This window comes from Mycolicibacterium hodleri (assembly GCF_025822245.1).
GTDB classification, from domain to species: domain Bacteria; phylum Actinomycetota; class Actinomycetes; order Mycobacteriales; family Mycobacteriaceae; genus Mycobacterium; species Mycobacterium hodleri.
Window position 1 is genome coordinate 341,504 of record NZ_JACKTL010000033.1, and the last position, 115,343, is coordinate 456,846.

Sequence of the window (115,343 nt, forward strand, 5' to 3'; positions counted from 1 at the left end):
TAACTGCGGTAGGACTGCCCGTGCGGCTCGACACAGTGTTCGTCGGGGTCGTCGGCGCACACGTGGTCGACCTGCAGGGTGGTGTGGTCGATGTGGTGCCGCTCGTGCAGGATCCGTTCGAGTTCACCGCGAATCGCGTGGCAATCGGCACCGTCGCCGACGATCACGTGGGCGGACAGGGCCGCTTCCCCCGAGGTGATCTGCCAGATGTGCAGGTCGTGGACCTCAACGACGGCGCCGACTGCGACGAGTTCGGCGCCGACGGCGGCGGGGTCGACGCTCTCGGGCGCGGCCTCGAGGAAGATGCGCCCGCTGGCGCGGACCAGTCCCCAGCCCGCCTTGACCATGAGTGCCGCGACGATCAGCGCGGCGATCGCGTCGGCGCGGGCGAAGCCGGTCAGCCAGACGACGGCGCCGGCGATCGCGGTGGCGATGAAGGCGTACAGGTCGTTGAGGATGTGCTGGTAGGCGCCCTCGACGTTGAGGCTCGACCGGTTGGCGCGGCTGATGCACCAGGTGGCGGCCACGTTGACGACGATGCCGACCAACGCGGTGACGAAGACCAGCAGGCCCTCCACCTCGCCGGGGTCGACGAGGCGGCGGATGCCCTCGAAGACGAAGTAGGCGGCCAGCAACAACAGGGTGATGCCGTTGGCCTGGGCGGAGAGGATCTCGGCGCGCTTGAGACCGTAGGTGTAGCCGCCGCGCGCCGGCCGGGCGGCGAGGCGGATGGCGATCAGTGCCAAGACGATCGACACCGCGTCGGTCAGCATGTGCCCGGCGTCGGAGATCAAGGCGAGCGAACCGGCGATGACGCCGACGACGACCTCGGCGGCCATGAACCCGACGATCAGGATCAGCGCCAGGGTCAACCACTTTCGGTCAGCGTCGGCCGACACTCCGTGCGAGTGCCCGCCGGGGCCATGGTCGTGTGCTGTCTCTCCCATGGCAGGCAGCATACATCCACACATGCGAATATTGGAATGTGTCAACTGACGCCATCTACTATGCTGCTACGTAGATGCTGTGCCGACCGGAGACGTGCCCGTGACCCCCCTACGCCAACGCCGCGCCGCGTTGCTCACCGTGATCGCGGTCGTGGCGGTCCTCGTCTCGACGACGGCCGACGTCCGTCGTCCCGATTCCCCCGAACCCACCGCCGAGCCCGTGGACCAGATCGTCGCTGCGGAACCGCCCCGCCTGGCGTTGTTTCCGCCGACGGGCGCGCGCGACGTGCTTCCCACCGATACGGCGTGGGTCGCCGCGCGCTCCGGCACGTTGACCGACGTTCGCCTGGTCAACGAAGAGGGCAAGATCATCGCGGGGGCGATGACCCCCGACGCCACCGCCTGGCGGCCCGCCGTCCCCCTCGGATACGGGCGCACCTACACGCTGACGGCGACCGGCCGTGGCACCGACGCCACCGTTACGACGAAGACGACGCGATTCTCGACGGTGGTGCCGCAGAAGCAGGCCGGGGTCACGTTGACCACGACCGCGGGGACCGAATTGCGTGACGGCGCAACGTATGGCGTCGGAACGGTGATCGTGGAGCGCTTCGACGCCCCCATCGTCGACAGGGCCGCCGCGGAGCGTCGGATGCACGTCACCACCACCCCGCCCGTGGTCGGGGCCTGGTCCTGGATCGACGACCGCAAGGCGCACTGGCGACCACGGGACTACTTTCCGCCCACCACCGCGGTCCGCGTCTCGGCGGGCATCTACGGTGCCCCGCTCGGCGACGGTCTCTACGGTCAAGAGGACAGAAGCGTCGGCTTCACCATCGGGCCGTCCCACGTGACCATTGCCGACGACGTGACCAAGCAGGTCAGCGTGTACGACGACGGCAAGCTCGTCAGGACCATGCCGACGTCGATGGGCCGGGGCGGCACCGAAACGGTGGGAGGCAAGACGATTCACTTCTGGACCCAGTCGGGCGTCTACACCGTGATGGACAAGGCAAACCCCGTGATGATGGACTCGTCGACCTACGGGTTGCCGGTGAACTCCGCGTCGGGCTACCGGATCAGCGTGCCGTACGCCACGCGCATCAGCCCCGACGGCATTTATCTCCACGAACGGGAGGCGACGGTCTGGGCCCAGGGCAACACCAACGTCTCGGCGGGTTGTCTCAACCTCAGCGCGGAGGACGCCCGCTGGTTCTACGAATTCTCGCAGCCGGGTGACGTCGTCGAGGTGCGCAACACCGGCGGCGCGCCCCTGGAGCAGTGGCAGAACGGCGACTGGAGCGTGCCGTGGCGAGAGTGGTTGGAGGGCAGCACACTTCGCGGTTGACGCGCCTGCGCTACTTCGCGTCGGTGGACCGCGTCCGGTAGGCGTCGATGACCTCGGATCGGAGACGGCCACGGGGGCCCACGTCTAAACCGTTGTCCATGGCCCACTTTCGCGCCTTGGTCGACTCTGAGGAGTCGCTCTTGGGCTGCTGTGTGCTGCGCGTCCGGCGATTCGACGAGCGCCGGCTGGCCTCGATCCAACCGGCCATGGTCTTGCGCAGTTTCGCGGCGTTCTTCTCGGACAGGTCGATCTCGTAGCGGGATCCGTCGATGGTGAACGTCACCGTCTCCGACGCAGCGGTCCCGTCGATGTCGTCGACCCACTCGACGACGGTCTTCTTTGCCACTGGCCGCCAACCCTCCTCGCACTCATCGTGTTACCGGAGACTTCATCTTAGCGACCGAGGCTGCGGCGCAACGACACTACCTACGGGCGAGCTACTTGAAGCGGTTGTAGCAAAGATTCGCATCGCCGCCGAGACCGGACCGGTACGCCACGATTCGGGTGAACCCGGCGGGCACCGTCTCACCGTTGACGTTGCTCGCCACCATGCCGTTGGTCAGCAGTCCCGCCACCGCCTCGTCGAGGTCGCCGGCGGTCAACGTCAACGCCAAGCCCTGATTCTCGGACATGGCGCTCTGCGCGACCCCCGTCAGGCACGCGGTACGCAAGGCGGCCGCGGCGGTGTCGAGCGGCTCGCCGCGCTCGTGTTGGATCGCCAGCGCGTAGCGCGACGTCACGACGGACAGCGCAGTGTTGTCGCCCTGTAGCAAGGTGTAGTCCTCGCGGTCCGACGGCCTGCCCATCTCCGCGAGGGCCGCGACGTCGGCGAAGATGGTGTTGCTCCCCGGGCAGTACGACGCCGCCGGGCCGGCCTTGGCGTCGGAACACTGGGGAGCTCCGAACGACAGCTTGGGGGCGTTGGCGGGCTGGAAGACCGTGCCAAGCACGTCGACCAGGGAGGTGACGACGTCCTCGGTGACCTCGACGTCGCCGGAGGTCGGGTCATTGCCACTCTTCTCGGGAAGCGTCAACGGCAAATCGCCACGCCGCTGGGTGATCTCGTCCAAGTCGATCTTGCCGCACTCCGCCGCCCCAGAGGTGAAGCCCATCTGGAAGGCACTGATGCGGTCGAGCGCCGTGCCGTGGCCCTGCTCGAGATACGGTGCGTCGTCGGCGACGTAGGTGGGGTCGCGAAGCGTGAGTACGCCCGCCAGAACGTGATTGAGGCCGTCGCCGGTGCTGAGCTGGAAGCGTGGTGACTTTCCCTCGGCCACCCACCGAATGTAGGTGCCGGCCAGACAATCCGCCTGCTGCTCGCTGACCAGCGTGCTGGTGTCGTCGTCGACGAGGTGGGCCATGTCCTGAACCGCGTGCCCGTATTCGTGTGCGAGCAGGGCGGCGATCGACGTGTCGCCGAAGAACTGCTGCCCTAGGGGCACCAGCACGCCGCGGTCCCAGGCGATGAGATGGTCTGGCGGACAGAACAATGCGTTCGGGTTGTCGTAGGTCTCCCCGTCGCAGATCTCCGGGCTGGATGGGCTCTCCGAGTTGTAGGACTCGAGATCGCCGATGGCGGAGAAGGATCCGTCGAACGAGTCGGAGTAGTTCTGCTTCCAGAATTCTGCGACGTCGTTGACGCCGAGAGTCGCGAGCTTGTCGGCGTCGCCGCCGTCGGTACCCTTCACGTCGCCCTCGGGGGCGGGAGCGTCCTCCCGGATGCCGCTGGGGCCGTCCTCCGCGGGCAGGCCCCCGGCGCGGAACGGATCGTAGAGGGGCGAGACCGCCACGCCTGGCGTGGTCGTCGCGCACCCGGCGACCAGCAGCGCCACGGCCGCGGCGATCAGCGCCGCCTTCACTCCGCCCATGGACACACATCCTGCTTCGTCGATCACACGAAATGCGAGGGTATACCGCCGAGCGCAATCGCAGCCCGGTGACGATCGACCTCGCGGACCCTGATAGGGATACGAGATGGGCAAGAACGAACGGTCGAAGATCGTGATGAGCGACGACGAAATCGTCGAGTTCGTCGAGCGCAGCCGCACCGCGACCATGGCGACGCTGGCGGCTGACGGCAGACCGCATCTGGTCGCCATGTGGTACGCCGTGGTGGACGGCGACATTTGGTTCGAAACCAAGGCCAAGTCGCAGAAGGCGGTGAACCTGCGCCGAGACCCACGCCTGACCGTGATGATCGAAGACGGCGACACCTACGACACCCTGCGCGGGGTGTCGTTCGACGGCGACGCCCACATCGTCGACGACGACCCGGATCTGCTTCTGCGCGTGGGCATCAGCGTCTGGGAGCGCTACACCGGTCCCTACACCGAGGACATGAGGCCGTTCGTCGACCAGATGATGAACAACCGGATCGCCGTGCGGCTGGTGCCCACCAGGACGCGCAGTTGGGACCACCGCAAGCTGGGCATGGGCGAGATGCCCGTGGCGGGGTCCACCGCGCAGTACCTGAGCTGACGCGCCCCCTCTAGCCCGGGCGACTGGGCGCGAACCCCGGGTTCGCCAGGGTGGTCGCGCTCGCAGTCCCGATCTGCCCCCGCGCGTCGAACAGCGCCGCCGTGCCGGTCGCAATGCCGTCGTGGCCGGTGAACGACATGGCGGCGAGGCCGACGTCCGAGCCCTCCGGGAGTCGGCTCAACGTCAGGGTGTAGTCCGCGTTGATGTAGTTCAACCCGGTTGTGCCGTAATGAGTCAACGAACTGGCCACGTCGCCGGCCATCGAGGCACGGACGAACGGCGTGGTTGGCACGCCGTCTATCAGCGGTGCCAGGTCACGGACCCAGACGAACTTCGGGCCGTCGTGCTGCCACTGCGTCAGATCGAAGGGTGCGCCTGCGATCTCGGGGTTCCTGCCGTACGCCCAGACGAGCATCGGTGCGCCGGTGTCGGCCAGTGCGGCCTCCGGTGGCAATGGCGGCATCGTCGTCGGCGCCGACCACACCTCTCCCAACGGCTCGTCACCCTTCCTCAAGAACAACGCCGTCGCACGGGCGACGACCGTGTCCTGCTGCACCAATTCGGCGTCTACCAGGGTCAGCCGCCTGCCACTTCGCACGATCCGGGTGCGACCGCACAGCGGCGCCACGGCAGCGGGCCGCAGCAGGTCGACGGTAAGGCGGGCCGGCCGCAGTTCGTCGTCGTCGACGGCCATCTCCGCCACGTGCCCGACGACGCCTCCGACGAAGTTGCCGCTGATCGTGGGACCCCACGGCCCCTTGGCCATGGCGGTGGGGACGAAGGCGTCGCCGTCGGTGGTGAAGAACGCCGGCGGCACCTGTGTCGTCATGGGAGGCGACGATAGCCGCGCCAGGGTGGGGCGCCCTCGACCGGTGAGGATCGGTCAGGTTGCGTCGGTGATGTCCGCGAACTCGGGGTGCTTGTCGATGTAGTCGGCGACCATCGAGCACGCCGGCACCACCCGCAGCCCCGCCTCCCGGGTGGCCTTCAACGCCTCGGCCACGAGGATCGTGGCCAGCCCGCGGCCCTGAAACTTCGGATCCACCTCGGTGTGCGGGAAGGTGCGTCGCCCATTGCCGTCGGAGAACTCCGCCAAACCGACGTTCCGACCCTCGACGGCGATGACGAAGCGGTCGGCCTCGGCGGTGACGGTGGTCTCCGCGCCGGTCTTGTCAGTGGTCTTCACGGTGGTCATCGAGCTCCTCGGGTCAGCGGTTGGGGCGGGGAAGCAGGGTCGAGTTGGGCAGGGGCGGGGCGGCCAATCGTCTACCCGGGTAACCGTCGACCGAACCGAATCGCTCGGCGTGCTGCTCCCACTCGCGACGGTATTCGACGATCTCGTCGTGGCTGCGGCCGACGAAGTTCCACCACATGACCAGCTCCTCGGGGAACGGGGTGCCGCCGAGCACCAGCATCCGCGCCGGTGCGCCGCCACCGTTGGTCAGTCGGACTACGTCGTGGCCGGGTGACTGGTACCAGAGGTCGGCCACGCCGAGAGTCGTGCCGCCGGCGTGCACCTCGCCCTGGTCGAGGAGGACGCCGTGCTCGAAGGCCGGGTCGACGGCGAGCTCGACGACACCGCCCGGTGCGAGGTCGACCTGGGCACCCAGCAGCGGGGTGAAGGTGTGCACCGGCGACCGGACGCCACCAAGTTCGCCAAGGAAGACCCGGATGTCGGCGTCACCCACGGTCTTCACCGACGGCGCGAAGTGGGCGAAGTCGCGGCCGGTGTTCCGGTGGGCGTCGGGCAGGGCGACCCACAGCTGCACCCCGTGCAGGATGCGGGCGGTGGGAACCGACACCTCGGAATGGCAGATGCCCGCCCCCGCCGTCATCAAATTGAGCTCGCCGGGGCGCACCATCGCGTGCACTCCTGCGCTGTCCCGGTGTTCGATCTCGCCGCTGAACAGCCAGCTGACGGTTTGGAGCCCGGAGTGCGGATGCGGCGGCACGTCCATGCCGGTGCCCGATGCGACGTCGTGCGGACCGTAGTGGTCGGCGAAGCACCACGCTCCGATGAGCGACCGTTGCCGCTGCGGCAGGGTACGGCGGACCCGGATGGCTCTGGGACCGCCGAGGGGCACCTCACGCGGGTGCAACACACCGGTGAATCGCGAAGCACCGCAGGCGACTTGGTCGGGCGCCAGCTCGGTGTTGCTCACCCCGTCAGAGTAGCTCCGGCTGGCGCCGTCACCCCGTCATCGCGGCCCGGATCACCTCGAAGTCGCGAGCGTCGATCTTGAATACTCCGAACCGGAAACGGTATCCCCACTGCGTCTTGTTCTCGATGAAGTCCAGCTGGTCGATGAGCGGCCGAATCGGGGTCTCGGTGCAGGGCAGGAACTCGACCCGGCGACGCCACGGTTGGAACTGCGGGTCGAAGTCCTCCTGGTAGACCTCGTCGTCGGCCACCCGCCCGATGGCGGTGAAGGCCTGAAGCGGGTCGCCCTCGGGATAGTCGGTCTTCGGCGAATAGAAGACGATCCGGTCGTCGCGGGCCATTCGCCGAAGCATGTGCGGCTTGCCGTGGTTGGCCTGGGTGAAGCCGCCCGCCACGCCTCGCGTGACGTGGCCCCGGCTGACGGTGTTGATCCAATGGGTGGTCATGCCGGCCAAGCTACGAGTGGCCCCCGACAGAACGCCGATGCGCGGCGAAAGTTGTCCACAGGCTCGAAACCACCCCGGAAAGCCCAAAGCCGCCGATGCGAGTGCATCGGCGGCTCAGGCGACGGTACCGCCATGGCGCCTCACGGCAGGTGGTCGCTCTAGGCGACGAATTTAGTTGGTACCCGGGGCATGAGCGGCACCGTCACGGAGAGTCTAACCGCTCGTGCACCGTTGGGTATTCCGAACCGGCGACCCCTCGACGCCGATTCACCGCGACCCCGGCATTGATCAGGCAGATTCCAAATACTGCTCGACGAAGATTCGCCGAGCGCGAACGGGATAGCCGTGGCGTTCGGCCAGTTCGCGCAATTGGCGGAGGGCGTGACCGCGACCGCGGCCGGCGTCCGGGACCACGATGCCCGCCCACAGGCCCTCCGCCTTGGGCAATTCGACGGCCTCGCGGGCGCACGCCCACCGGCGGGGGCACATCCGGCAGATCGCCTTGGCGTCCTCGTCCGCGACGGTCGTCCATCGCTCGGGATCCTTGGTGCACTCACCGAGTGGTAGCCCGTCCAGTCCGACGGGATTCGTCGTAGCCAATCCGATCCCGGAAGCCTTCATCTCGTACTCCTTGTCGTGAGCGACGCAGTCGGGTGCGTCGCGATGTCGCAAATGTATAGCAGCAACCGTAGCGTTGCAACATTTTGAACCGAAGCGCCCTGGGTTGGAATCCGTGCGGCGCGGCGTCTGCGGGCCCCGGGCGACCGGGAGTCGATCGCCAAGCCGCAGCTCACGACCACTTCTGACGTGTCCCGTCGGCATCGCCCAGCCGTCCGGAGGCTTGACCACCAGCCGTAGCGATGAGACAGTTCAAGGGGATCGACCGGAGCAGCCGAACGCCGACTGCTACGGTCAGCGGGGCCGTCAAACCATCGCAGCGCATCGAGGACGAGCAAGAGATGACCATCCCGGCGGAGGCGGACGACGACGCCACGATCGTGGATCCAGGCATGGCGCGGGCGGGTGCGGCCGCCGCCGCACGCCGGCGCGAGCTGGACATCTCACAGCGCAGCCTGGCTGCCGACGGGATCATCAACGCCGGCGCCCTGATCTCCTTCGAGAAGGGGCGCAGTTGGCCGCGCGACAAGACGCGGGCGAAGCTCGAGGAAGTGTTGAAGTGGCCACCCGGCACGATCAACCGCCTCCGGACGGGCGCACCCGCCGCCGACGCCTCCACGCCGGCCGTCAGCCGAGACGACGCCGCGGGCGACGAGGGCTCGCTCATCGCCGAAGCGGTGGTGGCCGCCGCCAACGCGCTCGGGTCCACCATCGAGGCCCTACCGCCCGTCGACGACCCGGAGTTCACCACCCGGATATCGGCGATCCTGGCCGATCTGCGGCAGCTCGAGGCGGTGGCGGCGCGGGCGACGCGAATTGGCAGGGTCACGCCCGCACTGATCCGGGCGCTCAGCGCCGTTCGGCGGCGAATGGACGAATTGACGATGCGGGCTGCCACGGCCAAGGACGCCACCCTCGGTCAGCGGCTCTACGCCGCCCGTCGGACCGCGAATCTCACCATCGGCGAAACCGCTCAGGCCGCGGGCGTCGAGGAGGACGTCATCGCCAGAGTCGAGGCGGAACGAGAGGTGCCAGCGTCGGCGGCCGACGCCGTCGAGGTGTTGATCGGCCAGCTCGACTGGGGCTGACTCAGCGGCGGTCCCGGCCGCGATCCTCGTTGGCGGGGAAGTGCTCGGCGAGTGCGGCCGCGACCTCGACGAACTTGCGTCGCGTCGGCGCCGACATCAGGGCCGTGCCGTCGATGACCCCGCCGGGGCGAAGATGCGGGTCGAACGGAACCTCGACCACCACCTGCCCCTGCCCGGCGAACTGCTGGGCCAGAATCGCCCGCGTTCGCTTGTCGGCGTGGCCGTCCGAGTCGTTGAGGACCACCACGGTCCGCCGCAGCAGACTGGTCAATCCGCGATTGGCCAGCCAGTCCATCGTCTGCCCGGCGGCCGCGGCGCCGTCCACCCACGGTGACGAGACGACCACCAACGCGTCGAGGTCGCGAAGCACCTCCTGGGTGACGGGGGTGTCCATCGTCGAACTGCAGTCGACGATGGTGATGGAGAAGTAGCGGTCCAGCCGTGCGGTGGCCTCGCGATAGATGGCGGGGTCGAGCACGCGTCGGCGGGCCGGGCTCGCCTCGCCGGCCAGGACGAACAGTCCGGCCGAGTTGTTGCCCACCCGGCTGCGCACGTCGGCGAACGTCTCGAGGTTCTGATCGGCGGCCAGCTCCCAGTAAGAGCCCATGGCCTTCGGGTCCACGCGGCTGCCGAGCTTTCCGAACGCGGTGTCGGCGTCGATCGCCACGACGCGGTCCTCTTGACGCAGTTCGGCGAACACCGATCCGATGCTCGCCGACACGGTGGTCTTGCCGACGCCGCCCTTGCCCATCACGCCGACCTTGTAGTGCCCGCGCATGACGACCTTGACGCGGGCTTCCAGCTCCGCCTGACGGAGCTCCTCCGGCGACGGGCCGGGGTTGACCAGTCCGAACGTCATCTTGTAGATCGCGCGGCGCCATCCGGAGGCCGCGACGGGGCGTCGGGCCGGGACCAGGTCGTCGGCCCTGATCCGGTCGGCGTAAGACCCGGTGGGGGCGGGTGCGAGGCGGGGATCCGGTCCGTAGGGCTGGCCCTGCCAGGTCCCGTACTGAGGCGGACCGGGCGGCGGTCCCGGTGGCGGCGGGCCGGGTCGCTGTGGCGGCCCCTGCTGCCAGCCCGGGTGCTGTTGATTCGGGTTTTGTTGACCAGGCGGCGGTCCCCACTGCGGAGGTGGGCCCTGGGGCGGTCCGAATCGTTGCGGCTCACGCGGCGGAGGTGGGGGAGGCGGCGGCGCCGAGGGCTCGGGCTCCCGCGCGTCGACCGGGGGCGGGTAGTCGACCGGCGGCCTCGGCGGCAGCGGGGCCGTGGCAGGGGTGAACGTCGGCGGGTTGGGGGCGGGCTCGTAGTCCGATTCCTCGGGCCCAGTCCAGCCCAGCTCCTTGCGCAGGGCGTCGTCGCGATCACTCACGGCACCATGGCTCCTTCCCGTGTCTCACACGACGCGACATCCGGCGTTGCGCTCCAGTATCAACCACCGGGCTCCGGCGTAACCCTGGCAGCGGTCGCGGGGTGTCGTCGCGCGGGGTGCAGCAAACCGGTGAGTCGACGGTGCCGGCCGTGCCGCACCCCGCCGACGGAGGACCTCAACCGACCGACCCCGGCGGTGTCCGGCCCGGACGCCGGCGGCGCCGTCGTGCCATCGTCGCCGGCGATCGGTCACGACTCACGGCATTCACACTGCTCAACAGCAATGTTCATCGCGATCGGCAGGACCGGACGACGCGTCAAATGGTGCACGAGGTGCCCTGAAACCGCTGGTACCCTCATATTTACTACGGGGTTGGGATGGGACCAACCCGCCGGCGGTCCGAAGATCGTCGGCAAATCTCGGCGGGGCGCAGGGCGAGGCGTTGCCCACGTCGAGATGGACACCGGTCCCGACCCCGTCCGAGACGCCTGCGGCCGGGTCGAGAAGAAGGCCCGTCGGGGGCGTTGGCGTCATAGGAAGATGGGGAGGAGGGGGTATCGACATGTCCGGCGAATTGCGTGCCTACGAGTCGCTCCTGCGGAGGCCGCGACTCGGCCAGCGGGGAGCGGGCCAGCCATGACGATGCCCAGCGGCGGCCGCGGCACCCACGTCGACGACGTCGTCGCGGTCGAACTCACCATCGACGGCATGCTCGTCGTCGCCGACCGGCTGCACATGATGGAATTCCCGCCGGCGCTCGGGATCCGTCCGAACATTCCGCAGCTCGAACTCCGCGACATCGTGTGGGACCAGGTGGCCCGCGACCTCACCACCCAGGGTGTGCTCGACGTGTTCGGGGCGCCCCACCCCGAGGTGGCCGCCATGGTCGACACGTTGAGCCGGGCCGACCGGACTCTCGAATGCCGTTGGTGGCGTAGGGACGTCGGCGGCAAGATGGTGCGCTTCGCCATCTGCCGCAAGGAGGACCGCCACGTCATCGCCGCGCGCGACGGCGACATGATCGTGCTGCAGCGCATCGCGCCGCAGGTCGGGCTGGCGGGCATGGTGACCGCCGTCCTGGGAGCCGCCACCCCGGCCGACGTCGAACCGCTTACCGGCGTGGCGAGCAAGCTCGGCCAGTCGACGACGGCGAACCAGCTGGCACAGTTCGGCGTCGACCCGCCGTCGGCCAGGTTGTACGCCGACATCACCGCCGCACCGAGCAGCTGGGTGGAGATCACGGCCAACGAGCGTCACCCCGGAGGCACCTACACCCAGTCCGACGTGGCGGCCGGCGTCCTGGATTCCCGCCAAGGCCGGATCGTGTCGCTGCCCCGCCGCGTCAACGGCGAGCTGTACGGCAGTCTTCCACTCCTCGGAGGCGGCACAGCCGGAAGAGGAGACCGTGAGCGTCGATCGGGAAGCGGCGGCCCCGGCGGCTGCGAGCCCGAACCCCGCCACCCCGGGCCGGGCGGACTCACCCTCAGGTCCGATGCCGGTCGCCCCTACCGCGACGCAGTCCGCGTCCACGGCGGCGACCGCGCCACCAGCGCGACCCACCGAGGTCACCATGCAGATGCCGCCGACGAAGGCGGGTGCTCCCCGGGTGCAGAACGGGATGATGCGGGCCCCGCAGTCGGGCACGCAGACCGGTGCGCGCTTCGAGCAGCGGACCGCCGCCCCCGCCACGTCGGCGCGGCCAACGTCCGCCCCGACACCGTCGCAGCACTACGCCGAAGCGGAGAACAGGGCCGCGTGGGGCGCCGCCCAGCAGGTCGGCGCTCAGCCGACCCCGACCTCCGCCGCGACGATGGGCAACCACCGCGCCATCGACGCGCTCTCGCACGTCGGCGTGCGGTCCGCGGTCAAGATGCCGTCGCAGCGCGGTTGGCGCCACATCGTCTACATGCTGACCCGGATCAACCTGGGCCTGTCGCCCGACGAGATGTACGAGATGGATCTGCACGCCCGGATCCGACGCAACGCACGCGACTCTTACCAGATCGGTATCTTCGGATTGAAGGGCGGCGTCGGCAAGACGGCCGTCACCGTGGCGCTGGGGTCCTCGTTGAGCAAGATCCGCGGCGACCGCATCTTGGCCGTCGACGCCGATCCCGACGGCGGCAACCTCGCGGACCGGGCCGGACGCCAGTCCGCCGCCACGGTCGCAGACCTGTTGTCGGACAAGGAATTATCGCGGTACAACGACATCCGGGCCTACACCAGCATGAACGGCTCCAACCTCGAGGTGCTCTCCTCCGAGGAGTACAGCGGGGCCCGGCGAGAGTTCAACGACGAGGACTGGAAGGGCGCCGTCGGCATCGTCTCGCGGTACTACAACCTCGTCCTCGCCGACTGCGGCGCCGGACTGTTCCAGCCCGCGTCACGGGGCGTGCTCTCCACGGTGTCGGGTCTGGTGATCGTCGCCAGTGCCTCGATCGACGGTGCCCGGCAAGCAGCGGTCACGATGGACTGGCTGCGCCAGAACGGATATCAGGATCTGCTCGGGCGCTCCTGCGTCGTGATCAATCACGTCACGCCGGGCAAGCCGAACATCGACGTCGAGGACCTCGTGCAGCAGTTCGAGCGCCACGTGCCGGCGGGCCGCGTCGTCGTCCTGCCCTGGGACAAGCACATCGCCGCGGGTACGGAAATCCAACTGGACTTGTTGTCGCCCGAATTCCGCAGACGCGTCACCGAACTCGCGGCTGCGCTGTCCGACGACTTCGATCGGCTCGAACGTCGTTGACCACCACGGCCGCCGCACCCACCTCGTCGAGCGTCACGCCCGGTAGGCCCTCGACGACCCGCGTCACGATCCTCACCGGCCGGCGCATGACCGATCTGGTGTTGCCCGCGGCTGCGCCGGTCGAGACCTACATCGACGAGACCGTCACGGTGCTCGCCGAAATGCTCGAGGACACGCCTGCCGACGTGTTGGCGGGCTTCGACTTCAAGGCGCAAGGCGAGTGGGCGTTCGCCCGTCCGGGTGCCCCGCCACTGAAGGCGGCCGAATCGCTCGACGATGCGGGCGTGGTCGACGGCGCGTTGTTGACCCTGGTGTCGGTGAGTCGCACGGAGCGCTACCGGCCACTGGTCGAGGACGTCATCGACGCGATCGCGGTGCTCGACGAGTCGCCCGAGTTCGACCGCGGGGCACTGAACCGCTTCGTCGGTCTCGCCATCCCGATCGTCGCGGCGGTGCTGTCGGTCCTGGTGTTGTTGAGCTGGGCCAAGACTGGACACAGTTGGTGGTGGACGCTGGCGCTGGGGCTGCTCGGGGTCGGCCTGCTGGTCGGCAGCATCGTGGCGCGCAACCGGTACCAGAACGACAGCACCTCCGAGAGCCTGCTGATCGCCTCGCTCGCACCCCTCGCGGGTGCCGCCGCGCTGGCCGTTCCGTTGCCGATCGGTGTCGACGGGCTGGGCGCACCCAACGTCGCCGGGGCGGCCGCTGTGGTGCTGTTGGTGGTCCTCGCCACGCGGGGTGGGCCGCGCAAGCGCGCTGAGGCGGCGTCGTTCATGGCGGTCGGGGCGGTCGCGGTGACCGCCGCCGCCGTGGCGTACGGCTACGGCTGGCAAGAATGGGTGCCCGCCGGCGCCATCGCCTTCGGCATGATCGTCGTCACCAATGCCGCCAAGCTGACGGTCGCCGTCGCCCGAATCGCATTGCCGCCCATCCCGGCCCCCGGCGAGACCGTCGCCAACGAAGAGCTGCTGGACCCGGTGTCGACCCACGAGGCCAGCGACGAGGAATCCCCCACGTGGCAGGCGATCATCGCCTCGGTGCCCGAATCCGCGGCCCGGCTGACCGAACGCAGTCATCTGGCGAAGCAGCTCCTGGTTGGGTTCCTGTCCGCGGGCGTGGTGGTGTTGGCCGCCGGCGCGATCACCGTCGTGGTACAGGGGCACTTCTTCATCCACAGCTTGATCGTGGCGGGACTCGTCACGACGGTGTGTGCCTTCCGGTCGCGGCTCTACGCCGAGAGGTGGTGCGCATGGGCGCTTCTCGCCGCCAGCGTGGCGATCCCCACCGGTGTGGTGATCAGGCTGGCGCTTTGGGATCCGGAGAGCGCGTGGTTGGTGCTGAGCATCTACACCGCAGCTGTCCTCGTTGCGCTGATCATGGTCGGGGCCACCGAAGGCGTGCGTCGCGTGTCGCCGGTGACCAAGCGGATTCTCGAATTGCTCGACGGTGCGGCGATTGCCGCGGTGATCCCGCTGCTGCTGTGGATCGCGGGCGTCTACGACCTGCTGCGTAACATCCGATTCTGAGCGGAGTGGTGTGAATGACGGGCCCCGGTAGTCAGCCACCGCTGAAGGTCGACCCAGACCTGTTGAGCAAGTACGGCAATCAGCTCCTGACGGCGGCCGGCGACCTGCCGGAAGCGCCGCCGCCCTTCACCGTGTCGGGCGAGGACGCCATCAGCCAGGCCATCGCGGAGAAGCTTCCCAGCCTGGAGGGCGCGATCCAGGATGCGTTGCCGCAGTTGAAGGGCGAGGCGTCCACCACCGCCAACAACGTGGTGACCGCCGCCAGCCGCTATGCGGCCACCGACGCCCAACTCGCCGCGAATTACGAGAAGCACCAATTCGATTCATCGGGATCCCCCGGTGGCGGTGGAGGTGCAGCCAGCGCGGGTGGTGGTGGCGGCGCGATGGGTCAAATGGGCCAGATGATGGGCATGCCCATGCAGATGGCGAGCCAGGCCGCGCAGATGCCCATGCAAGCGATGAGCGCGCTGGGCCAAGTTCCCCAGGGCGTCATGCAGAGCGTCCAGCAGATCGGTCAGATGGCCGGCGGACTAGGCGGCGGGGCGACGGGGTCACCCGAGGGCGGCGCGGAGAAGGCTGCCGACGAGACGCCGCCACAGGACGACCGCCGAGACGAGGACGACAAGGCCAAGCACGAAGCCGCCGCGGGCGACAAGGCCGCGGAACGCGCGCCCGAACCGGCGCCGAAGGACGCTCCGGCCACCACTACGCCGGTGCCGCAACGGAGTTCGCCGCGACACGCAGCGCCGGACCCGACGATCAACCTGTGACGCGCTGACTTAGACGGTGACCTCGGCGCTGAGTGCGTCCGACATCAGCACGCCGAGATGCTGCCAGTAGACCCAGTCGGCGATCGCGGCCCGCTGGACGGCGGCGTCAAGGGCGTTGTGCGCCTTGTGAAGTGCCAACTCTTGCGCGTGGTCGGCGTAGGTCACGAAGGCCTCGAGGTGCGTGACGCCACGGTCGGGCGAGGTGCTCATCAGCGGCTTGATCAAGCCAAACCACAGCGCCGCGGACTTGTCCTCGGGTGCGGTGGAATCGGCCGGCGCGATCGGCAGCAGGTCCTGTAGGGCACCATCGCCGACCGAGGCGAGTCGTTTCGCGGCGCTGGGGGCGATCACCTCGAGGCGGCTGCGGCCCTGCATCTTTCCCGTCTCGGGGATGTCGTCGCGCTGCAGCACGACCTTGGGAACGCCAGGGTCAAAGCTCGCGAACTGCTCCTTGGTGGCGATGACGGCCCGCAACTTCTGATCGTGCGCTTGCGCCCAACCCTGGATGGCGAGAATCGGGTAGGTGGCCCACTTGCCGCGGTCGGTCGGCGAGATCGATTCGTCGGCCGACGCCAACGTGACCTGTTCGGGGAGCTCGACACCCTCGGGGATGTAGGCGAGTCCGAAGCTGTTAGCCACCACGATCGAGCCGTCGGCGGCGAGGCCGGTCACCCAGTAGAAGCCGTATTGCGGGGCGCCCATGTTGAGTGCCGCGGCGATGCGGCGGGCCTGGATGAGTGCGGCGTTGGCATTCCCACGTTGGCGCTGCATCGCGCCGGCGGTCGACGCGGACAGGATGGCGTCGCGTTCCATCCTCGCGGCCGACACCGGCATGGGAGCCATGCCTGCAAGGGCGGGATCGGTCTTGCCCGTCGACGCGGGGTTGACCCCGGGTCCGGTGCCCCCCGCCGTCGCGGCGGGCTGCGCGGGCGTGCCGGCCGCAGGCGGCGGACCTGCCGGTGGCGGCGTGGTCGGGGGACCGAGTGGCATCGGTGGCGGTGCGGGAGAGCTGCCGCCTGGCGAGCCGAATGACCCGCCGCCGCTGGGCATTCCACCACCCGCACCGCCGCCGCCTGTACCGCCTCCGCCGCCGGTCGTACCGGCGGTGTGCTGGACGGGAGCGGCCGCGGCCGGATCGGTCGGCGGTGCCAGCGGTGTCGAGGGTGGGGCGGTGGCGGCCGCGGGGGACATGGTGGGCTGTTGGGTCGCCGCGGTGTTGAGGCCCTTGGCGAACTGGTCGGCCGGGGCCTTCTCGCCACCGGACCCGCCGGGGCCGCCCGCCGCCCCACCCTTGGCTTCCGCGTTCTTGGCGTCGGTCGCCGCGTCGGCCTTGGCCTGGAACTCAGAGGAACCGGACTTGGTGCTCGAGGGCGAATTGCTCATCGACTGCGAGGGCGAGGAGGTGGACCCACCGGACGGTGCGCTGGTGGACGGGCTTGATGGTGAGCTGCCACCTCCGCCTCCGAGGCTGGGGGCGCTCGGGGCGCTCGGGGCGCTTGGGGCGGATGGGCGTGGGGTGCTTGGGGCGGACGGCTGGGGCGAGTAGCCAGCATTTTGGACGTTCTGAGGTGCGCCTTGGCTATCTACGTTGGTCTGGGGTGCCGTCGTGGAGCCAGGATTTGTTGCTTGTTTGACGCCCCTAGACGACTGGCCCGAATCCTGGTTGAGCGGCCTCGCCGCCGACGGTGCAGGGGCCTGGTTCTTAGCTGCGTCTGGGTTTGACGTTCCAGAATCACCCGAATTGAGGTTAGGGGCGCTGCTACCTCTGGCTGGCATACCGTTACCGACGGGCCCCTGGGCGACCGCAAATTGTGGCACATTTCTATGAAAGTCGGGGATATCACGATCAGCCGCCGGCGGATAAATTCTTCCGCTTGCGATTGCGTCGCCCGCCGCCGACACGACGGTCGTATTAGCCTCTAATGCTTGTGCAACAATTGCGTCGATCGCGTCTGCGCGTTTCTGCTGATCATCCTTATTCGACAGCGACAACGACTTCAAGTTGTCGATCACCTTTTGGGCAGCATCGCAATTTGCAATGATGTGGTTCTTGGCGTTCATGATGGACTCGGCGGCGTGTCGGTGGAATGCAGCACCGTCCGTGATCATCCTCCCGACATGCTGCGTCGAGTCCGAGATGCTCTGCACTCTCGCTTTTCCGGCGTCAGACGCCTGTCCAGACCAGGTATTGCCTTCGAATATTGAGGTAAGAGTGCGTAGCCACGAAGCACCAGCTTTGTCGAGGCGTAGGCCGACATTTAAAAGGTCGCCAGCCCTTTGGCCGTGGGCATCTTCATCGGCCATTGGCCACGCCTCGGGAGGCACCGTCATCCGGCTTGTGTACTCGCCCGTCGGCCGTTGGATTGTCATCTGATAATTACCCCGCCGTGGCCCGGCATGCCCCGAGTATGACTTGATTCAACTTCACCGACACGTAGGACAACCAGCTATCGGTGCCGACGTATTTGTCGCCTACCGCCACGTAGGCGCGCAGGTAGACAGCTGCCGTAGCGCTGAAGTCCTCTAGCACGGCGTTCCCACTGCCTCTTCCTACGCGTTCCATGTCATTCGCCCAAGACGTGATGAACGGAAGCGCAGCCATTTGTATTGTGCGCTGTTCGGGGGTCCACTGTTCTGCGGCTACGCTCGAATCGAGCTGTTGCCAGTCGGCAGTGTCGGCGTTGAATTTGTCAGACATTTGCTGAAATGAGGTGCATGCCGGCTCATTTGTGGTGATGAATCGCTGGGGCTCAGCAGCTATCCCCGGATCCGCGCGATTCACGGGCGGGGCCATCGGGTCCAAGGCCACTGACCGAGCGGCGGAACCATACGTGATGGCGTTGCATATCCCTACAAGCGCTGAACTTGCGTTTACGTTGGCCGACGCCAGCCCGTTGTTGGCTGGCACATAGGTGGAAATGCTATCTGCGTAGGCTCGGCCGAAGGCAATAAACTGTTGATATAGTTCCCGTACGACGCGATGCGGCGTTTGCTTTGCAAGTGGGGCAATCTGGTCGGCGGCGTTGCGGGTCGCTTTGCTCACCGCTTCAACTTGTGCCCGCTGTTCAGGCGTCCATTCCTGGACCGGACCAAGTGCACTTCGCTGAGCTCCCCAGCCATTCGCTTGAATATCGGCAAGGCTGTTATTTATATCAACGAACGAATTGCAAGTCGGGTCGCTTGTGATGACCTGTACAGCCCCGGAGTCCTGCGCGCTCGCGAAGTCACTGGGCGCACCGGACGTGGATGGCGTCGTGTTAACGTCCCCGGAATCGCGAGTAAAGATCAGGGTGACTCCCACCGTTATACCGATCACCAAGAGAACTGCTACGCCGATCAGTAGCCACTTAAGGCTGTTGCCCTTTGGCGGAGGCGGCCCAGGCTGCTGCGGCCAGGATGCTTGCTGCCAACCGGGTGGCGCCTGATGGGGGTCGTAGCCAGGCCCGCCAAACGGCTGCCCTGGTTGATTCGGGGGGCCCGATTGCTGGGGCGGCGGCCATCCACCGGGAGGCAAGCTCATGCGCGTCTACCCGTAGTCGGCAGTACCATCCTCACGCTCCCGAGCGGTCTAATGATCACGCTCCGGAGTTTACCGAGGCGCTCGTCATCAGCGTAGGACAGGAATCTACGCGGCAATGCACCAATTCCGTCTCTCCGGGTGTGGACAATGATGCGCCAGTTCAAAGTTGCCGATGTTCGCCGTTCCGTCATCGCCGCGAAGCGGCGGGCGCAGCCCGTGTGTTAGCCGGACGGGTGTCTAGCGCCCGCTGCACGGCTCGGATTACGACTTGTTTGGCTTGATCGAGGCTCCGGCAGCAGTTGTCGGTGCCGGCGTCGCCGTCTACCACGTCCGCTCGCAAACAGACCGCCGCAGTTGCACTGAAGTCCTCTAGCACGGCATTCCCGCGTCGCCTCGTCTATTACGCTCTATATTTTTGAATCAATACGAGAGGTAGGGAAGCGCCGTCCACTCCTGAGCGATTCCGAGTGAGTTGCGTTGGCTCCCTCATCTACTGGCTTGAATGTCGGCAAGATTGTTGTTGATTGCGATGAATGCGCCTCACGTCGGCTCATCCGTGACCACCGAGACGGGCCCCGTGTCATCCGCGCTGGCAATTTCACCCGTTACCGCCGTTGCCGACGGAGAGGCTTCTGACTCGCGGTGGCGCGTCAGCACGATCACCGTGACGCCCACGGCTATGGCGATCACCAACAGCACCGCGACTGCGCCGAGGAGCCACTTCAGCCCGTTGCCGGTCGGGGGTGGGGGTCCAGGCGGATGTACAAACGGGCCCTGCTGCCAGGGCGGCCCCGATCCGTGCGGCTCGCCCGGCTGCCATCCAGCACCCTTCGGCGGCGTGCTCATCCGCGAGTCCTAGAAGACCAGCAACGCGACGGCGACCGCGACGATGAGGACCACCAACACCCCGATGGCGAACAGCAGCCACCGGCCGTTGCCGTCGGTGGCCTTCGAGCCACCGTGCTGGGTCCACGTTCCCTGTTCCCACCCGGGCGGCGGGGGTTGCTGCTTGGGGCTGGACACGGTCGGGTCGAACGGCTGACCGTACGGCTGCCCTTGATCGGCGGGCGTCGACTCCCACGGCTGCGGCGACGACCACCCGTCGTGAGAAGGCGTGCTCATCCGCGCGTTCCTTCGACTACCCCGTACATGCCCGCACCCCCGCTGCACTCGCCGGTCACGCCTCGCCCCAGCGACGCGCACACGCCTTCACCGTAAGCCGAAAACCCCACTGCCCCGTGCACCAAATTTCCCCCCGAAATCCCCTCTCGGTTGCCAGGCACGCCAAGTCGACTGCCCCTGTGACGTCGGATGCCGCACGCGTCAGGGCCCCGTCCGCGGCCACGTAGGTCGAACGTTGCGAAGTCCTGGAACGCCCCGTTCGACGTCCCCTGGCCGAGTGCCTCGACGTCGCCCGCGAAGGCGGCCATCACCGGCCCCAGGTCGGCGGCCCTGCGGGATTCGACGGCTCGTTCACGAGGTCCGTCGCGGCAGGGTGCGGTTCATCGCTTGAACTCCCGGTGCTAGTCGTTGGCGTCGTTGAGGTCGGACGTGATCTCGGCGACGACGGAATCTATACGCTCGCGGTCGGCCTCGATCGACGCCGACGCAGTCGCCCCCGCGTTCTGCAACGCTTCGTTGACCCGCGCAGCGACCGTATCGGCTCCGAGCCGCAACAACCCCTCTTCGATGAAGACGTCAGTCAGCCAGTGGTGGCCGTTGAGCGTGACCTCGACGGTCTTCGCCTCGTCGGTCGCGGTGAACGTCTCGCCCGCCATCTTGCTCAGCTGGTCGTCCATCAGCGACTGCAGACGCTGCGCCTGCTTCAGCACCGCCGCCACCTGCGGGTGCATGTCCTCGGTCACTTGGAGTCCTTCGGATCCTGAACGGTCCTGCGCTTCCGGTCACCGATGACGCCCTGCGTGTACTCGCGATCCTCGACGTAGAGGTCTTCGTCGGGGGAGAGGCTGGGGGTGCGTCGCTTTTCCTTGCCGCCCTGGGCCTGGCCGCCATGGCCACCACCCATTCCGCCACCCATTCCGCCGCCCATCGCGCCACCACCTGCGTCGGCTGCGGCGGGGTGCAGGCTGGGATCGTCGGGCAGGAACGGGGTGTCCCCCGGTTCGCCACCGGGCAGGCTCGGCATGCCGCCGCCGGGCGATCCGCCCGAGGGTGAGCCGCCGCCGGACGGTGATCCGCCCCCGGCGCCCGAGCCTTGACCGGCCGAGGGTTCACCCGACTTCTGTTCGGCCGACATGGGTGACACCCCCTGCGACGGGGTCTGCGGCATCGACGGCGAACCGCCGGGTTGTCCTCCGCCGCCACCTCCACCGCCACCGCCGGTCGACGGCGATCCGGGGCCCTGTCCCGACTGCGTCTGCTGCCAGTCGGACGGCAGCTTCCTCGGGTCCCCATTCTCGGTCACGGGTGCCGAAGGCGTCCCGACGGGCGGCGGCGGATTGTCGACCGTCACGCGTTCGACAGCGGCCGCCGTCGTGTACTCGTCCTGAATGTCCTCGGACTGCTTGACCAGCTTCTCCATCGCGACCAAGCTCGCATGCTGGTTGGCGGTGGTCATGTTCTCTTCCAACGACTTGTACTGCTGGTACACCGGGTTGTGCTTGACCACGGCGGCGAGGTGGGCGTCCCACACCTTCTGCGCTTCGCGCGCCAGCTCCTGCCATTTTTGGCCGAGCTGGGTGATCCAGTTGCCGTAGTTGAAGAACTTGCCGTACGCCTCGTCGGCCGCTTCGCCCTCCCAGTTGACGATGGGCGCGATGAACGTGGCCCCAGCCTCTTGCAGCGCGACGCCGTTGGCGTCCCACTTGTTGCGGGCCGCTTCGAGCGACGCACCGTGGTCACCGCTGACGAGTGCGTTTTGAGCGAGGTCGATGAAGACGTTGCCGCCACTGCTCGTTCGAGACGGTGCCGCCAACGATCCTGGGGCCTTCGGCTCGGGCGTGCCGCTACCTGCCGGGACGACGGGCGCCGGTGCTGGCCCGCCGCTGTCGATGCTGCGCCGCGCGGCCTCGTCGAAGTCGTCGTAGGCCTTGGCGACCGATCTGAGCGTCTCGGCCAGTCGCTGCTGCTCGGTCTTCGCGAAGGCTTGGTTCTTGGCCAAATAGTCCGCATTGGCTTGAAGGTGCTCTATGGTTCGCTGCGTGTGGGGCAAGCTATCCGGTGCTTGAAGCCCCGACGAGAGCCCCTCGGGGTCGGCGAACTCGACGTTCGCGACCTGGTTTGCCTTAGTGCGCAAGTCCCCCGTGTCGACCTTGATGCCGTCGCCCATCAGTCCTCCTCACACCCTGCCCACACGTGCCCCCGCAATTGACGTGTCATGGCTCCAGCGCCATCTGGTAGCGGCTTTCCTCGCGCGGGTTGATCAGCCGGATGGGCAGCTGGCGGTGGCGTGGCGTGTCGATGAAGTTGTGCCGCAACACGACTCGTCCTACCCCGGGATGCGGCCCCAGGTAGGTCGTCGAGTTGGGCCAGACGATCTTGGCGACGGTGCCCACGCGTGCGTTGATGAGCCCCGCGAACTCGCGAAACTGCGGCCCCAAGGTGATGACGGCGCCGGCGGCGGCCGACCGAATCACGAACTGGGTGAACAGCCGCGCGTCACCCAGGTTGATGCTGACGTCGACGTCGTCGAACGGCATGTACACCGGGTACCGGTCGGCCGTCTCGCCGACCAACACCCCGGCCGAACCGATCGGCAGTTCGTAGTGCCGGTCGGTGGTCGGGCTCTCGCCGTGCAGGGCCGCACGCTGGCCGCCGAAGAGGCACGAAAACCCGCGTGGCGTAGCGGGTTCGGCCAACGTCGTCAGCAGGACCGTCGTCGTCGGGGCCGTGCCTGGCCGCACCCGCACCCGGGTGATGGTGTGATCTGCCCGCGCCGACCACCACACGTCCGGGCCGCCGGGTGCGGTGTACGCGGCGGTGAAGGTGCTGCGCCCCTTGATAAGCGACCACGCCTCGCGTTCGAAGCTGATCTCGGTGGCGCGATCGAAGTCGTCGAAGCTGCGTCCGCACCGGGCGTCGATTCCGTTGCTGGCCAGGTGATCTGCGATGCGGGTGGCCGAGGCCACCAGATACCGGGCCAGCCCGGCGACGCCGGCGTCGCGGCGCAGCGCAGACTTGCGGGTCTCCTCGGGCAAGGCGCGCAACACGATCCAGGTCCGCCGGTTGGCCGGCGCCGGATACGGCCCCACCACCTGGTCGTAGAGCGCGACGAGGCTTGCCGGCGCCGTCCGCCCGACCCGGTATCCGGCCGAGACGACGTCGGCCTCCAGGTCGGGGCAGTAGGTGGAGATGAGTTGCTCGACGAGTTGGGTGTCCAGCACGTCGTCGGTGAAGGCCTCGCCGGACACGATGACCGTCGGCGTGAACGGGCGCGGGACGAGTTCGACGATCGCGATGAGGTGGTCGCCCTGCCAGCGCACCGCGACGTGGTCACCCGGAATGACCGTCGCACCGACGGCCGCCGCCGACGGCGCCTTGGGCGGCACCACGTGCCGACGCCGCCACGCGAACACCGCGGCGATCCAGCCGGTCACGCGACGGCCGCGCACGGTCAGCATCGCCGCGATCGCGATGAGCACGGCCAGAGTGATCGCCAACCACGTCAGGTGGATGTGGACGAAGAACACCACGCACGCGGGGATCAGAACGGCGGCCCACAGCAGGTGTCCCGTCGTGATGCGCAGACCGAATACCGAGAGGAGGTCTTTCATCGGCGCCTCAGTGCGCGCCTGGCGAGAGCGAGGATGCCGAGGGCCACTGCCAGACTCACGCCGGTCACCACCACGATCGTGATGGGCCCGCGGTCGGGCGGCGGGACGTACACCGGCGCCGGAATCTGCTGCACCTTGTACGGCACCGTCTTCGGACCGGACGGCACGTCCCACGTCAACGCCGCCACCGGATCGATGACGCCGGCCCCGACGTAGTTGTCGACGCCGCCGCCGGGATGCCGTGAGGTGGCGGTGATCCGGTAGATGATCTGCGCGGGGGTCAGGTCGGGGAACCGCTGCCGGAGCATGGCGGCCAGCCCGGACACGTAGGCGGCGGCGAACGACGTTCCGTTGATGGGGATCGGACCGTCCTGACCCTGCAGGGCGTTGACCGGGTTGCCGTCGTACCCCAGCGCGACGATGTTCTCCGCGGGTGCGGCCGCACCGAGCCATGGACCGGACATCGAGAACGTGCTGGGCTGGCCGGTTTGGCCGATGCCGCCGACGGTGAGGACCAGTGGCGAGTACCACGCCGGCGAGACGATGGTTTGAACTTGCTTCCAGCCGCGGGGATCCGCCGGGGTCGACGCGTCGGGCGGCGGGTTCTGCGTGCAGTCCTGGCCGGTGTTGCCCGCCGCGACGATGATGACGGCGCCCTTGGCGTTGACCGCGTATTCGATGGCGGCGCCGAGGCTCTTCTCGTCGATGGGCCGGGTGATCTTGTAGCAGGCCGCTTCGCTGATGTTGATCACCTGGGCGCCGAGGTTCGCGGCGTGCACGATCGAGCGGGCGAGGCTGCGCAACGAGCCCGCGGTCTGCGTGGTGTTGGGGTCGTTGGGATCGGTGCGCGCGCCGACGGGTTGGTAGTTGTCCGACGTCTGCCGCAGCGACAGGAGCCGGGCGTCGGGCGCGACGCCGACGAATCCGTCGGTGGGCGACGGGCGGCCGGCGATGATCGACGCGGTCAGGGTGCCGTGGGAGTCGCAGTCGTTCATCCCGTCGCCGGCCTTGTCGACGAAGTCGCCGCCGGGCAGGGCGGGCACGCGTGCCGAGCCGTTCACGCCGGTGTCGATGACGGCGACGGTGACGCCGGCGCCGGTGGCGAACTTCTGCGCGTCGGCGATCCGGAGGTAGTCGTTGGGCCAGGGCTTGTCCGCGAAGTTGGCGCCGGGGAAGACGGTCGGGCTCGAGCAGACGCGACGTAGCTCGGTCGGGGTGTCGGGGCCCGTCTCGTCGGGCGGCAGGGCGGTCGGGTCGATGGCGGGCGGCTCGATCGCGACCGCCGGGGGCGCGGTGAACACCGTCAGGAACAGGACGGCGACGAGCATGACGATGCGACGCGTCACGAGTCACCCCTTCGTTCCCCGACCAGGCCCAGCTGCCGCCGCGACCTCCATAGCAAAGCGGTCACCGCCCCGTGGACGGCGCATTCCCTCACGTCAAGCCCTACGAGCACGTGCACTTCGCAATCCTACGATGCGGTGGAAGCGCCCCATGCACCATTATTGACGGCTCAGGGGGAGGCGCTGGTGGCGCTTCCCCCTGAGCCGGTCTTCTGGTGCGCCGACGCGTCTACCTAGGCGTCGAGGTCCTTCTGGATGAGCTCCGCGACGGTGCTCAGCGCGGCCTCGTCGTCGGAGGCGACCGTGACCTGGGCGCCGTTGCCGGCCCCGAGGGTCATGATCATCAGCGCCGAACCGGCGTCGACCGGTTCACCGCCGTCCACGGACAGGGTGACGGGAACGCCGGCGTTGACGACGGCTTCGGCGATGATCGCCGCGGGGCGGGCGTGCAGGCCGATCGACGAACCGACGATGACGGTCTTGGCGGGCATGGTGAATCTCCTTCGGTGATGGGTTCGAGAATGTCAGGCGGCGACGAGTTCGGGGGAGGTATCGGCGTCCACCTTCTTCTTGGCGAACTGCTTGGCCGCGACCACCGCGGCGGCGGCGACGACGGTGCCCAGTGCCAGGGCGACCAGGAACCAGAGGAGGTTGCCGATGGCGAAGAACACGAAGATGCCGCCGTGGGGTGCCTTGAGCGTGACGTCGAAGGCCATGATGAGCGCACCGGTGACCGCGCCGCCGGCCATCATCGACGGGATGACGCGAAGCGGGTCGGCCGCGGCGAACGGGATGGCGCCCTCGGAGATGAACGAGGCACCGAGAAGCCATGCGGCGCGGCCGTTCTCGCGCTCCGGCTCGGTGAACAGCTTCGGACGCACGGTCGAGGCGAGCGCCATCGCCAGCGGCGGCACCATGCCGGCGGCCATGACCGCGGCCATGATGCGCAGTGACGACGGATCGGCGACGTTGAGCCCGGCGGTGGCGAAGGCGTAGGCCGCCTTGTTGACCGGGCCGCCGAGGTCGAAGCACATCATCAGGCCCAGTATGACGCCGAGCAGGATCACCGAACTGCCGGACAGACCACCGAGCCAGCTCGTCAGGCCCGAGGTGATGGCGGCCAGTGGGCGGCCGAGGAGCAGGAACATCAGCAGACCGACGATCAGGGAGGCGCCCAGCGGGATGATCACGACCGGCATGAGGCCGCGCATGGCCTTCGGGACGGTGATCTTGCTGATCCACAGCGCGGTGAAGCCGGCGATCAGGCCGCCGACGATGCCTCCGATGAAACCGCCGCCGACGAAGACCGCCACCGCGCCTGCGGTGAAACCCGGTGCGATGCCGGGTCGGTCGGCGATGGCGAAGGATATGTAGCCGGCCAGGGCGGGCACCAGGAAGCCGAAGGCCAGCCCGCCGAGGGTGAACAGCACGGCCCCGAGGTACTGGACGAATCCGCCGTCGGGCAGGTTGGTCAGCGAGTTGGTGCTGGCGATGATGTTGCCCAGTGACTGCGTCGCACCCGTGGGCTTGTTCGCGATGTCGTATCCGGCGAACAGGAAACCCAGGGCGATCAGCAGACCGCCTGCGGCGACGAACGGAATCATGTAGCTGACGCCGGTGAGCAGGATCTGCCGGGTGCGAGTGCCCCAGCCGACCCCGCCTGCTGCCGAGGGGGCGGACGACGACGCGCCCCCACCGGCCGTGCCCTCCACGCGGGCGGCGTTGGGATCGCTTGCGGCGGCGACTGCTTCGGCCACCATCTTGGCGGGCTCGTTGATGGCCCGCTTGACGCCGGAGGCGATGACGGGCTTGCCGGCGAACCGGCCGCGGTCCTTGACGCCGACGTCGGTGGCGAAGATGACGGCGTCGGCGGCGGCGATGACCTCCGGTGCCACCGGGGTGCTGCCCGAGGAGCCCTGCGTCTCGACGTGCATCGTCACGCCGGCTTCCTTGGCGGCCAACGCCAGCGAGTCGGCGGCCATGTACGTGTGCGCGATGCCGGTGGGGCAGGCGGTGATGGCGATCAGCGTCGTGGTCTTCGTCGACTCGGCGGGTGCGGCCGGCGCCGCGGCGGGAGTGGTTGCCGGGGCGGGGTTCACCACCTGCTCGACGAGTGCGACGACCTCTTCGGCCGAGGACGCGGCTCGCAGCGAAGCGACGAACTCCTTGCGCACCAACGCCCTTGCGAGGCTCGACAGCAGCTTCATGTGCTCGGCGCCACCGGAGTCCGGCGCGGCGATGAGGAAGGCGAGGTCGGCGGGACCGTCGGGGGCGCCGAAGTCGACGGCGGGCGAGAGCCGCGCGAATCCGATCGTGGCCTCGTCGACGTAGGGGGAGCGGCAGTGGGGGATCGCGATGCCGCCCGGCAGGCCGGTGGCGGACTGGGCTTCGCGTGCCATCGCGGCGGCGACCAGGCCCGCGCCGTCGGAGGAGCGTCCGGCATCGGCGAGACGCGCGGCGAGCAGGCCGATGACGGCCTCCTTGTCGCCGCCTGCGTCGACGTCGATGGCGACGAGGTCAGTGGTGATGATGGACATGGCTCTCTTTCCTCTGGTGTGAGTCGGGTTGGTTAGGGGCGGATGGCGGCGGGTGTAATGGCAAAGACGCGAACGGCATTCAGGTCGACCTGTGACGGAGCGGGGAGGGCCGAACCGGGGAGCGCCGCTGCCGCGCTGCCGTAGGCCACCGCCATCTGGAGGCGACGAGGGGGCTCGGCGCCACCGACCGCGGCGCGGACGTAGCCGGCGAGTGACGAGTCGCCTGCGCCGACGGTGCTGCGTGGGGTGATGGGTGGCGGGGCGGCCATCCAGCTGCCGGTCGGGTCGACCAGGACGGCGCCGGCTGCCCCCAGAGTGACCAGGATCGTCTTGGCGCCGCGTTCGATGAGCTGGTTGGCGGCGATGATCACGGGGTTCGGATCACCCTGGGCTACTGCGCTTTCCAGGTCATCAGGCGATGCGCCGACCAGCCCGGCGAGCTCTTCGGCGTTGGGCTTGATGAGGTCCGGTGCGGCCGTGCCGAAGCCGGCGGCGAGCGCGTCGAGCGGACGCTCGGAGGTGTCGACGGCCAGCTGGCAGGGCGCCGACGCGAGCCGTGCGACCACCTCGGCGTACCACTCGTCGGGTACGCCCGGGGGCAGTGAGCCGGAAAGCACGATCCACGAGGCGGTTTCGGCGTATGACAGGACGGTGCGGGTCAGCGCCTCCAGCGTCGCGGCGTCCAGTTGCGCTCCGGGCTCGTTGAGCTTGGTCGTGGTGCCGTCGGCCTCGGTGATGGCCAGGTTGGTTCGCACGACACCACCGACGGGCACGCTGCGGAAGTTCACCCCGGCGGCGCGTAGGGCGGTCACCATGGGGTCGTCGTCGGAGGTGGGTAGGACGGCGACGGTGTCGAGTCCGGCCATTCCCAGCGCCCGGGCGACGTTGACGCCCTTGCCGCCAGGCTCGCTGGTGGCCGAGGTGACGCGGTGCACGGCGCCGCGGGTCAGCGGGGCGCTCAGCGACACCGTGCGGTCGATGCTCGGATTGGGGGTGACGGTGACGATCATTCGGGGGCTCCCGTCGCGATGACTTCGACGCCTTCGTCGGTGAGGATTCGGCGGTCGGCCTCGGAGATCTCGGTGTCGGTGATGAGGACGTCGACGCTGGAGATCGGCGCGAAGCTCACGAAGTCCTCGCGGCCCACCTTGGACGAATCCGCGGCGACGACGACGTAGTTGGCGCACGCGACCATGGCGCGTTTCACCGCGGCCTCCTCGCTGTCGGGGGTGGAAAGGCCATGCCTGGCGCTGATGCCGTTGGTGCCGATGAACGCGATGTCGACGCGAAGGTTGTCGAGCACCCTCAGTGCCTGCTCGCCGACCGCGGCCTGCGTGACGCCCCTGACCCGTCCGCCGAGCAGTTGGAGGGACACCGTCGACACCGACGCGAGCCGCGCGGCGATGGGCACCGAGTTCGTCACGACCAACAGCTGGCGGTCGGTGGGCAGTTGGTTGGCGATGCGCGCGGTCGTGGTGCCGGCGTCGAGCAAGACGCTGGCACCGTTGAGGGGGAAGAACTCCGCGGCGGCCTCGGCGATCGCGTCCTTGTAGTCGGCGCGGGTGGTCTCCCGCTCGCCGACGCCGGGTTCGACGAGGTGAAGCGCCCGGGTGGGAACGGCGCCACCGTGGACGCGACGCAGCACGCCGGCCCGGTCGAGGGCGGCCAGATCCCGACGGACGGTCTCGGTGGTGACGTCGTAGGTTTGCGCGAGCTCGGCGACGGAGGCGCGGCCCTGGCTGATCACCAAGGCGGCGATCGCTTGTTGGCGCTCTTCGGCGTACATGACTCTCCGTTTTTGTGGTTTATGAGGCTTTGCAATGTTGATATAGTTGGTTTTACCCCTGAATGTGTTGACTTGTCAACGGTTTGTTGTAATCTGGTTCACATGAGCGCCACTTCGTCTCCTGTATCACTGCACCCCGCGGACGTCTCCCAGCCGTCCGCCGGCACCGTCCTTCACGGCATCCCAGCGGTGGGCGGCGTGCAGTACGCACCGGTGATCAGGCCGGGTTCACGGCCCACGGTCGACGCCGCGTCGACTCCCCCCGATCTCGAGGAGTCCCGGCGTCCCGGCGAGGTCGCGCGCTTCACCGCGGCCGCCGCGGCGGTGGCCGACCGGCTGCGCGAACGCGCGGCGAACGCCTCGGGTGCCGCCTCGGAGGTGCTGGCGACGACGGCCCAGCTGGCGCAGGACCGGGCCTGGATCGCCGCGACCGAGAAGCGCATCGGGCAGGGCAACCAGGCCGTCGGCGCGGTGACCGGCGCCGTCGACCAGTTCGTCGCCATGTTCACCCAGCTGGGCGGGCTGATGGCCGAGCGGGTGACCGATCTGCGCGACATCCGCGACCGCGTCATCGCCGAGCTGAACGGACTGCCCGAACCCGGCGTCCCGGTCCCCGAGGTGCCGTCGATCCTGTGCGCCGAGGACCTGGCTCCCGTCGACACCGCGGGGTTGGACGCCTCACTGGTCGTCGCGCTCGCCACCACGCTGGGCGGCCCCACCAGCCACACCGCGATCATCGCCCGCCAACTCGGCATCCCCTGCGTGGTCGCCGTCGACGGACTGGACTCGGTTGCCGCGGGCACGATGGTGATGGTCGACGGCACGGTCGGCACCGTCACCGTCGCCCCGGACGAAGAGGAGGCGGCCCGGGCGGTCGCCGTGGCCCGGGGTGAAGCCGATCTCGCCAAGAGCTGGAATGGGCCCGGAGCCACCGCCGACGGGCACGTCGTCGCCATCCTCGCCAACGTTCAGGACGGTGCGGCGGCGCGGTCGGCGCGGGAGACGCCGGCCGAGGGCGTCGGCCTGTTTCGTACCGAGTTGTGCTTCCTCAACCGCTCGACCGAACCGTCCGTGGACGAGCAGGCGCAGATCTACGGCGAGGTGCTCGACGCGTTCGCCGGGCAGAAGGTCGTCATCCGCACCCTCGACGCCGGTTCGGACAAGCCGTTGAAGTTCGTCGGTCACCCGGACGAGGCCAACCCCGCGCTGGGCGTGCGCGGCATCCGCATCGCCGACGGCAATCCCGGCATTCTGACCCGCCAACTCGAGGGCATCGCCGCGGCGGCCAAGAACACCGGCAGCGCGCCGTGGGTGATGGCCCCGATGATCGCCACCCCGGCCGAGGCCAAGGCCTTCGCCGACGAGACGCGCGCCCACGGCCTGGTGCCGGGCGTGATGATCGAGGTGCCCGCCGCGGCGCTGCTCGCCGACCGCATCCTCGAACACGTCGACTTCCTGTCGATCGGGACCAACGACCTCACCCAGTACACGATGGCCGCCGACCGGATGTCGGCCGAACTGGCGACGCTGACCGACCCATGGCAGCCCGCCGTGCTGGCGCTGGTCGCCATGGCGGCCAAGGCCGGGGTCGCGGTCGGCAAGCCGGTCGGCGTCTGTGGTGAGGCCGCCGCCGATCCGCAACTGGCGTGCGTGCTGGTGGGCCTGGGCGTCTCGTCCCTGTCGGCGGCCGCCGCCGCCGTCAGCGCCGTCGGCGCGAAGCTCGCCCAGGTCACCCTTGCGCAATGCCAAGAAGCTGCGGCCGCCGCGCTGGACACGGCCACCGCCGCGGAGGCGCGGGCGGCCGCCGCGGCCGTGCTCGCCTGACCTGCCGACCAGCGGCGACGGAATAATCGGACCGCGGTCCGGTTATATTGGGTACATTTCCACCAAGGAGGTACCAGTGCCCGCCATCACCGCCGACACCTTGACCCTGCCCCGCGTCGCGGGGCCCGCCGCATCCGACACCGAGCGTCCCGTGCGGTCCGTCACCACCGGACCGAAGGGTTACGAGGGCGAGGGATTCCCCGTCGTCCGCGCGTTCGCCGGCGTGAGCGCCGCGGCCCTGGACCCGTTCGTGCACATGGACCAGATGGGTGAGGTCGAATACGAGCCCGGAGAGCCCAAGGGCACCGACTGGCACCCGCACCGCGGCTTCGAAACCGTCACGTACATCATCGACGGGCGTTTCGCCCATCAGGATTCACACGGCGGCGGTGGCCTCATCACCGACGGCGCCACTCAGTGGATGACCGCCGGAGCGGGCGTCCTCCACATCGAGACGCCACCTGCCGAGCTGGTCGAGAGCGGTGGCACGTTCCACGGGATCCAGCTGTGGGTCAACCTGCCCCGCAAGGACAAGTTCGCCGCACCGCGGTACCAGTCCATCGAAGGCGGAGAGGTCAAACTGCTGTCCTCCGAGGACGGTGGCGCGCTCTTGCGGATCATCGCCGGTGAGGTCGACGCTCAGCACGGGCCGGGGTCGACGTACACGCCAATCACGTTGGCGCACGCCACCATTGCGCCTGGCGCTCGCCTCGACGTGCCGTGGAACCGGGACTTCAACGCCCTGGTCTACGTATTGGCGGGAGAGGGTGCCGTCGGCCCGGTCGGAACGCCGATCCGCCAGGGTCAGCTCGCGGTCATGGGTCCCGGCGACCGGATCTCCGTCTCGGCGCGCTCCAGCCAGGACGCGCGCAATCCTGCGATGGAAGTTCTCCTGTTGGGCGGCAAGCCCATTCGCGAGCCGGTCTTCCACTATGGTCCCTTCGTGATGAACTCCAAGGCCGAGGTGATCGAGGCGCTCGAGGACTTCAACGCGGGCAAGTTCGGCGCCATCCCGCCGAACGCCCTGATGCCGCACCGGGGCGGGCGCTAACGGCTCCGCAGGGCCTCGGGATGCACCGGCTCCGGGTACAACAGCTCCAACTCGCCGAGGTTCGCCGCGACGGTGACCAACGGCAGCGCCGCCCTGATCGACAGGTCGTCGCTGCCGGCCTCGGCGCGTAGGGCGAGGACGAAGTCGTCGCTGATCGGACCGAGATCGTGCACCGGGCGCCGACCGTGCAGGCGCTCCCGGATCACCGAGGTGTGTAACTCGAGCACCTCGCGCACTCGCGGATAGGTGGTCAGCGGCGGGGGCACCACGTCGGCGATCAGTTCGGCGGCGGTGCGCACCCGGACCGTCCTGTTGACGGCGCGGATCACCGGAGCGCGATGGTCGGTAGACCCGCCGCTCTCCGAAAGGTAGTGCCGCACTGCGTCGTCCAGCGTGCGCGACGCCGTCATGGCGGCGTGGCCCAGGGCGAACACTTGGTCGTCGGCGGATTCCGACGCACCCCGGGTCACCCGCTTGACGGCGACGGTGAGGAACGTCGCGCCGGCCGAGATGGACCCGTCGACCGCGCGGGACACCCTTGACGCCGCACCGCGCGGCCACAACAGCAGGGACACCACCGCACCCACCATGGCGCCGACCACGACGTCCTCGACCCGCAGCAGACCCACCTGCCAACCACTGGGGCTGATGACGTTGAAGATGATCAGCACCATCATCGTGAACATCGCTTGGCCCGCCACGAAGGACGCGACCTCCGGTACGTATGCCGAGCCGAAGGCGACGACGGGCAGCGCCATCCAGAGCACGATCGGGTCGACGCCCATCAGCTCGATGAACACCACCCCCAGCAGGAAGCCGATCGTGGTCCCGACGACGGCGCGGACCACCCGCGTGCCCGTCGTCAGCGCGCTGCTGCGCAGCACGGACATGGCGCCGAGCACCACCCAGAAGCCGTGCTGGACGGGAAACACGTGGGTGACGGCCACTGCGAGGGCGAGCCCCAGTCCGGTGCGAATGCTGTTGCGGACCACGACTGCCCGCGTGGCCAGGAAGCCGCCGGGCAGCGACGTCAGCGCCTGGGACTCGGACAGCAGTCGCTCGGCGTTCCCGGCCTCGGGCAGTCTGCGGCCGAGCACGCGGGCCCACACCGGACGGGCGTCGGCCGCCGCTGCGATGCCGATGACCCGGCCGGTGGTGCCGACGCAGCCCGAAACGGTTCTGCGCGTAAGCAACTTTCGGCCCACGCCGATCGCGGTGGCGTCATGTGGTTCGGCGAGGATCTCGAGGATGTCGTCGCGGTAGCGGCTCTGGGCGATCAACCGCTGGATGGCCAACGCCTCGGCGAGGTTGGCCCGGTGGGCGTCGCGGTCGGCGACCGCCGTGCTGAGTACCAGCGCGCTTTCTCGCAACACCCGGACGACGGGGTCCTTCATCTCGGCCAGCAGTTCGCCGCTGCTGTCGGTGATGCGGTCGGACAGCCACTGTAGGTCGTCGACCACCCGCACCAGCGCTCGGCTGCCGGCGGTCAGCCCGACCGGCCGGAAGTCGGCACCCAGGAAGTTGGACCGCAACGCGCCCATCGCCGTCGCGACGTCGTCGTCCGTGGCGTCGCCGTCGAGCCGGTCGGCCAGCGTCCGGCACACCAGGGCGGCGTGCCGCCGGAGGTCGCCGTGATGGCGGGGTGGGAGCAGGAACAGCGCGGCGGGGATGGCGAGCGAGAGCGCGATGAACCAGCCGAGGAGGCGTTCGGGGACGGGGCCGACGGGTGTGCACGCGGGCAGCACGAAGAGCATCAACGTCGAGCGTTGGCCCGCGGCGAAGGTCTCGCTGAGCACGCCCGAGAAGGTCACGACCACGGCCAGGACGAACATCGTCAGCACCGCCAACCACGGAATGGGCGCTACCAGCGTGCCGAGCACGATGAGGATGGCGCCGTTCACGCCGAGGCCGCCGTACGCCAACGCCCGCGCGGGCCGGTTGCCGGGGAAGTCCACCGTGATCAGGAGGGCGACCGAACCGAAGATCGCGAACAGCGGTGTCTGCGAACCGCTTCCGATCGCAAAGCCCGTGGCCGCGGCCAGTGGCAGCACCAGCGCTGCACGGACGGCCCGGCGGGCTGCGTCTTTCTCCGGGTCCCGCCGCCTGACGCGGTCGACCGCCCGGCGCCAGAGAACGGCCGGGCTCAGCATGTTCCCAAGGTAGACCGGCGCCTCAACCCACGTCCGGCACGGAGGAGAACCGACCGGTGTCCAACGCGTCGAGCATCTGCTCGGCGACCCATCGCAGGCCGACGGCGTCGCGGGGCAGCGTGGCCTGTTCGTATCCGATCAGCAGATACATGCTCCAGGAGGCGAAGACCTGCGCCTGGTTCGCGTGTCCGAGGATCTCGAACGCCGCGTCGAACATCACGTCGAACCGCCGCTGGTCGACCTCGGTCTGCACCGCGAGGACGTCCGGGTCCAGCGAACTCCAGACGCGGATCGCCGCTTCGGCGCCGTGGGGCAGCGACAGGGCGTGCTTGATGATCGTGTCGATGCGTCGGCGCGGATTGGGCTCGGTGTGGGCCACGACCATGCCGTCGATGCGGCGCTGCAGCCAGTGGCCGATGAGTTCCCGGGTGTAGGCCGACCAGCTGGGGAAGTAGTGGTAGAACGAGCCGGTCGTCACGCCGAGACGGTTGCAGACTTCTGCCAGTTTGAGGCCGCCGTACCCGACGTCGGCGAGCACGTCGAGACCAGTCTCGAAGTACGACTCCCGAGACAACCCTCCCACCATGGGTGTGAACACTAGTTGCAGGTGGGTCGGGTCAGCGCCCTGGCTGGGACCGCTCAGCTATGTAGGACTTTTGTAAGAATTGGCCGCCGCACCCCGATTGACGGCGACGACGGTTTGCTGTGAGCCGAGTTCTCACGGTTCCGCAACCAACTGGCGCGGACTCGACATGACGCGTGTGGCACAATTTGACCGTGCCGTATACCGCGACCCGAGGTCCTGGCCGCCCGCCCGCAGCGAAGGCGGCGGAGACGCGCAAGCGGATCATTCGAGCCGCCCGCGAAGTTTTCAGCGAACTTGGCTATGACGCGGCGACTTTTCAGGCGATCGCCATACGTGCGGATCTGACCCGACCGGCGATCAATCACTACTTCGCCAGCAAGCGCGTGCTCTATGCCGAGGTGGTGGAGAAGACCAACGAGATGGTCGTCGCCGCCGGCATGGCCAAGGCGGACGGACAGACGTCTCTCTTGAAGCGGTTGTCGGCGTTCTTCTCGGCGGCGATGCAGGCCGACTCCCGAGACCGCTCGGCGGCTGCCTTCCTGGTGACGTCGGTGCTGGAGTCTCAGCGGCATCCCGAGTTGAGCCGCGACGAGCACAACTCGCTGAAGACCTCCAGGGCGTTCGTGACCTGGGCCGTTACCGAAGCGCTCCAGAGCGGCGAGCTCACCACGGACACCGACGTCTCGACTCTGGTCGAGATGCTCGTGGCGGTGATGTGGGGCATGGGTTTCTATGCCGGATACGTCGGCGGGCACGACGAGCTCGGCAACATCGTCGACAAACTGGAGTTACTGCTGGCGAACAAACTCTGGAAGCTCGCCGAGTAACTCGGTGCAGATCTAGCAAGGCCCGCCCCCAATCGGCGCCGCGTCGCCCGGTAGCACGACTAACTTCCTCGGTAGCATTGCGCGATGAGCTCACTGCGCGCAGACGACGACACCTGGGACATCGCCACCAGCGTGGGTTCCACCGCGGTAATGGTGGCCGCGGCACGGGCCGCCGAGACCGAACGCGAGGCGGCCTTGATCCGGGACCCGTACGCCAAGATCCTGGTGGCCGGGGCGGGGACGGGCGTCTGGGAGTTCATGCTCGACGACTCCTTCGCCGAGAAGGTGGCGGTCGCCGATCCCGAGTCGGCCACCATTCTCGAGCACATGGGCAACTACCAGGCGGTGCGGACGCACTTCTTCGACGCGTTCTACGCCGACGCCGCGGCCGCCGGCATCCGGCAGGTCGTCATCCTGGCCTCCGGCCTCGACTCGCGCGCCTACCGGCTCGAGTGGCCGGACGGCACGACCGTGTTCGAGATCGACCAGCCCAAGGTGCTCGAATACAAGGCCGCCACCCTGGCGGCGCACGGCGTGCAACCGTCGGCGGTGCGCCACGAGGTGCCGGTCGACCTGCGACACGACTGGCCCGCCGCGCTGGCCGACGCGGGATTCGACGCGTCGGCCCCGACGGCGTGGTTGGCCGAAGGGCTGCTGATGTACCTGCCCGCCGAGGCCCAGGACCGACTGTTCACTCAGGTCACCGCGCTGAGCGCACCGGGAAGCCGGGTGGCGGTGGAGACGGTCGGGGTGCAGGCCCAGGATCGGCGGGAACTGATGCGCGAACGGTTCCAGAAGATCGCCGCCCAGTTCGGCATCGAGGACGCCATGGACGTCGGCGACCTGATGTATCACGACGAGGATCGGGCCGACGTCACCGAGTGGCTCAACGGGCACGGGTGGACCGCTTCGGCGGTGACCTCGCGCGACGAGATGCAACGGCTGGACCGCTGGGTTCTGCCCGACGACGCCGACCGGACGGCGTTCTCCGACTTCGTCGTGGGTGAACGGGGCTGACCCGAAGGCTGTTCGCCAACCACCTGGTTGGTTAGGATCGGCCGGGTGACTACCGAAGCGTCGGCCCCGCCCAGCTCACGCACCGATTCCGGCGACATTGCAGCTACCGTCGCCCGGCTGCGCACCACGTTCGCCAGCGGCCGCACGCGCGACGTCGCGTGGCGCAAGCGGCAGCTGGAGGGCCTCGAACGGCTGCTGACCGACAACGAATCCGCCATTGCCGCTGCCCTCGGACAAGACCTGGGCCGCAAGCCCTTCGAGGCGTGGCTGGCCGACATCGCGAGCACCGTCGGGGAAGCCAAGGACGCGGCCAAGAACGTCGGCAAGTGGACCAAGCGCAAGCAGCGGCTGCTGGAGTTCGCGCAGCTGCCCGGCCGCGGCTGGGTGGAGTACGAGCCCTACGGCACGGTGCTGGTCATCGGGGCGTGGAACTTTCCGTTCGCCTTGACCCTGGGGCCCGCCATCGGGGCCATCGCCGCCGGCAACGCCGTCGTGCTGAAGCCCTCGGAGGTGGCGCCCGCGTGCTCGGCGTTGATGGCCGAGCTGGTCCCGCGCTACCTGGATCCGGACGCGGTCGCCGTGGTCGAGGGTGACGGCGCGGTGAGCCAGGAGCTCATCGCCCAGGGCTTCGACAAGCTGTGCTTCACCGGAGGCACCGAGATCGGCCGCCGGGTCTACGAGGGTGCGGCCAAACACCTGACCCCGGTCACCCTGGAACTCGGGGGCAAGAGCCCGGTGATCGTCGCCGCCGACGCCGACATCGCCGTCGCCGCCAAGCGGATCGCCTGGACCAAGCTGATCAACTCCGGTCAGATCTGCATCGCACCGGACTACGTGCTGGCCGACGCCACGATCCGCGACGAGCTGGTCGCCAAGATCGGCGAGGCCGTCGCCACCTTCGAGGCGGGCAGCTCGGGCAAGCGCATCGTCAACGGGCGGCACTTCGACAGGTTGACCACCGCGCTGGCCGCCACCAAGGGCAGAGTCGTGATCGGTGGCGGCTCGGACGAGGCGGCCGTCGAGATTCAGCCGACCGTCGTCGTCGACCCCGCGTTGGACGAGCCATTGATGACCGACGAGATCTTCGGGCCCATCCTGCCGATCGTCACCGTCCAATCACTGGACGAGGCAATCGCATTCGTCAAGGCCCGGCCCAAGCCGCTGGCGGCGTACCTGTTCACCAGGTCGAAGGTCGTGCGGGAGCGGGTCGTCAAGGAGGTGTCCGCGGGCGGCATGTTGGTCAACCACCTGTTGTTCCAGTTCACCACCGCCAAGCTGCCGTTCGGCGGTGTCGGGCCGTCGGGCATGGGTGCCTATCACGGCAAGTTCGGCTTCGAGGAGTTCAGCCATCGCAAGTCGGTGCTGACCAAACCGACCCGACCCGACTTAACCGCCATCATCTACCCGCCGTATACAGAGAAGGCGTGGAAGCTCGCGCGCAGGCTCTTCTGACCCAGCTCTAGTTCACCGAAGATCAAGAGATAGGAACGCAATGCCCGGAGTGCAGGATCGCGTCATCGTCGTCACCGGAGCCGGTGGTGGTCTCGGACGTGAATACGCCCTGACCCTTGCCCGCGAGGGCGCCAGCGTCGTGGTCAACGACCTTGGTGGATCCCGCGACGGATCCGGCGCCGGGTCGGCCATGGCCGATCAAGTGGTCGCCGAGATCAAGGAGGCCGGTGGCCGGGCGGTCGCGAACTACGACTCCGTCGCCGAAGCCGAGGGCGCCGAGAACATCATCAAGACGGCGATCGACGAGTTCGGCGCCGTGCACGGAGTGGTCAGCAACGCGGGCATCCTGCGCGACGGCACGTTCCACAAGATGACCTTCGAGAACTGGGACGCCGTCCTCAAGGTGCACCTCTACGGCGGATACAACGTGCTGCGCGCGGCGTGGCCGCACTTCCGGGAGCAGAGCTTCGGCCGCGTCGTGGTCGCCACCTCGACCAGCGGGCTGTTCGGCAACTTCGGCCAGGCCAACTACGGCGCCGCGAAGCTGGGCCTCGTCGGCCTGATCAACACGCTGGCCCAGGAGGGCGCGAAGTACGACATCAAGGCCAACGCCGTCGCGCCCATCGCCGCCACCCGGATGACGCAGGACATCCTGCCGCCCGAGGTCTTCGAGAAGTTGACGCCCGAGTACGTCGCGCCGGTGGTGGCCTACCTGTGCACCGAGGAGGTGCCCGACACCGACTCGATCTTCATCGTCGGCGGCGGCAAGGTGCAGCGCACCGCGCTGTTCCAGAACGACGGCGTCACCTTCGGTAGCGTGCCGTCGGTCGACGACGTGGCCGACAGGTGGGGCGAGATCACCGACCTCTCAGCGGCGCAGTCGGCCAGCTTCAAGCTCGGCTGACCCTGTGAAAGCGCTCGTCGCACGGGAACTTTCGGGTCCATCGGGGCTGGCCTACGTCGACGTCGACGAGCCCGCCGGTGACGGCAACGTCGTCGTCGACGTCGGAGCTGCCGGCGTCAGCTTCCCCGACCTGCTCCTGATCAAGGGGGAGTACCAGCTCAAGCTGGACCCGCCGTTCGTGCCGGGCACCGAGGTGGCGGGAGTCGTCCGCTCGGCGCCCGCCGACTCGGGTTTCACGGCGGGACAACGGGTTACCGGGTTGAGCATGCTCGGCGCCTGGGCCGAGCGGGTGGCGCTGCCGCCGGCGAGCGTCTTGCCCACCCCCGACGGTCTCGACGACGGCGCGGCGGTGTGTCTGCTGGGCAACTACTACACGATGTACTTCGGGCTGGTTCGCCGCGGCGGGCTGCTGGCCGGTGAGACCGTGCTGGTGCTCGGCTCGGCGGGTGGCGTCGGTACGGCGGCCATTCAAATCGCAAAGGCGTTGGGCGCCAGGGTGATCGCGATGGTGCACCGGCCGGGTGCCACCGAGTTCGTCGAGTCGCTGGGCGCCGACGTGGTGCTGCCGCTGACCGACGGGTGGGCGCAAGCGGTGCGCGAGCACACCGACGGCCGCGGGGTCGACCTCGTCGTCGACCCGGTGGGCGGTGACGCGTTCGACGACGCGATCCGCGTGCTGGCCACCGAGGGCAGGCTGCTGGTGCTGGGCTTCGCGTCCGGCGGCGGGATTCCGACGGTGAAGGTGAACCGGCTGCTGCTGCGCAACGTCAGCGTCGTGGGAGTCGGCTTGGGCGAGTTCATCAACCGCACTCCGGGTGCGCAAGCGGAGATCGGCGCCGGGCTCGGACGGCTGGTCGAGGCCGGGCTGCGGCCACCGCCACCGGTGCGGTACCCACTGTCCGAGGGCCGGGCGGCGTTGGAGAGCCTGGCGTCCGGCGGGATCAGGGGCAAGGTCGTGCTGGTTCCGTGAGGTTGCCAAGGGCCTTGGCCTTCGACGTCTTCGGCACTGTCGTCGACTGGCGTGGCAGCGTCATCGGCGAATTGGAGATGTTCGGCGAACGGCATGGCGTAGCTCAGGACTGGGCGGCGTTCGCCGACGCCTGGCGGGCCGGTTATCCGAAGGCGATGGACAAGGTCCGCAAGGGCGAATTGTCGTGGCTGAGGATCGACGCGCTGCACCGGCTGATCCTCGACGACCTGCTCGACGGTGCCGGCATCGGCGAGGTGCCCGACGCCGACGTCGCCGAGCTGAACCTGGCATGGCACCGACTCGACCCGTGGCCGGACTCGGTGGCGGGGCTGACGCGGCTGAAGCAGAACTTCGTCATCACCACGCTCTCGAACGGCAACCTCTCGCTGCTGACGAACATGGCCAAGCGGGCGGGGCTGCCCTGGGACTGCGTGATCTCCGCGGAGCTGTTCCGCCACTACAAGCCCGATCGCGAGGCCTATCTCGGCTGCGCCGACCTACTGGACGTGGCGCCGGGTGAGCTGATGCTGGTGGCGGCCCATCCCAGCGATCTGCGGGCGGCCCGGGACGCCGGCCTGATGACGGGTTACGTGGCCCGGCCGCTGGAGCGGGGTCCGGGACGCCCGCCGCCCAGGGTGGAAGAGGGCGAGTTCGACGTCGTCGCGGACGACTTCGTGGACCTTGCTGCCAGACTCGTCCCGTGAACGGCGTCGAAACCCTGCTCGTGGCGGTGGCGATCGCCGTCGGTCTGGTGGGCATCCTGGTGCCGTTGATACCGGGGAGCATTCTGATCTTCGCGGCCGTCGGGGTGTGGGCCTACGTCGAGGGGACGACGATTGCGTGGGTGACGTTCGGCGTCGCCGCGGCGATTCTGGCCTCGGCCTTGTTGGTGAAGTACCTGTGGCCGATGAAGCGGATGCGCCGGGCCGACGTCGGCACGTGGAGCCTGTTCGCGGGCGCCGTTCTCGGCATCGTCGGGTTCTTCGTGATCCCGGTGGTCGGGTTGGTCGTCGGCTTCGTGCTCGGGGTGTTCCTCGCCGAGTTGACGCTGCGGGGCAATTCGCGGCTGGCGTGGGCGTCGACGGTGCATGCGATGAAGGGTGTCGCGCTGTCGGTGGGCGTCGAGTTGGCGGGCGCGCTGCTCGCGACGATGGTCTGGGTGGTCGGGGTGTTGTTGGTCTGAGCCGGCCCGCACCGGTCCACATCGTGGGACCATGCGCAGGTGACGTCGTCGGAGGACCCCGAGCAGCGCATCGCCGACCTTGAGAAGCAGGTCGCCGACGCCCGTCGCATCGCCGACCTCGAAGCGCAGTTGGCCGAGGCGCGGGGGCGGCAGAGCACCGGACCGTCGCCGGGCCAGATGTCCGACGTGTTCTCGGCACTTCGGAACTTCCAGACCGACGTCGGCCGTCCGCCCGCGCCACCGGTGGACACCCGGCTGGCCGACGCGCCTCGCCCGGTGCCCCTGCGATTCGTGCTCGCCGAAGTGCTGCCGTTCCGTTGGTGGTACGTGTTCACGCTCTTCATGGTGGCGATCCCGCCGATCATCGTGTGGATCACGAGTCCACGACTGTTGGCTCCGGCGGCCCTCGCGGCGGTGATCCTGATCTACGGTCTGCAGTTCCGCACTGCGCGGAAGCGCCTGGCGCTGCTTCGGTGGGGCCGGGTCGCACAGGTCATCGGTTCGGAAATCAGTTCGCGCGCAACCTATTACGGCGGCACTACGTATTCCAACGTGTGGCTCCCGCAGGCCCACGGTTGGACGGTGACGCGGCAATTGTGGAGCGGTCCCAGCACCACCACGGTGGTCCGGTACGCACTCGACGGCTACCAGGGCGAGATCAAGGTGAGGGGCCGCGCGTACGACGACGGCGTCATTCTGGCCGATTCGCGGCATCCCGACCGCGCGCTGTGCGTGAGCTCGTTCCCCTACGACCTCGACCGTGACGAGTCAGGCAACTGGATCGGCAGACTGCGGGTCCGCCTGGTGGTGGGCATGGTGTTCTGGGTGCTGATCGTCGTCGGCTGGCTGGGCGGTGCCCTCTGGATCAGCACGGGGTCCGCGGCCCGAATGATGGCCGAGCAGAGCGTCATCCGACTAGATCCCGGCAGTACGTTCAGGTTGAGCGACAGTGGTCCGCAGACGGTGTCCTGCAACGACGGCCACCTCGTCGTGAGCGGCGGTGCCACCCCGGTCACGGTCCGGGGCCACTGCGCCAGCCTCGAAGTCACCGGGATCGACGCCGTCGTCACCGTCGACTCGGCCGACGTCGTCACCCTCAACGGCATCGACAACCACGTCACGTATCACTCCGGGAGCCCTAAGATCGTCTCGGGCGGGATCGACAACACCGCCATTCGCGGCTGAGACGAAGGATTGCCATGTCCGAAACGAAGATCACGGTCATCTACGACAACCCGACCGACCCCGAGGCATTCGAATCGGCTTACCAGGCCGACCAATTGGAGGCCGCGAGGAAGGTTCCCGGATACGTCCGGCTGGAGGCGTCCAAGGTGTGGCCCAAGGAGGACGGCTCACCCACCCCGGCGTACCGGATGATCGACTGGTACTTCACGGACTACGACGCCGCCAGCGCTGCCGTCACCACGGAGGAGTTCGGCGCCTTCGCCCAGTCACTCTTCCAGCTGGCCACCGGCGGCGTCCGCATCCTCTTCTCCGACGTCGAGATACCCCAGAGCTAGGTGACCAGCTCCTTGCGGAGCCGCGTCACCTGCTCGGACGTGACGCCGAGCGACTCGAGATAGCCTGCCGTCGAACCGTACTCGGCGTCGATGGCGCGCTTGGCCGCATCGAGGTACTCCTCACGCACCCCGAGGACTTCCTCGTTGAGCCTCGCCTCGGCGAACGTGACGATCTCCGGCGTCGTCGTCTCCTCGGCGCGGTTGCGCACCGACTCCAGGATGCGCTCACGGAGCTCCGGCACGGCGGCGTTGCTGCGCAGGAAGTCCGCGACGATCGCATCGCGTTGCACGCCCACGGTTTCCAGCACGAGTGCCACGGTGAAGCCGGTGCGGTCCTTGCCGGCGAAGCAGTGCGCGATGACGGGGCGCTGATCGGCGAGCATCGAGATGACCTGACGCACGGCGGTCCGGGCGCCGGGCAACGACGGAAACCGCTCATACTCCTCGGTCATGAACCGCGCCGCGGCCACCGAGACGTCCTCGTCGTCGGGCTTGGCCGTCATCATCTTCTCGAAGGCACTCTCGTGCGGCGCGTCGGCCTGGTCGGCGGCCAGCTCGTGGAACGGCAGCAGGTGCACGGCCACGCCGTCGGGCACCAGGCCGGGCCCGCGGCGCTCGACCTCGCGTTGCGATCGCAGGTCGGCGACGTCGCCGACGCCCAAACACGCCAAGGCGGCACGGCCCGCGTCGTCGAGACGGCTCAACTCGCTGGAACGAAACAGGCGACCGGGCCGGATCCCGGTTTCCTCCGCGACGTCGCGGAAGTTCCAGGCGCCGGAGAGCTCGGTTCCGCTGGAGACCACTACGAGGTCACCGCCGCTGCGAGCGCGCTCTTCTCTCGGCCCAGTTCGGCCCGGGCGATGGTGCGCATGTGCACCTCGTCGGGCCCGTCGAACAGCCGCATCGCGCGGTGCCAGCCGTACAGTCGCGCCAGCGGGAAGTCGTCGCTGATGCCGGCGGCGCCGTGCACCTGGATGGCGCGGTCCAAGACGTTGCACGCCATCTGCGGGGCAACGGCCTTGATCATCGCGACCTGGTTGCGCGCCTCCTTGTTGCCGTGCTTGTCGATCGTCCACGCGGCCTTCTCGCACAGCAGCCGCGCCTGGTCGATCTCGTTGCGCGACAAGGCAACCTGCTGCTGCACCACGCCCTGCTCGGCCAGCGGCTTGCCGAACGCGATGCGCGTGTTCACCCGGTCGACCATCAGCGCCAGCGCGCGTTCGGCCACCCCGATCGCCCGCATGCAGTGGTGGATCCGGCCGGGGCCGAGGCGGGCCTGGGCGATTGCGAAGCCGCCGCCCTCTTCGCCGAGGAGGTTCGACGCGGGTACCCGCACGTTGTCGAAGACGACCTCGGCGTGCCCGTGCTGGTCCTGCCAGCCGAACACCGGCAGGGATCGCACGATGGTGACCCCGGGGGTGTCGACGGGCACCAGGATCATCGACTGCTGCTGGTGCGAGGCAGCGTCGGGATTGGTGCGGCCCATCACGATCAGGATCTTGCAGCGCGGGTCGTTGGCGCCCGAGGTCCACCACTTGCGGCCGTTGATGACGTAGTCGCCGCCGTCGCGCAGCATCGTGGTCTCGATGTTGCGGGCGTCGCTGGAGGCCACCGCGGGCTCGGTCATCGCAAACGCGCTGCGGATCTCGCCGTTGAGCAGCGGTTCGAGCCACTGCTTGGTCTGCTCCGGGGTCGCGAACAGGTGCAGCGTCTCCATGTTGCCGGTGTCGGGCGCCGCGCAGTTCAACGCCTCGGGCGCCAGCTCCATGCTCCAGCCGGACAGCTCCGCCAGCGGCGAGTACTCGAGGTTGGTCAGCCCCGACTCCGACGGGAGGAACAGGTTCCACAGCCCGCGGTCGCGGGCGAGCTTCTTGAGCTCCTCGACCACGGGAGGCACGGTGTGGTCGTCGCGGCCTGCCTCGAGGCGGTACTGGTCGTAGGAGTGCTCGGCGGGGAACACGAACTCCACCATGAAGTCGGTGAGCCGTTGGTGATAATCCTGCGCTTTAGCCGACATCGCGAAGTCCATGACCGCCACGATATGACACCCGTCGAGTCAGGCTCCGAGCACGGTGACCTCGCCCGTCGCACCGTCCACTTCGACGACGGTCCCGGTGACGAGCCGGGCGGTCGCACCGCGCGCGTTGACCACGCAGGGCACCCCGAATTCGCGCGCCACGATCGCGGCGTGCGACGTCGGGCCGCCGAGTTCGGTGACGACGGCCGCCGCGTACGCGAACGCCGGCGTGTAGCCGACGTCGGTGACCTTGGCGACGAGGATCTCACCCGGCTGCAGGTCGTCGATGGTCTCGGCGTGCACGACGCGGACCCGCCCGCGGGCGTTGCCCCCGGAGACGCCGATGCCGTGCAGCACCTCCCCGCCCTCGAACGCGGTGGTCGGGGCCTCCGTCGGGGTCCAATGACCGCTGAACGCCTCGGGCGGCACCAGCCCCTGCAACGTGGCCTGCTCGGCACGTCGGCGGGCGACGACGGCGGCCAGGTCCGGAGGTGGAGCGTCGACCTCGTCGACCAGCAGGTAGAACACGTCGTCGACGTCGCCGAGCGCACCGGCATCGACCAGGCGTCGACCCTGCTCCCGCAGCAGCCGCCTGAGCACCCAGATGGCGCGCACCATGCGGTCGCGGCGCACCTCCCGTTCCCGGAGCTGGCTGGCCGCGGCCACCGCCACCGCCCGCGCGCGCAGCGGGACCTGGGGCAGCCGGGGCAGCTCGCGGGGCAGCGCCGTCAACGCCTTGGTCACCATCCGGACCAGCAGGCCGGGATCGTCGGCGTAGGTCGCCGAACGCATCTCAACTTCACCGGGACCACGGTGCCCGATGAGGGCCAGCTCGCGGGCGAGGGCCGCCGAGAACGCGGGCGCCTGCGCGCGAAGCACCGCGGCGTCGGTCGCCGGTTCGGACAGCAGCCGGGCGGCGACGGGGTCGCGTCGCGCGGCCGCGGCGAGGCGGTGCACCGCGCCGAGCGCCTGGGCGCTGACCAGTTCGTCTCCTGCCGCGGGCATCACGTCGCGTCCGCAGAGCAGGCGCATCACCACGCCGTAGCCGGCGCACAGCAGGATCGACGCCGACGAGAGCACCCAGCCGTGCACCACGTGGTCGCGTCCCAGCAGGATCAGCTCCCGCAGCCGCTGGTCGTCGAGGGCAGCCGGGTCCGTCGCCGCCGTCTCGAGGCGTTCGACGTCGTCGACGAAGTCCTTGGTGTCGCCGTGCGAGCCGGCGGACAGGCCGACGAGGCAGTTGGCGAAGGTCAGCCCGCCGCGGAGCTGGCGGACCAGGCCGCGGGGTTCGACGGGCGGCAGGTGTTCCCCGAACAGCTCGAGGCCGTCCTCGGTGTGGCCGAAGAACCCGGAGAGCACCAGCGCGGGGTCGATGAACGGCACGGTGTGCGCCATGAAGTGACCGGTCGTGATGCCGGCGTACAGGCGGTGGCCGAAGACCCCGGTGGTGCGCACCGACATCTCGCGTTGGACGGCGCCACCCGGGCGCAGCCGCTCGGAGATCACCAGACCGGCCGCGCGCGTGCCCAGCACCGTCACCGACGCCGACGACGGGGAGAACGGTCCGGCCAGCGCCTCGGACAGGTTGGTGGCGATGAACGCGGGGAAGCGCGGATCGATGGGGGTGTCGAACTCCCCGGTGACGTCGCCCGGCCCGGCGGGCACCGGCTCGACACCGTCGGCGGCCGGGGCGTCGACGGCCGGGATCGCCAGCACGCGCGGTAGCCGCCACGGAATGTCGTGCACCGCGTGGCCCAACGTGATTCGGCCCCGGCACGCGAGCGCAAAGTCCTCCACGGCCTGCGCGACGTCGAAGGTGGGGGTGAAGCCCCAGCCGTCGCGCAGTGCGGTGGTGTCCAGAGTCGCCACGGTCAACCGTGGTCCGGCGACGCGGCGGGCGAGCGGGCCGGGGATCTTGACGACGGGCCTGCCGACGGCCGCGGCGATCGCCCGCTTCGTGGTGGTCCCGTCGGCGGCGACGTCCACCCGACCGGCGGGCAGGTCGGAGTCGAGCAGCGTCCGCACCAGCACCCGCTCGACGTCGTGGGCGTGCACCACCTGCAGGGGCCGGTCGAAGGTGCCGTCGTCGACGAGCACCGGTGCGGTGAACGTCGTCAGCACGGCGCCGTCGACGTGGCGGCCCAGCACGAGCGCGGTCCTGACGACGATCGCACCGTCGGGAGCAGCAGCGGTGTCGTCGGTCAGGACGACCACTCGGTCGACCTCGGCGGCGACCGCGTCGAGGTCACGGGTGCCACCGCAGTGCAGCACCGCGTCGGCACCCTTGACGACGTCGGCGGCGTACCCGGTCGACGTCACGAACTCGACTGCGCCTGGCCAACTCTCGGGCCGCTGGGCGCCGACGCCGACGACCTCGTGGCCGAGTGTCACCAGCCGTGCGGCGACCCCACGTCCGATCGCGCCGTCGGCGCCCCCGACGACGATCCTCATCGAGGCCTAGCTCGCATCGTCGTCGCTGAACGCCGCCAGCAGATCCTGGAGGTCCATGTCGGCGATGTCCTGCGTGCGATCCGGTTCGTTCGACGCCGCGGCCTCGGCGGTGTCGGCGCCGCTGCCCTGTGCGGCCAGGTTGAGCAGCATGTCGAGCACGCCCGCCTGCCGCAGCCGCTTGATCGGGATGGTGGCCACGACGCGCTGCAGTTCCTCGTCGACCGAGTTGGTCGCGGGGCCCTGCTGCTCCTCGCCGACCAGCTGGGTGCGGAAGTACTCCGCGATCGCCGACGGGTTCGGGTAATCGAAGATCAGCGTCGGCGACAGCGTCAGCCCCGTCGCCGCCTTCAACCGGTTGCGCAGCTCCACCGCGGTGAGCGAGTCGAAGCCATGGTCCTGGAACGCCAGGTCCGGCGCGATCGACTGCGGGTTGGGCAGCCCCAGCACGGTGGCCATGTGCGACCGCACCAGGTCGAGCAGCAGGTCGTACTGCTCGTCGGCGGGCAGGCCCGAAAGGCGTTGCGACAGTGCCGAACGCGACTGCGCCGCGGCAAGTGAGTCGCCGACCTGACGGCGGGCCGGGCCCGAGATCAGCTCGACGAACATCGGCGGCAACGTGCCCGCCGACGACTTGGTCCGCAGCGCCACCCGGTCGATCCTTGCGGGCACCAGGAACGGCTCGTCGACGGTCAGCGCCTCGTCGAACAGCGCCAGCGCGTCGTCGAGGGCCAGCGCCAGGATGCCGTCGCGGTTCAGGCGCGCCAGGTCGACGTCCTGAAGGTGGCCCGTCATGCCGCTGGCCTGCTCCCACAGGCCCCAGCCCAGCGACATCGCAGGCAGGCCGTTGGCGCGCCGATGGGCGGCCAGGGCGTCGAGGTAGGCGTTGGCTGCCGAGTAGTTCGCCTGCCCGGACGCACCGACCAGACCGGCCATCGACGAGAACATCACGAACGCCGACAGGTCGTGGTCGCGGGTGAGCTCGTGCAGGTTCCACGCCGCGTCGACCTTGGCCCGCAGCACCGCGTCGACCCGTTCCGGCGTCAGCGACGTCAGCACCGCGTCGTCGATGACGCCCGCGGTGTGGATGACCGCCGACAGCGCGTGCTGGTGGTCGATGCCGGCCAACGCCTTGGCCAGGGCGTCCCGGTCGGCGGCGTCCGCGGCGACCACCTGGACGTGGGCACCCGCGTCGGTCAGTTCGGACACCAACTCGGCGGCGCCAGGAGCGTCCGGTCCGCGACGCGAGAGCAGCACCAGATGGCGTACGCCGTGGGTGGCGACGACGTGGCGGGCCACCGAGGCGCCCGCCATGCCGGTGCCGCCGGTGATCAGCACGGTGCCGCTCGCCCAGGCGTCCGGCATGGTCAGCACGACCTTGCCGATGTGGCGGGCCTGGCTGAGGTGCCGCAGCGCCGCCGGTGCCCGTCGCACGTCCCACGTCGAGATCGGCAGCGGGCGAAGCACTCCCGCGTCGCTCAGCTCGGCCACACCCGTGAGGATCTTGCCGACGCCGTCGGCGCCGGCCTCGAAGAGGTCGAACGCGCGGTACCGCACGCCGGGGTGGGCGGCGGCGACGGTGTCCGCGTCGCGGATGTCGGTCTTGCCCATCTCCAGGAAGGACCCGCCGCGCGGCAGCAGTCGCAGCGACGCGTCGACGAAGTCACCCGACAGGGAGTCGAGCACCACGTCGACCCCTCGGCCGCCGGTGACGGCGAGGAACTTCTGCTCGAAGTCCAACGTGCGGGAGTCGCCGATGTGGTCGTCGTCGAAGCCCATGGCCCGCAACGTGTCCCACTTCGGGCGGCTCGCGGTGGCGAACACCTCGAGGCCCCAGTGCCGGGCCAGCTGGACCGCGGCCATGCCGACGCCGCCGGTGCCCGCGTGGATCAGCACCGATTGCCCCGGCTGCACGTCGGCCAGCCCGCGCAGCGCGAAGAACGCCGTCGCGAACCCGACGGTGAAGCCGGCGCCCTGCGCGTAGCCCCAGTCCGCGGGGATGGGCAGCACGACGCGGGCGTCGGTGGTGGCCATCGTGCCGGTGCCCTCGGGGAACAGGCCCATCACGCGGTCGCCGACGGACACCTCGGTCACGCCAGGGGCGACCTCGACGACGATGCCCGCCGCCTCGATGCCCATGGAACCGCCGCCTGGGTACAGGCCGAGGGCGATCATGACGTCGCGGAAGTTGGCGCCGATGGCGCGCACGGCCACCCGGATGCGGCCCGCCTCGAGCGGCTGGTCCGCATCGGGGATCGCCTGCAGCGTCAGGTCGTCGAACGTGCCCGACTCGGCGACCGTCAGCCGCCACGGCGCATTGTCGGCAGGCGGGATCAGTAGCGACTCCGCGGCGCGGCTCGGCAGCACCCGCGCGGTGTGCAGGACACCGTCGCGGATGACCACCTGCGGTTCGCCGAGCGCCACGACGGGCGCCGGGTCGACCTGATCGGAGTCGGTGTCGACCAGGACGACGCGACCCGGGTGCTCCGTCTGCGCGGCGCGCACCAGACCCCAGACCGCGGCACCGGCCAGGTCGGTGACGTCCTCACCGGGCAGGGCGACGGCCCCGCGGGTCGTCACCACCAGGGTCGACGGCAGGCTGGCCTGATGATCCTGTGCAGAGCTCTCGGCGAGCCAGGACTGCAGCCGCTCGAGCGCGACGTGCGTCGCGCCGTACACGCCGGCCAGCTCGTCGGATTCGCTTGTCGCGGGCGCTGATTCGAACACCACGACCTCGGCGTCGGAGGTCACCTGTTCGGCGGGGGTGGCCGCCGACCACACCACCTCGAACAGCTCGCCGCCGCCGGTGCCGCCCACCGCGGCCGCCAACTGCTGGGCCGTCACCGGCCGGGCCACCATCGCCTCGACGGAGAGCACCGGCAGGCCGAGCCCGTCGGCGAGGTCGATCGACATCGAGCTGGTTCCGTTGGGCGCGAGGCGGGCGCGGACCGCCGACGCCCCGGACGCGTGCAGCGACACCTTTTGCCAGGAGAACGGCAGGGCCATCTCGCCCTCGTTGTCCTCACGGCTCATCACCACCGCGTGCAGCGCGCCGTCGAGCAGCACCGGGTGCACGCCAAAGCCTCCTGCCTGCAACTCCTGCGGGATGGCCACCTCGGCGAACACCTCGTCGCCCCTGCGCCACATCGCCTTCAGGCCGCGGAACGCGGGACCGTATTCGTAACCCCGGGCCGACAGCTCGGCGTAGGCGTCGGCCACGTCGACCTCGCGGGCGCCGACCGGCGGCCAGATCGACAGGTCCGAACCGGGGGCCGACGACGCGACGCCCAGCTCGCCCTCGGCGTGCAGGATCCACTGTGCCGAATCCTGTTGCGCGCGGGAGAAGATCGACACGACGCGGCCGCCGGCCTCGTCGGCCTGGCTGACCACGACCTGCACCGCGACGCCCTCGGCGGGCAGCACCAGCGGTGCGTGCAGCATCAGCTCGTCGACGACATTGCAGCCCACCTCGTCGCCCGCCCGGATGGCCAGCTCGACGAAGCCGGCACCGGGGAACAGCACGACCCCGGCGACCGCATGGTCGGAAAGCCACGGCTGGGTCGAGGTGGACAGACGACCGGTCAGCACCACGCCGCCGGTCTCGGGGGACTCGACGACCGCGCCGAGCAGGGCGTGGTCGGTGCGGCCGAGGCCCAGACCGGTGGCGTCGGTCGAACCGGATCCGCCGCTGGTCAGCCAGAAGCGCCGCCGCTGGAAGGCATAGGTCGGCAGGTCGAGCAGTCGACCGCCGACGCACGCCGCCTGCCAGTCCACCTCGACGCCGGACACCGACAGCTCGGCCAGCGCGGTGACCAGCGACCTCGGTTCGGGCGCGTCCTTCTTCAGCGTCGAGACCGTGACCGGCTCGGACTCGGCCAGCGACATCGCGATCGTGGCCGTCAGGCCGCTCGCCGGACCCACCTCGACGAAGCGGGTGACCCCCGCCGCGGCGAGGAAGCGGGCGCTGTCGTCGAACCGGACCGCCTCGAGGATGTGCCTGGCCCAGTACGGCGCGGTCGCGAAGTCCTGACCCGCCAGCTCGCCGGTGACGTTGGAGACCACCGGAATCCTGGGCTCCGCCAACGACATTCCGCCGGCGACGGTGCTGAACTCCAGCAGCATCGGTTCCATCAGCGAGGAGTGGAACGCATGCGAGACGGTCAGCTGGTGCACCCGGCGGCCCGTGGCCCGGGCTTCCTCGGCGATCTCCAGGACGGCGTCCTCGGGACCGGAGATGACGACGGAGTCGGGGCCGTTGACCGCCGCGATGCCGACGCCGTCGCGCAGCAGCGGTCGCATCTCGGCCTCGCTCGAGCTCACCGCCACCATCGCGCCGCCCTCGGGCAGCCGCTGCATGAGCCTGCCGCGCGCGGCCACCAGGGCGGCCGCGTTCTCCAGCGACAGCACGCCTGCGACGTGCGCCGCGGTGAGTTCGCCGATCGAGTGGCCCAGCACGTAGTCGGGCTCGATGCCCCACGATTCGAGCAACCGGAACATCGCCACCTCGACGGTGAACAGCGCGGGCTGCGCGTACTCCGTCGAATCCAGCACGGCCGCATTGCTTCCCCACATGACGTCGCGGATGGGCCGCAGCAAGTGGCGGTCCAGTTCCGTGGTCACCGCGTCGAATGCGGCGGCGAAGACTGGGAATTCGGCGTGTAGCTCGCGACCCATGCCGAGCGCCTGGGCACCCTGGCCGGGGAACACGAAAGCGGTCTTGCCGGAGCCGGTCGCGCGGCCGCGAACGGTGCCCGCACCCGGCTGGTCGTCGGCGAGCCCCCGCAGTTCGGTCAGCAACTCGTCGCCGTCGGCACCGAGCATGATCGCGCGGTGGGCGAACGACGACCGCCCGCCCAACGTCCAGCCGACGTCGACGGGGTCGAGGTCCGGATGGGCGCCGAGGTGGTCGGCGAGGCGGCGGGCCTGGTCGGCAAGGGCTTCCGGCGTCTTCGCCGACAGCGCCCACGGCACGACGGCCGGCCGGCGCCGTTCGACGACGGGTGCGGCCGACGGCGGCGCCTGCTCGATGATGACGTGCGCGTTGGTGCCGCTGATGCCGAACGACGACACGCCGGCCCGGCGCGGCGTGCCGTTCTCGGGCCACGGCTGCGCCTCGGTGAGCAGTGCGACCGAGCCCATGGTCCAGTCGACGTGCGGCGTCGGCTCGTCGACGTGCAGGGTGGCGGGCAGCTGCTCGTGGCGCATCGACTGCACCATCTTGATGATGCCGGCGACACCCGCGGCGGCCTGGGAGTGACCCATGTTCGACTTGACCGAGCCGATCCACAGCGGGGTGGTGCGGTCCTGGCCGTAGGTGGCCAGCAGCGCCTGTGCCTCGATCGGGTCACCGAGCGTGGTGCCGGTGCCGTGGGCCTCGACGACGTCGACGTCGGCCGCACTCAGCCCGGCGTTGGCCAGCGCCGAACGCAGAACCCGCTGCTGCGACGGTCCGTTCGGCGCGGTGAGGCCGTTGGACGCACCGTCCTGGTTGACCGCCGAACCGCGGACCAGTGCCAGCACCTGATGGCCGTTGCGCTGAGCGTCCGACAGTCGCTCGACGACGAGAATGCCGCCGCCGTCGGCGAATCCGGTGCCGTCCGCCGCGCCGGCGAACGACTTGCACCGACCGTCGGACGACAAGCCACGCTGCCTGCTGAACTCGACGAAGATGTCCGGCGCCGCGTTGACGGTGACGCCGCCGGCAAGCGCGAGGTCGCACTCACCGGTACGCAGGGCCTGCACGGCCATGTGCAAGGCCACCAGCGACGACGAGCACGCGGTGTCGATCGACACGGCCGGGCCCTCGAGGCCGAGCACGTAGGACACCCGGCCCGACGCGACGCTGGAGGCCTGACCCGTCAGACGGAAGCCCTCCGCACCCTCGGCACCCACGCCGTAGCCCTGGGCGTACACGCCGGCGAAGACGCCGGTGGCGCTGCCGCGCAACGACGCCGGGTCGATGCCGCCGCGCTCCAGCCCCTCCCACGCCAGCTCGAGGAACAGCCGCTGCTGCGGGTCCATGGCCAGCGCCTCGGTCGGGGACACCCCGAAGAAGCCGGGATCGAAGTCGGCGGCGTTGTCGATGAAGCCGCCGGTACGGGCGTAGGACTTGCCGGGGGCGTCGGGATCGGGGCTGAACAGTCCCGCCAGGTCCCAGCCGCGGTCGGTCGGGAAGTCGGTGAGCACGTCACGCCCGTCGGCGACCATGTCCCACAACGCCTCTGGCGAGTCAACCCCACCGGGGTAGCGGCAGGACATGCCGACGATCGCGATCGGCTCGTCGTCGACCACCGCCGTCGACGTGGTCCTGACGACCTCCTGGGGCGCACCCGCCAGTTCCTGGCGGATGTAGCCGGCCAGCGCCAACGGGGTCGGGTAGTCGAAGATCAGCGTCGGCGACAGCGCAAGTCCCGTCGCCGTCTTCAGCCGGTTGCGCAACTCGACGGCGGTCAGCGAGTCGAAGCCGTGATCGGAGAAGGCCAGCTCGGCGGTGATGGCCTCGGGCTCGGTGTTGCCGAGCACGGCGGACATGTGCGACCGCAGCAGGTCGAGGATCAGCGCCTGCTGAGCCTGTTCGGTCAACCCGTGCAGGCGTTGGGCCAGAACGGACTTCGACTTCGCGGCGACCAGGGAGTCGTCGACCCGCCGCCGTGCCGAGGTGTTGGCCAGCTGGGCGAACATCGGCGGCAGAAGACCCTCGGCCGACCTGGCCCGCAGCGCCGCGCGGTCGATGCGGACGGGGGCGAGCAGCGGCTCACCCACCACAAGCGCCGAGTCGAACAGCGTCATCGCGTCGCCGGTGGACATCGCGAGGATGCCGTCGCGGCCCAGCCTGCTCAGGTCGGCGTCGGCGAGGTGCCCGGTCATGTCACTGGCCTGGTCCCACAGACCCCACGCCAGCGAGGTGGCCGGCAGTCCGTGAACGCGTCGGTGGGCCGACAGGGCGTCGAGGAACGTGTTGGCGGCGCAATAGTTGGCCTGGCCGGCCGAACCCACGACGCCGGCCATCGACGAGAACATCACGAAGGCCGCGACATTCGTCTCGCGGCTCAGCTCATGCAGGTTCCACGCCGCGTCGACCTTCGCGCGCAGCACCGGGTCGACGCGCTCGGGCGTCAACGACCCGACCACTGCGTCGTCGAGGACACCAGCGGCGTGCACGATCCCCGACAGCGGCTGGTCGACGGCGTCGAGCACCGTGCGCAGTTCGGCGCGGTCCGCGGCGTCCGCGGCAAGCACCCGGACGTTCGCACCCGATGCGGTCAGGTCGGCGACCAACTGGGCCGCGCCGGGGGCGTCGGTCCCGCGCCGCGACAGCAGAATCAGTTCGCGTACGCCGTGGTTGGCGACTACGTGGCGGGCCACCGCGGAACCGGCCATGCCGGTGCCGCCGGTGATCAGCACGGTACCGCGGGTCCACGCCGCGGGCATGGTCATCACGATCTTGCCGACGTGGCGGGCCTGGCTGAGGTGCCGCAGCGCGGCCGGGGCACGGCGAATGTCCCACGTGGTCACCGGAAGTGGCGTCAGGATGCCCTCTTCGAACATCCGCGACAGCTCGACGATGTACTCGTGCATCCGGGGACGGCCCGGTTCGAACAGGTCGAAGGCGCGGTAGCGGACGCCGGGATGGGCCGCGGCGACGGTGTCGGCGTCGCGGATGTCGGTCTTGCCCATCTCCAGGAACGAGCCGCCGCGGGGGAGCAGGCGCAGCGAGGCGTCGACGAAGTCGCCGGCCAGCGAGTCGAGCACCACGTCGAATCCGCGGCCGCCGGTGACCTCGGCGAACTTCTGCTCGAAGTCCAGCGAGCGGGAGTCCCCGATGTGGTCCTCGTCGAAGCCCAACGCCCGCAACGTGTTCCACTTGGGCCTGCTGGCGGTGGTGAAGACGTCCAGCCCCCAGTGCCTGGCCAGCTGGACGGCGGCCAGGCCGACGCCACCGGTGGCGGCGTGGATCAGGATCGACTGGCCGGGCTGCACGTCGGCCAGCTCGCGCAAGCCGTAGTACGCCGTGGTGAAGACCACCAGGGTGGCCGCGGCCTCGGCGTCGGTCCACCCGGTCGGAATGGGTGCGACCAGCCGGGCGTCGGCCTGCACCAGCGTGCCGGTGCCCTCGGGGAACAGGCCCATGACGCGGTCGCCGACGGCGAAGTCGCCGACGCCCTCGCCGACGCCGACCACCACGCCGGCGCCCTCACTGCCGAGCAGCGCGTCGTGGGTGAACATGCCGAGGGTGATCATCACGTCGCGGAAGTTGGCCGCGACGGCGTTCATCTCGACTCGAATGTGCCCGGCGCGCAACGGTTCGTCGGAGTTCGGCACCTCTTCCAGCGCGAGGTTGTCGAACGTGCCTGCGGTGGCGATGCCGAGCCGCCACGGCTTGCCGGAGGTCGGCGGTCGAAGCACCGCGTCGACGCCACGGCTGCGCACGACGCGGGCGACGTGGGGCACGCCGGCCCGCACGACGACCTGCGGCTCACCGACGGCGAGCACGGTCGCAACGTCGACCGTGACGTCCGGGTTGCCGGTCGCGTCGACGAGCACGATGCGGCCGGGGTTCTCGGTCTGGGCGGCGCGGACCAGGCCCCAGACCGCGGAGCCGGCCAGATCGGCGACGTCCTCCCCTGGCAGGGCGATGGCCCCGTGCGTGACGACGACCAACGTGGCGGCAGACGGCTCGGCCAGCCACGATTGCAGGTACGCCAGGGCGTCGTTGACCGCGGTGTGGGCCACGGCCGCGGTATCGGAATCGGTTGCTGCCGAGGCGTATTCGTAGACGGTGTAGTCACCGGTCGGCGCGGCGGCCTCCGGCACGGCGACTGCCGACCACTCCACCTCGAAGAGTTCACCGTCGGCGCTGGCCTGGCCGACCAGCGCGAGCTGCTCGGCGTTGACCGGTCGGGTGGTCATCGAGCCCACCGACAGCACGGGCAGCCCCAGCCCGTCGGCCAGGTCGATGGACACCGAATTCGGGCCCACCGGGGCGATTCTCGCGCGCACCGAGGACGCCCCGGCGGCGTGCAGGGCGACCTGCTGCCAGGAGAACGGCAGGGCGAGTTCGTGATCCTCGACGGCGAGGGCGATGGCGTGCATGCTGGCGTCCAGGAGCACCGGGTGCACGCCGAACTCGCCGGACTGCACGTCCTGCGGAATGGTGACCTCGGCGAACACCTCGTCGCCGCGGCGCCACATGGCGGTCAGGGCGCGGAAGGCCGGCCCGTACTCGTAGCCGCGGGCGGCCAGCGTCTGGTAGGCGTCGGTGACGTCGGTCGCCACGGCGCCGGCGGGCGGCCAGACCGACAGGTCGGCCGTCGGCGGGTTCTCGGCGGAGCCCACGATCGCCTCGGCGTGCAGCACCCAGGGCGCTTCGGGATCGTCGGGGTGGGAGAAGACCGACACCGTGCGGGACCCGGACTCCTCGGCGGCGCCGACGACCACCCGGATCGGGACGCCGGACGGCGCGACCACCAGCGGCGCCTGCAGGGTCAGTTCCTCGACGACGCTGCAGCCCACCTCGTCGCCGGCGCGGATGACGAGTTCCACGAATCCCGCACCGGGGAACAGGATTACGCCGCCGACGGCATGGTCGGACAGCCACGGTTGCGTCGCCGCCGAGAGTCGGCCGGTCAGCACGACCTGGCCGGTCTCCGGCACCTCGACGACGGCACCCAGGAGCGCGTGCGCAGCCCCGTTGATGCCGAAGCCGGAGGCGTCGTTGGCTCCGGTGCCGCCGCCGGACAGCCAGAAGCGGCGTCGGTCGAAGGCATAGGTGGGCACCTCGACGAGGTGGCCGCCGGCGCACGTCGCGCGCCAGTCGACGGCGATGCCCGAGGTGAAGGCCTGTGCGGCGGAGGCGAGGAAGCGGTCCCAGCCGCCCTCGTCGCGGCCGAGGGTCGGCACGACGACGGGCTCGGTGGCGGCGTCGGTGCAGTCGCGGACGGTGTCCTCGATGCCAGCGATGAGCGCCGGGTGCGGGCTGGTCTCGACGAAGGCGCGGTAGCCATGGGCTGCCGCGGCCCGGACGGCCTGGTCGAACTGCACGGTCTGGCGGATGTTGCGGTACCAGTAGTCGGCGCCGAGGGTCGCGGTGTCGACCAGATCGCCGGTGACGGTGGAGAAGAAGGCGGTGCGCGTCGAGCGCGGCTCCAGCCCGGCGAGGGCTTCCTGCAGGCGGCCGTCGATCGCCTCGACCTGGGCCGAATGCGACGCGTAGTCCACGTCGATGCGGCGGGCGCGGATCTCCAACGCCTCGCACTGCGCCACGAGGGCGTCCAGTGCGGACGTCTCACCCGAGACCACGACGGCGGAGCGGCCGTTGATCACGGCAATGCCGGCGCGTTGGGGCTGAATGTCCAACCCCGACAACAGTTCTCTGGCCCGCTCGACACCACACGCCAGTGACACCATGCCGGCCGAGCCGGACAGTTCGACCAGCAGCTTGCTGCGCAGCGCGACCACCTTGGCCGCGTCGCGCAGGGACAGCGCCCCCGCGACGTGGGCGGCGGCGATCTCACCCTGGGAGTGGCCGATGACGGCGTCGGGCGTGACCCCGACCGAACGCCACAGCTCCGCCAGGGACACCATGACGGCGAACAGCGCCGGCTGCACCACGTCGACGCGGTCCAGCCCGGGCGCACCGGACTCGCCGCGCAGCACGTCGAGCAGCGACCAGTCGACGAACTCCGACAGCGCCTCCGAGCACGCGGTCAGCTTGTCCGCGAATACCGTTGAGGTCGACATCAATTCGATGCCCATGCCGATCCACTGGCTGCCCTGCCCAGGGAACACGAAGGCAACCTTGCCGACGGGGTTGGCCGTGCCGCGGATCACCCGTGTGACGTCGGCGTCGGAGGACACCTCCGACAGGCCGGCGAGCAGCTGCTCGCGATCGGTGCCGAGGACGACGGCGCGGTGCTCGAAGGACGTGCGTCCCGCCAGCGTCCAGGCCACGTCCCGATCGTCGAGGTCGGGGTGGGTCGCGAGGTGGTCGGTCAGGCGCGCGGCCTGGTTGCGCAGGGCCGTCGCCGACTTCGCGGACAGCACCCACGGGAGCACGCCGGCGGGCGGCGCAGCGGGCTCGGTGGCAGCCTCCACGGGCGGCGCCGACTCGACGATGACGTGGGCGTTGGTTCCGCTGATGCCGAACGACGAGATGCCGGCGCGGCGCGGCGTGGTGCTGGCGGGCCACGGCTGCGCCTCGGTCAGCAGTGAGACCGCACCCATGGTCCAGTCGACGTGCGGGCTGGGCTCGTCGACGTGCAGGGTCACGGGCAGCGTCTCGTGCTGCATCGACATGATCATCTTGATCACGCCCGCGACGCCCGCCGCGGCCTGGGTGTGGCCCATGTTGGACTTGACCGAGCCGAGCCACAGCGGCTGGGTGCGGTCCTGGCCGTAGGTGCCCAGCAGCGCCTGCGCCTCGATGGGGTCGCCGAGCGGCGTGCCGGTGCCGTGGCCCTCGACCACGTCGACCTGGGCGGCCGTCAGGCCGGAGTTGGCGAGTGCGGCGCGCACGACGCGCTGCTGAGACGGTCCGTTCGGCGCCGTCAGACCGTTGGACGCGCCGTCCTGGTTGACCGCCGAGCCGCGCACCACGGCGAGCACGGGGTGACCGAGCCGCTGGGCGTCGGAGAGCCGTTCGACGACGAGCACGCCACCGCCCTCGGCCCAGCCGACGCCGTCGGCCGCTCCGGCGTAGGGCTTGCAGCGTCCGTCGGCGGCCAGCCCGCGGTGGCGGCTGAACTCCACGAAGATCGTCGGGGTGGCGTTGACGGTGACGCCGCCGGCGAGCGCCATGTCGCACTCGCCGAGGCGCAGCGCCTGGACCGCCATGTGCAACGCGACCAGCGACGACGAGCACGCGGTGTCGATCGACACCGCGGGGCCTTCGAGGCCGAGCACGTAGGCCACCCGGCCGGAGGTGACGCTCGAGGTCATGCCGGTCAGCCGGTAGCCCTCGATGGCGTCGGCGGACATGCCGTAGCCGCCGGCGATGACGCCCGCGAACACGCCCGTCGCACTGCCCCGCAGGGACGTCGGGTCGACGCCGGCGCGTTCCAGTGCCTCCCACGACAGCTCCAGCAGCATGCGCTGCTGGGGGTCCATGGCCAGGGCCTCACTCGGCGCGATGCCGAAGAAGCCCGCGTCGAAGTCGGCGACGTCGTCGACGAAGCTGCCCGCGCGCGCGTAGGACTTGCCCGGTGCGTCTGGATCGGGGTCGTACAGGCCGGCGACGTCCCACCCGCGGTCCTCGGGCAGCGCGGAGGCCACGTCGCGGCCCTCGGCCACCATCTCCCACAGGTCCTCGGGGGAGTTGACGCCGCCGGGGAACCGACACGACATGCCGACCACGGCGATCGGTTCGCCAGAACGCTCGAGAAGGGCCCGGTTCTGGGTCTTCAACCGGTCGTTCTGGACGAGTGCCCGACGGAGCGCCTCAGTGGCATTGGCGAGTTGATCGGCCATACGGTGTGAAACCCCTGTCTGGGCCACTGCGCGTGCAGCAACCCACAAGTATTCGGTACGACGTGTTCGTTGGATGAGCCTAGAAGCCTCTGGCGGTGCACGGCGAACCGTGACCGTTCATTGTGTTCCTTCCGATGACGTCGGGTACCCCGCACGTGCATACACTCGGGCGTTCCCTCCGACATGACTAGGCGAGATGAGTGGTCACGCGATGACGATCGGTGCAGGTAGCCGACACGCGGTCCCGTTGGACGACGCGCTCGACGACGCCGAGCGACGGGCGGTTGGCGGCAAGGGCCGCGCAGTCTCGGAGATGGTGGCGCTCGGGCTGCCCGTGCCGCCGGCGTTCTGCGTGACCTCCGAGTGGAGCGACGAGACGCCCTCGGAACTGGTCGACCGCCTGTGGCAGGACGTGCTCGGCGGGCTGAAGTTACTGGAGGAGCGCACGGGGCGCACGTTCGGTGGCGGCCCGAGGCCGCTGCTGCTCTCGGTCCGCAGCAGCGGGGTCACGTCGATGCCAGGCATGCTCGAAACGCTGCTCAACGTGGGCGTCGACGATGCGGTGACCGCCGCGCTCGGCGAGGAGTACTCCGCGCGGTTCGCCGAGGACACCCGGGAGCGCTTCCGGCGCGGCTATCGACGCGCCGTGGGCGGGGAGGCGCCCGACCAACCGCTCGCCCAGCTGCGCGGCGCCGTCGACGCGGTCGCGTCCTCCTGGTCGTCGAGCCGGGTCGACGCCTATCGCGCGCACCGTGGGATAGAACGCGGTGGCATCGCAATCCTGTTGCAGGCCATGGTCTTCGGCAACCTCGACGTCCGATCGGGCACCGGCGTGCTGTTCACGCGCGACCCGACGACCGGTGCGTCGACCCCGTTCGGCGAGTGGCTGCCCGCCGCCCAGGGGGACGACGTGGTGTCGGGCACCAGCGACTGCGAGCCCCTGTCGGGGATGCGGGAGAGCCTGCCCGCCGCCTACGACGAGTTGATCGACGCCGGCGTGCGTCTGGAGCGACTCGGCGGCGACGTCCAGGACGTCGAGTTCACCGTCGAGGCGGGCAAGCTGTGGCTGCTGCAGTCCCGGGTGGCGCAGCGCTCGCCGCACGCGGCGCTGCGGTTGGCGCTGGCGTTCCGCGACGAGGGCCTCGTCGACGACGCCGGGGTGATCGAGCGGGTCACCCCCGAGCAGCTGGCGACGATCCTGGCGGTGCGAACGGCGCCGGCCGGGCCGCCGTTGGCCACCGGCGCCGCCGCCTGCCCGGGAATCGCCTCGGGCCTGGCCTGCACCACCAGCGACGACGCCATCGCCGCGGCCGACGAGGGTCGTGACGTCATCCTGGTGCGACCGACGACCAGCCCGGACGACGTCGCCGGCATCATGGCGGCCAACGGTGTCGTCACGGAGGTGGGCGGCGCCAGCAGCCACGCCGCCATCGTCGCGCGTGAACTGGGCATTCCGGCAGTCGTCGGCTGCGGGGTCGGGTTGACCGCGGCGCTGGCGGGGCTGGTGATCACCGTCGACGGCGACGCGGGCGAGGTGCGGGTCGGAGAATCCGCGTCGACGGAGGCGGTGCTCAGCCCGGATTTGTCGAGGTTCGCCGACATCGTGCGCGCGGCGGTCCCGGACGCCGTCGGCGACCTGCCGGCGCTGCATCTCGCCGCCCGCGCGGCACGCCCATGAGCGACCTCGCCCTGCTGCAGACGGTTCGGCTGAAGGGTCGGGTCGCCCGCGCTGAGCTGACGGGTCCCGTCGACGACTGCGTTGCGACCGGACTGCTGGTCGACGCGCCGATGGTCCGGCTGACCGACGCGGGCCGAACCAGGTTGGCCGAACTGCTGGCCGACGAGCGCGCCACCGTCGACCGTGCCGCCGCCGACCGGGTGTACGAACGGTTCTTGGTGGTCAACGGCGGCGTCAAGCCTCTGATCTCGCAGTGGCAGCTGACGAGGGATTCGGCGGGGCCCGACGAGGTGACCGCCGTCCTGGACCGGCTCGAGGACCTGCACCGCCAGGCAGTGCCGGTGATCGCGGCGGCCAGTGACCTCGTCGCGCGGCTCGGGAGTTATGCGGATCGCCTCGACGCCGCCCTGCGCCGGGCGCGTGACGGTGACATGTCCTGGCTCACCCGCCCGATGGTCGACTCGTATCACACGGTGTGGTTCGAGCTGCACGAAGAGCTGATCGGCTTGGCCGGGCGGACGCGCGCCACCGAGGCCGAATCCGGAAGCGGCGGCTGAGTCTTCGTGCGAAGCTGGCGGCGTGACGGCTGAGAAGGTGCGCGTGGTGGTGGGTGACGACCACCCACTGTTCCGCGACGGCGTGGTACGCGCCCTGAGTTCGAGTGGTTCGATCGACGTGGTCGCCGAGGCCGAGGACGGCGTGGCCGCCCTGGCGCTGATCCGGGAGCACGGTCCCCAGGTGGCGCTGCTGGACTACCGGATGCCCGGTCTGGACGGCGCCCAGGTGGCCGCAGCGGTGCGCCGCGACGAGTTGCCGACCCGGGTGCTGCTGATCTCCGCCCACGACGAGTCGGCGATCGTGTACAGCGCGTTGCAGGAGGGTGCGGCGGGATTCATCTCCAAGGACTCCAGCCGCTCCGAACTGGTCGACGCGGTGTTGAGCTGCGCGAAGGGCCGCGACGTCGTCGCCCCCAATCTCGCGGCCGGGCTGGTCGGCGAGATCCAGCGGCGCAACGAGTCCGATGCCCCCACGCTCAGCGCCCGGGAGCGCGAGGTGCTCAGCTACATCGCCGGCGGACAGACGATCCCCGCAATGGCCAAGAAGATGTTCCTCGCCCCGTCGACGGTGAAGACCCACGTGCAACGGCTCTACGAGAAGCTCGGCGTGGGCGATCGGGGCTCGGCGGTCGCCGAAGCGATGCGCCGCGGGCTGCTGGAGTAGCCGTGGACCGCGCGTCCCGGCAGCTCGTCGACTACTTCGCCGCCGAACCCGTCCGCGTCTCTGCGCTGCTGCGGCTCCCGCTGATCGGCCTGATCGGCTTCCTGGTCTGGATCTGGGAGGTGGACAGCTGGCTGCCCGAGGTCTACGCGGCCATCCTCGGGGCGTACTCGATCGCGGCGGTGCTGTGGGCGGTGGCGGTGTTCCGCGGGCCGGTGCCGACGTGGGGTGGTCGGCTCTCCACCGGCGTCGACGTGCTCGCGGTAGTGGCGCTGTGCGTGGTGTCCGGCGGGGCGACGGCGGCGCTGCTCCCGGTGTTCTTCCTGCTTCCGCTGTCGGTGGCGTTCGGGGACCGGCCGGTGTTCACCGGGGTTCTCGGCATCAGCACCGCGGCGTGCTATCTCGGGGCGTGGATCGTCTACTCCAAGCGCGACGATCACGTGGGATTGCCCGACGTCGTCTACCTGCAGGTCGGCTTCCTGATCTGGTTGGCGGTGGCGACGACCGCCCTGTGCTTCGTGCTGACCCGGCGGGCGGCGAGGGTGGCCGCGCTGCTGGACGTGCGCCGCAGGTTGGTGGCCGAGTCGATGCAAGCCGACGAGCGGACCAATCGGGAGCTCGCCGAGCATCTGCACGACGGGCCGCTGCAGACCCTGCTGGCCGCCCGCCTGGAGCTCGACGAGGTGCGCGACCGGATGCCCGACCCCGCGCTGGACATGGTGTACGCGGCGCTCAACGAGACCGCGGTCGGTCTCCGGTCGACGGTGACGGCGCTGCATCCGCAGGTGCTGGCCCAGCTCGGGTTGACGCCCGGAGTGCGAGAGCTGGTTCGCCAGAACGAGAGTCGCGGCGACGTGAACATCACCGCCGAGTTGGAGGACGTCGGCAAGCCCGTGTCCCAACCGCTGCTGTACCGGGCGGCGCGCGAACTGCTGGTGAACGTGCACAAGCATGCGGGCGCACGCAACGTCACCATCCGCATGTTCCGCAAGGGCGATCGCGTGGTGCTTACCGTGGCCGACGACGGCGCGGGTTTCGAGCCGTCGATCGTTGATCAGCGAGTGGCCGAGGGGCACATCGGGCTGGCGTCGCTGCAGGCCCGGTTCGACGCGATGGGTGGTGCCATGTCCATCGACTCGGGTGTCGGCCGCGGAACCGTGGTGACGGTGACGTCCCCACCGGAGGTCCTAGAACTCGTGTGAGTCCTTGTCGTTCAACGGGATTGGAATGCCCCGGCGGTGGCGAGTGCCACCCGGGCGCGGGCGCGCTGCGGGTCGTCGCCGAAGCGGTCGATGGCCCACGAGATGGCCGTGACCAGTTCGAAGAGTTCGTCGGCGGTGACGGAGTCCGAGGCCGACCCGTCGGCCTTGGCGCGGTCGAGGAAGTGGCGCGTGCGAGTGGTCAGGCGGGTGGCGACGTCCTGCACCGGCGACGTGGCGTCCTCGATCGAGGTGGCGATGCAGGTGGGCAGGTCGTTCCAGATGCGCAGTTGCCATGCGACGCGTTGAAGCCACTCGCGCAACGCGTCGTCGGCGGACATCTCCTGTTCCAATTCTGCTGAGCCGTCGATGATTTCGACGATGCTCTTCTCGATCACCGCGGCCAGCAGGTCGTTGCGGGTGGGAAAGTTCCGATAGAGGGTGGCGTTGCCCACGCCGGCGGCGGTCGCGATCCCGTCGATGGGCGCGAAGATTCCCTCTGCGTCGAAGATCGCGAGCGCGGCGCTGAGGATCGCGTCGCGATTGCGCTGAGCGTCTGCGCGTAACGGCCGAGAAGTTTGTGTGGCCACGGACACACCATCCTCCCCATTGCACAAGTGGGGACCGTCCCCACATAATCGAAGTGGGGAGCTACCCCACTTGAGGCACGACTTTACCGCAGGAGTGACGATGGCAGAGCGACTGGACGGGCGAACGGTGTTGGTGACCGGCGCGAATGGCGGGCTCGGTGAGCATTTCGTGCGACAGGCCCTCGAGCGCGGCGCGACGAAGGTGTACGCCACGGCCCGCACGCCGAGGAATTGGGGGGACGAGCGCATCGTCGGGTTGGCACTCGATCTGACCGACCCGGCGTCGTTGTCCAGTGCGGCCGACGCCGCGTCGGACGTCGACCTCGTGGTGAACAACGCGGCCATCGCACCGGCCGACGACGTGTCCGTCGCGACCGGTGACGAGGAAGTCACGCGTCGCATCTTCGAGACCAATTACTACGGAAACCTGCGCGTCGCCAAGGCGTTTGCGCCGGTGCTGGCTGCCAACGGCGGCGGTGCGCTGCTCAACGTGTTGTCGCTGGCGGCATGGCTTCCGCTGCCCACGGCGTACGCGGCCTCGAAGGCGGCCATGTGGTCGGCGACGAATGCGCTGCGCGGCGAGCTCGCCCCCGCCAACACCACCGTCACGGGAGTCATCGTCGGAATGGTGGACACGGCCATGTCGGCACGGTTCGACATGCCGAAGGTGAGCGCCGCAAGCGTGGTGGACCAGGCCTACGACGGCGTGGTGAAGGGCGCGTTCGAGGTGCTCGCCGACGACGACTCCCGGGACGTGAAGACCCGGATGAGCGACTCCGCCGAGGATCTCAGCGCCTACCTCGTCGCGAAGCTCGAATCCTTCTACGCCGACCTCGGCGGGGCGCCGGCCGGCGCGGTGTAGGTCTGGGCGTCGTCTGCCGCCTGGTTGAGTTCGCGTTCGCGTTGGATGCGGCTGGCGCGGTCCTGGGCGCGGGTGGTCGTGCGGCGCGGCATGGTCAGCCCCGACGCGGGACGTCCTGGAACGCCGCTCGCCTCAACGCTTCTGGTGGGTTCGGATAGTTCGGGGAACAGTAGTCGGCTGCCCGGGGTCGTGGTGTGGGTGCGGTCGTCGGGTGCGGTCCACACGATGGTGCCGTCGTCGAGTTGTTGATCCCGCCAACCACTCTCACCGGCCCAGAACGTCTTCAGCAAGTGGTGTCGACGGCACAGGCATTTCAGGTTGGACGCCGCCGTCGGCCCGCAGGGCCACGGGATGCTGTGGTCGACGTCGCAGTGGGTGGCGGCCACACGGCAGCCCGGGAAGCGGCACGTCAGGTCGCGGCAGCGCACGAAGTCGGCCAACTTCTTCGACGGTCGGTAGCGGGGTTCCGGTGGGGCTTGCCCGGGGTGCACGATCGGGGTGATGGTGGCTCCGAGCGTGGCCCGGCACGCGATCGCCCCGGGCAGGAACTGCCCACCCATCATCGCCGCCGGCCGAATGGTGGCCAGCCGTCCCGGGGTGGGGGTGAGGGCCTCGGTCAGGGTCAGCTCGCGCAGCGGCTTGCCGAACATCGCCGGCGGTTCGCCGTCGAGGGCGGTGCGTTCGTCGGCGGGAGCCGGGGTGGCCGGGGTGTCGGCCGACTCCTGTGCCGCGGCAGCCTGGTTGGCTGTCGCAGCGTCGTCGGTGGAGTCGCTGTCGTCGGTGGGGGTATCGTCCGACCCCTCGAACCCATCGGACCCATCAGGCGCCGGCGCAGGCGGCGGTGGTGGTGCAGGTGGCGCTGGCGGCCGCTCGTCGAGGGTGTCCGCGCTGGCGATGACGTAGACCACCACCCCCGTCGAGGGCGGGTTGTGCGCGGCGGGGCAGTCCTCGGTCCCACAGAGGCAGGCCAGGCGGTCCGCCCCGTGGGACAGCGCACCCATCGCATCGGAGCGACGCTGATCCAGGGTGCGGGGGTCGGCCGGGCAGACGGTGCGGGCCAACGCGTCGACCCGGGCGTCGAACGCCTTCGCGTCGTGAGCGAACAACGTCGCAAAGACCGTCGCCATCCCGCTGCCGTCCTCGTCCCCGATCTCCACCGACCGGCCCCGGGCCCGGGTCTCGGTGCGGATCACCGCCTGCGGGTCGACCTGGGCGACGAACCCGTCGATCGTCTTCTCCAGCGTCGCCACCGACATGGGTTCCCGGGCGCTCAACGCCGCCGCCAGCATGGCGTCGAGAGCGTGGAGGGCGTCGGGGTCGACGACCAGCGCACCGCGCTGCACCACCGTCCGCACCAACTGATAAGTGATGAGCCCCTCGGCGAACACCGCGGCAACCTTGGGGAACCGCTCGTGCAAAGCCACGGCGACCAACAACTGGTTGGACGCGGCCCCGGTGGTGATCCGCAGGACCGCCCCTATGTGGGCGGCGACGAAGTCCCAGGTGTCGGTGCACCACAGGTCCCGCTCCTCGGACCCCTCGGCGGCGGAAGCCTCGTCGAACATGGCGGCCATCACGGCGACCTTGCGGGCACACGCGGCCGACTCCGCCCGCGACCACGCCTCCACCGCACCGGCACCCGAAGTGTCGGTAGCGATGGACAATGACTCGAACATGCATTCGAATCTACTCGTGAACTACGACACGCAACAGGTGTCAAGCGCAGCCTGTGGATAACTCCGAAAGCGTCAGTGGCGCTAGATGTTTGGGTGATTCAAGCGACGAAGCGCGCGCGCACTTCGGGCGCTGGCAGCGCGCACGAATCCACCCTGCCGAACACCCGGTAGCGGATGGCTGCGAAGCGGTCGTACAGCCCGTCCCGGACCGGCGCCGGGATCACCCGGGCCGCCGCCCCGAGCGCCTGCCACGGGCCACCGAGATACCGGGCCACCCGGAGGGCCGCCTCCGAGCGCACGGACACGTGCTCGTCGGCACTCTCCGGGTTCTCGACGTAGACGACCGAGTCCACGCCCGCCAACTCCGGATGGCGTTGCAGCACAGCGGCACCGAAGTCGCTGTCGAGCGCGGCGAACCGCATCTCGCCTCGCCGGTCCACGCGCAGGACGAACTGCACGGCGCCGTCACAGAAGCCGCACGTGCCGTCGTAGAGCAGGATGGCCGGGTTGTTCGTCATACTTCAGGTCTACCCCCTTTCGGCGGGACCTACGTTGTGAGACTGCGCGCAATCACCAGACGCTGAATCTGGTTGGTGCCCTCGAAGATTTGCGTGATCTTGGCCTCGCGCATGTAGCGCTCCACGCGGTAGTCGCGCGTGTAGCCGGCGCCGCCGAAGACCTGTACGGCGTCGGTCGTGACCTTCATCGCCGCGTCGGTGGCCACCAACTTCGCCACGCTCGCCTGCGTCGAGTACGTCTGGCCGAGGTCGCGGCGCCGCGCCGCGTCCAGGTAGGTGGCCCTGGCGCTGCCCACGGCAGCGGCCATGTCGGCGAGCAGGAAGCCCAGGCCCTGGTGGTCGACGATCTTGCGGCCGAACGTCGTTCGCTCGTTGGCGTACCGGCATGCGTCGTCCAACGCGGCCTGCGCGATGCCCGTGGCCACCGCCGCGATGCCCAGTCGGCCGGCGTCGAGCGCGCTGAAGGCGATCTGCAACCCCTGGCCCTCGGCGCCGATGCGGCGGTCGGCGTCGACCACGGCGTCGTCGTAGAACGCCGTCGTCGTCGGGATGGCGGCCAGGCCCATCTTCTCCTCGGGCTTGCCGAAGCTCAGCCCGGGCAGGTCGCCTGGCACCAGGAAGCACGAAATGCCCCGCGATCCCTCACCCGTGCGAGCGAACAGCGTGTAGAAGTCCGCGACGCCGCCGTGGGTGATCCACGACTTGGTCCCGTTCAACGCGTATCCGCCGTCGGTGGGCACCGCCGCGCACCGTAGCGCGGCGGCATCGGATCCGGCCTGTGGTTCCGACAGGCTGTAGGCACCGATTCGGTTGCCCGACAGCATGTCTGGGAGCCAGCGCCGCTTTTGCTCGTCGGTGCCGAACGCCAACAACGGGTGCGACGACAGGCTGTGCACGCTGACCGCGACGGCCACGGCGGCCCAACGGGCGGCGATCTCCTCGAGCACCTGGAGGTAGACCTCGTAGGGCTGCCCGCCGCCACCCCACTCCTCGGGCTGCGGCAGGCTGAGCAGCCCCGCGGCGCCCAGTTGGGCGAACACTCCGTCGGGATAGGTCTCGGTGCGCTCGTGCTCGTCGACGATTGGATCCAGGAGCTTGTCGGCGACGTCGCGGGTCAGGGCGATCAGTTCGGCGGCCTCGTCGGAGGGGAGTAGGCGGTCGACCGACATGGTTGCATCTCCTAGTTTCGCGTTTCGCCAACTGTATCGCCGCGTTCCGCGCTGACCACGAGCGCAGCCATCACCAGCGCGATCCCGGCAACTTCGGCAATCGTCGGCCGCTGCGCCAGCGCGACGGCACCGACGACGGCGGCCGTCGCCGGCAGCAGTGCCAGCAGCAGCGCGAATCGGGCGCGGCCCATCCGCCGCAGCACCACCTGGTCGAGTCCGTACGGCACGGCCGTCGACAGCACGCCGACCGCGGCGCCCAGCGCCCAGGTGCGTGGGTTGGCGAACACCGAGGCGTCGTCGGTCAGTTGGCCGATCAACATGGGCGCGGCGAGCACCACGGCGGCGACGGTCATCCCGACGGCCAGCGAGTCCAGCCCCGAACCCGCGTCGGCGACCCGCTTGCCGATGAGCACGTACCCGGCCCACAGCGCCGCGGCCAGCAGCGCGAAGCCCACGCCAGCCGGGTCGACGCCCAGTTGCACCCCGGCCACCAGGACGACGCCGACGACCGCAAGGAGGACGGCGACCAGGTCCCGGCCGCGTCGCGACCCCAGCACGGCCACCGCCACCGGGCCGAGGAACTCGACCGCCACTGCGGTGCCGAGGGGGATGCGGGCGATCGCCTCGAAGAACGTCACGTTCATGGCGACCGTGACGACGCCGAAGCCGGCCGCCGCGACCAACGAGCGACGGGTCCAGCGCGTCCGCCACGGCCGCCGCCAGGCGAGCAGCGCCACGGCGGCCGCCGCCGCCCGAAGCCACGCCACCGCCGCCGGATCGGTGGTCTCGAACAGGAACACCGCGACGGCGGCCCCGACGTACTGCGACACGGCACCGACGACGAAGAACAGCGGCATCGACCACGCGGGCACGCGGGTCACGACGACGAGCTACAGCGCGGCGTTGATGGCGTCGACGCGGTCCTTGGCGTCGCCGAAGAGCATCTGGGTGTTCTCGCGGAAGAACAGGGGGTTCTGCACGCCGGCGTAACCCGATGCCATGGAGCGTTTGAACACGATCACGTTGTCGGCGTTCCACACCGTGAGGACCGGCATGCCGGCGATCGGGCTGGAGGGGTCTTCGGAGGCCGCCGGGTTGACGGTGTCGTTGGCCCCGATGACCAGGACGACGGAGGTGTCGTCGAAGTCGTCGTTGATCTCGTCCATCTCCAGCACGATGTCGTAGGGCACCTTCGCCTCGGCCAGCAGCACGTTCATGTGCCCGGGCAGGCGGCCGGCGACGGGGTGGATGCCGAAGCGGACGTTGACCCCGCGCTCGCGGAGCTTGCGGGTCAGGTCGGCGACGCCGTACTGGGCTTGGGCGACGGCCATGCCGTAGCCGGGGGTGATGATCACCGAGCTGGCCGAGTTGAGCAGTTCGGCGGCGCCGTCGGCGGTGATCTCGCGGTGCTCGCCGTAGTCCTTGTCCTCGGCGGGCCCGGCCTCGATGCCGAAGCCGCCGGCGATGACGGAGATGAAGGACCGGTTCATCGCCTTGCACATGATGTAGGACAGGTAGGCACCGGAGGAGCCGACGAGCGCGCCGGTGACGATCAGCAGGTCGTTGGACAGCAGGAAGCCCGAGGCTGCGGCGGCCCAGCCGGAGTAGCTGTTGAGCATCGAGACCACCACGGGCATGTCGCCGCCGCCGATGGAGGCGACCAGGTGCCAGCCCAGCAGCAGGGCCAGCACGGTGACGACGATCAGCAGCCACAGCGCCGGGCTGATGACGAACCACACGGTGAGCGCGACGAACACCACCAGCGCGCCGACGTTGAGGAAGTTCTTGCCGGGCAACATCAACGGGGTCGACTTGATCCGCGCCGAGAGCTTGAGGTTGGCCACGATCGACCCGGTGAAGGTGACCGCACCGATGAACACCCCGATGAAGACTTCGGCGGAGTGGATGCCGAGCAGGTTCTGCCCGTCCAGGACGGCGGCCTCGGCGCCGGCGAGGTCGCCCTCGACGTGCAGGTAGCCGTTCCAGCCGACCAGCACCGCGGCCAGGCCGACGAAGCTGTGCAGCAGCGCGATCAGTTCGGGCATCCCGGTCATCTCGACCACGCGGGCGCGCCACAGACCGATCGCGGCACCGATGGCCATGGCGCCGACCAGCAGGGCGATGCCCAGGGGCTCGATGTGGCGGCTGATCGCCAGGGCGATGGTGGCGACCAGCGCCACCGCCATCCCGGCCATGCCGAAGGTGTTTCCGGCCCTCGACGTTTCGTGCTTGGACAGCCCGGCCAGGGCCATGATGAACAGCAGGGCCGCGACGACGTAGGCCGCGGTGGCAGTGGTCTCCAGGGTGAACATGGCTTAGCTCCTCGAGAACATGGCGAGCATGCGACGCGTCACCGCGAAGCCGCCGAAGACGTTGATGCTGGCCAGCAGGATCGCGACGGCAGCGAGGGACGTCACCACGGGGTCGCCATGGCCGATCTGCAGCAGGGCACCGACGACGATGATCCCGGAGATCGCGTTGGTCACCGACATCAGCGGGGTGTGCAGCGCGTGGTGCACGTGCCCGATGACGTAGTAGCCGATCACGATCGCCAGCGCGAAGACCGTCAGGTGCACCTGCAGTGCGGCCGGGGACAGTGCGATGAGCACGAACAGCACCGCGGCGGCGGCGAAGGTGATGCCCAGCCGGCGACCCGCGGTCATCGGCTCCTTGACGGGCTTGGGCTCGACCGGGGCGGTGACGGCGGCGGCGGGGGCCGCCGAGACTTGCACCGGGGGTGGCGGCCAGGTGATCTCGCCGTCGCGCACCACGGTCACCGACCGCTGCACGACGTCCTCGAAGTCCAGTCGAAGTTCGCCGTCCTTCTCCGGGGTGAGCAGCTTGAGCAGGTTGACCAGGTTGGTGCCGTAGAGCTGGGACGCCGTCGCGGGCAGTCGCCCGGCGAGGTCGGTGTAGCCGATGATCGTCACGCCGTTGTCGGTGACGACGGCCTGGTCCTTCACGGTGCCCTCGACGTTGCCGCCGTTGGCCGCGGCCATGTCGACGATCACGCTGCCGGGCTTCATCGAGGCGACCATCTCGGCGGTGATGATGCGCGGCGCGGGGCGGCCGGGGATCAGCGCGGTGGTGATGATGATGTCGACGTCGCCGGCCTGCTCGGCGTACAGCGCCGCCTCGCGGGCCTTGTAGTCCTCGCCCATCTCCTTGGCGTAGCCGGTGGCCGAGACCTCCGCGGCCTCCTTGTCCACGTAGAGGTACTCCCCGCCGAGGGACTTGACCTGGTCGGCGACCTCGGGTCGCGGGTCGGTGGCCCGCACGACGGCGCCCATGCTGCCCGCCGCGCCGATGGCGGCCAGCCCGGCCACGCCGGCGCCGACGACGAGCACCTTCGCCGGGGGGACCTTGCCCGCCGCGGTGACCTGTCCGGTGAAGAACCGGCCGAAGGCGTGCGCGGACTCCACGACGGCGCGGTACCCGGCGATGTTGGCCATCGAGGACAGCACGTCCAGTGACTGCGCCCGGGAGATGCGGGGGACGGCGTCCATCGCCAACACCGTGATGGGCCGGGTGGCCAGCGCCTCGAGCAGTTCGGGCTTGAGCGCCGGGGAGATCAGGCCGACCAGGGTCGCCCCGTCGCGCAGGGCGGCGATCTCGTCGTCGTTGGGTGCGTTGACCTTGAGGACTACCTGGGCTCCCCAGGGATCCCCGATACCGGCGCCTGCCTCGACGTACGCGGCGTCGGAGAAGCTGGACGCGGCGCCCGCACCGGACTCCACGACCACGGAGTAGCCCAGTTTGAGGAGTTGGCCGACGGTCTGCGGTGTGGCGGCGACACGCGTCTCACCCGCGTGAGACTCGCGCGGAATCCCGATCTGCATCCGAAGAGTCTCGCATTTGCTCACCGTGCAGTTGCGCACACCTCGTCCGTGGCGATGCGGTCCAGCGCCCAGCGCTGCTGAGCCGCGACGGCCCGCTTCGCCGCTCGGCCGCCCGTCCGACGGGCCTGTTTGCGCAGCGCGCGTCGTCGGCGGCCGGTGGGCAGTGAGTCCAGCACGGCCGCGTCCACCTCGGCCAGCGGCACCGCGTCGCGTCGCGTCGCGATGCACTCGACGACCCGTCGGCGCTCGTAGCGGAGCAGCACGAGCACCGCGGTGACGAACACGGCGATGTTCACGGCGAACTTCCATAACACGCTGAGAACCGGACCGTCCCAGACGAAGTGCATGAAGGACGCGCTGGCCAGCAACACGACGGCGACGGCGACGCGACGCAGCCGAGACCAGCCGACGTCGTTGCGGAACGTCGGAAGCAACAGCAGGACGCCGACGGCCGCCAGCCCGGTGTAGGCCCAATGCGCGGGCACCGACGTCAGCGCGCGCACCAGCAGGCTGCCACCGGCACCGCTGGTGTCGGAGTCCAGGCTGCCGATCGCATCGTTGGTGGCGTACGTGAGGTCTTCGGCGATGTCGAAGCCGAAGCCGACGAACATGCCGACCAGGAGGGCGTGCGAGATCCGGTTGAACACCGAGGCGCAGAGCACCAGGACGACCGCGGCGCACATCGCCTTCGCGGCTTCCTCGACGAATGGCGCCGTCAACGCCGCCGACCAATCGGCGTAGGTGTCGGGTTCCAGATAGCGGGCCAGGATCTGCCCCATCTCGTCGTTGCCCTGCAGGGCCATGGCGAGCGCGGTGCTGGCGCCCAGCGCCGAACCGGCCACCAGCCCCTGCTTGTACTGGCGGACGCTGCGGAAGGGGTCGCAGGCGAACATCAACCACACCAGGAAGGCCATCAGCGCCAACCACGCGGGGGCCAGGACCAGCTGCGCGGAGAACGTCTCGTGGAACGCCTGACCGTAGTGGGTCAGCACGAACAGAATTCCGACGAGCAGGGTGACTGCGTACAGCCAGAAGACAGCCGACTCGGGGCGGTAGACGACGGCCGGTCGCAACCTCGTGCCCTGGGGCGTGTCCAGGAGGTCGGCGGTCATGACTGCTCCCTGGTGAACGGTGCGACGACGTCGGCGATGGTGGGGGTCGACTCCCGGTTGCCGCCGAGGGCGATCACCGACACCATGACGTCGTCGTCGGACAGATAGGCGCAGGAACCCGTGGCCTGGTCGGTGAGGGCGACGCACGTGTCACCGGACAGCGAGCCGTCGGCGGTCGCGATCCTTCCCCCGTCGAGGGTGGTGTGGACGTCGTCCACCCGGTTGGACCGCATCAGCCGCTTGGCAACGGCTTGGGGATCCCGGCCGTCGAGGTCGTAGAGCTGGACGAACACGGCCCCACCGTCACCGCGGAGGATGGCCTGGTCACCGAGATTCTGGACCTGCCAACCGTCGGGTGCGGCGATGGCGACCGCCGCTCCCTCGACACTCGTCAGGGTCATGACATCGGCGGATTCGGCAGTCTCCCAGACCGTTTCCGGCAACCACGAGTTGACCAGCGTCGGCACGCCGGGCACGGCGATCAGGCCGACGGCCAGGGCCAGGGCCGGTCCGCGCTCCTTCAGTTTCGTCCTCACCACGATCGGTCAATGTAGTGCGGGCGAGCCGAGTTTGCTCGCAAATGTGACGGTCACGTCAAATAAAGTTCATAGCCAGTCTCGCTTGCGGAACATGACGTACAGGATGACCACCAGGAGCACGATCACCGCGGAGCTGGCGACGAAGCCCGCGACGGTGTTGATGCCGGGGTATTCGACGTTCTGGCCGTAGAAGCCGGTGACGGCCGTGGGAACGGCGATGATCGCCGCCCACCCGGTCAGCTTCTTCATCACCGTGTTCAACCGGGCGTCCTGCAGTGACAGGTTCGTCTCGAACACGGTGGTGACCATGTCGCGCAGCGACTCCGTCCACTCCGAGGCGCGCAGCACGTGGTCGTACAGGTCGTCGTATAGCGGATTGAGCTCGGGCGAGGTCTTCGAGTCCAGCCGCCGGCTCTTGATGGCGCTGACGACTTCCCGCATCGGCAGCACCACCCGGCGCAGCTCGACGAGGTCCTTGCGGTAGCGGAAGGTGCGTCGCTGCAACCCCCGCCTGGGACCGCTCTCGTCGAACAACTCGTCCTCGAGCGACTCGATGCCGTCGTCGAGGCTCTGCACGGCGTCGAAGTGTCCGTCCACCACGACGTCGAGCAGGCCGTGCACCAGCGCCCCGACGCCGTACTGCTGCCCGCCGAGCTCGTCGAACCGTTGGGAGACGTCGTCCATGGCGAAGCCGGGGTCGTCGCCCGCCAACGGTGGCAGGCGCACCGTGATGAGGCCGCGGGGCAGTACGAATGCCGAAATGCGGTGCTTCACCAGCGTCGAGGTCGAGTCGTCGACCGCGTCGATCATCTGAATCGCGTAGACGGTGAAGAACGTGTGCGTGCGGTAGACGGTCGCCTTGGTGCGCTCGTTGGGTGCGGTCGAGTCCTCGACCGCCCACATGTTGAGCGTGAGCTCCTCGGCCAGGGCGGCGAGCGTCTCGTGGTCGGGGTCGTAGATGTCGGCCCAGACCAGAGTGTCCTCGGAGCCGAGGCAGTCCGAAATGGCCGAGAACGTGAAGCCCTCCACCGGTTCTCCCCGAACCCACATCCGTCCGCGCACTTCGGTCATGGCGCCATCATCCCGCAGCGGCCTGGCATCTCGGTTGGGCACCGATCCCGCATCGACATCCACGGGCCTGGTGCAATCGCGGCGACGTGGCCCCACGATGGCGAGCAGTGAATTGACGTGCTCGACGAAGGGAGGGCTGCTGCGATGAGCGTGGTGGTCGAACGTGGACTCGCACGATGCCCACGGTGTGTGGCCGTTGCCGATTACACCTTCATCGAGTCGGGTCCCAATTCGTTGCGCTACGAGGTGGATTGCGGCAAGTGCGGTGAGGCCTACCGCGAAGTGCACAACCCCGTGGCGCCCGCCTTCACGGCGGCCGTCGACGCGTTGGTCGTGCTCCCGCCGCCGGTCCTGCCGTCGGCCTTCGAGATGCGCAAGCGGCAGGCCGTGGCCTGGCTTGCCGGCCTGCGGACCAAGGCGCTCGCGCGCGCCGGTCGGGGCACCTAGCGCAGAGCGAGGCCCCTCCCCGGATACCAGGAAGGGGCCTCATCGAAGCGGGTCTACAACTGGTTGCGCAGCTCCCGCAGGGTCTTCTCCAGAATTCTGGACACGTGCATCTGGGACACTCCGATGCGCTCGGCGATCTGACTCTGCGTCATCGACTCGAAGAAGCGCAGGTAGAGCACGGTGCGCTCGCGCTCGGGCAGGGCCGCGAGCAGCGGTCGGACCGTCTCCTGGTCGGTGATGCGGTCGAAGGAGAAGTCGACCTCGCCAACGGTGTCCGACACCATCCGCGGTGCCGAATCGCCGCTGGAGACGGGCGCGTCGATGGAGTGCACGCGGTACGCCTCGGCGGCCAACAGGCTGTCGACGATGTCCTCGCGGCTCATGTCGAGCAGGTCGGCCAACTGACCCGCGGTCGGTGCCCTACCCAGGGTTTGCGTCAATTCCATTGTGGCCCTGGTGATGTGACCGTGCCGATCCTTGAGCCGACGCGGCACGTGCATCGACCAACCATGATCGCGGAAGTGCCTACGCACCTCGCCCATCATCGTCGGTACCGCGAAGGCCACGAAGTGAGAGCCCTTGGTCGGGTCGAACCGGTTGACGGCCTTCACCAGGCCCAACCTGGCAACCTGGGTCAGGTCCTCGATGTCCTCGCCGCGGCCACCGTAGTGGCGGGCGATGCGATCGGCCAGGGGGAGACACCGGTTGAAGATCGCCTCGCGCCGACGGTCGACGTCGACTGCGCCGCCCAGGGTGTGGAACATCTCCATCACGTCGGCGTATTCGTCGACTTCCGGTGCGTTGGCTACCGGGCGTTCGAGTTGTACGGTCACGCGAACATCACCCCGACAAAGTCACTGGCGGTAGTTTCCGTTGTGCAGCAATGGTTTCCCACAGTTGGACCCCCTAACAGGCGTCCATGGGCGCAGCGCGAACACGAAGAAGACGTCTAAGTGCAGCGTCGAGCCCGATCCGTCTACGACGGAACCGGCAATTTGCCGTAGCCTCGCGGGGAAGAGTTGGGCGCAACGTCTCGCAGGTTTTCTCAACGAGATCGGCGCTACCCAATGGCGTCGCGGGGCTTCGTGCCCGCTTTGCACTAAACGGGGATGTCCTTAGTGGACTGGTTCCACCCTACGCCCTACGGCTACTAACCGGTAGGCCGGTGACTAAAACTCTTCACGAGCGAAGCTGTGTACCTGCTGGGTGTGAACAGGTAGAAACGGCGGATGGCTACGGCACCTTCTGTTGATACCTGCTGTCGCTGAACGCGTTCCGTCCAGCCCAGCCTCGCAGAAAGTCGTAGGAATCGTGTCGGTCTTCGTAGACGTCGCGCAGGAGGAGTCGCACGCCGAATCCCCGCGTGGGCGCACCTCCGCAAACCCCTGGCGCCGCCGGCTGACCAGGGCCGCGCTGCCCGTGCTGTCGGTCGTCGTCTTCGGGATCGGGTGGCAGCTCGTCGCGGCCGCCGGACTGTGGAACCAGACGTTCGTGCCCTATCCCAGCACCGTCTGGAAGGCGTTCGTCGACGTCTCGACCACCCACGACGGCACCCGGGGTTACGCGGGCTACCTGCTGTGGGAGCACCTGTACATGACCCTGCGGCGGGTTCTGGTCGGGGTGGTGATCGGCGTCGGACTCGGCGTCGCGCTCGGACTGGTCATGGGTTCCGTCGGTTGGGTGCGCAGCGTCCTCGAGCCGTGGCTGACGTTCCTGCGGGCACTGCCGCCGCTGGCCTACTTCTTTCTGCTGGTCATCTGGCTGGGCATCGACGAAGCACCGAAGATCACGCTGCTCGCGCTCGCCGCATTGCCGCCCGCCGCCGTCGCCACCACGGCCGCGGTGGTCGCGGCCCCGGTTGGGTTGACCGAGGCGGCGCGGGCGCTCGGGGCGACGCGGCTGCAGGTGATCCGTGACGTGGTGGTGCCGTCGGCCCTGCCCGAAACGTTCACCGGCATCCGGCTGGCGGTCGGCATGGCCTACTCGTCGGTGGTCGCCGCCGAGCTCTTCAACGGCATCCCCGGCATCGGCGGACTCGTCAAGGACGCAAGCAACTACAACAACACCCCCGTGGTGCTGGTCGGCATCTTCGCCATCGGTTTCTCGGGCCTGATCATCGACGGTCTACTTCGCGCCGTAGAGCGGCGCGCCGTCCCATGGAGAGGAAAGATATGAAGCTGAGGGCACTCGTCACCGCGGCGGTGGTCGCCACCTTGGCGCTCGCCGGCTGCTCGGTGGACCACTCCGGGCAGGATGCCAGCAAGCCGACGATTCGCATTGGCTACCAGTCCTTTCCGAGTGGTGACCTGATCGTCAAGAACAACAAGTGGCTCGAGCAGGCGCTGCCCGACTACAACATCAAGTGGACGAAGTTCGACTCGGGGGCCGACGTCAACACCGCGTTCATCGCCAAGGAACTCGACTTCGGCGCACTCGGGTCGAGCCCCGTCGCCCGTGGCCTGTCGGCACCGCTGAACATTCCGTACAAGATCGCCTTCGTGCTCGACGTCGCCGGCGACAACGAAGCGCTGGTGGCCCGCAACGGCAGCGGCGTCAACACCATCGCCGATCTCAAGGGCAAGCGCGTCGGCACCCCCTTCGCGTCCACCGCGCACTACAGCCTGCTGGCGGCGTTGGCGCAAAACAACCTGTCCGCCAACGACGTTCAGCTCGTCGACCTCCAGCCCCAGGCAATTCTCGCGGCCTGGGATCGCGGAGACGTCGACGCCGCCTACACCTGGCTGCCCACCCTCGACGACCTGCGCAAGACCGGCAAGGACCTGATCACCAGCCGCCAGCTGGCCAAGGACGGCAAGCCGACGCTCGATCTCTCGGCGGTGGCCGACGACTTCGCCAGCGCACACCCCGACGTCGTCGACGTCTGGCGCAAGCAGGAAGCCCGCGCCCTGACGACCATCAAGGACGACCCGGCCGCGGCGGCCAAGGCCATCGCCGCCGAGATCGGACTGGATCCCAAAGACGTTGAGGGACAACTGAAGCAAGGCGTGTACCTGACCCCCGATCAGGTGTCCTCCGCCGAGTGGCTCGGTTCCGACGGCAAGCCGGGCAACATCGCAGCCAACCTGGAGAGTGCCTCGCAGTTCCTGGCCGAGCAGAAGCAGATTCCGGCCGCGGCGCCGTTGAAGACGTTCCAGGACGCGATCTACACCAAGGGACTGCCCGGTGCCCTCGGCGAGTGACGTCCGCGGCGGCGTGCGGATCGAAGACCTCGCGCATCGCTACGGCGACGTCACCGCCCTCGGTCCGGTGAACCTCGACGTCGAACCCGGTGCGTTCCTGGTCTTGGTCGGCGCGTCGGGATGCGGCAAGAGCACCCTGCTGCGCCTCATCGCCGGTTTCGAGGAACCGACCGCCGGCCGGGTGCAGGTCTCCGGCGACGCCCCCACTCCCGGCGTGAGTGCGGGCGTGGTGTTCCAACAGCCGCGGCTGTTTCCGTGGCGCACCGTGGCCGGCAACGTCGACCTGGCCCTGAAGTACGCCAAGGTGCCGCGGGAGCGACGGGCCGAACGGCGCGATCAGCTGCTGCAGCGCGTTGGTCTGGAGGGCACCGGCGATCGGAAGATCTGGGAGATCAGCGGCGGCCAGCAGCAGCGGGTCGCGATCGCGAGGGCACTGGCGGCCGAGACGCCGCTCTTCCTGCTGGACGAGCCGTTCGCCGCGCTTGACGCCCTGACCAGGGAGCGGTTGCAGGAGGACGTCCGCCAGGTCAGCGCCGAGACCGGTAGGACCACGGTGTTCGTCACGCACAGCGCCGACGAGGCTGCGTTTCTGGGGTCTCGGATCGTCGTGCTGACGCGTCGTCCGGGTCAGGTCGCCTTGGACTTGCCCGTCGACCTTCCACGTTCGGGCGTCGACCCCGACGAACTGAGGCGCTCGCCCGAATACACTCGGCTGCGCGCCGAAGTCGGCCGCGCCGTGAAGGCTGCGGCCGCTTAGCTGGCTGAGTTAGACCGGCGGGTAGGCCGGCGGCGGGTACACGCCGCGCAGGCCCCACGGGATGAAGTTGAAGAAGTACTCGGCTTCGTCGCTGATGTCGTAGTCAGGATTCGGATCCATCATTACCTCCATGCGGGCCGACTTTGAGCAGAGTCTAGCCCGGATTGAGCCGCGCCGACCAGTGGACGCGGGGGATTGCCTAGACTGGCCAACCAGTTGATTGGTACCCGGGTGGAGCCCCGGCCTACATATAGTGAGTCGCCATGTCCACCACCGAGCCAGACTCTCTTCGCGCAAGCGGCTCATCGCCAACCCCGCCCAACGGCCCGACCCGTCGTGAGGAGCTGCTTGCCGTCGCGACCAAGCTGTTCGCGGCGCGGGGCTACCACGGCACCCGGATGGACGACGTCGCCGACGCGGTCGGTCTGAACAAGGCGACGGTGTACCACTACTACGCCAGCAAGTCGCTGATCCTGTTCGACATCTGCAAGAGCGCCGCCGACTTCACCGTCGGCGCCCTGCACGACGACCCCTCGGCGTCGGCGCGCGAGATGATCTACCACTTCACCCGCAGGCTGTTGGTCGGCATCGCCAGCGACATCGAGCGCGGGGCGGTCTACTTCCAAGAGGCGCCGTACATCACCGAGTGGTTCACCGAGGAACAGGTGGCCTACATCCGCAAGGCCGAGACCTCGGTGTACGAGCACGTCCGCGACGTCATCGACCGCGGCATCGCCAGCGGAGAGTTCTACGACTGCGACTCCCACGTGCTGGCCCTCGGCTACATCGGGATGACGCTCGGGTCCTATCGCTGGCTGCGGCCACAGGGCCGCCGCACCGCACAGGAGATTGCCGTCGAGTTCAGCACCGCCCTGCTTCGCGGCCTGATCCGCGACGACGCGGTCCGCACCGAGGCGCCGCTCGGCATCGACGTTCCGGAGGCCCAGTGAAGTCCACCCTGCTGTCGCGGCGCGACCTCGACTTCCTGCTCTACGAGTGGTTGCGGGTCGAGGAGCTGACCAAGCGGCAACGCTTCGCCGAGCACTCCCGCGACACGTTCGACGGCGTGCTGGACCTCAGCGAGGAACTGGCCGAGAAGTACTTCGCCCCGCACAACAAGAAGAGCGACGCCAACGAGCCGACCTTCGACGGCCAGCGCGTCACCGTCATCGACGAGGTCAGGGAGGCCCTGGGCGCCTTCGCGCAGGCCGATCTGATCGGCGCCGGCATGGACGAATCCGTCGGCGGCGCACAGCTTCCCGTGTGCGTGGCCCAGGCGGGGTTCGCCTACGTCTCGGCGGCCAACGTCAGCACGTCCGGCTACCTGATGCTGACGGTCGCCAATGCGAACCTCATTGCGAAGTTCGGCGACGACCAACAGGTCGAGGCGTTCGTCAAGCCGATGCTCGCCGGCCGGTTCACGGGCACGATGGCGCTCTCGGAGACACAGGCGGGATCGTCGCTGGCCGACATCTCGACCCGCGCGGAGCCTCGGGGCGACGGCACCTACCGGCTGTTCGGTTCGAAGATGTGGATATCGGGGGCCGAGCACGAACTCAACGAGAACATCGTCAACCTGGTGCTGGCGAAGATCCCCGGCGGGCCGGCCGGCACCAAGGGCATTTCGCTGTTCGTCGTGCCGAAGTACCTCGTCGGCGCCGACGGCTCGGTTGGGGAGCGCAACGACGTCACCGTGGCCGGGCTGAATCACAAGATGGGACAACGCGGTCTGAGCAACACTGTGCTCAACTTCGGCGAGGGCGTGCACACGCCCGACGGTGACGCCGGTGCCGTGGGCTACCTCGTCGGCGAACCCCACCGCGGCCTCGCGTACATGTTCCACATGATGAACGAGGCCCGCCTGGCCGTCGGGATGGGCGCGGTGTCGCTGGGCTACACCGGCTACCTCAAGTCCGTCGAGTACGCCCGCGAACGAACGCAGGGCCGGGTGGTCAAGGACCCCGCCACGCCGCAGGTGCCGATCGTCGAGCACGCCGACGTCAAGCGAATGCTGTTGGCGCAGAAAGCCTACGTCGAGGGTGGGCTGGCGCTGGGGCTGTACTGCACCAAGCTGATCGACCTGCAGCGCACCGCGGAGTCAGCCGAGGAGGCCGAGCACGTGACCGACCTTCTCGACATCCTGGTGCCGGTCGCCAAGAGCTGGCCGTCGCAGTGGTGTCTGGAGGCGAACAGCCTGGCCATCCAGGTGCACGGGGGCTACGGCTACACCCGTGAGTACGACGTCGAACAGCACTACCGGGACAACCGGCTGAACCCGATTCACGAGGGTACCCACGGCATCCAGAGTCTGGATCTGTTGGGCCGCAAGGTGACTCAGCGCGACGGTGCCAGCCTGGCCGAGCTGGGCAAGGCGGTGACGGCGACCGTCGAACAGGCCACCGCCGCGGGCGGGGAGGCCGCCGACCTCGCCGCGCTGCTGCGTTCGTCGTGGCAGCGGATCGTCGAGGTCACGGCCGCGATGTACGCCGTCGACGACGCCGAGGCGACGCTGGCCAACAGTGCGATCTACCTGGAGGCGTTCGGGCACGTCGTGATGGCGTGGATCTGGCTGGAGCAGTTCGTCGTGGCCGACGGGCAGGCGGGCGACTTCTATGACGGCAAGCGCCAGGCGGCCAGGTACTTCTTCCGCTACGAATTACCTAGGACCGCACCGCAACTCGACCTGCTGGAGACGCTGGACCGCACCACGTTGGACATGCGCGACGGCTGGTTCTGACGGCTCAGGCGAACTCGATGATCTGGCGCACCGCCCGGCCGTCGGCCAGTTCGTCCATGCCCTCGTTGATCCGGTCGAGTTCGATGGTCGAGGACACCAGCGACTCAATGGGAAGCCGCCCCTCCCGCCACAGTGCCACGAAGCGGGGGATGTCCCGTGCGGGGACCGCGGAGCCCAGGTAGCTGCCGATCAGCGAACGGCCCTCGGCGACGAATCCCAACGGTGCCACGCTGATCCGGGCGTCCGGATGGGGGAGCCCCACCGTCACGGTGCGCCCACCGGGGCCGGTCAGGGCGATCGCCGTCTCCAGGGCGGCGGGATGACCGGCCGCCTCGATGACGATGCGGGCCTTGAGGTCACCGGCGTCCTCGGGCGTGACGACGGTGTGGGCACCCATCTCGGCAGCCCTGGCCAGTTTGTCCGGCACCTGGTCGACGGCGATGACCTCGACGTCGTCGTGGGCGAGCGCGGTCAGGAGCGCCGCCATGCCGACCCCGCCCATGCCGACGATCGCGACCGTGTCTCCCGGTCGCGGCTGACCCGCGTTGAGCACCGCACCGCCTCCGGTGAGCACCGCACAGCCCAGCAGTGACGCCACCACCGGCGGGACGTCGTCGTCGACCGGCACCACGGAACGGCGGTCGACCACGGCATGGGTCGCGAAGGCCGAGACGCCGAGGTGGTGCAGCACCGGCCCGCCGTCGGCGGCCAGTCGCGTCCCGCCGGCCAGCAGCACGCCCGCGCCGTTTGCGGCGCTGCCGGGGATGCACGGCGCCAATCCGTCGGTGTCACACGCCGCGCACTCGCCGCATCGCGGCAGGAACGTCATCACCACGCGCTGCCCCACCGCGACGTCGGCCACCCCGGCGCCGACCTGCTCGACGACGCCCGACGCCTCGTGGCCCAGCAGCATCGGCACCGGCCGCACGCGGGAGCCGTTGACCACCGACAGGTCGGAGTGGCACAGCCCGGCGGCTTCGATCCGGACCAACAGCTCGGTGTCACCGGGCGGAGCGAGTTCGAGGTCGGTAATCGTCAACGGCTTGGACTCGGCGTAGCGCTGGGGCGCTCCGATGCGGTCGAGCACGGCTCCACGGATCTTCACACCCGACAGCTTGCCCGCACTGACAGACTCGTGGGGTGAGCTCGAGCGAACGGGACCTGACGTCACGCGACTTTCCGGTGCACTGGCCGGTGCTGACCCGGTGGACCGACAACGACATGTTCGGCCATCTCAACAACGCGGTGTACTACCAACTGTTCGACACCGCCATCAACGCGTGGCTCAACACGACCACGGGTCACGATCCGCTGGCCGCGCCGGCGCTGGGGGTCGTCGCCGAATCCGGCTGCCGCTACTTCGCCGAACTCCAGTTCCCCGACCCACTCGTCGTCGGGTTGGCCGTCACCCGGCTCGGCACCAGCAGCGTCACCTACCGCTTGGCGGTGTTCGCTCCGCCCGAGACGCCCGACGACGCGAAACCCGTTGCCGCGGTGGGCCATTGGGTGCACGTCTACGTCGACCGTGACAGTCGCCGGCCCGTCGCGGTCCCCGAGACGCTGCGCGCCCTGCTGGAGACCGCGGTCACCACCTGATCCAATCGCGGGGCGCCGCTGCCGATATGCTCGCCCGATGCCGCTCGTGAGCAAGACCGTCGAGGTCGAGGCCCCCGCCGAAACGATCATGGCGATCGTCGCGGACTTCGAGTCCTACCCCCAGTGGAACGAGGAGATCAAGGGCTGCTGGATCCTGGCCCGTTACGACGACCAGCGGCCCAGCCAGTTGCGCCTGGACACGTCCGTGCAGGGCATGGACGGCACCTATATACAGGCCGTCTACTACCCCGGCGAGAATCAGATCCAGACGGTCATGCAGCAGGGTGACCTCTTCTCCAAGCAGGAGCAGATGTTCTCCGTGGTCGCCATGGGTCCGACGAGCCTGCTGACCGTCGACCTGGACGTCGAGGTCTCGATGCCGGTACCGGCCATGATGGTCAAGAAGGTGGTCAACGACGCCCTCGAGCATCTGGCCGACAACCTGAAGAAGCGCGCGGAGTCGCTCTCCTAGGTCCAGAGACCCAGCTCGTCGAGCCGTGCGGTGAGCCGTCGGGCGCCGTCGGTGAACTGGGCGTCGGTCACCTGCACGACGACGTCGACGTCGCGGCGGCGTAGCGCGGCGATCAGTGCGCGACGGTTGGCCACCGCATGGTGGCCCCATTGCGGATCGTTGGCATAGATGTGGGGCGGCAGGTATCGGGCCGCGTGGAGCATGAACCACGCCAGCTTGATCCGCCCCGACGCCCGGTTGAACGTCCGGTGGAAGGCGAACTCCGCTTCGACGACCTCGGCGGTGTCCTGCCGGCCGATGGCGTCGGCCACGGTCTCGGCGAGCCGTTCGAGCTCGTCGATCTCCTCGTCGGTGATGCGTTCGGCGGCCGACCGGGCAAGCTGGCCGGCGATCACGGCCTGCAACCAGAAGATGTCCTCGATGTCGTCACGGGTGAACGGGGAGACCACGTGCCCGCGGTGCGGTTCGAGCTGCACCATGCCCTCGCCGCGCAGCGTCCGCAGGGCTTCGCGGACGGGTGTGATGCTGACGCCCAGCTCGGCGGCCGTCTCGTCGAGGCGGATGAACGAACCCGGCCGCAGCGCGCCGGACATGATGCGGACCCGCAGATGCCCGGCGACCTCGTCGGAGAGTTGTTCGCGTCGCGGCCTCACCGGTGCGCTCACGGTACTCGTGCCTTCATCGATCCCCCGCCGTCGGTGCCCGTTGCCCGGGCTTGTCCACGAGCGACCTAGGCCATAGTGTGACCGGGGCAACACCATGTTTGATCAAATATCAACGCCGCGCAACTCGCGCACACACCCCAGGGAGCCTCGACGTTGACCGCCATGCCAGCCTCGGACCGGCTGCTCGTCCAGCAGCCCTACCTGGCGCGTCGGCAGAACTGGACTACCCAGCTCGCGCGTCACGCCCTGATGCAACCGGATGCGACGGCGCTGCGGTTCCTCGGGCAGACGACGACCTGGGGCGAGCTCGACCGGCGGGTCACCGCCCTCGCCGGGGCGCTGAGCAGACGTGGCGTCGGCTTCGGTGACCGCGTCCTGATCCTGATGCTCAACCGCACCGAGTTCATCGAATCGGTGCTGGCGACCAATCTCCTCGGCGCCATCGCCGTGCCCGTGAACTTCCGCATGACCCCGCCGGAGATCGCGTTCCTGGTCGGTGACTGCGAGGCGCGCGTGGTCGTCACGGAGCCGGTCCTGGCGTCGGTCGCCACGGCGGTCCGCGAACTCGACCCCATGCTCGCCGAGATCGTCGTGGCCGGCGGCCCCACCGAGGACGGGCTGCTCGGGTATGACGACCTGCTGGCCGAAGAGGGCGCGGCCCCCGAACCGGTCGACATCCCGAACGATTCACCCGCCCTGATCATGTACACCTCGGGCACCACGGGACGGCCCAAGGGCGCGGTGCTCACCCACGTCAACCTGTCCGGCCAGGCGATGACGCACCTGTTCACCAGTGGCGCGGACGTGAACCACGACGTCGGCTTCGTCGGCGTTCCGCTGTTCCACATCGCCGGCGTCGGAAGCCTCGTCACCGGCCTGCTGCTCGGACGGCCCACGGTGATCTACCCGCTCGGCGCCTTCGACCCCGGCGCGCTCCTCGACGTCCTGGAGGCCGAACTCGTCACGGGCATCTTCCTGGTACCTGCGCAGTGGCAGGTGGTGTGCGCCGCCCAGCGCGCCCGGCCCCGGAACGTCGTGCTGCGCACATTGTCGTGGGGGGCCGCCCCGGCGTCGGACACGCTGCTGCGCGACATGGCCGAGACCTTCCCCGGCGCACAGATCCTGGCCGCCTTCGGGCAGACCGAGATGTCGCCGGTGACGTGCATGCTGCTCGGTGCGGACGCCGTCCGGAAACTGGGCTCGGTCGGCAAGGTCATCCCGACCGTGTCGGCTCGCGTCGTCGACGAGGACATGAACGACGTGCCGGTCGGCCAGGTGGGAGAGATCGTGTACCGGGCGCCGACGCTGATGGCGGGCTACTGGAACAACCCCAACGCCACCGCGGAGGCCTTTGCGGGCGGGTGGTTCCACTCGGGTGATCTCGTTCGCCAGGACGACGAGGGTTACGTCTGGGTCGTCGACCGCAAGAAGGACATGATCATCTCCGGTGGCGAGAACATCTACTGCGCCGAGGTGGAGAACGCCCTGGCCGCCCACCCCTCGATCGGGGAGGCCGCGGTGATCGGCCGCCCGCACCCGAAGTGGGGCGAGGTCCCGGTGGCGATCCTGGCGGTCAGCTCGGCCGCGGCGACCGACGAACTCACGCTCGAGAATCTCCAGGAATTCCTCGGGGAACGGCTCGCCCGCTACAAGCATCCACGGGCCCTCGAAGTCGTCGACGCACTGCCGCGCAACCCGGCCGGTAAGGTCCTCAAGACGGAACTGAGGGCACGGTTCGGCAAGGGAGACCTGATTGACGCTGGCGAAAGTTCTTCTGCCTCAACGGTTTCAGTCGACGCGGTGGAACGCTGACCCGAGATGACGAGTTTGCCAGCCAGCTCGGTGACAATCCGGCCGATGCGGTGCACCCTGCCGAATCCATCGGGTACTCTCCTGTGGTCCGCCTTACTACCCACGAGTAGGGAGACTGTGATCACAGACACGAAACTTGGGCAAGGAGGCGGCGTGCGACACCTTCTGCCGTTGCGTCACGAGTGCCGTGGCCAGATCACGCTCGAGACGGCGAGACCCACCCGGTGACATCACAGAACCCGGGATTGTTCGACTACGTCCGCGACCAGGTCCGTCCAGGCCTGGTGGCTGTCGGCGGCTTCGTGAAGATGTGCGTGCTCACCGGCAAGGCACTGTTCCGCAGCCCGTTCCAGTGGCGCGAGTTCATCCTCCAGGGCTGGTTCCTCATGAGGGTCGCATTCCTGCCCACCATCGCGGTCGCCATCCCGCTGACGGTCCTCATCATCTTCACCCTCAACATCCTTCTCGCCGAGTTCGGCGCAGCCGACATCTCCGGTGCCGGTGCCGCGCTGGGCGCGGTGACGCAGCTGGGTCCGCTGGTAACCGTGCTCGTCGTTGCCGGCGCCGGGTCCACCGCGATTTGCGCCGACATCGGCGCCCGCACCATCCGCGAGGAGATCGACGCACTCGAGGTGCTCGGCATCGACCCGATCCACCGCCTCGTCGTCCCCCGCGTGATCGCCTCCACGTTCGTGGCCTTCCTGCTCAACGGCGCCGTGATCACCATCGGCCTCGTCGGCGGCTTCGTCTTCGGCGTCTACATCCAGAACATCTCCGCGGGCGCCTATGTCTCGACCCTCACGCTGGTCACCGGCCTCCCCGAGGTGCTCATCTCGGTGATCAAGGCCCTGATCTTCGGCATGATCGCCGGGCTGGTCGGCTGCTACCGCGGCCTCACCGTCTCCGGTGGCGCCAAGGGCGTCGGCACCGCGGTCAACGAGACCCTGGTGCTCTGCGTCATCGCGCTCTTCGCGGTCAACGTCATCATGACCACCATCGGCGTTCGATTCGGAACGGGGCGCTGACATGTCAACGGCTGCAGTCCTTCGGTCGCGCTTTCCGCGTGCCATCGCGGGCGGCGAACGGCTGGCCAAGTCGCCGGCGCGGTTCCTCGACAGCGTCGGCCACATCGCCTGGTTCGTCGTCACCGCGGTCGGCTCCATCGGCCACGCCTTCCGGTACTACCGCAAGGAGATGCTGCGGCTCGTCGCCGAGATCGGCATGGGCACCGGCGCCATGGCCGTCATCGGCGGCACGGTCGCCATCGTCGGCTTCGTCACCCTGTCCGGCGGCTCGCTGATCGCGATCCAGGGCTTCGCCTCGCTCGGCAACATCGGCGTCGAGGCCTTCACCGGCTTCTTCGCGGCGCTGGTGAACGTCCGCATCGCCGCCCCGGTCGTCGCCGGCCAGGCCCTGGCCGCCACGGTCGGCGCCGGCGCCACCGCCGAGCTGGGCGCCATGCGCATCAGCGAGGAGATCGACGCCCTCGAGGTCATGGGCATCAAGTCGATCTCGTACCTCGTCTCGACGCGCATCATGGCCGGCTTCGTCGTGATCATCCCGCTGTACGCCATGGCGATCATCATGTCGTTCCTGTCGGCTCAGGTGACGACGACGCTGTTCTACGGCCAGTCGACCGGCACCTACGAGCACTACTTCCGAACGTTCCTGCGGCCCGACGACGTGGCCTGGTCGTTCGTCCAGGCGATCATCATCTCGATCATCGTGATGCTCAACCACTGCTACTACGGCTTCTACGCCAGCGGCGGCCCGGTCGGCGTCGGCGAGGCCGTCGGCCGCTCGATGCGTGCCTCGCTCATCGCGATCGTGCTCGTCGTCCTGTTCGCTTCGTTGGCGCTCTACGGCACCAACGCCAACTTCAACCTGACGGTGTAGCCGATGACCGCACCAGGCCAGACCAAGTTGCCGGTCAACAAGCCGAGGACACCTCCGTACAAGGTGGCCGGCGTGGTCCTGCTGATCATCGTCGCCATCGTGGTGGCGCTGATCTGGAAGCAGTTCCGCGGCGGGTGGAGCGTGCCCGAGAGGCTGCAGCTGATCTCGTCGCGGTCCGGTCTGTCCATGGACCCGGGCTCGAAGGTCACGTTCAACGGTGTCGAGATCGGTCGGGTGGCCAGCGTCGACGCGATCAGCCAGAACGGCGAGCCGATGGCCGCCGTCAACCTCGACGTCAACAAGCAGTTCTCCGACTTGATCCCGTCGAACGTGGACGCCCAGATCAAGGCGACCACGGTGTTCGGCAACAAGTACATCGCCTTCTCGTCGCCGTCGAAGCCGTCGGCGGAGCGGGCCAGCTCGGCCAAGCCGATCGAGGTCTCCGCCGTCACCACCGAGTTCAACACGCTGTTCGAGACGGTCGTGCAGGTGACCCAAAAGGTCGACCCCATCAAGCTCAACCAGACGCTGACGGCGACCGCCCAGGCGCTCGACGGGTTGGGCCAGCGTTTCGGCCAGTCGATCGAGAACGGCAACACGATCCTCGCCGACGTCAACCCGCTGATGCCGCGGATCCGTCAAGACAACCAGCGCCTTGCCGACCTTGCCGACATCTTCAGTAACGCGGCGCCCGATCTCTTCGACGGCCTGAAGAACGCGGTCACCACCGCGAAGACACTCAACGAACTGCAGGGCACCGTCGACCAGACCCTGATGGCCGCGGTCGGGTTCGGCAACACCGCCGGTGAGGTGTTCGAGAAGGCCGGGCCCTATCTGGTGCGCAGCTCGGCGGACCTGGTGCCCACCAGCGCCCTACTCGACGAGTACAGCCCGATGCTCTTCTGCACGATTCGCAACTACCACGACGTCGAGCCGAAGATCGCCTCGTCGCTCGGCGGCAACGGCTACTCGCTGAACACCCACTCCGAGATCCTCTTCCCCGGCAATCCGTACGTGTACCCCGACAACCTGCCCCGGGTGAACGCCCACGGTGGCCCCGAGGGACGGCCCGGCTGCTGGCAGCCCGTCACCCGTGACCTGTGGCCCATGCCGTACCTGGTGATGGACACCGGAGCCAGCATCGCCCCGTACAACCACATCGGACTCGGTCAGCCCATCGCCAACGAGTACGTCTGGGGACGCCAAATCGGGGAGAACACGATCAACCCATGAGAATCACCGGTACCGCGATCAAGCTCGGCGCACTCTCCCTGGTGCTGCTGCTGTTCACTGCGCTCATCATCGTGGTGTTCGGTCAGTTGCGATTCGACCGCACGACCGGATACACGGCGATCTTCAAGAACGCCAGCGGCCTGCGCGCCGGGCAGTTCGTCCGCGCCTCGGGAGTCGAGGTCGGCAAGGTCTCCGACGTTCAGCTGATCAACGGCGGCACCGAGGTCGAGGTCCACTTCGACGTCGACCGGTCCCTGCAGTTGTTCCAGGGGTCGACGGCCTCGATCCGCTACCTGAACCTGATCGGCGATCGGTACCTCGAACTGAAGCGGGGCGACGACAACACCAAGCTGCCCGCCGGCGCCACCATCCCGGACACCCGGACCGAGCCAGCCCTCGACCTGGACGCGCTGATCGGCGGGTTCCGGCCGCTGTTCCGCGCGTTGGATCCCGACAAGGTGAACAACATCGCCCAGTCGATCATCACGATCTTCCAGGGCCAGGGCGGCACCATCAACGACATCCTCGACCAGACCGCGTCCCTGACGTCGGCCCTGGCCGACCGCGACCAGGCGATCGGCGAGGTGGTCAAGAACCTCAACACCGTGCTCGCCACCACGGTCAAGCACCAGCAGCAGTTCGACGAGACGGTCAAGAACTTCGAGACCCTGGTCACCGGGCTGAAGAACCGTGCCGATCCGATCGCCGCGTCGGTCGCCGACATCAGCGACGCGGCCGGCTCGGTCGCCGATCTGCTCGGCGACAACCGGCCGCTGCTGCAGAAGACGGTGACGAACCTCGAAATCCTTCAGCAGCCGCTTGTCGACCAGAAGGAACAGTTGAACGACACGCTGATCAAGATTCCCGCCGCCCTCAAGATCATCGGCCGCGCGGGTGGCATCTACGGCGACTTCTTCAACTTCTACGCCTGCGACGTCACCCTCAAGTTGAACGGTCTCCAGCCGGGTGGCCCGGTCCGTACGGTCAAGGTCTGGTCTCAGCCATCGGGTAGGTGCACGCCGCAATGAGGTCAATCGAAGGCAACAACCGGATCCGCAACGGGATAGTCGGCATCATCATCCTGGTGCTCGTCATCGGCGTCGGGCAGAGCTTCGCCAGCGTCCCGATGATCTTCGCGCAGCCGAACTACTACGCGCAGTTCACAGACACCGGCGGCCTGAACCCCGGTGACAAGGTTCGCATCGCCGGAGTCGACGTCGGCCAGGTGCAGTCGATGAAGATCGAGGGCGACAAGGTCCTCATCGGATTCACCCTGGACGGCACGAAGGTCGGCACCGACTCCCGCGCCAACATCCGCACCGACACCATCCTCGGTCGCAAGAACCTCGAGCTCCAGCCCAAGGGTTCGACGACGCTCGGCGCCAACGGCGTTCTGCCGCTTGGCCAGACCACCACCCCGTACCAGATCTACGACGCGTTCTTCGACGTCACCAAGGCGGCGTCGGGCTGGGACACCGAGTCGGTCAAGAAGTCGCTGAACGTGCTGTCGGAGACCATCGACCAGACCTACCCACACCTCAGCGCGGCGTTGGACGGCGTGTCCCGATTCTCGGACACGATCGGCAAGCGCGACGAGGACATCAAGACGCTTCTCGCCAACGCCAACAAGATCGCAGGCGTGCTCGGCAGCCGCAGCGGCCAGATCAACAACCTGTTGGTGAACGCCAAGACCCTGCTCGCCGCCATCAACGAGCGGTCCTACGCGGTCAGCATGTTGCTCGAGCGGGTCAGTGAATTCTCCACGCAGGTCAAGGGTTTCATCGACGACAACCCCAACCTGAACAAGGTGCTCACCCAGCTGCAGACCATCAGCGACGTGCTGGTGGCCAGGAAGTTCGACCTCGCGGACACGCTGACCTCGCTCAGCAAGTTCACCGCATCACTGGGCGAGGCCCTCGCCTCCGGCCCGTACTTCAAGGTGATGCTCGTCAACCTGCTGCCGTACTGGATCCTGCAGCCGTGGGTCGACGCCGCCTTCAAGAAGCGCGGCATCGCCCCCGAGGAGTTCTGGGGCAACGCGGGTCTGCCGTCGTTCCGGTACCCCGACCCGAACGGCCAGCGCCAGGCCAACGGCGCCCCGCCGCCCGCGCCGACCCCGCTGGAGGGCACGCCGGAGCACCCGGGTCCCGCCGTCATCGCCGGCTCCCCGTGCTCCTACGCGCCGGCCCCCGGCAACTACCCGACGCCGGGCAACCCGCTCCCGTGCGCCTCGGCCGAGAACGGGCCGTTTGGCCCGAACCCGTACGGCGCCAACAACTATGGACCGCCCGACGTGCTCGGTGCTCCGCCGAACCCGAATGCTCCCCCGCCGGCGCCCGGCGTCCCGAGCGCGGCGTTCCCCGGTGAGTTCTCCCCGCCGGTTCAGGGCACCCCCGCGCCCGAGTTCGCGCCGGGTCCGCCAGGAGCGCGGACCGTTCCGGTCACCCCGGGACAACCGTCGGATCCGTACATCGCGCCCGGATCGCTTCAGGGTGACGGCACCTCGCCGCCTCCGCCCGCGCTGGTTGGTCCGATCCCGCCGCCGGGGCCGGGTCCGCAGGTGGGCAGCGGAGGCGAACCGCTGCCTGGCAACCCGCCGTTCCTTCCGCCCGGATCCCAAGGTTAGGGGGCACGAGAGATGTCGACGATCTTCAACGTCCGGAACATGAAACTGCCCGCGCTGACCAAGACGACCCTGATCGTGGGCACCGTGGTGCTCATCGCGGTCATCGTCGCCGCGTTCCTTGGCTACAACCTGTACAAGAAGCTGACCTACAACACCGTGGTCGCCGAGTTCCCGCAGACGTTGGCGCTGTACCCCGGTGACAAGGTCCAGATCATGGGCGTCCGGGTCGGCACCATCGAGAAGATCGAGCCGGCCGGCGACAAGATGCGGGTCACCTTCGACTACGAGTCGAAGTACAAGGTCCCGGCGAACGCCACCGCGTCCATCCTGAACCCGAGCCTGGTGGCGTCGCGCACTATTCAGCTGGCACCGCCGTACACCGGTGGCCCGGTGATGGAGAGTGGCGCGCTGATTCCGCAGGACCGCACCCAGGTGCCGGTCGAGTACGACGAACTCCGCGACTCGATCAACCGCATCCTCACCGACCTGGGGCCGACGAAGGAGCAGCCCAAGGGCCCGTTCGGCGACGTCGTCGAGTCTTTCTCCGACGGTCTCGCAGGCAAGGGCGAGCAGATCAACACGACGCTGAACAACCTGTCCGAGGCGCTGACCACGTTGAATCAGGGCCGTGGCGACTTCTTCGGCGTGATCAAGAGCCTGGCGCTGTTCGTCAACGCGCTCTACAAGAGCGACCAGCAGTTCGTCGAACTGAACGACAACCTGGCGCAGTTCACGAACTCCTTCACCAACACCGACCGCGAAGTGGCGACGGCCGTGCAGGACCTCAACCAACTGCTGAGCACCACCCGCGGCTTCCTCGACCAGAACGCGACCGTGCTGACCAAGGACGTCAACAACCTCGCCGACGTCACCAACGCGATCCTGCAGCCCGAGCCCCGCAAGGGCCTGGAAACCGGTCTGCACGTGTACCCGAACCTGGCGGCCAACATCGTCAACATCGCCTCGCCGAACGCCGGCGGCCTCGTGAACCTCCCGGTCATCAACAACTACGCGAATCCGATGCAGTTCCTCTGCAGCGCAATCCAAGCGGGCAGCCGGTTGGGGTATCAGGATTCGGCCGAGCTGTGTGCGCAGTACCTGGCGCCGATCCTGGATGCGACGAAGTTCAACTACCCGCCGTTCGGGTTGAACCAGATCAACGCGGCGATGACGTTGCCGAAGCAGATCGCGTACTCCGAACAGCGGCTGCAGCCGCCCCCGGGCTACAAGGACACCACGGTGCCCGGCGTCTTCTCCCGCGACACGTTGTTCTCCCACGGCAACCACGAGCCGGGGTGGACCGTCGCACCGGGCATGCAGGGCGTCGAGGTGCAGCCGTTCACGCAGAACATGCTGACCCCCGAGTCACTCGGCGAGCTCATGGGCGGACCGGACATCGTCGCACCGCCTGCGCCGCCGGCATTCGGCGTCAACAACGGCCGTCTGCCCGGACCGCCAAATGCCTACGGCGAGAACAGCCCTCTGCCCCCGCCGTGGTATCCGCAGCCCGGGCCGCCGCCGGCGCCCGCACCGGGCGTGATCCCCGGTGATCCGGTCGGCCCCGTCACCCCGGCGGCCGGGCCGGCGCCAGCCGCCGCGCCCGCGCCGGCTGGACCACCGCTGCCCGCTGAAGCAGGAGCTGGTTGATGAGCCGCTTGCGCGAAGAAAAGACAAGGCCGTTGCGCATCTCGCCGAGGACCGTCGTCAAGCGCGGCGGAGCCCTGCTCGCCGCGGGTCTGATCCTGACGTCGTGCGGGTGGAAGGGCATCGCGAACGTGCCCGTGCCGGGTGGCGCGGGTACCGGCTCGAACGCGATGACCATCTACGTGCAGATGCCAGACACGTTGGCGCTCAACGTGAACAGCCGCGTGCGCGTCGCCGACGTCTTCGTCGGCAGCGTGCGGGCCATCGAGCTGAAGAACTGGGTCGCGACCCTGACGCTGGACGTGGAGCCGGGGCTCAAGCTGCCCGCCGACACCACGGCCGCGATCGGTCAGACGTCACTGCTCGGCTCGCAGCACGTCGAACTGGACGCGCCGACGACGAAGTCGGACGGTCCGTTGCTGAAGAGCGGCGACACCATTCCGCTGTCCAGGGCGAGCGCGTTCCCCACCACGGAGCGGACGCTGGCCAGCATCGGCACCATCCTCACCGGCGGCGGCATCCCGAACCTCGAGGTCATCCAGACCGAGGTCGCCAACATCCTGACCGGTCGCGGTGACCAAATCCGCGAGTTCCTCGGACGTCTGGACACCTTCACCGCCGAGCTGAACAACCAGCGCGAAGACATCACCCGCGCGATCGACTCGACGAACCGGTTGCTCGCCATCGTGGCGCAGCGCAACGACACCCTCGACCGCGTCCTCACCGAGTTCCCCCCGCTGATCAAGCACTTCGCCGACACCAGGGACCTGTTCGCCGACGCGGTCACGGCCCTCGGTCGGGTCAGCAAGGCCACCGACGACGCGCTGTCGCAGGCCAACCCGGACATCACGACCAACCTGAAGAATCTTCAGCGGCCGCTCGTCCAGTTGGGCAAGGCGTCCCCGTACCTGCTCGGAGCGCTGAAGGTGATCGGAACGGCGCCATTCAGCATCGAAAACGTGCCGAAGGCGATCCGCGGTGACTACATCAACGTGTCGCTCAACGTGGACCTCACGCTGTCGGCAATCGACAACGGTGTGCTCTCCGGCACCGGTGTGTCGGGCATGCTGCGGGCTCTGGAACAGTCGTGGGGCCGCGATCCGGCGACGATGATCCCGGACGTGCGGTTCACCCCGAACCCGCACGATGCGCCGGGCGGACCGCTGGTCGAGAGAGGTGAGTGAGCGATGCTGACCCGCTTCATCAAGATTCAGTTGGTTATCTTCACCATCCTGACGATCATCGCGTTAGTGGTCCTCGGCTGGTACTACCTGCGGCTGCCCAGCGTGGCCGGCATCGGGCAGTACGAGCTGAAGGCTCAACTGCCCAGGTCCGGCGGCCTCTACTCGACGGCCAACGTGACGTACCTTGGCACGCAGATCGGCAAGGTCACCGACGTCAAGCCCACCCCGACGGGCGTCGAGGCCACCATGAGCATCGACAGCAAGTACAAGATCCCGGCCGACGCGACGGCGAACGTGCACTCCGTCTCGGCGATCGGCGAGCAGTACTTGGACCTGGTGTCGACTGCCGACCAGCCGGGCAAGTATTTGGCCGCCGGGTCGACGATCATGAACGGCACAGTGCCCAGCGAGGTCGGACCGGCGCTCGACGCCGCGAACGAGGGCCTCGCAGTGCTGCCGAAGGAGAAGATCGACTCACTGCTGACCGAGACGTCTCAGGCCGTCGGTGGGCTTGGTCCCGCGCTGCAACGGTTGGTCGACTCGACAACCGCCATCGCCAGTGACTTCAAGGACAACCTTGGCCCGGTCAACGACATCATCAACAACTCGACGCCGATCCTGGACAGCCAGGTCAACTCGGGTGACGCGATCTCGCAGTGGGCCAGGAACCTGAACACCATCACGTCGCAGACCGCCGAGCAGGATCAGGCGCTGCGCAGCGGTCTGCAGCAGGCGGCCCCGACGGCCGACCAGCTCAACGCGGTGTTCGGCGACGTACGTGAGGCGTTGCCGCAGACCCTGGCGAACCTCGCGATCGTCACGGACATGCTGAAGCGCTATCACGCGGGCCTCGAACAGGCGTTGGTGATCCTGCCCCAGGGCGCCACGGTCGCCCAGGCGGGCACCATCTTCCCGGGCGAGGGTCTGCTGCACTTCGGTCTGTCGATCAACCAGCCGCCGCCGTGTCTGACGGGCTTCCTCCCTGCCGCGGAATGGCGTTCCCCGGCCGACACGTCGACCAAGCCGCTGCCCGACGGGCTGTACTGCAAGATCCCGAAGGACTTCCAGGGCAACGTCGTCCGTGGTGCTCGCAACTACCCGTGTGCTGACGTGCCCGGCAAGCGCGCGGCGACGCCGGACGAGTGCCACAGCAACACGCCGTACGAGCCGATGGGCACCAACCCCTGGTACGGCGATCCGAACCAGATCCTGACGTGCCCGGCGGCAGGCGCGCGCTGCGACCAGCCGGTCAAGCCCGGTTACGTGGTGCCTGCACCGACGATCAACAACGGGCTCAACCCGTTGCCCGCCGATCAGTTGCCGCCGAAGCCACCGTCACCGCTGAGCGACCCGCTTACGGCCCCTGGCCAGGGCACGGTCGCCTGCAGTGGCCAGCAGCCCAACCCATGTGTCTACACTCCGGCAGCAGGGCCGACCGCGATCTACACGCCGTCCAACGGTCAGGTCGTCGGACCCGACGGAGTCACGTACTCCGTCACCAACTCAAGTGATCCAGGAGAAAACGGATGGAAGGAGATGCTGGCACCAGCCGGCTGAACCCCCAAGACATCCCTAGCGAATACGACGCGTCGGTGGAGTCCGACGCACAATCCGATCTTCAGCAGGACCTGGTGACCCGTCGGCCCGAGCGGTTCGGCCGCGGGTGGCTCGTCGCAATCTGTCTGGCTCTGCTCGTCCTCACCGCGGGCGTGGGAGCCGGTGGCTATCTCGCTCTCAAGTCGCACGACCAGAGCGAAGCCATCGCCCGCGAGGACGCGATGGCGCTGCAGCGGGCCAAGGAGTGCGTCGAGGCAACCCAAGCCCCCGACATCGCGGCGATGACGGCCAGCCAGACCAAGGTCATCGAATGCGCCACCGGTGACTTCGGCGTGCAGGCCAACCTGTTCGCCAGCATGCTCGTCGAGGCCTATCAGGCGGCCAACGTCAAGGTTCAGGTGTCCGACATGCGCGGCGCCGTCGAGAAGCACAACGACGACGGTTCGGTGGACGTGCTGGTGGCGGTCCGGGTGAAGGTGACCAACTCCCAAGCCGCCGACCAGGAACAGGGATACCGCCTGCGCGTGAACATGGCGCCCGCCGACGGCACCTACAAGATCAATCGCCTGGACCAGGTCACCTCGTGACGGCCGTTCTCGACGACACCACCGAGACGACGACGGCGCCGGACGACATCGTCCGCTTCGCGTCGTGGCCGGCACGGGCGGCCGCGCTGCTGCTCGACGTGCTGCCCGGCGTCGCCGTGGTCACGACGATGGCGCTGCTGGCGTACACCACACCCGTCGGGGGCTGGCTCTGGTGGGTGTTCATGGCAGCGATGGCGGTCGGCGTCCTGGCCACGCTGGTGAACCGGTGGCTGCTGCCGTCGGTGGTCGGCGCGACGATGGGTCGCGCGGTTGCGGGCATCCGCGTCACGACGCCGACTGGGATGCCGGTGGGCAGCGTCCGCCTGTTGGCGCGAGACTTCGCTCACCTCCTCGACACCGCGGCGCTGTTCGTCGGCTGGCTGTGGCCGCTTGGTGACAAGCGGCATCGGACGTTCGCGGATCTGTTGCTGCGCACCGAGGTTCGGGTCGTCGACGACGGTGCCGAGTCATCGGGCCGCGACGTGCGCCGGATCGCCGGTTCCGTGCTGCTTGCCGCGGCCGTGTTGTGCGCGGCCGGTGGCGGGTTGGGCTATGTCCAGGTGTTCCGTCAGGACCGGGCGCTCGAACACGCGCGCACCGAGATCGCCGAGCAGGGTCCACGGATCGTCGAGCAGTTGCTGAGCTACGGCACCAAGTCCGTGGTCGACGACTTCGCACGTGCGCAGGGGCTCGCCACCGACGGATATCGGCCCCAACTCGTCGCGCAGCAGCAGGCAGTCCAGAAGGCGGGTGTCACCGACAACGAGTACTGGGCGGTGAGCAGCGCGGTGCTGTCGGTGACGCAGGATCGGGCGGCGATGCTGCTGGCGCTGCAGGGTCAACGCGGATCGGATCCGGCGAAGCTCAAGTTCATCACCGCGACGGTGCGGGCCGACTTCGAGAAGTCGAACGGGAAGTGGCAGGTCGCGGTGCTGACCGTGCTCAAGAAGCCGTTGACGGGCCAGGGCGCGCCGCCTGCTCCTGCTCCGGCGCCTGCGCCTGCGCCTGCGCCGCCGAAGGGACGAGGCCGATGAGCCCGCGGCGCAAGGTCACCGACACGGAGCGCGACTTCTTCGCGGCGGGCGCGGCCAAGCCCAAGGCCCCGCTGCGGTGGGGTCTTCCGTTGACGGCGATCCTGGCGTTCGTGCTGGCGGCCGCCGCGATCGCGGGCAGCATCTTCGTGTTGGTCGGTCACGAGAGTTTGAAGCGGACCGAGGACCGGGACGCCTCGGCGTTGTTCTACGTCCGCGGCTTCATGACGGAGTACACCTCACTGGATCCCTTCCACGCCAACGACTATGCGGATCGCATCCTTGCCCAGGGCACCGGTGACTTCGCGAAGTCGTTCAAGGAGAAGCTGAACGACATCGTCATCCAGGTGGCGCGGGCCGAGCCGACCACCGGTGTCGTGCAAGAGGCCGGCGTGCAGCGATGGAACGACAACGGCAGCGCAGACATCCTGGTGGCGACGAACGTGAAGTCCACCGGACCCGACGGCAAGACTCCGATTGAGAGTGGAACCCGTTGGGTCGTAACGACTATCGAGGAGGGACAGCAGTGGAAGATCAGTCAGCTGATTCAAGTGATCTGACCGCCGACGCTGCCGCCGCCTCAGTCCCGCAGGGGAAGGCGGCGCGCAACCGCCACCGGTTGCCGCGGCAGAAGGCGCCACAGGTCGAACAAGCCGACGAGGCCACGGAGGTCCCAGAGCCTGCGGAGGTCACGGAGCCTGCAGAGGTTGCGGAGCCTGCGGAGGGTGCGGCCGAGGAGGCGGTGGAGGCCGACGCGGTCGTCCCCGCCGAACCGCCGCGTCGTCGTCGCTCGCTGTGGAAGCGCGGCAAGACCGACCCCGTGGTCGAGCCGGCGCCCGAGGCGCCCGAGGCGCCCGAGGCGCCCGACGCGCCCGAGGCGCCCGAGGCCGTCGAAACCTCGGAACCCGCGAACCTCGAAGACGAGGGCGCAGAGGCACCCGTCGAGCAGCCCGAGGAGCCCAAAGAGGTCGTCCTCGTTCCGCATCGCACGGCGGGGCGGGCACTCAAGCTCGTCGCGGTGGCCGCCGGTGTGTTGTTCATCGCCGCATGTGCCTTCGCGGGCGCCACGATTCAGCCCTACCTCGCCGATCGGGCGGCGGTCCACACGAAGTTCGTCATCGCCGAAACCGCGGCCAACGCCATCACCACGCTGTGGACCTACACGCCCGACGACATGGACAAGCTTCCCGATCGCTCCGCGAGGTACCTCGGCGGCGACTTCGCGGCCGACTACAAGCGCTACATCGACGCGATCGTCGAGCCGAACAAGCAGGCGCAGGTCACCAACAACACCCAGGTCCTCGGCGCCGCGGTCGAGTCGCTGACGCCGACCGAGGCCACCGCCATCGTGTACACCAACTCCGTCGCGACGAGCCCGGTCACCAAGGGCATTCCGTCGCTGCGCTACCTGTCCTATCGGCTCACCATGAAGCCGCAGGACAACAAGTGGCTGATCACCCAGATGGTCGCCGTCACGAAGCTGGACCTGACGCCACGGCTCTAGCCACGGCGACCCAACGGAAATGAAATCCCCCGTCTCCCAACGGTTGACGGTCACCGCCCTGCTGTTGTTGACGTTCGCCACCGGGTTGGTGGACGCCGTCAGCGTGCTGATCCTCGGGCACGTGTTCGTGGCCAACATGACCGGGAACGTCATCTTCCTGGGCTTCTGGTTGGTGCCGCACTCCGGCGTCGACATGCTGGCCGCGGTGACGGCGGTCCTGGGTTTCATCGCCGGAGCGATCATCGGCGGTCGGCTGGCTCGGCATCTCGACGCGAAGGTTCGCCGGTGGCTCGTCGTCGCCCTGGGGCTGGAGGTCGTCGTGCTGGTGACACTGTCCGTGCTGGCCGGTACCGGGGTGCTGCATTACACCGGCGGCGGGCGGCTGATCCTCATCTCCGGGCTCGCCGTCGTGTTCGGCACCCAGAACGCGACGGCACGTCAGTTCGGGGTACAGGAGCTGAGCACGACGGTGCTGACGCAGACCATCGTCGGCATCGGGTTCGACAGCAGGCTCGCCGGAGGGACCGGTCAGCGAGAGAAGCTGAGATACGGCGTCGTCCTCACCATGTGCAGCGGTGCGGTGCTCGGAGCAACCTTGACGCTGTGGACCGTTGCGCCCGTCATCGCCCTCGCCGCAGCCGTGGTCGCCACCAGCGCGGCCATCTTCGCCTTCGGGCCCGGCACTGGGTGCCCATGACGTCGGTGGGGTAGCTAGCCCACCTCAGTTGCCCGTCGGCCACGTGATCGGCGGTCCGTCGATCGTCGAAGGCGCAGTTGACACCGCGAAAACCTCCGATGGATTCGCGTGTCTGGCCAATCGACACCCCGTCATGAATTCGTCATTTTGCCACGCGCGTAAGTGTTAACGTGCGGTGGCGCACGACACACGGGCCGTCGAAGGGGACAGGTCGGATGGCAGGTACTCACCGCAGGAGAAGTCGGCGACGCTTCAGCGTGGCGCTCGTCAGCGCCGCCACGGCGACCGCCACGGCCCTGACTGTCGGCGTCGAACCGCCACCCGATCCAGTCAAGCGCGTCAGTGCCGAGACCGTCGACCTGGCCGCTGCGATTCAGTTGCTGCCCACGCACGACAAGGTGCCCGACATCACCGGCGGTCTTGGCACGACGATCTACGACGGCGGTCAGGCGATCTCCGACGTGATCATCCGGGCGGTGGTCAACGGCGTCAACCTGGCGGCGTTCGCGCGGGCCGCCGGCGTGGACCCGCAGAGCCTGATCACGGGTCTGCTCGCCGACCTGCCGGCGAATCTGCTGCCCGGCATTCTGGCCAGCCTGTCGTTCGACATCCCCCTGCTGGGCCCGGTCCTGCAACAGTTGACCGGCGGCGACCTCGCGCTGCTGACGACCATCCTGGACACGTTGCACATCGACGAAGTCACCGGAGCCACCCTGACCGGAGTGCTCGCGCTGCTTGGCCTCAACCTCGCCGATCCGCTGAATCTCTCCAACCTCGCCGTCCCCGGTCTCAACGTCGTCACGTCGGGACCGGCCTTCGCCGCGCTGAAGATGCTCGGCATCGACCTGGGTTGGGTGCCGGCGCTGCCGAATTCGGTGGCCAACGAGATCAACGGAACCCCGTACGCCCGACTGGGCGTCGACGGCGTGCTGGATCTTCTACTGAGCGAGCTGAAGAAGAGTCCGCTCGGCGGGGCGGCAGACCTCATCACCCCGCTGACCAACTTGATCAAAGCGCTCCAGCTGCCCGACGTGATCGACGTCCGCGTCGTCCCCACCGTCGGAATCGGGTTCGGCGCGTTCGCCGCGGCCATGGCCTACGAGAAGGTGCTCGACGACCTCTCCCTGCAACCCGGTGGGCTCAACCACGTCTTCGGCAGCGATCCCATCCTCGGCAGCCTCACCGTCCTGCCGCTGATCCTGATCAACAACCCGGCCCGCCCCGACGGCGGTGCGCTCGCCCGATTCGGACCGTTGGCCGCGCTCTTCGGCATCGACACCGTGAACCCCACGACCAAGTTCACCAGCAGCGGCGACGGCTCCGGGGTGAACATTCCCGTTCTGGGAACCGGTGTCGCACTGGGCAATGCGAACCTGCTGCCGATCCTGGTCGACGCCACCTACGAGTACCAGCCGCTGTCGGACCTGGCCTCGTGGCCCAATCCGTTCACCCTGGTCAACAACCTGGCGGCCGGCCTGTCGCCGACGTACATGCTGCGGGGGCTGAACCTGGACCTCGGCGGCCTCACCAAGGAGATCCTGGATGGAGTGGCCGGCGCCGTCGGCGGCGTCAACCCGCTCGATCCCCAATCGGGTCTGGCGCTGAACCTGTATCTCACGCTGCACTCGGCGACGTTGCCGATGCTGGAGCCGCTGTACCTGGCGTCGGACGTCCTCAACGTCGTGGGGCTCAGCCCGTTGGCGCAGGTCCCGATGCGGGTGGCGAATGCGCTTGCACCCGCGCTGCGTATCCTCACCGACGTCGGGTACGCCGACACCGTTCGCAATCCCGACGGCACCTACACCCGGGACACGTCGCAGGCGGGTAGCGAGGTCCCCTTCCTGTCCTTCCCGAACCTGAACCCCGGCCTGGTGCTGAGCGACGCCTTCAACGCGTTGGTGGCCGGAATCCAGAAGGAACTCGGACCCAACCCCACCCCGAATACGCCCAACGTCCTCGCCAACATCCTCGACGCGCTGCTCAAGGGCAACCTGCTCAACGGACTGGGCGCCCTCACCGCACCACTGAACGTGCCGGACGCCACCGCGGCTCCGTCGACGACGGCGAAGCTGCTCAGCGTCGCAGACACGACGAAGCACGTTGCGGCCGCAAAGGATTCGACGTCGGACGAGGCGACGTCCGTCCGCGCGGGGACCACCCCCGCGGCAGGCGAGAAGACTCCGGTCGCCGGCGAGGAGACCTCCGGCCAACGAGGCGACACGACACCGGACGCGACAGAGGCCACGGGGGACAAGACTGCCGAGGCGGGCGACAAGACTCCCGCGGGCGACACGACCGAAGATGAGGGCGACAAGACTCCGACGGCGAACGAGGATCCCAAGCCGGCGGCGGGCCCCAAACACGCGAAGCCAGAGGGAGATTCGACGCCGACGCTCGGTGTCGTGACCGGCAAGACGAACGGGCCGAAGCACGCCAAGCCCACCGTCAACGAGACTCGCGACACCGCGAACGACTTCTCGCCCAATCGGGGAGACGAGTCGGGGACCACCAAGCCGACGGGTGCCGGCGGATCGGGCGGCACGACCACCGCTGCGCCGTCGGACACGACGCAGTCGGAGAGCGCGCCGGCCGACAAGGCGGCCTGAGGGTCGTCGATCGGCACCCGCGCGTCCTCGCGGCCCCAAATTTACGAAAACGTTTACGTAAACGTTTTCATGCTTTAGCGTCAACCTCACAGCCCCCGGGGCGTCACTTCGACGATGAGGATGACCAGTGAGCAGTACCTCTCGTGCCCACGAAACGGGTGGCGGGGCGACCGTGGACGATCGAGGTGGGATCAGGGCCGAGCTCGTCGGCGCTTCCAAGCGCTTCGAGAGCGTCTACGCCGTTCGGGACGTGTCGCTTCACATCAGGTCCGGCGAAGTGCTGGCCCTGGTCGGCGAGAACGGCGCAGGAAAGAGCACGTGCGTCAAGATGCTCGGAGGGGTATACCACCCCACCGACGGCGTGGTTCGGGTCGGCGGCGTGGACGTGGACCTACGCACCCCGCTCGACGCGCAACACCTCGGCATTGCCGTCGTCCACCAGCACCCGGGCTTGTTCCCCGACCTGCCGATCTACGAAAACGTATACGCCGGAAGGCCTCTCACCAATCGCTTTGGTCTCCTGGACCACGCCCGGATGAGCCGCGAGGCGCGACAGTGGCTGGAGGTGCTCGGTCTGCGGGTGGACCCGGCGATGACCACCGGCGAGCTGAACACCTCCGAACAGCAGCTGGTCGAGATTGCGAAGGCGTTGGCCTTCGACGCCACCATCCTGATCCTCGACGAACCCACCGCGTCGTTGACCATCGGTGAGACGCAACGGCTGTTCTCGGTCATCGACGACTTGAAGGCCCGCGGGGTGGCCATGCTCTTCGTGGGTCACCGCCTCGAAGAGATCGTGGCGATCTCCGATCGCATCACGGTGATGCGGGACGGACGGTGGGTCGCCGACCTCGTCACCGCCGAGACCGACCAGCACCAGATCGTCGAGCTCATGGTCGGCCGCGAGCTGACCGACATCTATCCGCCCAAGTCCGCGACCGTCGGTGACGTCGTGCTCCGACTGCGCAATCTAGGTGTAACAGGCCACTTCTCGGACGTAAACCTCGACGTTCGCGCCGGCGAGATCGTCGGCTTGGCCGGCCTCGTCGGCGCGGGACGCACGGAAGTCGCCAGGGCCGTCTTCGGCATCGACAAGCCCGCCACCGGCGACATCGAGCTGGGAGGGCACGCGGTGCGGATCGGATCGCCCGCGGCCGCGCTGGCGCACGGCATCGCCTACGTCTCGGAGGACCGACGCGGGCAGAGCATCGTCGAGGACTTCTCGATACTCGACAACGCCACCCTGCCCGTCATCGACCAGGCGTCGCGCCTTGGTCTGATCCGGCACCGCGCCGAGTTCGCCCTCGTGGACGGCCCGTTGCAGCGGATGCAGCTCAAGTTCAGAAGCTACGCCCAGCCCATCGGCAACCTCTCCGGCGGCAATCAGCAGAAGGTGGTGCTGGCCAAGTGGCTGGCGACCAACCCGCGGTTGCTGATCCTCGACGAGCCCACCCAGGGCGTCGACATTCAGGCCAAGGCCGAGGTCCACCACATCATCGCCGAGCTGGCGCAGCAGGGTCTGGCCATCCTGATGATCTCGTCGGACATGCCCGAGCTGCTGGGCACCTGCGACCGGATCTACGTGATGCATCAGGGCACGATCACCGCGGAGTTCGACGCCGAACACGCCAACCAGATCGACATCGGGCTGGCTGCTACCGGTCTGCTCGACTCCGGGCGGGAGGTCGGCGCCACCTCGACCGCCGACCTGGACGCCATCAAGGCCCGCGAGGAGACCGAGGTGGTCAGCGTCGGCGTGGGCCGACGGTCGGGGTGGCGCAAGGTCGTCGCCCGGCGCGAGGTCGGACTGCTGGTCGCGGTGATCGCGATACTCGTGCCGCTCGGGATCATCAATCCAAACCTGGTCAGCCCGTCGAACATCGGTGACCTCGGGGTGACGACGGCCCTGTACGGAGTCGCGTGCCTCGGCCAGATGGTGGTGATGCTGACCCGCAACATCGACCTCTCCCAAGGGTCGGTCATCGGGTTGTCGGCCTACGTCGCGGCCTGGTTCACGAGCTCGCACCCAGGGGCACCCGTCGTCGTCGGGATCCTGATCGCCGTGGCGGTCGGGGTCGCGTGCGGAGCGTTCAACGGCGTGATCGTCGCCTACGGCCGCGTGCCGTCGATCGTGGTGACGCTCGGAACGCTGGCGATCTTCCGGGGGATCGACGCCATCCTGTCCAACGGCCGACAGATCTCGTCGGGCATGGTCCCGCCTGGCTGGCTGGCCTGGACGGCGGGACGGCTCTTCGGCGTCTCACTCCTGGTGTACATCGGGCTTGCTCTGTTCGTCGTGTTCGCGATCTTCCTGCGCACCACGCGCTTTGGCCGCGACATCTACGCCACCGGCTCGAATCCGGCCGGAGCCGACCTGATCGGCATCAAGACCCAGGCGCGCACGTTCGCCGCCTTCGTCATCTCCGGCACGCTGGCCGGATTCGCGGGGGCGATGTGGGCGTCCCACTTCGCCACCGTCGACGGTCAGCTCGCCTATGGGTTGGAGCTCACCCTCGTCGCCTCGGTCGTGGTCGGCGGGGTCTCCCTGCGTGGCGGCGCCGGATCCGTCCTCGGCGTCCTGCTCGGCACCGTCACGTTGATCATCATCCAGAACGCCATCACGGTGGCACGGATCAATCCGTCCTACCTGCAGGCCTTCTTCGGCGGCGCCATCCTTCTCACCGTCCTGATCGACACGCTGTTGTCGCGACGCGGCACCCGAGGAGCCCGCTGATGTGGGGCACCGTGACGGCCAAGCTCCGGTCCTGGGAGTTCATCCTCTTCATCTTGGTCATCGTGGTCCTCCTGGTCGCGGCGGCGACGGTGCCGGGCTTCACCAGACCCTTCAGCATCTCCACCGGCTTGGCGACCTTCGCGCCCGCGGCGCTGATGGCTCTGCCGCTCGCCCTTCTGGTGATCGTTCGGGACATCGACATCTCCGTGGCGAGCATCGCCGGACTCTCCTCCGTCGCCGCCGGCCTCGCCATCGAGGCCGGGCAGTCGGTGCCGGTCGCCGTCGTCGCGGCCCTCGGGACGGGCGCGCTCTGCGGTGCGGTCAACGGCTTCTTCGTCGCGGTGATGGGGCTGCCGGCCCTGCTGGTGACCCTCGGGACCCTGGCCTTGTTCCGCGGGCTGTGTTACGTCCTCCTCGGGGGGACGCCGATCTCGCCGCTCCCGGAGTTCTTCACCGTGCTCGGCAACGACAACATCCCCGGCCTGGTGGTCCCGTGGGCGATCGCGCCCTTCCTGGTGCTCGCCGTCGTCTTCGGGATCGTCCTGCACCGCAGCACCGTCGGACGGCGGATCTACGCCATCGGCGGGAACCCGGAAACCGCCCGCTACAGCGGCATTCGCGTCGCGCGCATCAGGTTCGTCTTGTTCGTCGTCTCCGGCGTGGTCTCCGGCCTGGCCGGGATGATCTACATGGGGATCACCAGCCAGGTCGCGCCGGACGGCGCCCAGGGCCTCGAGCTCGACGTGATCACGGTCGTGTTCCTGGCCGGGGTCAGCGTGCTCGGCGGCAAGGGCCGGATCACCGGTGTGGTGCTCGCCAGCATCCTGATCCTGGCGCTCCGCAAGTCGCTGCAGTTGATGAACGTCAGCGGCTACACCCAGGGGATCGCGGTCGGCGGCGTGCTGATCGCGTCGCTGCTGGTCACCAACCTCTCGCAACGCTTCATCGGGTCCGTCCGCGAACGCCGCCGCCCCGCCTCGCAGCTGGGGGCCGACACCACGTGACCCCGCGCCCACCCCGCACACCTCGACAGCCGGTTGCCCCGACCCGTGGCCGCCGTACCCACCCATGAAAGGACTCCCCATGAATCGATCGGCCCTCACCCTGGCGGTGGGAGCGACAGCAATGCTGACGCTCTCGCTGACCTCCTGTGCCTCGGACGGCGGCGGATCCGGCGCTAGCGGTTCGAACAGCGCCGCAGGCAAATGCGTCGAGGGTCCGATCAAGATCGGCCTCATTCCCAAGCTGGGCACCGACCCCTACATGGTGACGGTGCAGAAGGCCGTCGAGGCCGCCGCCGCCAAGGACGGGTCGACGGTGATCTACACCTCGCCCAGCGACGCCACCGGCGCGGCGCAGATCCCCTTCGTCAACCAGTTGATCTCCCAGGGGGTCGACGTCATCGCGATCTCCGGCAGCGACCTGAACAGCGCGTCGGCCGCGTTGGCCAAGGCCAAGCAGGCGGGCATCAAGGTCATTTCCTGGGACTCCGACGTCGCGACCGACTCCCGCGCGTTCTTCCTGAACCAGGCAGACACCGGGAAGATCGGCGACCAGATGTTGGCGTCGTTGTCCGACATGATCGGCGGGGAGGGCGAGTTCGCGATCCTGTCGTCCACCCAGACGGCGGTCAACCAGAACGCGTGGATTGCCAGCATCAAGGACAAGCTGGCCAACGACGCCAAGTACTCCAAGATGAAGCTCGTCACCGTGGCCTACGGCGAGGAGAAGGCCGACGTCAACGCGCAGAAGGCCAAGGAACTGGTCCAGGCGTATCCGAACCTCAAGGGCATCATCGTTCCCGCGGGGATCGGTCTGCCCGCCGCGGCCGAGGCGCTGTCGCAGAGTGGGGATCTGGGCCGGGTGAAGATCTCCGGCCTGGGACCGGTGACGCTGGTCAAGCAGTACATCGACACGGGCAACGTGCAGGACGTGTGGTGGAACGTGCAGAATCTAGGGACGCTGACCTTCGCCACTGCGGAGCAGTACGCGCAGTGCAAGATCGAGCCCAAGGAGGGAACGTCCTACGACGTCGACGGTCTTGGCAAGTTCACCGTCGGGGAGAACGGCACGGTGTTGTTGGGCGAGCCGACCATCGTCACGCCCGCCAACGTGAAGGACTTCCCGTTCTGATCGGACCGAGCAGCGGCTAACGGGTCGAGTCGGGGGACGTCGCGCGATGTCGCGCGGCGTCCCCCACTCCGCGCTGATGGGAGAAGATCGCCTGTCCACCATCAAGGACGTCGCACGTCTCGCCGGGGTGTCGGTCGCCACGGTGTCGCACGTGTTGAACGGCACCCGCTTCGTCAGTGACCCCACCCGTGAACGCGTGCAGCACGCGGTCGCCGAATTGGGCTACGTGAGCAATTCGGCTGCGGCGTCACTGCGGTCCGGGCGCACCCAGACCTTCGGACTCGTCATGTCGGCAGTCATGAACCCGTACTTCAACGACGTCGTCACCGGCATCGAGAAATCCACGGTCGCAAGCGGATACAGCTTGCTGCTGGCCGACCACCGCGACGAAGCGGAGCTGGAGTACCGGTCGGTGCTCAACCTGGGAACCCACAAGGTGGACGGCCTGTTGTTGCAACCGTCAGCAGATCCGAGCCGGGCCGTCGAGTTCCTGCGGGAGCGATCCGTGCCCACCGTCTTCGTCGACCGCTTCGACACGAGCGGTGGGGCGGACGGCTACGACTTCGCCGGAACCGAAAACCACGACGCCACGGTCGAGGTCGTCCGGCACCTCATCGAGCATGGCCATCGTCGGGTCGGGATGGTGTCCGGTCAAGCCGGGAGCTCGACTACCGAGGAACGGATCTCGGGGTACCGAACCGCGCTCGACGCCGCAGGCCTGCCCCTGGACCCCGCGTTGATCGAGCCCGGACACTCCGACGAGAAGCTGGCCGAGCGGGCCACCCACACCCTGCTGGATCTCGAAGATCCGCCCACCGCCTTGTTCTCCGGCAACAACCGGATGACGATCGGAATCATGCAGGCGCTGCGCACCCGTGGAATCGTTCCGCCGGAGGGAATCGCGCTCGGCGTGTTCGACGACTTTCCGTGGGCCGACCTGTTCATCCCCCGCTTGACCTGCGCCGCCCAACGCGGCGAGGAGATCGGCGCGGCCAGCGTCGAGTTGCTCCTGCGTCGGATCGCCGACCCCGATCGACCCGCCGAGACGGCAAGATTCGCCACGGAATTTCGGCGCCGCAATTCCTGCGGTTGCCACTGATCAGCTAAAGGCGAGCCAACTCGGCAGGGCGCGCTCGCGGGAGTCGCACAGCACGGCCGTCGTGTCGCAGGAGCCCTTGGGCACTCCTGCGCCCGCCCACATGCCGCCGGTGTCACGGCGCAGCACGATCGCCGACGAACCACCGCCGTCGAGCAGGATGGCGGTGTCGCTGCCCAGCCCGCGGAACAAGTCCTGGATCTGGTCGGGCGTGTAGCTGCCACCCTGGAAGACGTACATCTCGTCGCGGTCCCTCGCGTAGGCGATGGCCGTGCGGGCAGCGCTGGGACCGCCGTCGTTCATCTGGCCGGTGGCGCCCGGTGCCAACAATCCCAGCCCGCTGACCGCGACGAAGCGGGTGCCCTTGTCCGCCAGTCCCTGGATCACCGGAGTGGCGGCGTCGTAGTCGTCGGGGGCGCGGGGCGACACGACGAAGGGGGCGCCCCCCACGGGCAGGATCATCGTCGTCAACGCGGTCCAGACCTCGTCGCCGCCGGAGAGCGCCTGCTTGCCCGCATAGGCGAGGGTTCCGGTCACCGCGGCGTTGGCCGGCCCGCCACCGCGGGTGTTGTCGAAGTACGCCCCCAGCGGCGAGCTGCAGCCGGTCGACTTCCAGGAGCCGCCCTTCTGGCTCCGTACGTCGAAGAAGTTGGCGTTGATCGCGATCGTGGGTTTGCCGAGGGCCTGCCAGGCCTGGATGGGGGTGAAGGTCTCCGACGCTTGCAGCAGCCCTTCGCCGGTGCGGGCGCCGGGCGTCCGTTCGCAGCGGGCCTGATAGCCGCGGTGGGAGTCGACCAACAGCCGTGGCGTGAGCCGCTGGGACGCCGACTTGATGATCATCAAGTGTCCGCCGCTGCCCATTTCATACCGGGTGCCGTTGGCGTCGAGCATCGGCGCAGGGTTGTTGCCACCGAAGTTGTAGACGAGGTAGGAACCGCGGGTGTTCGCGATGGCGGCGGCGAGCAGTTCACGGCCGTCGGCGGCGTGTGCGGTGGGGGCCACGGCCATCGTCGCCAACACGGCACCGAGCGCCACGGCGGTCGCCGAGGCGGCGAGACGCCGGAGGTTCACTGCGGTACCAGGCACGGAGGGCCCCCATCGGATGATTGCCACGAACTGTTCGAGAGCACGTTCTAGCAATCACAGCCGACGCACAGTTGGCTTTGGTCACGTCACCGACACGATTCGGCCACGACCGGCGGCGAGCGCCTCGACCATCGGTTTGCGGGGCGCCCACGGGGCAACGTCGGTCAGCGTCCGGGCGGTGCCACCCGGTAGATGGCGTCGGCCGCGTCGTCGGTGACGTACACGGCGCCGTCCGGCCCAACCACTGCGGCGACCGGTCGGCCCCACCTCGTCCCGTCCGCGGCCTGGAATCCGCCGACGAGCGTCTGCTGGTTGCCGAGGTTGCCGTTCTGCCAGGGGAAGAAGGACACCTCGGGTGCGCGGGGCGGTTGCCGGTTCCACGAGCCGTGCACCCCGACCAGCGCCCCCTTGTCATACGGCGCGGGGAGCGCACCGTCGACGAAGACCATCCCGAGCGGCGCGGAATGTGCGCCCATGCTCTGCTCGATCGGCGGCAGCGTCGCGCAGTCGAGCTTCGAACCGTCGGCGTTGGTCTGAACGTCGCGGATGAGGCGAAGATTCGCCGGGCCGCCGTCGGGATTGCAGTACGGCCACCCCAGTTCGCGACCCGGCGTCAGCTTGGCGACGGACTCCGGGGGGTGGTCGCCGACGTAGTCGGGCACCACCTGTCCGTAGGACGGCCCTTGATCGGGCACTTGGACGTTGTCGCGGTTGTTGACGGCGGTCCACACCGCGCCGTCGGGCGCGACCGCCAGGCCCGTGCCGTTGCGGACCCCGGTGGCGAACGGCGTGTAGGGCCCTCCGCCGGGCGGAACCCGCATCACGGTGGCTCGCTGCGGGTTGGCGGTACGGTCCTGGGCGGAGATGTTGCCCGTCGACCCGATCGAGAAGTACACGGCCCCATCGGGTCCCACGGCGACGCTCTTCAGCGCGTGGGCATAGGCGCCGCCAAGGTCGGCGCTTCGCGCGTCGGGAAGGTTCGCGGCGACAGTACGCAACGGGGTGGCCTTGCCGTCGGCATAGGTGAACGCGTCGACTTGATCGCTCTCGGCTACGTAGAGCGTGGAACCCTGAAACGCCAGACCGTGCGGTTGGTTCATGCCGTTGACGAGGAGCTGCATCTGCGGGCCCAAGCCCGAGGGCTCTATCCGGATCACCTGCCCGGCCCCGGGCAGCGAGACCAGCAGGGCACCGTCCGGTGCCCACGTCGCGAGCCGCGGTTTGGGCACCCTGGCCCAGACCGACATCGTCCACCCCTTGGGCACCAACGCCTTTCGCGGTTCGTCGAACGGCTCGGCGGCGAGGTCGCCGGGGACCTGAACCGTCACCTCGGCCAGGCCGGCTGCGCTGGGCGCCTGGCTCTCGGTGGTGGTCTCAGACGCCGGCGGGGTGCTCGTGGAGCACCCCGCCAGCAGGACGACGCCGATGACGGCAAAGGCCTTACGCCGCAGACAAACTCGCATGCATCTCCCAGACCAGGATTTCCGACGGTTCGGTCGCGGTGATCCGCTGCCCGCCCGATGCCGTGAAGCGCACGGCGTCGCCTTCGTGCAGTGGGCCGGCGCCTTCGAGCACGACCTCACCCCGAGGCACGAACAGGTGCAGGTACGGTGCCTGCGGCAGCTCGACGGTGTCACCGGGCTCCAGCCGCGCGCCGCGAAGGGCTGCGTACTTGTTGCTGATGGTGATGGCGGCGTCGTCGGCGTGCTCGGGCATGCCGGAGGCGATGGTCACCAGCGTGCCGCGCAGCGCCTCGTCGTCGATCTCGAGCTGCTGGTAGCCGGGCGTGATGCCGGCCTCGTCGGGGACCACCCACATCTGGACGAAGTGGACGGGGTCGGCATGCGTGGAATCGCCGGTGAGCGTCCAGGAGTCGTTCTTCTCGGAGTGCAGGATGCCCCGGCCCGCCGACATCCGTTGCGCCAGACCGGGATAGATCACGCCCGAGTGGCCCGTCGAGTCCTGGTGCACTAGGGAGCCGCGCAGCACCCAGGTGACGATCTCCATGTCGCGGTGGGGGTGGGTGTCAAAGCCCTTGCCTGGCTTGACCACGTCGTCGTTGTTGACCAGCAGCAGGCCGTGGTGGGTGTTGTTCGGGTCGTAGTTCCCGCCGAACGAGAAGGAGTGCTTGGAGTCCAGCCAGGAGATCTTGGTGGCGGACCGGTCCTGTGCGCGTCGGACGTCGACGATGTCGGTCGTGGTCATGAAGTGCTCCTCGGGCGTCGTCGCCAGCCTAGGTGGCCGGCACTGGACACGACAACTTAGATGATGTGTCATATATTCCATGTGGCTTTCCGAGGAGCAGCAGCGGGTGTGGCGCAGATACCTGACGATGACCGCCGAACTGCAGGTCGAGATGAACCGGCAGCTGCAGCGCGACTGTGGGCTCTCGCTCGCCGACTACGACGTACTGGTCGCGCTCGACGAGCTCGCCGCGTGCCGGGTCAACGAACTCGGCGAGCGGCTGGGCTGGGAGCAGAGCCGGCTGTCACACCAGCTCAGGCGGATGCGGACCCGCGGGCTCGTCGACCGTCGCGGTGCCGACGACGACCGACGGGGCGCCACCGTAGAGCTGACCGACGCCGGCCGCGCCGCGCTCGAGGCGGCCGCGCCGGGGCACGTCGAGCTGGTCCGCACCCTGGCCTTCGACGGGATCGGTGCGGGGGAGCTGCGGGCACTGGACCGTTGGACCTCGCAGGTCCTGTCACGGCTGGGGCGGGGTTCTGCCTAATCTGTCCACGTGGACATCAACGGAGCTAGCGCAATCGTCACAGGTGGGGCATCCGGCATCGGAGCGGCCTCGGCACGCCAGTTGGCAGACAGGGGCGCACGCGTCGTCGTCGCCGACCTGCAGGCCGACCGCGGTGAGGCACTCGCCAAGGAGATCGGCGGCGTGTTCGTCACCGTCGACGTGACCAACACCGAGCAAATCGAGGACGCCGTCAACACCGCCGCGGACCTCGGCCCGCTGCGTGCCCTGGTGAACTCGGCCGGCATCGGCTGGGCCCAGCGCACCATCGGCAAGGACGGCGAGTTCGCCTCGGCGCACAACCTCGACGCCTACAAGAAGGTGCTCGCGATCAACCTGGTCGGCACCTTCGACTGCATTCGACTCGCCGCCACCGCGATGAGCCGCAACGAGCCCACCGAGACAGGCGAGCGCGGCGCGATCGTGAACATGACCAGCGTCGCGGCCTTCGACGGCCAGATCGGTCAGGCCGCCTACTCGTCGTCCAAGGGTGGCGTCGTCGGCCTGACCCTGCCGGTGGCCCGCGACCTGTCGGCCGTCGGCATCCGCGTCAACACCGTCGCCCCCGGCCTGATCGACACCCCGATCTACGGTGAGGGCGAGGCCTCGGAGGCGTTCAAGGCCAAGCTCGGCCAGTCGGTGCTCTTCCCGCACCGCCTCGGCAAGCCCGACGAATTGGCGTCGATGGTGCTCGAGTTGATCACCAACTCCTACATGAACGCCGAAGTGGTCCGCGTCGACGGCGGCATCAGGATGCCCCCGAAGTAACCGCGGGTGGTTCCAGGATTCGGGGCTAGTGGTGTGTCCTGGATTTAGCTGACTTTTTCGAGAGCGATGCGTCCGCGTGCGACCTTGGCGAGGATGGATTCGGCGGTCGCTGTCCACTGGTAGGGCCGCGGGTCGTCGTTGTGTGAGTCGATGTAGTCCTGGATCGAGGCGATCAGGTCGGGTACGGAGTGAAATACCCCGCGCCGCAATGCTTTGTCGGTGAGCTCGCGGAACCAGCGTTCGACCAGGTTGAGCCACGACGAGGATGTCGGGGTGAAGTGCATGTGAAACCGCGGATGCTTGTCCAGCCAGGCGCGGACGTCTTCATGTTTGTGGGTGGCGTAGTTGTCCAGGATTAGGTGGATCGCTAAATCTTTGGGGACCTCGCGGTCGATCGTCTTGAGGAATGTCAACCACTCCTGATGGCGGTGCCTGGGCATGCACTGGCTGATCACGTTGCCGGTCAGGACGTTCAGCGCGGCGAACAGAGTGGTGGTGCCGTTGCGCTTGTAGTCATGGGTCATCGTCTCGCCTCGCCCCTTGACCATCGGCAACGACGCCTGGGTGCGGTCCAATGCCTGAACCGAGGACTTCTCGTCGGCGCACAAGACGATCGCCTTCTCGGGCGGATTCAGGTACAGCCCGACTACATCGACCAGCTTCTCCTCGAACTTGGGATCGTTGGACAACTTGAACGTCTCGACCCTGTGCGGCTTGAGACCCCGGGCCGACCACACCTGCTGCACAGTCGATTTCGAGACTCCGCTCGCTGCGGCCATGGTCCGGCAGCTCCAATGGGTTTCACCCGCGGGACGGTAGTTCATCGTCAGATTCACGATCTCGTCGATCTTCTCTTGCGGGATGGTCTTCTTTCGGCCCCGGCCCTCGCGTACCCGACCCAGCTTCGCCAAGCCCTCTTCGGCGAACCGGTCACGCCAGGCCTTCACCGAGGCGGGCGACACCGACAACGACGCGGCGATCGCGGTGTTGGCCATGCCATCGGCCGCCATCAACAACGCCTTGGCTCGCACCACTTCCCGATGCGCACCCGACTGCGACCGAGCCAACGACTCAAGCACGTTGCGTTGTCCTGCAGACATTTCCAGCGCGGGAACGGGTTGCCTCATAGTACGTATCATATCCAACAAAACAACAATTATATACAGGACACACCACTAGCGTGATCACGTGACCTCCGTCGCGGTTCGCCTGGCCGCCGTCG

At 68.8% G+C, this 115,343-nt stretch carries 96 protein-coding genes and 1 pseudogene (1 of these 97 cut by a window edge); 52 read left to right on the forward strand and 45 right to left on the reverse strand.

The window, feature by feature from the left end; all coding sequences use genetic code 11:
- A protein-coding gene (locus H7J06_RS14175; RefSeq protein WP_264039531.1) for a cation diffusion facilitator family transporter crosses the window boundary here: on the reverse strand, nt 1–947 show its 5' portion. The gene continues 1 nt to the left of window position 1, outside the view; the window shows 947 of its 948 coding nt (coding positions 1–947); it begins with the start codon at nt 945–947; its stop codon straddles the left edge of the window (only 2 of its three bases are visible, at nt 1–2).
- A 100-nt stretch (nt 948–1,047) separates the two neighbouring features.
- On the opposite strand from H7J06_RS14175, the gene H7J06_RS14180 reads away from it, so the two are divergent.
- Complete coding sequence (locus H7J06_RS14180; RefSeq protein ID WP_264039532.1) at nt 1,048–2,295, forward strand: L,D-transpeptidase; 1,248 nt, start codon at nt 1,048–1,050, stop codon at nt 2,293–2,295.
- Between the two features lie 10 nt (nt 2,296–2,305).
- On the opposite strand, the gene H7J06_RS14185 is transcribed toward H7J06_RS14180, so the two are convergent.
- Nucleotides 2,306–2,641 (reverse strand): histone-like nucleoid-structuring protein Lsr2, encoded by a 336-nt coding sequence (locus tag H7J06_RS14185; RefSeq protein WP_264039533.1) that lies wholly within the window; start codon nt 2,639–2,641, stop codon nt 2,306–2,308.
- Nucleotides 2,642–2,732: 91 nt separating this feature from the next.
- Entirely contained in the window at nt 2,733–4,169 is a 1,437-nt protein-coding gene (locus H7J06_RS14190) for a neutral zinc metallopeptidase (RefSeq protein WP_372515312.1), read from the reverse strand.
- Nucleotides 4,170–4,269: 100 nt separating this feature from the next.
- Between H7J06_RS14190 and H7J06_RS14195 the strand changes: the two genes are divergently transcribed.
- Nucleotides 4,270–4,773, forward strand: coding sequence for a PPOX class F420-dependent oxidoreductase (locus tag H7J06_RS14195; protein WP_264039535.1), 504 nt, complete (start codon nt 4,270–4,272; stop codon nt 4,771–4,773).
- Between the two features lie 10 nt (nt 4,774–4,783).
- Here the strand turns inward: H7J06_RS14195 and H7J06_RS14200 are convergent, their stop codons facing one another.
- From H7J06_RS14200 to H7J06_RS14220, 5 genes are all read right to left on the reverse strand, one after another.
- Nucleotides 4,784–5,602 carry a thioesterase family protein gene (locus H7J06_RS14200; RefSeq protein ID WP_264039536.1) on the reverse strand — a complete coding sequence of 273 codons (819 nt, stop codon included), beginning with the start codon at nt 5,600–5,602 and terminating at the stop codon, nt 4,784–4,786.
- Nucleotides 5,603–5,656: 54 nt separating this feature from the next.
- Nucleotides 5,657–5,968, reverse strand: a complete 312-nt coding sequence (locus H7J06_RS14205) for a GNAT family N-acetyltransferase (RefSeq protein ID WP_264039537.1) — start codon at nt 5,966–5,968, stop codon at nt 5,657–5,659.
- 13 nt (nt 5,969–5,981) lie between these two features.
- On the reverse strand, nt 5,982–6,935 hold the full coding sequence (locus H7J06_RS14210; protein WP_264039539.1) for a pirin family protein: 954 nt from the start codon (nt 6,933–6,935) through the stop codon (nt 5,982–5,984).
- A gap of 28 nt (nt 6,936–6,963) precedes the next feature.
- The gene (locus tag H7J06_RS14215) at nt 6,964–7,380 is read right to left on the reverse strand and encodes an EVE domain-containing protein (protein ID WP_264039540.1); all 417 of its coding nucleotides are present in this window, start codon (nt 7,378–7,380) and stop codon (nt 6,964–6,966) included.
- A 288-nt stretch (nt 7,381–7,668) separates the two neighbouring features.
- Nucleotides 7,669–8,001, reverse strand: coding sequence for a WhiB family transcriptional regulator (locus H7J06_RS14220; RefSeq protein WP_264039541.1), 333 nt, complete (start codon nt 7,999–8,001; stop codon nt 7,669–7,671).
- 338 nt (nt 8,002–8,339) lie between these two features.
- Between H7J06_RS14220 and H7J06_RS14225 the strand changes: the two genes are divergently transcribed.
- The gene (locus tag H7J06_RS14225; protein WP_264039542.1) at nt 8,340–9,086 is read left to right on the forward strand and encodes a transcriptional regulator; all 747 of its coding nucleotides are present in this window, start codon (nt 8,340–8,342) and stop codon (nt 9,084–9,086) included.
- A 1-nt stretch (nt 9,087) separates the two neighbouring features.
- Here H7J06_RS14225 and H7J06_RS14230 read toward each other — a convergent pair whose 3' ends face one another.
- Nucleotides 9,088–10,455 (reverse strand): MinD/ParA family ATP-binding protein, encoded by a 1,368-nt coding sequence (locus H7J06_RS14230; protein WP_264039543.1) that lies wholly within the window; start codon nt 10,453–10,455, stop codon nt 9,088–9,090.
- A gap of 636 nt (nt 10,456–11,091) precedes the next feature.
- Here H7J06_RS14230 and H7J06_RS14235 point away from each other — a divergent pair.
- The 4 genes and pseudogenes from H7J06_RS14235 to H7J06_RS14250 all read left to right on the forward strand — a co-directional run.
- Nucleotides 11,092–11,820 (forward strand): annotated as a pseudogene (locus H7J06_RS14235) (ESX secretion-associated protein EspG); the annotation flags it as partial.
- Nucleotides 11,759–13,204, forward strand: a complete 1,446-nt coding sequence (locus tag H7J06_RS14240) for a MinD/ParA family ATP-binding protein (RefSeq protein ID WP_372515313.1) — start codon at nt 11,759–11,761, stop codon at nt 13,202–13,204. The pseudogene H7J06_RS14235 and the gene H7J06_RS14240, both read left to right, overlap by 62 nt.
- On the forward strand, nt 13,201–14,730 hold the full coding sequence (gene eccD / locus H7J06_RS14245; RefSeq protein WP_264039759.1) for a type VII secretion integral membrane protein EccD: 1,530 nt from the start codon (nt 13,201–13,203) through the stop codon (nt 14,728–14,730). Before H7J06_RS14240 ends, eccD begins: the two co-directional genes overlap by 4 nt.
- A gap of 14 nt (nt 14,731–14,744) precedes the next feature.
- Nucleotides 14,745–15,500 (forward strand): hypothetical protein, encoded by a 756-nt coding sequence (locus H7J06_RS14250; protein ID WP_264039545.1) that lies wholly within the window; start codon nt 14,745–14,747, stop codon nt 15,498–15,500.
- Nucleotides 15,501–15,509: 9 nt separating this feature from the next.
- Here the strand turns inward: H7J06_RS14250 and H7J06_RS14255 are convergent, their stop codons facing one another.
- From H7J06_RS14255 to H7J06_RS14310, 12 genes are all read right to left on the reverse strand, one after another.
- Nucleotides 15,510–16,883: an EspK C-terminal domain-containing protein gene (locus H7J06_RS14255; RefSeq protein ID WP_264039546.1), complete on the reverse strand. Its 1,374-nt coding sequence runs from the start codon at nt 16,881–16,883 to the stop codon at nt 15,510–15,512.
- A gap of 994 nt (nt 16,884–17,877) precedes the next feature.
- Entirely contained in the window at nt 17,878–18,801 is a 924-nt protein-coding gene (locus tag H7J06_RS14260) for an ESX-1 system-associated protein (protein WP_264039548.1), read from the reverse strand.
- Between the two features lie 759 nt (nt 18,802–19,560).
- Nucleotides 19,561–19,719, reverse strand: a complete 159-nt coding sequence (locus H7J06_RS14265; RefSeq protein ID WP_264039549.1) for a hypothetical protein — start codon at nt 19,717–19,719, stop codon at nt 19,561–19,563.
- 156 nt (nt 19,720–19,875) lie between these two features.
- Nucleotides 19,876–20,142, reverse strand: a complete 267-nt coding sequence (locus H7J06_RS14270; RefSeq protein ID WP_264039550.1) for a hypothetical protein — start codon at nt 20,140–20,142, stop codon at nt 19,876–19,878.
- Between the two features lie 401 nt (nt 20,143–20,543).
- A complete protein-coding gene (locus H7J06_RS14275) occupies nt 20,544–20,885 on the reverse strand; it encodes a YbaB/EbfC family nucleoid-associated protein (RefSeq protein ID WP_264039551.1) in 342 nt (113 codons plus the stop codon).
- Nucleotides 20,882–22,309 carry a PPE domain-containing protein gene (locus H7J06_RS14280; protein WP_264039552.1) on the reverse strand — a complete coding sequence of 476 codons (1,428 nt, stop codon included), beginning with the start codon at nt 22,307–22,309 and terminating at the stop codon, nt 20,882–20,884. Before H7J06_RS14280 ends, H7J06_RS14275 begins: the two co-directional genes overlap by 4 nt.
- 46 nt (nt 22,310–22,355) lie before the next feature.
- Nucleotides 22,356–23,753 carry a type VII secretion protein EccE gene (gene eccE, locus H7J06_RS14285; RefSeq protein ID WP_264039553.1) on the reverse strand — a complete coding sequence of 466 codons (1,398 nt, stop codon included), beginning with the start codon at nt 23,751–23,753 and terminating at the stop codon, nt 22,356–22,358.
- The gene (gene mycP, locus H7J06_RS14290) at nt 23,750–25,081 is read right to left on the reverse strand and encodes a type VII secretion-associated serine protease mycosin (protein ID WP_264039760.1); all 1,332 of its coding nucleotides are present in this window, start codon (nt 25,079–25,081) and stop codon (nt 23,750–23,752) included. Before mycP ends, eccE begins: the two co-directional genes overlap by 4 nt.
- 248 nt (nt 25,082–25,329) lie before the next feature.
- Nucleotides 25,330–25,587: an HPr family phosphocarrier protein gene (locus tag H7J06_RS14295; protein WP_264039554.1), complete on the reverse strand. Its 258-nt coding sequence runs from the start codon at nt 25,585–25,587 to the stop codon at nt 25,330–25,332.
- 33 nt (nt 25,588–25,620) lie between these two features.
- The gene (locus H7J06_RS14300) at nt 25,621–27,633 is read right to left on the reverse strand and encodes a PTS fructose transporter subunit IIABC (protein ID WP_264039555.1); all 2,013 of its coding nucleotides are present in this window, start codon (nt 27,631–27,633) and stop codon (nt 25,621–25,623) included.
- Between the two features lie 32 nt (nt 27,634–27,665).
- Complete coding sequence (locus H7J06_RS14305) at nt 27,666–28,643, reverse strand: 1-phosphofructokinase family hexose kinase (RefSeq protein ID WP_264039557.1); 978 nt, start codon at nt 28,641–28,643, stop codon at nt 27,666–27,668.
- Nucleotides 28,640–29,419, reverse strand: coding sequence for a DeoR/GlpR family DNA-binding transcription regulator (locus H7J06_RS14310; protein WP_264039558.1), 780 nt, complete (start codon nt 29,417–29,419; stop codon nt 28,640–28,642). The genes H7J06_RS14305 and H7J06_RS14310 overlap by 4 nt, the downstream gene beginning before the upstream one ends.
- A gap of 102 nt (nt 29,420–29,521) precedes the next feature.
- Here H7J06_RS14310 and H7J06_RS14315 point away from each other — a divergent pair, with 102 nt between their 5' ends.
- Both H7J06_RS14315 and H7J06_RS14320 read left to right on the forward strand, forming a co-directional pair.
- Nucleotides 29,522–31,243: a phosphoenolpyruvate--protein phosphotransferase gene (locus tag H7J06_RS14315; RefSeq protein WP_264039559.1), complete on the forward strand. Its 1,722-nt coding sequence runs from the start codon at nt 29,522–29,524 to the stop codon at nt 31,241–31,243.
- A gap of 76 nt (nt 31,244–31,319) precedes the next feature.
- Nucleotides 31,320–32,294, forward strand: a complete 975-nt coding sequence (locus H7J06_RS14320; RefSeq protein WP_264039560.1) for a pirin family protein — start codon at nt 31,320–31,322, stop codon at nt 32,292–32,294.
- On the opposite strand, the gene H7J06_RS14325 is transcribed toward H7J06_RS14320, so the two are convergent.
- Nucleotides 32,291–34,444: an FUSC family protein gene (locus H7J06_RS14325; protein ID WP_264039561.1), complete on the reverse strand. Its 2,154-nt coding sequence runs from the start codon at nt 34,442–34,444 to the stop codon at nt 32,291–32,293. The genes H7J06_RS14320 and H7J06_RS14325 overlap by 4 nt on opposite strands.
- 22 nt (nt 34,445–34,466) lie before the next feature.
- Nucleotides 34,467–35,030, reverse strand: coding sequence for a TetR/AcrR family transcriptional regulator (locus tag H7J06_RS14330; protein ID WP_264039562.1), 564 nt, complete (start codon nt 35,028–35,030; stop codon nt 34,467–34,469).
- A 191-nt stretch (nt 35,031–35,221) separates the two neighbouring features.
- Here H7J06_RS14330 and H7J06_RS14335 point away from each other — a divergent pair, with 191 nt between their 5' ends.
- The 9 genes from H7J06_RS14335 to H7J06_RS14375 all read left to right on the forward strand — a co-directional run bounded on the left by H7J06_RS14335 (nt 35,222) and on the right by H7J06_RS14375 (nt 42,903).
- The gene (locus tag H7J06_RS14335; RefSeq protein ID WP_264039563.1) at nt 35,222–35,857 is read left to right on the forward strand and encodes a TetR/AcrR family transcriptional regulator; all 636 of its coding nucleotides are present in this window, start codon (nt 35,222–35,224) and stop codon (nt 35,855–35,857) included.
- 84 nt (nt 35,858–35,941) lie between these two features.
- Nucleotides 35,942–36,874, forward strand: coding sequence for an SAM-dependent methyltransferase (locus tag H7J06_RS14340; RefSeq protein ID WP_264039564.1), 933 nt, complete (start codon nt 35,942–35,944; stop codon nt 36,872–36,874).
- A gap of 45 nt (nt 36,875–36,919) precedes the next feature.
- Nucleotides 36,920–38,326 carry an aldehyde dehydrogenase family protein gene (locus tag H7J06_RS14345; RefSeq protein WP_264039566.1) on the forward strand — a complete coding sequence of 469 codons (1,407 nt, stop codon included), beginning with the start codon at nt 36,920–36,922 and terminating at the stop codon, nt 38,324–38,326.
- A 40-nt stretch (nt 38,327–38,366) separates the two neighbouring features.
- Nucleotides 38,367–39,230 (forward strand): SDR family oxidoreductase, encoded by an 864-nt coding sequence (locus H7J06_RS14350; protein ID WP_264039567.1) that lies wholly within the window; start codon nt 38,367–38,369, stop codon nt 39,228–39,230.
- Nucleotides 39,231–39,234: 4 nt separating this feature from the next.
- Nucleotides 39,235–40,200, forward strand: coding sequence for an NADPH:quinone oxidoreductase family protein (locus tag H7J06_RS14355; RefSeq protein ID WP_264039568.1), 966 nt, complete (start codon nt 39,235–39,237; stop codon nt 40,198–40,200).
- Nucleotides 40,201–40,202: 2 nt separating this feature from the next.
- Nucleotides 40,203–40,904, forward strand: coding sequence for a haloacid dehalogenase type II (locus tag H7J06_RS14360; protein ID WP_275079433.1), 702 nt, complete (start codon nt 40,203–40,205; stop codon nt 40,902–40,904).
- Nucleotides 40,901–41,383 carry a DUF456 domain-containing protein gene (locus H7J06_RS14365; protein WP_264039570.1) on the forward strand — a complete coding sequence of 161 codons (483 nt, stop codon included), beginning with the start codon at nt 40,901–40,903 and terminating at the stop codon, nt 41,381–41,383. The genes H7J06_RS14360 and H7J06_RS14365 overlap by 4 nt, the downstream gene beginning before the upstream one ends.
- A gap of 39 nt (nt 41,384–41,422) precedes the next feature.
- A complete protein-coding gene (locus tag H7J06_RS32380) occupies nt 41,423–42,568 on the forward strand; it encodes a DUF3060 domain-containing protein (protein ID WP_264039571.1) in 1,146 nt (381 codons plus the stop codon).
- 14 nt (nt 42,569–42,582) lie between these two features.
- A complete protein-coding gene (locus tag H7J06_RS14375) occupies nt 42,583–42,903 on the forward strand; it encodes an EthD family reductase (RefSeq protein ID WP_264039572.1) in 321 nt (106 codons plus the stop codon).
- On the opposite strand, the gene H7J06_RS14380 is transcribed toward H7J06_RS14375, so the two are convergent.
- Genes H7J06_RS14380 through H7J06_RS14395 form a run of 4 tightly spaced genes read right to left on the reverse strand, consistent with a single transcriptional unit; the run spans nt 42,900 to nt 59,833 of the window.
- Nucleotides 42,900–43,706 carry a tyrosine-protein phosphatase gene (locus H7J06_RS14380; RefSeq protein ID WP_264039574.1) on the reverse strand — a complete coding sequence of 269 codons (807 nt, stop codon included), beginning with the start codon at nt 43,704–43,706 and terminating at the stop codon, nt 42,900–42,902. The two genes, H7J06_RS14375 and H7J06_RS14380, sit on opposite strands and share 4 nt — an antisense overlap.
- Nucleotides 43,706–44,932, reverse strand: coding sequence for an acyl-CoA dehydrogenase family protein (locus H7J06_RS14385; RefSeq protein WP_275079362.1), 1,227 nt, complete (start codon nt 44,930–44,932; stop codon nt 43,706–43,708). The genes H7J06_RS14380 and H7J06_RS14385 overlap by 1 nt, the downstream gene beginning before the upstream one ends.
- Before the next feature lie 27 nt (nt 44,933–44,959).
- Complete coding sequence (locus tag H7J06_RS14390) at nt 44,960–47,371, reverse strand: PEP-utilizing enzyme (RefSeq protein ID WP_264039575.1); 2,412 nt, start codon at nt 47,369–47,371, stop codon at nt 44,960–44,962.
- 6 nt (nt 47,372–47,377) lie between these two features.
- Nucleotides 47,378–59,833 carry a type I polyketide synthase gene (locus H7J06_RS14395; protein WP_264039576.1) on the reverse strand — a complete coding sequence of 4,152 codons (12,456 nt, stop codon included), beginning with the start codon at nt 59,831–59,833 and terminating at the stop codon, nt 47,378–47,380.
- A gap of 211 nt (nt 59,834–60,044) precedes the next feature.
- Between H7J06_RS14395 and H7J06_RS14400 the strand changes: the two genes are divergently transcribed.
- Genes H7J06_RS14400 through H7J06_RS14415 form a run of 4 tightly spaced genes read left to right on the forward strand, consistent with a single transcriptional unit; the run spans nt 60,045 to nt 63,931 of the window.
- Nucleotides 60,045–61,511 (forward strand): pyruvate, phosphate dikinase, encoded by a 1,467-nt coding sequence (locus H7J06_RS14400; protein WP_264039577.1) that lies wholly within the window; start codon nt 60,045–60,047, stop codon nt 61,509–61,511.
- Nucleotides 61,508–62,068, forward strand: a complete 561-nt coding sequence (locus H7J06_RS14405) for a MarR family transcriptional regulator (RefSeq protein ID WP_264039578.1) — start codon at nt 61,508–61,510, stop codon at nt 62,066–62,068. The genes H7J06_RS14400 and H7J06_RS14405 overlap by 4 nt, the downstream gene beginning before the upstream one ends.
- Before the next feature lie 22 nt (nt 62,069–62,090).
- A complete protein-coding gene (locus tag H7J06_RS14410; protein WP_264039579.1) occupies nt 62,091–62,732 on the forward strand; it encodes a response regulator transcription factor in 642 nt (213 codons plus the stop codon).
- A gap of 2 nt (nt 62,733–62,734) precedes the next feature.
- Nucleotides 62,735–63,931 (forward strand): sensor histidine kinase, encoded by a 1,197-nt coding sequence (locus H7J06_RS14415; RefSeq protein ID WP_264039580.1) that lies wholly within the window; start codon nt 62,735–62,737, stop codon nt 63,929–63,931.
- Between the two features lie 11 nt (nt 63,932–63,942).
- On the opposite strand, the gene H7J06_RS14420 is transcribed toward H7J06_RS14415, so the two are convergent.
- On the reverse strand, nt 63,943–64,518 hold the full coding sequence (locus H7J06_RS14420; protein ID WP_264039581.1) for a TetR/AcrR family transcriptional regulator: 576 nt from the start codon (nt 64,516–64,518) through the stop codon (nt 63,943–63,945).
- Between the two features lie 100 nt (nt 64,519–64,618).
- On the opposite strand from H7J06_RS14420, the gene H7J06_RS14425 reads away from it, so the two are divergent.
- The gene (locus tag H7J06_RS14425) at nt 64,619–65,380 is read left to right on the forward strand and encodes an SDR family oxidoreductase (protein WP_264039582.1); all 762 of its coding nucleotides are present in this window, start codon (nt 64,619–64,621) and stop codon (nt 65,378–65,380) included.
- Here H7J06_RS14425 and H7J06_RS14430 read toward each other — a convergent pair.
- The 9 genes from H7J06_RS14430 to H7J06_RS14470 all read right to left on the reverse strand — a co-directional run bounded on the left by H7J06_RS14430 (nt 65,341) and on the right by H7J06_RS14470 (nt 75,304).
- A complete protein-coding gene (locus tag H7J06_RS14430; RefSeq protein WP_264039583.1) occupies nt 65,341–67,056 on the reverse strand; it encodes an HNH endonuclease signature motif containing protein in 1,716 nt (571 codons plus the stop codon). The genes H7J06_RS14425 and H7J06_RS14430 overlap by 40 nt on opposite strands.
- Nucleotides 67,057–67,154: 98 nt before the next feature.
- The gene (locus H7J06_RS14435; protein ID WP_264039584.1) at nt 67,155–67,574 is read right to left on the reverse strand and encodes a thiol-disulfide oxidoreductase DCC family protein; all 420 of its coding nucleotides are present in this window, start codon (nt 67,572–67,574) and stop codon (nt 67,155–67,157) included.
- A 29-nt stretch (nt 67,575–67,603) separates the two neighbouring features.
- Nucleotides 67,604–68,743, reverse strand: coding sequence for an acyl-CoA dehydrogenase family protein (locus H7J06_RS14440; protein ID WP_264039586.1), 1,140 nt, complete (start codon nt 68,741–68,743; stop codon nt 67,604–67,606).
- An 11-nt stretch (nt 68,744–68,754) separates the two neighbouring features.
- Nucleotides 68,755–69,600 carry an EamA family transporter gene (locus tag H7J06_RS14445; RefSeq protein WP_264039762.1) on the reverse strand — a complete coding sequence of 282 codons (846 nt, stop codon included), beginning with the start codon at nt 69,598–69,600 and terminating at the stop codon, nt 68,755–68,757.
- A 33-nt stretch (nt 69,601–69,633) separates the two neighbouring features.
- Nucleotides 69,634–71,055, reverse strand: coding sequence for a Re/Si-specific NAD(P)(+) transhydrogenase subunit beta (pntB, locus tag H7J06_RS14450; RefSeq protein WP_264039587.1), 1,422 nt, complete (start codon nt 71,053–71,055; stop codon nt 69,634–69,636).
- Between the two features lie 3 nt (nt 71,056–71,058).
- Entirely contained in the window at nt 71,059–72,582 is a 1,524-nt protein-coding gene (locus H7J06_RS14455; RefSeq protein WP_264039588.1) for a Re/Si-specific NAD(P)(+) transhydrogenase subunit alpha, read from the reverse strand.
- A gap of 20 nt (nt 72,583–72,602) precedes the next feature.
- Complete coding sequence (locus tag H7J06_RS14460; RefSeq protein ID WP_264039589.1) at nt 72,603–73,694, reverse strand: PrsW family intramembrane metalloprotease; 1,092 nt, start codon at nt 73,692–73,694, stop codon at nt 72,603–72,605.
- Complete coding sequence (locus tag H7J06_RS14465; RefSeq protein WP_264039590.1) at nt 73,691–74,233, reverse strand: hypothetical protein; 543 nt, start codon at nt 74,231–74,233, stop codon at nt 73,691–73,693. The genes H7J06_RS14460 and H7J06_RS14465 overlap by 4 nt, the downstream gene beginning before the upstream one ends.
- Before the next feature lie 66 nt (nt 74,234–74,299).
- Nucleotides 74,300–75,304: a magnesium transporter CorA family protein gene (locus tag H7J06_RS14470; protein WP_264039591.1), complete on the reverse strand. Its 1,005-nt coding sequence runs from the start codon at nt 75,302–75,304 to the stop codon at nt 74,300–74,302.
- 189 nt (nt 75,305–75,493) lie between these two features.
- Here H7J06_RS14470 and H7J06_RS14475 point away from each other — a divergent pair, with 189 nt between their 5' ends.
- Nucleotides 75,494–75,751: a hypothetical protein gene (locus tag H7J06_RS14475; protein WP_264039592.1), complete on the forward strand. Its 258-nt coding sequence runs from the start codon at nt 75,494–75,496 to the stop codon at nt 75,749–75,751.
- 53 nt (nt 75,752–75,804) lie between these two features.
- On the opposite strand, the gene H7J06_RS14480 is transcribed toward H7J06_RS14475, so the two are convergent.
- Nucleotides 75,805–76,584 carry a SigB/SigF/SigG family RNA polymerase sigma factor gene (locus tag H7J06_RS14480; protein ID WP_264039593.1) on the reverse strand — a complete coding sequence of 260 codons (780 nt, stop codon included), beginning with the start codon at nt 76,582–76,584 and terminating at the stop codon, nt 75,805–75,807.
- A gap of 478 nt (nt 76,585–77,062) precedes the next feature.
- On the opposite strand from H7J06_RS14480, the gene H7J06_RS14485 reads away from it, so the two are divergent.
- The 3 genes from H7J06_RS14485 to H7J06_RS14495 are packed head-to-tail and all read left to right on the forward strand — an operon-like array spanning nt 77,063 to nt 79,708.
- Nucleotides 77,063–77,926, forward strand: a complete 864-nt coding sequence (locus tag H7J06_RS14485; RefSeq protein WP_372515305.1) for an ABC transporter permease — start codon at nt 77,063–77,065, stop codon at nt 77,924–77,926.
- Entirely contained in the window at nt 77,923–78,951 is a 1,029-nt protein-coding gene (locus tag H7J06_RS14490) for a taurine ABC transporter substrate-binding protein (RefSeq protein WP_264039594.1), read from the forward strand. Before H7J06_RS14485 ends, H7J06_RS14490 begins: the two co-directional genes overlap by 4 nt.
- Before the next feature lie 13 nt (nt 78,952–78,964).
- Nucleotides 78,965–79,708, forward strand: coding sequence for an ABC transporter ATP-binding protein (locus H7J06_RS14495; RefSeq protein WP_264039765.1), 744 nt, complete (start codon nt 78,965–78,967; stop codon nt 79,706–79,708).
- A gap of 9 nt (nt 79,709–79,717) precedes the next feature.
- Here the strand turns inward: H7J06_RS14495 and H7J06_RS14500 are convergent, their stop codons facing one another.
- Nucleotides 79,718–79,831, reverse strand: coding sequence for a hypothetical protein (locus H7J06_RS14500; RefSeq protein ID WP_173008004.1), 114 nt, complete (start codon nt 79,829–79,831; stop codon nt 79,718–79,720).
- Between the two features lie 140 nt (nt 79,832–79,971).
- On the opposite strand from H7J06_RS14500, the gene H7J06_RS14505 reads away from it, so the two are divergent.
- Nucleotides 79,972–80,658, forward strand: coding sequence for a TetR/AcrR family transcriptional regulator (locus H7J06_RS14505; RefSeq protein ID WP_264039595.1), 687 nt, complete (start codon nt 79,972–79,974; stop codon nt 80,656–80,658).
- A complete protein-coding gene (locus tag H7J06_RS14510; RefSeq protein ID WP_264039596.1) occupies nt 80,655–82,445 on the forward strand; it encodes an acyl-CoA dehydrogenase in 1,791 nt (596 codons plus the stop codon). Before H7J06_RS14505 ends, H7J06_RS14510 begins: the two co-directional genes overlap by 4 nt.
- Nucleotides 82,446–82,449: 4 nt before the next feature.
- Here H7J06_RS14510 and H7J06_RS14515 read toward each other — a convergent pair whose 3' ends face one another.
- The gene (locus tag H7J06_RS14515; protein WP_264039766.1) at nt 82,450–83,559 is read right to left on the reverse strand and encodes an alcohol dehydrogenase catalytic domain-containing protein; all 1,110 of its coding nucleotides are present in this window, start codon (nt 83,557–83,559) and stop codon (nt 82,450–82,452) included.
- A gap of 26 nt (nt 83,560–83,585) precedes the next feature.
- Here H7J06_RS14515 and H7J06_RS14520 point away from each other — a divergent pair, with 26 nt between their 5' ends.
- Together H7J06_RS14520 and H7J06_RS14525 are read left to right on the forward strand one after the other, a co-directional pair.
- Nucleotides 83,586–84,041: an acyl-CoA thioesterase gene (locus tag H7J06_RS14520; RefSeq protein ID WP_264039597.1), complete on the forward strand. Its 456-nt coding sequence runs from the start codon at nt 83,586–83,588 to the stop codon at nt 84,039–84,041.
- Nucleotides 84,042–84,078: 37 nt separating this feature from the next.
- Nucleotides 84,079–84,513, forward strand: a complete 435-nt coding sequence (locus tag H7J06_RS14525) for an SRPBCC family protein (RefSeq protein WP_264039598.1) — start codon at nt 84,079–84,081, stop codon at nt 84,511–84,513.
- Here H7J06_RS14525 and H7J06_RS14530 read toward each other — a convergent pair.
- Entirely contained in the window at nt 84,510–85,178 is a 669-nt protein-coding gene (locus H7J06_RS14530; RefSeq protein WP_264039599.1) for a GntR family transcriptional regulator, read from the reverse strand. The genes H7J06_RS14525 and H7J06_RS14530 overlap by 4 nt on opposite strands.
- A 162-nt stretch (nt 85,179–85,340) precedes the next feature.
- On the opposite strand from H7J06_RS14530, the gene fadD5 reads away from it, so the two are divergent.
- From fadD5 to H7J06_RS14625, 19 genes are all read left to right on the forward strand, one after another.
- Entirely contained in the window at nt 85,341–86,990 is a 1,650-nt protein-coding gene (gene fadD5, locus H7J06_RS14535) for a fatty-acid--CoA ligase FadD5 (protein WP_264039767.1), read from the forward strand.
- Between the two features lie 224 nt (nt 86,991–87,214).
- Nucleotides 87,215–88,015 (forward strand): MlaE family ABC transporter permease, encoded by an 801-nt coding sequence (locus H7J06_RS14540; RefSeq protein ID WP_308205789.1) that lies wholly within the window; start codon nt 87,215–87,217, stop codon nt 88,013–88,015.
- Between the two features lies 1 nt (nt 88,016).
- A complete protein-coding gene (locus H7J06_RS14545) occupies nt 88,017–88,886 on the forward strand; it encodes an MlaE family ABC transporter permease (RefSeq protein ID WP_264039600.1) in 870 nt (289 codons plus the stop codon).
- A gap of 3 nt (nt 88,887–88,889) precedes the next feature.
- Nucleotides 88,890–90,119: an MCE family protein gene (locus H7J06_RS14550; protein WP_264039601.1), complete on the forward strand. Its 1,230-nt coding sequence runs from the start codon at nt 88,890–88,892 to the stop codon at nt 90,117–90,119.
- Nucleotides 90,116–91,147, forward strand: coding sequence for an MCE family protein (locus H7J06_RS14555; protein WP_264039602.1), 1,032 nt, complete (start codon nt 90,116–90,118; stop codon nt 91,145–91,147). The genes H7J06_RS14550 and H7J06_RS14555 overlap by 4 nt, the downstream gene beginning before the upstream one ends.
- On the forward strand, nt 91,144–92,745 hold the full coding sequence (locus H7J06_RS14560; RefSeq protein WP_264039603.1) for a virulence factor Mce family protein: 1,602 nt from the start codon (nt 91,144–91,146) through the stop codon (nt 92,743–92,745). Before H7J06_RS14555 ends, H7J06_RS14560 begins: the two co-directional genes overlap by 4 nt.
- Before the next feature lie 12 nt (nt 92,746–92,757).
- Complete coding sequence (locus H7J06_RS14565) at nt 92,758–94,392, forward strand: virulence factor Mce family protein (RefSeq protein WP_264039604.1); 1,635 nt, start codon at nt 92,758–92,760, stop codon at nt 94,390–94,392.
- Nucleotides 94,392–95,573: a virulence factor Mce family protein gene (locus H7J06_RS14570; protein ID WP_264039605.1), complete on the forward strand. Its 1,182-nt coding sequence runs from the start codon at nt 94,392–94,394 to the stop codon at nt 95,571–95,573. Before H7J06_RS14565 ends, H7J06_RS14570 begins: the two co-directional genes overlap by 1 nt.
- Nucleotides 95,574–95,576: 3 nt before the next feature.
- The gene (locus tag H7J06_RS14575; RefSeq protein ID WP_264039606.1) at nt 95,577–97,130 is read left to right on the forward strand and encodes a virulence factor Mce family protein; all 1,554 of its coding nucleotides are present in this window, start codon (nt 95,577–95,579) and stop codon (nt 97,128–97,130) included.
- A complete protein-coding gene (locus H7J06_RS14580) occupies nt 97,100–97,717 on the forward strand; it encodes an Rv1363c family protein (RefSeq protein WP_264039608.1) in 618 nt (205 codons plus the stop codon). Before H7J06_RS14575 ends, H7J06_RS14580 begins: the two co-directional genes overlap by 31 nt.
- Complete coding sequence (locus H7J06_RS14585; protein ID WP_264039609.1) at nt 97,714–98,751, forward strand: RDD family protein; 1,038 nt, start codon at nt 97,714–97,716, stop codon at nt 98,749–98,751. Before H7J06_RS14580 ends, H7J06_RS14585 begins: the two co-directional genes overlap by 4 nt.
- On the forward strand, nt 98,748–99,308 hold the full coding sequence (locus H7J06_RS14590; protein WP_264039610.1) for an Rv1363c family protein: 561 nt from the start codon (nt 98,748–98,750) through the stop codon (nt 99,306–99,308). Before H7J06_RS14585 ends, H7J06_RS14590 begins: the two co-directional genes overlap by 4 nt.
- Nucleotides 99,275–100,252: a mammalian cell entry protein gene (locus H7J06_RS14595; protein ID WP_264039611.1), complete on the forward strand. Its 978-nt coding sequence runs from the start codon at nt 99,275–99,277 to the stop codon at nt 100,250–100,252. The genes H7J06_RS14590 and H7J06_RS14595 overlap by 34 nt, the downstream gene beginning before the upstream one ends.
- 19 nt (nt 100,253–100,271) lie before the next feature.
- Entirely contained in the window at nt 100,272–100,949 is a 678-nt protein-coding gene (locus tag H7J06_RS14600) for a YoaK family protein (protein ID WP_264039612.1), read from the forward strand.
- A gap of 215 nt (nt 100,950–101,164) precedes the next feature.
- A complete protein-coding gene (locus H7J06_RS14605; RefSeq protein WP_264039613.1) occupies nt 101,165–103,555 on the forward strand; it encodes a hypothetical protein in 2,391 nt (796 codons plus the stop codon).
- A 127-nt stretch (nt 103,556–103,682) separates the two neighbouring features.
- Nucleotides 103,683–106,289 (forward strand): ATP-binding cassette domain-containing protein, encoded by a 2,607-nt coding sequence (locus tag H7J06_RS32385; RefSeq protein WP_264039614.1) that lies wholly within the window; start codon nt 103,683–103,685, stop codon nt 106,287–106,289.
- Entirely contained in the window at nt 106,289–107,293 is a 1,005-nt protein-coding gene (locus H7J06_RS14615; RefSeq protein ID WP_264039616.1) for an ABC transporter permease, read from the forward strand. The genes H7J06_RS32385 and H7J06_RS14615 overlap by 1 nt, the downstream gene beginning before the upstream one ends.
- Nucleotides 107,294–107,372: 79 nt before the next feature.
- The gene (locus tag H7J06_RS14620) at nt 107,373–108,422 is read left to right on the forward strand and encodes a substrate-binding domain-containing protein (protein WP_264039617.1); all 1,050 of its coding nucleotides are present in this window, start codon (nt 107,373–107,375) and stop codon (nt 108,420–108,422) included.
- Nucleotides 108,423–108,498: 76 nt separating this feature from the next.
- Nucleotides 108,499–109,521 carry a LacI family DNA-binding transcriptional regulator gene (locus H7J06_RS14625; RefSeq protein ID WP_264039618.1) on the forward strand — a complete coding sequence of 341 codons (1,023 nt, stop codon included), beginning with the start codon at nt 108,499–108,501 and terminating at the stop codon, nt 109,519–109,521.
- Here the strand turns inward: H7J06_RS14625 and H7J06_RS14630 are convergent, their stop codons facing one another.
- From H7J06_RS14630 to H7J06_RS14640, 3 genes are all read right to left on the reverse strand, one after another.
- On the reverse strand, nt 109,522–110,604 hold the full coding sequence (locus H7J06_RS14630) for a phosphodiester glycosidase family protein (protein ID WP_372515307.1): 1,083 nt from the start codon (nt 110,602–110,604) through the stop codon (nt 109,522–109,524).
- Nucleotides 110,605–110,768: 164 nt separating this feature from the next.
- Nucleotides 110,769–112,067: a PQQ-dependent sugar dehydrogenase gene (locus tag H7J06_RS14635; protein WP_264039619.1), complete on the reverse strand. Its 1,299-nt coding sequence runs from the start codon at nt 112,065–112,067 to the stop codon at nt 110,769–110,771.
- Nucleotides 112,045–112,809 carry a pirin family protein gene (locus H7J06_RS14640; RefSeq protein ID WP_264039620.1) on the reverse strand — a complete coding sequence of 255 codons (765 nt, stop codon included), beginning with the start codon at nt 112,807–112,809 and terminating at the stop codon, nt 112,045–112,047. The genes H7J06_RS14635 and H7J06_RS14640 overlap by 23 nt, the downstream gene beginning before the upstream one ends.
- A gap of 70 nt (nt 112,810–112,879) precedes the next feature.
- On the opposite strand from H7J06_RS14640, the gene H7J06_RS14645 reads away from it, so the two are divergent.
- On the forward strand, nt 112,880–113,335 hold the full coding sequence (locus tag H7J06_RS14645) for a MarR family winged helix-turn-helix transcriptional regulator (RefSeq protein ID WP_264039770.1): 456 nt from the start codon (nt 112,880–112,882) through the stop codon (nt 113,333–113,335).
- Nucleotides 113,336–113,344: 9 nt separating this feature from the next.
- Nucleotides 113,345–114,121 (forward strand): SDR family NAD(P)-dependent oxidoreductase, encoded by a 777-nt coding sequence (locus H7J06_RS14650; RefSeq protein ID WP_264039621.1) that lies wholly within the window; start codon nt 113,345–113,347, stop codon nt 114,119–114,121.
- Nucleotides 114,122–114,165: 44 nt separating this feature from the next.
- On the opposite strand, the gene H7J06_RS14655 is transcribed toward H7J06_RS14650, so the two are convergent.
- The gene (locus H7J06_RS14655; protein ID WP_264039622.1) at nt 114,166–115,248 is read right to left on the reverse strand and encodes an IS630 family transposase; all 1,083 of its coding nucleotides are present in this window, start codon (nt 115,246–115,248) and stop codon (nt 114,166–114,168) included.
- Nucleotides 115,249–115,343: the final 95 nt, after the last annotated feature.

Excerpts from the sequence above, each read along its gene's own strand:
- H7J06_RS14195 (WP_264039535.1), top strand. The coding sequence starts at position 4,270 with ATGGGCAAGAACGAACGGTCGAAGATCGTGATGAGCGACGACGAAATC.
- H7J06_RS14200 (WP_264039536.1), bottom strand. The coding sequence starts at position 5,602 with ATGACGACACAGGTGCCGCCGGCGTTCTTCACCACCGACGGCGACGCC.
- H7J06_RS14205 (WP_264039537.1), bottom strand. The coding sequence starts at position 5,968 with ATGACCACCGTGAAGACCACTGACAAGACCGGCGCGGAGACCACCGTC.
- H7J06_RS14215 (WP_264039540.1), bottom strand. The coding sequence starts at position 7,380 with ATGACCACCCATTGGATCAACACCGTCAGCCGGGGCCACGTCACGCGA.
- H7J06_RS14220 (WP_264039541.1), bottom strand. The coding sequence starts at position 8,001 with ATGAAGGCTTCCGGGATCGGATTGGCTACGACGAATCCCGTCGGACTG.
- H7J06_RS14225 (WP_264039542.1), top strand. The coding sequence starts at position 8,340 with ATGACCATCCCGGCGGAGGCGGACGACGACGCCACGATCGTGGATCCA.
- H7J06_RS14250 (WP_264039545.1), top strand. The coding sequence starts at position 14,745 with ATGACGGGCCCCGGTAGTCAGCCACCGCTGAAGGTCGACCCAGACCTG.
- H7J06_RS14255 (WP_264039546.1), bottom strand. The coding sequence starts at position 16,883 with ATGAGCAATTCGCCCTCGAGCACCAAGTCCGGTTCCTCTGAGTTCCAG.
- H7J06_RS14270 (WP_264039550.1), bottom strand. The coding sequence starts at position 20,142 with ATGAGCACGCCTTCTCACGACGGGTGGTCGTCGCCGCAGCCGTGGGAG.
- H7J06_RS14280 (WP_264039552.1), bottom strand. The coding sequence starts at position 22,309 with ATGGGCGACGGCATCAAGGTCGACACGGGGGACTTGCGCACTAAGGCA.
- eccE (WP_264039553.1), bottom strand. The coding sequence starts at position 23,753 with ATGAAAGACCTCCTCTCGGTATTCGGTCTGCGCATCACGACGGGACAC.
- mycP (WP_264039760.1), bottom strand. The coding sequence starts at position 25,081 with ATGCTCGTCGCCGTCCTGTTCCTGACGGTGTTCACCGCGCCCCCGGCG.
- H7J06_RS14295 (WP_264039554.1), bottom strand. The coding sequence starts at position 25,587 with ATGCCCGCCAAGACCGTCATCGTCGGTTCGTCGATCGGCCTGCACGCC.
- H7J06_RS14300 (WP_264039555.1), bottom strand. The coding sequence starts at position 27,633 with ATGTCCATCATCACCACTGACCTCGTCGCCATCGACGTCGACGCAGGC.
- H7J06_RS14305 (WP_264039557.1), bottom strand. The coding sequence starts at position 28,643 with ATGATCGTCACCGTCACCCCCAATCCGAGCATCGACCGCACGGTGTCG.
- H7J06_RS14310 (WP_264039558.1), bottom strand. The coding sequence starts at position 29,419 with ATGTACGCCGAAGAGCGCCAACAAGCGATCGCCGCCTTGGTGATCAGC.
- H7J06_RS14315 (WP_264039559.1), top strand. The coding sequence starts at position 29,522 with ATGAGCGCCACTTCGTCTCCTGTATCACTGCACCCCGCGGACGTCTCC.
- H7J06_RS14325 (WP_264039561.1), bottom strand. The coding sequence starts at position 34,444 with ATGCTGAGCCCGGCCGTTCTCTGGCGCCGGGCGGTCGACCGCGTCAGG.
- H7J06_RS14330 (WP_264039562.1), bottom strand. The coding sequence starts at position 35,030 with ATGGTGGGAGGGTTGTCTCGGGAGTCGTACTTCGAGACTGGTCTCGAC.
- H7J06_RS14340 (WP_264039564.1), top strand. The coding sequence starts at position 35,942 with ATGAGCTCACTGCGCGCAGACGACGACACCTGGGACATCGCCACCAGC.
- H7J06_RS14350 (WP_264039567.1), top strand. The coding sequence starts at position 38,367 with ATGCCCGGAGTGCAGGATCGCGTCATCGTCGTCACCGGAGCCGGTGGT.
- H7J06_RS14375 (WP_264039572.1), top strand. The coding sequence starts at position 42,583 with ATGTCCGAAACGAAGATCACGGTCATCTACGACAACCCGACCGACCCC.
- H7J06_RS14385 (WP_275079362.1), bottom strand. The coding sequence starts at position 44,932 with ATGGACTTCGCGATGTCGGCTAAAGCGCAGGATTATCACCAACGGCTC.
- H7J06_RS14390 (WP_264039575.1), bottom strand. The coding sequence starts at position 47,371 with ATGAGGATCGTCGTCGGGGGCGCCGACGGCGCGATCGGACGTGGGGTC.
- H7J06_RS14395 (WP_264039576.1), bottom strand. The coding sequence starts at position 59,833 with ATGGCCGATCAACTCGCCAATGCCACTGAGGCGCTCCGTCGGGCACTC.
- H7J06_RS14400 (WP_264039577.1), top strand. The coding sequence starts at position 60,045 with ATGACGATCGGTGCAGGTAGCCGACACGCGGTCCCGTTGGACGACGCG.
- H7J06_RS14405 (WP_264039578.1), top strand. The coding sequence starts at position 61,508 with ATGAGCGACCTCGCCCTGCTGCAGACGGTTCGGCTGAAGGGTCGGGTC.
- H7J06_RS14425 (WP_264039582.1), top strand. The coding sequence starts at position 64,619 with ATGGCAGAGCGACTGGACGGGCGAACGGTGTTGGTGACCGGCGCGAAT.
- H7J06_RS14430 (WP_264039583.1), bottom strand. The coding sequence starts at position 67,056 with ATGTTCGAGTCATTGTCCATCGCTACCGACACTTCGGGTGCCGGTGCG.
- H7J06_RS14435 (WP_264039584.1), bottom strand. The coding sequence starts at position 67,574 with ATGACGAACAACCCGGCCATCCTGCTCTACGACGGCACGTGCGGCTTC.
- H7J06_RS14440 (WP_264039586.1), bottom strand. The coding sequence starts at position 68,743 with ATGTCGGTCGACCGCCTACTCCCCTCCGACGAGGCCGCCGAACTGATC.
- H7J06_RS14445 (WP_264039762.1), bottom strand. The coding sequence starts at position 69,600 with ATGCCGCTGTTCTTCGTCGTCGGTGCCGTGTCGCAGTACGTCGGGGCC.
- pntB (WP_264039587.1), bottom strand. The coding sequence starts at position 71,055 with ATGTTCACCCTGGAGACCACTGCCACCGCGGCCTACGTCGTCGCGGCC.
- H7J06_RS14455 (WP_264039588.1), bottom strand. The coding sequence starts at position 72,582 with ATGCAGATCGGGATTCCGCGCGAGTCTCACGCGGGTGAGACGCGTGTC.
- H7J06_RS14460 (WP_264039589.1), bottom strand. The coding sequence starts at position 73,694 with ATGACCGCCGACCTCCTGGACACGCCCCAGGGCACGAGGTTGCGACCG.
- H7J06_RS14470 (WP_264039591.1), bottom strand. The coding sequence starts at position 75,304 with ATGACCGAAGTGCGCGGACGGATGTGGGTTCGGGGAGAACCGGTGGAG.
- H7J06_RS14490 (WP_264039594.1), top strand. The coding sequence starts at position 77,923 with ATGAAGCTGAGGGCACTCGTCACCGCGGCGGTGGTCGCCACCTTGGCG.
- H7J06_RS14500 (WP_173008004.1), bottom strand. The coding sequence starts at position 79,831 with ATGATGGATCCGAATCCTGACTACGACATCAGCGACGAAGCCGAGTAC.
- H7J06_RS14505 (WP_264039595.1), top strand. The coding sequence starts at position 79,972 with ATGTCCACCACCGAGCCAGACTCTCTTCGCGCAAGCGGCTCATCGCCA.
- H7J06_RS14525 (WP_264039598.1), top strand. The coding sequence starts at position 84,079 with ATGCCGCTCGTGAGCAAGACCGTCGAGGTCGAGGCCCCCGCCGAAACG.
- fadD5 (WP_264039767.1), top strand. The coding sequence starts at position 85,341 with ATGCCAGCCTCGGACCGGCTGCTCGTCCAGCAGCCCTACCTGGCGCGT.
- H7J06_RS14545 (WP_264039600.1), top strand. The coding sequence starts at position 88,017 with ATGTCAACGGCTGCAGTCCTTCGGTCGCGCTTTCCGCGTGCCATCGCG.
- H7J06_RS14550 (WP_264039601.1), top strand. The coding sequence starts at position 88,890 with ATGACCGCACCAGGCCAGACCAAGTTGCCGGTCAACAAGCCGAGGACA.
- H7J06_RS14555 (WP_264039602.1), top strand. The coding sequence starts at position 90,116 with ATGAGAATCACCGGTACCGCGATCAAGCTCGGCGCACTCTCCCTGGTG.
- H7J06_RS14560 (WP_264039603.1), top strand. The coding sequence starts at position 91,144 with ATGAGGTCAATCGAAGGCAACAACCGGATCCGCAACGGGATAGTCGGC.
- H7J06_RS14565 (WP_264039604.1), top strand. The coding sequence starts at position 92,758 with ATGTCGACGATCTTCAACGTCCGGAACATGAAACTGCCCGCGCTGACC.
- H7J06_RS14570 (WP_264039605.1), top strand. The coding sequence starts at position 94,392 with ATGAGCCGCTTGCGCGAAGAAAAGACAAGGCCGTTGCGCATCTCGCCG.
- H7J06_RS14575 (WP_264039606.1), top strand. The coding sequence starts at position 95,577 with ATGCTGACCCGCTTCATCAAGATTCAGTTGGTTATCTTCACCATCCTG.
- H7J06_RS14580 (WP_264039608.1), top strand. The coding sequence starts at position 97,100 with ATGGAAGGAGATGCTGGCACCAGCCGGCTGAACCCCCAAGACATCCCT.
- H7J06_RS14590 (WP_264039610.1), top strand. The coding sequence starts at position 98,748 with ATGAGCCCGCGGCGCAAGGTCACCGACACGGAGCGCGACTTCTTCGCG.
- H7J06_RS14600 (WP_264039612.1), top strand. The coding sequence starts at position 100,272 with ATGAAATCCCCCGTCTCCCAACGGTTGACGGTCACCGCCCTGCTGTTG.
- H7J06_RS14605 (WP_264039613.1), top strand. The coding sequence starts at position 101,165 with ATGGCAGGTACTCACCGCAGGAGAAGTCGGCGACGCTTCAGCGTGGCG.
- H7J06_RS14615 (WP_264039616.1), top strand. The coding sequence starts at position 106,289 with ATGTGGGGCACCGTGACGGCCAAGCTCCGGTCCTGGGAGTTCATCCTC.
- H7J06_RS14620 (WP_264039617.1), top strand. The coding sequence starts at position 107,373 with ATGAATCGATCGGCCCTCACCCTGGCGGTGGGAGCGACAGCAATGCTG.
- H7J06_RS14625 (WP_264039618.1), top strand. The coding sequence starts at position 108,499 with ATGGGAGAAGATCGCCTGTCCACCATCAAGGACGTCGCACGTCTCGCC.
- H7J06_RS14635 (WP_264039619.1), bottom strand. The coding sequence starts at position 112,067 with ATGCGAGTTTGTCTGCGGCGTAAGGCCTTTGCCGTCATCGGCGTCGTC.
- H7J06_RS14640 (WP_264039620.1), bottom strand. The coding sequence starts at position 112,809 with ATGACCACGACCGACATCGTCGACGTCCGACGCGCACAGGACCGGTCC.
- H7J06_RS14655 (WP_264039622.1), bottom strand. The coding sequence starts at position 115,248 with ATGAGGCAACCCGTTCCCGCGCTGGAAATGTCTGCAGGACAACGCAAC.